The sequence below is a fragment of the Halomonas sp. KO116 genome (assembly GCF_000734975.2).
In the GTDB taxonomy this organism is placed as follows: domain Bacteria; phylum Pseudomonadota; class Gammaproteobacteria; order Pseudomonadales; family Halomonadaceae; genus Vreelandella; species Vreelandella glaciei.
Genome location: NZ_CP011052.1, coordinates 4490734 through 4604464, shown reverse-complemented (window position 1 = coordinate 4604464; position 113731 = coordinate 4490734). Strand labels below are relative to the sequence as shown.

The 113731-nt window shown below is 55.2% G+C and carries 101 protein-coding genes, 4 tRNA genes, 6 rRNA genes and 1 pseudogene (2 of these 112 running past the window's edge); 70 read left to right on the top strand and 42 right to left on the bottom strand.

From position 1 onward, the window contains the following. Positions 1-513: the 5' portion of an aspartate carbamoyltransferase gene (locus KO116_RS21110; protein ID WP_035556442.1), read on the bottom strand. It extends 513 nt beyond the left edge of the window; 513 of the gene's 1026 nt are visible here — the first part of the coding sequence; it begins with the start codon at positions 511-513; its stop codon lies off the left edge, out of view. A 552-nt stretch (positions 514-1065) separates the two neighbouring features. Here KO116_RS21110 and KO116_RS21105 point away from each other — a divergent pair. From KO116_RS21105 to KO116_RS21090, 4 genes are all read left to right on the top strand, one after another. Next, positions 1066-2598: ribosomal RNA gene (locus KO116_RS21105) — 16S ribosomal RNA — on the top strand. Between the two features lie 304 nt (positions 2599-2902). Next, a 23S ribosomal RNA gene (locus KO116_RS21100) occupies positions 2903-5790 on the top strand. Positions 5791-5950: 160 nt separating this feature from the next. Continuing rightward, positions 5951-6066 (top strand): 5S ribosomal RNA (gene rrf, locus KO116_RS21095). The 16S, 23S and 5S rRNA genes sit together here, the layout of an rRNA operon. An 80-nt stretch (positions 6067-6146) precedes the next feature. Beyond that, on the top strand, positions 6147-7478 hold the full coding sequence (locus tag KO116_RS21090; protein WP_035564913.1) for a deoxyguanosinetriphosphate triphosphohydrolase: 1332 nt from the start codon (positions 6147-6149) through the stop codon (positions 7476-7478). An 8-nt stretch (positions 7479-7486) separates the two neighbouring features. On the opposite strand, the gene KO116_RS21085 is transcribed toward KO116_RS21090, so the two are convergent. The 3 genes from KO116_RS21085 to KO116_RS21075 are packed head-to-tail and all read right to left on the bottom strand — an operon-like array spanning position 7487 to position 9529. Beyond that, positions 7487-8395 carry a nuclease-related domain-containing protein gene (locus KO116_RS21085; protein ID WP_035564911.1) on the bottom strand — a complete coding sequence of 303 codons (909 nt, stop codon included), beginning with the start codon at positions 8393-8395 and terminating at the stop codon, positions 7487-7489. A 58-nt stretch (positions 8396-8453) separates the two neighbouring features. Then, positions 8454-8828, bottom strand: a complete 375-nt coding sequence (locus KO116_RS21080; RefSeq protein WP_035564909.1) for a translation initiation factor Sui1 — start codon at positions 8826-8828, stop codon at positions 8454-8456. Between the two features lie 2 nt (positions 8829-8830). Beyond that, positions 8831-9529, bottom strand: coding sequence for an HAD family hydrolase (locus tag KO116_RS21075; protein ID WP_035564907.1), 699 nt, complete (start codon positions 9527-9529; stop codon positions 8831-8833). 286 nt (positions 9530-9815) lie between these two features. Here KO116_RS21075 and KO116_RS21070 point away from each other — a divergent pair, with 286 nt between their 5' ends. Next, positions 9816-10238 carry a hypothetical protein gene (locus KO116_RS21070; protein ID WP_035564906.1) on the top strand — a complete coding sequence of 141 codons (423 nt, stop codon included), beginning with the start codon at positions 9816-9818 and terminating at the stop codon, positions 10236-10238. A 17-nt stretch (positions 10239-10255) separates the two neighbouring features. On the opposite strand, the gene KO116_RS21065 is transcribed toward KO116_RS21070, so the two are convergent. From KO116_RS21065 to tkt, 7 genes are all read right to left on the bottom strand, one after another. Next, positions 10256-10606, bottom strand: a complete 351-nt coding sequence (locus tag KO116_RS21065; protein WP_035564904.1) for a hypothetical protein — start codon at positions 10604-10606, stop codon at positions 10256-10258. A gap of 165 nt (positions 10607-10771) precedes the next feature. Next, positions 10772-11836: a class II fructose-bisphosphate aldolase gene (gene fba / locus KO116_RS21060; RefSeq protein ID WP_035564902.1), complete on the bottom strand. Its 1065-nt coding sequence runs from the start codon at positions 11834-11836 to the stop codon at positions 10772-10774. Between the two features lie 96 nt (positions 11837-11932). Next, entirely contained in the window at positions 11933-13102 is a 1170-nt protein-coding gene (locus KO116_RS21055) for a phosphoglycerate kinase (RefSeq protein ID WP_035564900.1), read from the bottom strand. Positions 13103-13162: 60 nt separating this feature from the next. Continuing rightward, on the bottom strand, positions 13163-14200 hold the full coding sequence (locus KO116_RS21050) for a type I glyceraldehyde-3-phosphate dehydrogenase (protein WP_035564898.1): 1038 nt from the start codon (positions 14198-14200) through the stop codon (positions 13163-13165). 105 nt (positions 14201-14305) lie between these two features. Further along, complete coding sequence (locus KO116_RS21045) at positions 14306-15031, bottom strand: LrgB family protein (RefSeq protein ID WP_035564896.1); 726 nt, start codon at positions 15029-15031, stop codon at positions 14306-14308. Next, positions 15021-15374, bottom strand: a complete 354-nt coding sequence (locus KO116_RS21040) for a CidA/LrgA family protein (protein WP_035564894.1) — start codon at positions 15372-15374, stop codon at positions 15021-15023. The genes KO116_RS21045 and KO116_RS21040 overlap by 11 nt, the downstream gene beginning before the upstream one ends. 3 nt (positions 15375-15377) lie before the next feature. After that, the gene (gene tkt / locus KO116_RS21035; RefSeq protein ID WP_035564893.1) at positions 15378-17369 is read right to left on the bottom strand and encodes a transketolase; all 1992 of its coding nucleotides are present in this window, start codon (positions 17367-17369) and stop codon (positions 15378-15380) included. Between the two features lie 253 nt (positions 17370-17622). Between tkt and metK the strand changes: the two genes are divergently transcribed. Next, a complete protein-coding gene (gene metK, locus KO116_RS21030) occupies positions 17623-18843 on the top strand; it encodes a methionine adenosyltransferase (RefSeq protein ID WP_035564892.1) in 1221 nt (406 codons plus the stop codon). Positions 18844-18979: 136 nt separating this feature from the next. Next, positions 18980-20668, top strand: a complete 1689-nt coding sequence (gene ligB / locus KO116_RS21025) for an NAD-dependent DNA ligase LigB (protein ID WP_035564891.1) — start codon at positions 18980-18982, stop codon at positions 20666-20668. Here the strand turns inward: ligB and KO116_RS21020 are convergent. Continuing rightward, on the bottom strand, positions 20652-21587 hold the full coding sequence (locus KO116_RS21020; protein WP_035564890.1) for an AEC family transporter: 936 nt from the start codon (positions 21585-21587) through the stop codon (positions 20652-20654). The genes ligB and KO116_RS21020 overlap by 17 nt on opposite strands. A gap of 142 nt (positions 21588-21729) precedes the next feature. Between KO116_RS21020 and metF the strand changes: the two genes are divergently transcribed. Beyond that, positions 21730-22572, top strand: a complete 843-nt coding sequence (gene metF / locus KO116_RS21015) for a methylenetetrahydrofolate reductase [NAD(P)H] (protein ID WP_008959643.1) — start codon at positions 21730-21732, stop codon at positions 22570-22572. 93 nt (positions 22573-22665) lie between these two features. Here the strand turns inward: metF and KO116_RS21010 are convergent, their stop codons facing one another. The 4 genes from KO116_RS21010 to prlC form a co-directional block, all read right to left on the bottom strand. Further along, positions 22666-24867 carry a TRAP transporter permease gene (locus KO116_RS21010; protein ID WP_035564887.1) on the bottom strand — a complete coding sequence of 734 codons (2202 nt, stop codon included), beginning with the start codon at positions 24865-24867 and terminating at the stop codon, positions 22666-22668. Positions 24868-24971: 104 nt separating this feature from the next. After that, positions 24972-25964, bottom strand: coding sequence for a TAXI family TRAP transporter solute-binding subunit (locus KO116_RS21005; protein ID WP_035564886.1), 993 nt, complete (start codon positions 25962-25964; stop codon positions 24972-24974). 283 nt (positions 25965-26247) lie between these two features. After that, a complete protein-coding gene (locus tag KO116_RS21000) occupies positions 26248-26499 on the bottom strand; it encodes a YheV family putative zinc ribbon protein (RefSeq protein WP_035564884.1) in 252 nt (83 codons plus the stop codon). A gap of 59 nt (positions 26500-26558) precedes the next feature. Next, the gene (prlC, locus tag KO116_RS20995; protein ID WP_035564882.1) at positions 26559-28607 is read right to left on the bottom strand and encodes an oligopeptidase A; all 2049 of its coding nucleotides are present in this window, start codon (positions 28605-28607) and stop codon (positions 26559-26561) included. Positions 28608-28849: 242 nt separating this feature from the next. Here prlC and KO116_RS20990 point away from each other — a divergent pair, with 242 nt between their 5' ends. The 3 genes from KO116_RS20990 to KO116_RS20980 all read left to right on the top strand — a co-directional run bounded on the left by KO116_RS20990 (position 28850) and on the right by KO116_RS20980 (position 31586). Continuing rightward, complete coding sequence (locus KO116_RS20990) at positions 28850-30190, top strand: sodium-dependent transporter (protein ID WP_035564879.1); 1341 nt, start codon at positions 28850-28852, stop codon at positions 30188-30190. 51 nt (positions 30191-30241) lie between these two features. Beyond that, positions 30242-30787, top strand: coding sequence for a gamma carbonic anhydrase family protein (locus KO116_RS20985; protein WP_035564877.1), 546 nt, complete (start codon positions 30242-30244; stop codon positions 30785-30787). Between the two features lie 127 nt (positions 30788-30914). Then, a complete protein-coding gene (locus KO116_RS20980; protein ID WP_035564875.1) occupies positions 30915-31586 on the top strand; it encodes a metal-dependent hydrolase in 672 nt (223 codons plus the stop codon). Here KO116_RS20980 and KO116_RS20975 read toward each other — a convergent pair. Genes KO116_RS20975 through KO116_RS20965 form a run of 3 tightly spaced genes read right to left on the bottom strand, consistent with a single transcriptional unit; the run spans position 31562 to position 35626 of the window. Further along, positions 31562-32944 (bottom strand): sigma-54-dependent transcriptional regulator, encoded by a 1383-nt coding sequence (locus KO116_RS20975; protein ID WP_035564873.1) that lies wholly within the window; start codon positions 32942-32944, stop codon positions 31562-31564. The two genes, KO116_RS20980 and KO116_RS20975, sit on opposite strands and share 25 nt — an antisense overlap. Then, a complete protein-coding gene (locus KO116_RS20970) occupies positions 32937-34856 on the bottom strand; it encodes a sensor histidine kinase (protein ID WP_035564871.1) in 1920 nt (639 codons plus the stop codon). Before KO116_RS20970 ends, KO116_RS20975 begins: the two co-directional genes overlap by 8 nt. Beyond that, positions 34853-35626, bottom strand: a complete 774-nt coding sequence (locus tag KO116_RS20965; RefSeq protein ID WP_035564869.1) for a GntR family transcriptional regulator — start codon at positions 35624-35626, stop codon at positions 34853-34855. The genes KO116_RS20970 and KO116_RS20965 overlap by 4 nt, the downstream gene beginning before the upstream one ends. A gap of 280 nt (positions 35627-35906) precedes the next feature. Here KO116_RS20965 and lldD point away from each other — a divergent pair, with 280 nt between their 5' ends. From lldD to rrf (KO116_RS20945), 4 genes are all read left to right on the top strand, one after another. Continuing rightward, positions 35907-37061 carry an FMN-dependent L-lactate dehydrogenase LldD gene (lldD, locus tag KO116_RS20960; RefSeq protein WP_035564867.1) on the top strand — a complete coding sequence of 385 codons (1155 nt, stop codon included), beginning with the start codon at positions 35907-35909 and terminating at the stop codon, positions 37059-37061. Positions 37062-37560: 499 nt separating this feature from the next. Beyond that, positions 37561-39093, top strand: a 16S ribosomal RNA gene (locus tag KO116_RS20955). Positions 39094-39339: 246 nt separating this feature from the next. Further along, positions 39340-42228, top strand: a 23S ribosomal RNA gene (locus tag KO116_RS20950). Positions 42229-42376: 148 nt separating this feature from the next. Further along, a 5S ribosomal RNA gene (rrf, locus tag KO116_RS20945) occupies positions 42377-42492 on the top strand. Positions 42493-42560: 68 nt separating this feature from the next. Here the strand turns inward: rrf (KO116_RS20945) and KO116_RS20940 are convergent. Together KO116_RS20940 and KO116_RS20935 are read right to left on the bottom strand one after the other, a co-directional pair. Next, positions 42561-43301, bottom strand: coding sequence for an SDR family NAD(P)-dependent oxidoreductase (locus KO116_RS20940; RefSeq protein ID WP_035563937.1), 741 nt, complete (start codon positions 43299-43301; stop codon positions 42561-42563). A gap of 223 nt (positions 43302-43524) precedes the next feature. Then, positions 43525-44145, bottom strand: a complete 621-nt coding sequence (locus KO116_RS20935; protein ID WP_035563940.1) for a hypothetical protein — start codon at positions 44143-44145, stop codon at positions 43525-43527. 215 nt (positions 44146-44360) lie between these two features. On the opposite strand from KO116_RS20935, the gene KO116_RS20930 reads away from it, so the two are divergent. Further along, the gene (locus KO116_RS20930) at positions 44361-46472 is read left to right on the top strand and encodes an adenosylcobalamin-dependent ribonucleoside-diphosphate reductase (protein ID WP_035563943.1); all 2112 of its coding nucleotides are present in this window, start codon (positions 44361-44363) and stop codon (positions 46470-46472) included. A gap of 75 nt (positions 46473-46547) precedes the next feature. Further along, the gene (locus KO116_RS20925; RefSeq protein WP_035563946.1) at positions 46548-47333 is read left to right on the top strand and encodes a hypothetical protein; all 786 of its coding nucleotides are present in this window, start codon (positions 46548-46550) and stop codon (positions 47331-47333) included. A gap of 84 nt (positions 47334-47417) precedes the next feature. Here the strand turns inward: KO116_RS20925 and KO116_RS20920 are convergent, their stop codons facing one another. Further along, positions 47418-48161 (bottom strand): Crp/Fnr family transcriptional regulator, encoded by a 744-nt coding sequence (locus tag KO116_RS20920; protein ID WP_035563949.1) that lies wholly within the window; start codon positions 48159-48161, stop codon positions 47418-47420. Between the two features lie 160 nt (positions 48162-48321). After that, positions 48322-51168, bottom strand: coding sequence for an excinuclease ABC subunit UvrA (uvrA, locus tag KO116_RS20915; protein WP_035563953.1), 2847 nt, complete (start codon positions 51166-51168; stop codon positions 48322-48324). Positions 51169-51372: 204 nt separating this feature from the next. On the opposite strand from uvrA, the gene KO116_RS20910 reads away from it, so the two are divergent. From KO116_RS20910 to KO116_RS20895, 4 genes are all read left to right on the top strand, one after another. Further along, positions 51373-52752, top strand: coding sequence for an MFS transporter (locus tag KO116_RS20910; protein ID WP_035563955.1), 1380 nt, complete (start codon positions 51373-51375; stop codon positions 52750-52752). 73 nt (positions 52753-52825) lie between these two features. Beyond that, positions 52826-53455 (top strand): single-stranded DNA-binding protein, encoded by a 630-nt coding sequence (gene ssb, locus KO116_RS20905; RefSeq protein ID WP_035563958.1) that lies wholly within the window; start codon positions 52826-52828, stop codon positions 53453-53455. Positions 53456-53508: 53 nt separating this feature from the next. Next, a complete protein-coding gene (locus tag KO116_RS20900) occupies positions 53509-54399 on the top strand; it encodes a sugar nucleotide-binding protein (RefSeq protein WP_035563961.1) in 891 nt (296 codons plus the stop codon). Then, positions 54396-55136: a lysophospholipid acyltransferase family protein gene (locus KO116_RS20895; protein ID WP_035563964.1), complete on the top strand. Its 741-nt coding sequence runs from the start codon at positions 54396-54398 to the stop codon at positions 55134-55136. Before KO116_RS20900 ends, KO116_RS20895 begins: the two co-directional genes overlap by 4 nt. A 91-nt stretch (positions 55137-55227) precedes the next feature. Here the strand turns inward: KO116_RS20895 and fabB are convergent, their stop codons facing one another. Together fabB and fabA are read right to left on the bottom strand one after the other, a co-directional pair. Beyond that, on the bottom strand, positions 55228-56445 hold the full coding sequence (fabB, locus tag KO116_RS20890) for a beta-ketoacyl-ACP synthase I (RefSeq protein ID WP_035563967.1): 1218 nt from the start codon (positions 56443-56445) through the stop codon (positions 55228-55230). 13 nt (positions 56446-56458) lie between these two features. Further along, positions 56459-56974 carry a 3-hydroxyacyl-[acyl-carrier-protein] dehydratase FabA gene (gene fabA / locus KO116_RS20885; RefSeq protein WP_008959204.1) on the bottom strand — a complete coding sequence of 172 codons (516 nt, stop codon included), beginning with the start codon at positions 56972-56974 and terminating at the stop codon, positions 56459-56461. A 200-nt stretch (positions 56975-57174) separates the two neighbouring features. Between fabA and KO116_RS20880 the strand changes: the two are divergent. Beyond that, positions 57175-57908 (top strand): annotated as a pseudogene (locus tag KO116_RS20880) (putative bifunctional diguanylate cyclase/phosphodiesterase); the annotation flags it as partial. On the opposite strand, the gene KO116_RS20875 reads toward KO116_RS20880, so the two are convergent. From KO116_RS20875 to KO116_RS20835, 9 genes are all read right to left on the bottom strand, one after another. Then, on the bottom strand, positions 57905-58399 hold the full coding sequence (locus tag KO116_RS20875) for a DUF2878 domain-containing protein (protein WP_035563970.1): 495 nt from the start codon (positions 58397-58399) through the stop codon (positions 57905-57907). The pseudogene KO116_RS20880 and the gene KO116_RS20875 sit on opposite strands and share 4 nt — an antisense overlap. Next, positions 58400-59668, bottom strand: a complete 1269-nt coding sequence (locus KO116_RS20870; RefSeq protein ID WP_035563972.1) for an SAM-dependent methyltransferase — start codon at positions 59666-59668, stop codon at positions 58400-58402. After that, positions 59665-60432 carry a DUF1365 domain-containing protein gene (locus tag KO116_RS20865; protein WP_035563975.1) on the bottom strand — a complete coding sequence of 256 codons (768 nt, stop codon included), beginning with the start codon at positions 60430-60432 and terminating at the stop codon, positions 59665-59667. The genes KO116_RS20870 and KO116_RS20865 overlap by 4 nt, the downstream gene beginning before the upstream one ends. Then, entirely contained in the window at positions 60429-61808 is a 1380-nt protein-coding gene (locus KO116_RS20860) for an NAD(P)/FAD-dependent oxidoreductase (protein ID WP_035563978.1), read from the bottom strand. Before KO116_RS20860 ends, KO116_RS20865 begins: the two co-directional genes overlap by 4 nt. Continuing rightward, positions 61805-62590, bottom strand: a complete 786-nt coding sequence (locus KO116_RS20855) for an SDR family NAD(P)-dependent oxidoreductase (protein ID WP_008959198.1) — start codon at positions 62588-62590, stop codon at positions 61805-61807. The genes KO116_RS20860 and KO116_RS20855 overlap by 4 nt, the downstream gene beginning before the upstream one ends. A 36-nt stretch (positions 62591-62626) precedes the next feature. Continuing rightward, positions 62627-63058 carry a nuclear transport factor 2 family protein gene (locus KO116_RS20850; protein WP_035563981.1) on the bottom strand — a complete coding sequence of 144 codons (432 nt, stop codon included), beginning with the start codon at positions 63056-63058 and terminating at the stop codon, positions 62627-62629. A 60-nt stretch (positions 63059-63118) separates the two neighbouring features. Further along, a complete protein-coding gene (phrB, locus tag KO116_RS20845; RefSeq protein WP_035564137.1) occupies positions 63119-64531 on the bottom strand; it encodes a deoxyribodipyrimidine photo-lyase in 1413 nt (470 codons plus the stop codon). A gap of 84 nt (positions 64532-64615) precedes the next feature. Then, on the bottom strand, positions 64616-65536 hold the full coding sequence (locus KO116_RS20840) for a MerR family transcriptional regulator (RefSeq protein WP_179916107.1): 921 nt from the start codon (positions 65534-65536) through the stop codon (positions 64616-64618). A 241-nt stretch (positions 65537-65777) separates the two neighbouring features. Beyond that, positions 65778-66827: an NAD(P)/FAD-dependent oxidoreductase gene (locus KO116_RS20835; RefSeq protein WP_035563984.1), complete on the bottom strand. Its 1050-nt coding sequence runs from the start codon at positions 66825-66827 to the stop codon at positions 65778-65780. 146 nt (positions 66828-66973) lie between these two features. Here KO116_RS20835 and KO116_RS20830 point away from each other — a divergent pair, with 146 nt between their 5' ends. Next, the gene (locus KO116_RS20830; RefSeq protein ID WP_035563988.1) at positions 66974-67876 is read left to right on the top strand and encodes a TIGR01777 family oxidoreductase; all 903 of its coding nucleotides are present in this window, start codon (positions 66974-66976) and stop codon (positions 67874-67876) included. 18 nt (positions 67877-67894) lie between these two features. Here KO116_RS20830 and rapA read toward each other — a convergent pair whose 3' ends face one another. Then, positions 67895-70840: an RNA polymerase-associated protein RapA gene (gene rapA, locus KO116_RS20825; RefSeq protein WP_035563991.1), complete on the bottom strand. Its 2946-nt coding sequence runs from the start codon at positions 70838-70840 to the stop codon at positions 67895-67897. Positions 70841-70952: 112 nt separating this feature from the next. Next, positions 70953-71756: a TlpA disulfide reductase family protein gene (locus tag KO116_RS20820; protein WP_035563994.1), complete on the bottom strand. Its 804-nt coding sequence runs from the start codon at positions 71754-71756 to the stop codon at positions 70953-70955. Between the two features lie 65 nt (positions 71757-71821). Here KO116_RS20820 and KO116_RS20815 point away from each other — a divergent pair, with 65 nt between their 5' ends. After that, a complete protein-coding gene (locus KO116_RS20815; RefSeq protein WP_035563996.1) occupies positions 71822-72067 on the top strand; it encodes a hypothetical protein in 246 nt (81 codons plus the stop codon). A gap of 119 nt (positions 72068-72186) precedes the next feature. Continuing rightward, positions 72187-73395, top strand: coding sequence for an ABC transporter substrate-binding protein (locus KO116_RS20810; protein ID WP_035563999.1), 1209 nt, complete (start codon positions 72187-72189; stop codon positions 73393-73395). Positions 73396-73472: 77 nt separating this feature from the next. Here KO116_RS20810 and KO116_RS20805 read toward each other — a convergent pair whose 3' ends face one another. The 6 genes from KO116_RS20805 to typA all read right to left on the bottom strand — a co-directional run bounded on the left by KO116_RS20805 (position 73473) and on the right by typA (position 81012). Beyond that, positions 73473-74798 (bottom strand): branched-chain amino acid ABC transporter permease, encoded by a 1326-nt coding sequence (locus KO116_RS20805; protein ID WP_035564002.1) that lies wholly within the window; start codon positions 74796-74798, stop codon positions 73473-73475. Continuing rightward, complete coding sequence (locus KO116_RS20800; RefSeq protein ID WP_035564004.1) at positions 74798-75802, bottom strand: branched-chain amino acid ABC transporter permease; 1005 nt, start codon at positions 75800-75802, stop codon at positions 74798-74800. Before KO116_RS20800 ends, KO116_RS20805 begins: the two co-directional genes overlap by 1 nt. Positions 75803-75818: 16 nt before the next feature. Further along, positions 75819-76538 carry an ABC transporter ATP-binding protein gene (locus tag KO116_RS20795; protein WP_022520879.1) on the bottom strand — a complete coding sequence of 240 codons (720 nt, stop codon included), beginning with the start codon at positions 76536-76538 and terminating at the stop codon, positions 75819-75821. 75 nt (positions 76539-76613) lie between these two features. Continuing rightward, positions 76614-77384 carry an ABC transporter ATP-binding protein gene (locus tag KO116_RS20790; RefSeq protein WP_035564006.1) on the bottom strand — a complete coding sequence of 257 codons (771 nt, stop codon included), beginning with the start codon at positions 77382-77384 and terminating at the stop codon, positions 76614-76616. A gap of 49 nt (positions 77385-77433) precedes the next feature. Beyond that, positions 77434-78879: a sodium-dependent transporter gene (locus KO116_RS20785; RefSeq protein ID WP_035564008.1), complete on the bottom strand. Its 1446-nt coding sequence runs from the start codon at positions 78877-78879 to the stop codon at positions 77434-77436. Between the two features lie 282 nt (positions 78880-79161). Next, on the bottom strand, positions 79162-81012 hold the full coding sequence (gene typA, locus KO116_RS20780) for a translational GTPase TypA (protein ID WP_035564011.1): 1851 nt from the start codon (positions 81010-81012) through the stop codon (positions 79162-79164). Positions 81013-81247: 235 nt separating this feature from the next. Between typA and KO116_RS20775 the strand changes: the two genes are divergently transcribed. The 45 genes from KO116_RS20775 to KO116_RS20560 all read left to right on the top strand — a co-directional run. After that, positions 81248-82243 carry a biotin--[acetyl-CoA-carboxylase] ligase gene (locus KO116_RS20775; protein ID WP_035564014.1) on the top strand — a complete coding sequence of 332 codons (996 nt, stop codon included), beginning with the start codon at positions 81248-81250 and terminating at the stop codon, positions 82241-82243. Further along, a complete protein-coding gene (locus KO116_RS20770) occupies positions 82240-83079 on the top strand; it encodes a type III pantothenate kinase (protein WP_008959180.1) in 840 nt (279 codons plus the stop codon). Before KO116_RS20775 ends, KO116_RS20770 begins: the two co-directional genes overlap by 4 nt. Before the next feature lie 151 nt (positions 83080-83230). Further along, positions 83231-83314, top strand: a tRNA-Tyr gene (locus tag KO116_RS20765). 135 nt (positions 83315-83449) lie between these two features. After that, positions 83450-83523, top strand: a tRNA-Gly gene (locus tag KO116_RS20760). Positions 83524-83536: 13 nt separating this feature from the next. Continuing rightward, positions 83537-83611: transfer RNA gene (locus KO116_RS20755), tRNA-Thr, on the top strand. 199 nt (positions 83612-83810) lie between these two features. Beyond that, positions 83811-83886, top strand: a tRNA-Trp gene (locus tag KO116_RS20750). A 73-nt stretch (positions 83887-83959) separates the two neighbouring features. Beyond that, a complete protein-coding gene (gene secE, locus KO116_RS20745; protein WP_035564017.1) occupies positions 83960-84343 on the top strand; it encodes a preprotein translocase subunit SecE in 384 nt (127 codons plus the stop codon). A gap of 8 nt (positions 84344-84351) precedes the next feature. Continuing rightward, positions 84352-84885 carry a transcription termination/antitermination protein NusG gene (gene nusG / locus KO116_RS20740; protein ID WP_008959178.1) on the top strand — a complete coding sequence of 178 codons (534 nt, stop codon included), beginning with the start codon at positions 84352-84354 and terminating at the stop codon, positions 84883-84885. A gap of 112 nt (positions 84886-84997) precedes the next feature. After that, complete coding sequence (gene rplK, locus KO116_RS20735; RefSeq protein ID WP_007112017.1) at positions 84998-85429, top strand: 50S ribosomal protein L11; 432 nt, start codon at positions 84998-85000, stop codon at positions 85427-85429. Between the two features lie 2 nt (positions 85430-85431). Further along, complete coding sequence (rplA, locus tag KO116_RS20730; RefSeq protein WP_007112016.1) at positions 85432-86124, top strand: 50S ribosomal protein L1; 693 nt, start codon at positions 85432-85434, stop codon at positions 86122-86124. A 325-nt stretch (positions 86125-86449) separates the two neighbouring features. After that, the gene (gene rplJ / locus KO116_RS20725; RefSeq protein WP_008959177.1) at positions 86450-86956 is read left to right on the top strand and encodes a 50S ribosomal protein L10; all 507 of its coding nucleotides are present in this window, start codon (positions 86450-86452) and stop codon (positions 86954-86956) included. Between the two features lie 127 nt (positions 86957-87083). Continuing rightward, positions 87084-87452 (top strand): 50S ribosomal protein L7/L12, encoded by a 369-nt coding sequence (gene rplL, locus KO116_RS20720; RefSeq protein ID WP_008959176.1) that lies wholly within the window; start codon positions 87084-87086, stop codon positions 87450-87452. A gap of 270 nt (positions 87453-87722) precedes the next feature. Then, positions 87723-91799, top strand: a complete 4077-nt coding sequence (rpoB, locus tag KO116_RS20715; RefSeq protein WP_035564020.1) for a DNA-directed RNA polymerase subunit beta — start codon at positions 87723-87725, stop codon at positions 91797-91799. 10 nt (positions 91800-91809) lie between these two features. After that, positions 91810-96024 carry a DNA-directed RNA polymerase subunit beta' gene (rpoC, locus tag KO116_RS20710; RefSeq protein WP_035564023.1) on the top strand — a complete coding sequence of 1405 codons (4215 nt, stop codon included), beginning with the start codon at positions 91810-91812 and terminating at the stop codon, positions 96022-96024. Between the two features lie 226 nt (positions 96025-96250). Beyond that, positions 96251-96625 (top strand): 30S ribosomal protein S12, encoded by a 375-nt coding sequence (rpsL, locus tag KO116_RS20705; RefSeq protein ID WP_008959173.1) that lies wholly within the window; start codon positions 96251-96253, stop codon positions 96623-96625. A 165-nt stretch (positions 96626-96790) separates the two neighbouring features. After that, on the top strand, positions 96791-97261 hold the full coding sequence (rpsG, locus tag KO116_RS20700; RefSeq protein WP_008959172.1) for a 30S ribosomal protein S7: 471 nt from the start codon (positions 96791-96793) through the stop codon (positions 97259-97261). A 229-nt stretch (positions 97262-97490) separates the two neighbouring features. Continuing rightward, the gene (gene fusA / locus KO116_RS20695; RefSeq protein ID WP_008959171.1) at positions 97491-99614 is read left to right on the top strand and encodes an elongation factor G; all 2124 of its coding nucleotides are present in this window, start codon (positions 97491-97493) and stop codon (positions 99612-99614) included. Between the two features lie 29 nt (positions 99615-99643). Further along, entirely contained in the window at positions 99644-100837 is a 1194-nt protein-coding gene (gene tuf / locus KO116_RS20690; protein WP_008959170.1) for an elongation factor Tu, read from the top strand. A gap of 159 nt (positions 100838-100996) precedes the next feature. Then, complete coding sequence (rpsJ, locus tag KO116_RS20685) at positions 100997-101308, top strand: 30S ribosomal protein S10 (protein ID WP_007112007.1); 312 nt, start codon at positions 100997-100999, stop codon at positions 101306-101308. Positions 101309-101470: 162 nt separating this feature from the next. After that, positions 101471-102109 (top strand): 50S ribosomal protein L3, encoded by a 639-nt coding sequence (gene rplC, locus KO116_RS20680; protein ID WP_008959169.1) that lies wholly within the window; start codon positions 101471-101473, stop codon positions 102107-102109. A gap of 15 nt (positions 102110-102124) precedes the next feature. Continuing rightward, positions 102125-102730 (top strand): 50S ribosomal protein L4, encoded by a 606-nt coding sequence (rplD, locus tag KO116_RS20675; protein ID WP_008959168.1) that lies wholly within the window; start codon positions 102125-102127, stop codon positions 102728-102730. After that, positions 102727-103023 carry a 50S ribosomal protein L23 gene (gene rplW / locus KO116_RS20670; protein ID WP_008959167.1) on the top strand — a complete coding sequence of 99 codons (297 nt, stop codon included), beginning with the start codon at positions 102727-102729 and terminating at the stop codon, positions 103021-103023. Before rplD ends, rplW begins: the two co-directional genes overlap by 4 nt. A gap of 17 nt (positions 103024-103040) precedes the next feature. Next, positions 103041-103871 carry a 50S ribosomal protein L2 gene (rplB, locus tag KO116_RS20665; protein WP_008959166.1) on the top strand — a complete coding sequence of 277 codons (831 nt, stop codon included), beginning with the start codon at positions 103041-103043 and terminating at the stop codon, positions 103869-103871. 33 nt (positions 103872-103904) lie between these two features. Then, on the top strand, positions 103905-104180 hold the full coding sequence (rpsS, locus tag KO116_RS20660; protein ID WP_009098993.1) for a 30S ribosomal protein S19: 276 nt from the start codon (positions 103905-103907) through the stop codon (positions 104178-104180). Between the two features lie 18 nt (positions 104181-104198). Continuing rightward, positions 104199-104531, top strand: coding sequence for a 50S ribosomal protein L22 (gene rplV / locus KO116_RS20655; protein ID WP_007112002.1), 333 nt, complete (start codon positions 104199-104201; stop codon positions 104529-104531). Between the two features lie 10 nt (positions 104532-104541). Continuing rightward, a complete protein-coding gene (gene rpsC / locus KO116_RS20650) occupies positions 104542-105240 on the top strand; it encodes a 30S ribosomal protein S3 (RefSeq protein ID WP_008959164.1) in 699 nt (232 codons plus the stop codon). 15 nt (positions 105241-105255) lie between these two features. After that, positions 105256-105669 carry a 50S ribosomal protein L16 gene (gene rplP / locus KO116_RS20645; protein ID WP_007112000.1) on the top strand — a complete coding sequence of 138 codons (414 nt, stop codon included), beginning with the start codon at positions 105256-105258 and terminating at the stop codon, positions 105667-105669. Beyond that, positions 105669-105860, top strand: a complete 192-nt coding sequence (gene rpmC, locus KO116_RS20640; protein WP_007111999.1) for a 50S ribosomal protein L29 — start codon at positions 105669-105671, stop codon at positions 105858-105860. Before rplP ends, rpmC begins: the two co-directional genes overlap by 1 nt. A gap of 1 nt (position 105861) precedes the next feature. Then, positions 105862-106122: a 30S ribosomal protein S17 gene (gene rpsQ, locus KO116_RS20635; RefSeq protein WP_007111998.1), complete on the top strand. Its 261-nt coding sequence runs from the start codon at positions 105862-105864 to the stop codon at positions 106120-106122. Between the two features lie 48 nt (positions 106123-106170). Continuing rightward, the gene (gene rplN / locus KO116_RS20630; protein ID WP_008959163.1) at positions 106171-106542 is read left to right on the top strand and encodes a 50S ribosomal protein L14; all 372 of its coding nucleotides are present in this window, start codon (positions 106171-106173) and stop codon (positions 106540-106542) included. 14 nt (positions 106543-106556) lie between these two features. Then, a complete protein-coding gene (gene rplX / locus KO116_RS20625; protein ID WP_007111996.1) occupies positions 106557-106871 on the top strand; it encodes a 50S ribosomal protein L24 in 315 nt (104 codons plus the stop codon). 18 nt (positions 106872-106889) lie between these two features. After that, positions 106890-107429 carry a 50S ribosomal protein L5 gene (gene rplE / locus KO116_RS20620; protein ID WP_007111995.1) on the top strand — a complete coding sequence of 180 codons (540 nt, stop codon included), beginning with the start codon at positions 106890-106892 and terminating at the stop codon, positions 107427-107429. Between the two features lie 10 nt (positions 107430-107439). After that, positions 107440-107745 (top strand): 30S ribosomal protein S14, encoded by a 306-nt coding sequence (rpsN, locus tag KO116_RS20615; protein WP_008959162.1) that lies wholly within the window; start codon positions 107440-107442, stop codon positions 107743-107745. Positions 107746-107777: 32 nt separating this feature from the next. Then, positions 107778-108170: a 30S ribosomal protein S8 gene (gene rpsH / locus KO116_RS20610; RefSeq protein WP_008959161.1), complete on the top strand. Its 393-nt coding sequence runs from the start codon at positions 107778-107780 to the stop codon at positions 108168-108170. A 9-nt stretch (positions 108171-108179) separates the two neighbouring features. Then, entirely contained in the window at positions 108180-108710 is a 531-nt protein-coding gene (gene rplF, locus KO116_RS20605) for a 50S ribosomal protein L6 (RefSeq protein ID WP_035564027.1), read from the top strand. Positions 108711-108719: 9 nt separating this feature from the next. Further along, positions 108720-109070: a 50S ribosomal protein L18 gene (gene rplR / locus KO116_RS20600; protein WP_008959159.1), complete on the top strand. Its 351-nt coding sequence runs from the start codon at positions 108720-108722 to the stop codon at positions 109068-109070. An 11-nt stretch (positions 109071-109081) separates the two neighbouring features. Beyond that, on the top strand, positions 109082-109582 hold the full coding sequence (gene rpsE / locus KO116_RS20595) for a 30S ribosomal protein S5 (protein WP_035564030.1): 501 nt from the start codon (positions 109082-109084) through the stop codon (positions 109580-109582). A gap of 6 nt (positions 109583-109588) precedes the next feature. Further along, the gene (gene rpmD / locus KO116_RS20590) at positions 109589-109771 is read left to right on the top strand and encodes a 50S ribosomal protein L30 (RefSeq protein WP_008959157.1); all 183 of its coding nucleotides are present in this window, start codon (positions 109589-109591) and stop codon (positions 109769-109771) included. 3 nt (positions 109772-109774) lie between these two features. Then, entirely contained in the window at positions 109775-110209 is a 435-nt protein-coding gene (gene rplO / locus KO116_RS20585) for a 50S ribosomal protein L15 (protein WP_008959156.1), read from the top strand. Continuing rightward, complete coding sequence (gene secY, locus KO116_RS20580) at positions 110210-111541, top strand: preprotein translocase subunit SecY (protein ID WP_008959155.1); 1332 nt, start codon at positions 110210-110212, stop codon at positions 111539-111541. It begins immediately after the preceding gene. A gap of 67 nt (positions 111542-111608) precedes the next feature. Further along, a complete protein-coding gene (gene rpmJ / locus KO116_RS24830) occupies positions 111609-111722 on the top strand; it encodes a 50S ribosomal protein L36 (protein WP_008959154.1) in 114 nt (37 codons plus the stop codon). A gap of 123 nt (positions 111723-111845) precedes the next feature. Continuing rightward, on the top strand, positions 111846-112202 hold the full coding sequence (gene rpsM / locus KO116_RS20575) for a 30S ribosomal protein S13 (protein WP_007111986.1): 357 nt from the start codon (positions 111846-111848) through the stop codon (positions 112200-112202). Between the two features lie 39 nt (positions 112203-112241). After that, positions 112242-112628 (top strand): 30S ribosomal protein S11, encoded by a 387-nt coding sequence (rpsK, locus tag KO116_RS20570; protein ID WP_007111985.1) that lies wholly within the window; start codon positions 112242-112244, stop codon positions 112626-112628. Positions 112629-112640: 12 nt separating this feature from the next. Further along, entirely contained in the window at positions 112641-113261 is a 621-nt protein-coding gene (rpsD, locus tag KO116_RS20565; protein ID WP_008959152.1) for a 30S ribosomal protein S4, read from the top strand. A gap of 98 nt (positions 113262-113359) precedes the next feature. Then, positions 113360-113731: the beginning of a DNA-directed RNA polymerase subunit alpha gene (locus KO116_RS20560; RefSeq protein ID WP_008959151.1), read on the top strand. 624 nt of this gene lie beyond the right edge of the window; only the first 372 of its 996 coding nucleotides appear in the window; it begins with the start codon at positions 113360-113362; the stop codon falls past the right edge of the window.

Here is a 113731-nt window from a genome sequence, read left to right as displayed (position 1 = left end):
AACGGTACGGCCATACTTCAAATCGCCGGTAAGTAAGATATGTGCACCGGTCAGCGATTTACCCAGGCGCTGAAACTCTTTATCAATCGTATACAGGTCAAGTAGCGCTTGGCTAGGGTGTTCCCCAGGACCGTCACCGCCATTAATCACTGGTACATTCGTCGCCGCCGCGAACTCAGCCACCGAACCCTGGTCGGGGTGGCGCATTACAATGGCGTCGCAGTAGCCACTCATTACACGGCTGGTATCATAGAGTGACTCCCCCTTCGCCATAGAGGAGAAGGTGAAGCCCGTTGTGTCACACACGCTGCCACCTAAACGACAAAAGGCAGCATTGAAGCTTACCCGCGTGCGGGTGCTGGCTTCAAAAAACAGGTTACCGAGTACCGCCCCTTCCAACACTCGCGTCACTTGGCGCCGCTGAGCAATCGGCTCCATGCGTGCAGCTACACGCAGTAAATGATCAACGCTTTCGCGGTTTAATGAGTCGACAGTTAGCAGGTGGTGGCTCATGGCGGACCTCAGTAAGGTGGTAGATAAGGCTAGTGTAACCGCCAATGAGGGTAGTGCCGAAGGGCTTTCATTCGTTACAGCCTGCTAATCTGTAATTTTCTTACAAAACCCCTTGCCAACGCATCCACGAAACCGTAAAGTACGCATCCGCTGCCGGGGACGCCAAGCGTTTCCAGCGGTGAATGAAGTGTAAAAGCTTCGGTTTGTCAGGAGGTTAGAGCAGATAGTAGCGTTCGCCTCACTCGCTAAAAAACAGCGATTGACAAACACCAGGAACTGCGTAGAATACGCCTTCCTCGCTGCGGCAAGCCAGTTCAACGGTTCGCCAGTCAAACACAGCGAAACAGCTCTTTAACAATTTGATCAGGTAATTCATGTGGGCGCTTGCTGATGTTGGTGACAAATCACCGAATATCAAGGCAAGCGACTCAAGCAATAGGGTTTTAAAGGATTCGTCCTTTGGGATCTGTTTTGAATGAATTCGTTTGAACCTTGAGCCAAGTTTGGTTCGCTTCTGTTGCTTCGGTGACAGGCAAGAACCGCATAGATCTTAAACTGAAGAGTTTGATCATGGCTCAGATTGAACGCTGGCGGCAGGCCTAACACATGCAAGTCGAGCGGTAACAGGGGTAGCTTGCTACCCGCTGACGAGCGGCGGACGGGTGAGTAATGCATAGGAATCTGCCCGATAGTGGGGGATAACCTGGGGAAACCCAGGCTAATACCGCATACGTCCTACGGGAGAAAGGGGGCTTCGGCTCCCGCTATTGGATGAGCCTATGTCGGATTAGCTAGTTGGTAAGGTAATGGCTTACCAAGGCAACGATCCGTAGCTGGTCTGAGAGGATGATCAGCCACATCGGGACTGAGACACGGCCCGAACTCCTACGGGAGGCAGCAGTGGGGAATATTGGACAATGGGGGCAACCCTGATCCAGCCATGCCGCGTGTGTGAAGAAGGCCCTCGGGTTGTAAAGCACTTTCAGCGAGGAAGAACGCCTGGTGGTTAATACCCACTAGGAAAGACATCACTCGCAGAAGAAGCACCGGCTAACTCCGTGCCAGCAGCCGCGGTAATACGGAGGGTGCAAGCGTTAATCGGAATTACTGGGCGTAAAGCGCGCGTAGGTGGCTTGATAAGCCGGTTGTGAAAGCCCCGGGCTCAACCTGGGAACGGCATCCGGAACTGTCAGGCTAGAGTGCAGGAGAGGAAGGTAGAATTCCCGGTGTAGCGGTGAAATGCGTAGAGATCGGGAGGAATACCAGTGGCGAAGGCGGCCTTCTGGACTGACACTGACACTGAGGTGCGAAAGCGTGGGTAGCAAACAGGATTAGATACCCTGGTAGTCCACGCCGTAAACGATGTCGACCAGCCGTTGGGTGCCTAGAGCACTTTGTGGCGAAGTTAACGCGATAAGTCGACCGCCTGGGGAGTACGGCCGCAAGGTTAAAACTCAAATGAATTGACGGGGGCCCGCACAAGCGGTGGAGCATGTGGTTTAATTCGATGCAACGCGAAGAACCTTACCTACCCTTGACATCTACAGAAGCCGGAAGAGATTCTGGTGTGCCTTCGGGAACTGTAAGACAGGTGCTGCATGGCTGTCGTCAGCTCGTGTTGTGAAATGTTGGGTTAAGTCCCGTAACGAGCGCAACCCTTGTCCTTATTTGCCAGCACGTAATGGTGGGAACTCTAAGGAGACTGCCGGTGACAAACCGGAGGAAGGTGGGGACGACGTCAAGTCATCATGGCCCTTACGGGTAGGGCTACACACGTGCTACAATGGCCGGTACAAAGGGCTGCGAGCTCGCGAGAGTCAGCGAATCCCTTAAAGCCGGTCTCAGTCCGGATCGGAGTCTGCAACTCGACTCCGTGAAGTCGGAATCGCTAGTAATCGTGAATCAGAATGTCACGGTGAATACGTTCCCGGGCCTTGTACACACCGCCCGTCACACCATGGGAGTGGACTGCACCAGAAGTGGTTAGCCTAACGCAAGAGGGCGATCACCACGGTGTGGTTCATGACTGGGGTGAAGTCGTAACAAGGTAGCCGTAGGGGAACCTGCGGCTGGATCACCTCCTTAAACGATGCGTCACCGTTGGTAAGCGTCCACAATGAATTACCTGATCAGAATGCTGTTGATACGCAGTGATAAGTGACTCTTTTTTCACGTTAAAAAGAAAAAATAGCTTTTAAAGCTTAAAGGTCTTTTTCTTTTTTAATAGGAAAGAACGCTTATCACTGCTTATAGCAGTCGCTCTTTAACAATGTATATCATGCTGACAAGAACACTTCGCAAGAAGTGCTTCTTAAATTGTGATACGCGTCAGCGTATCCGGCAAAATGAAACGTGATCATTGCGACATCCAGACTCCTTCGGGTTATAGGGTCAAGCAATGAAGCGCACACGGTGGATGCCTAGGCAGCCAGAGGCGATGAAAGACGTGGTAGCCTGCGATAAGGCTCGGTGAGGTGGCAACAACCTGTGACCCGGGCATTTCTGAATGGGGAAACCCACTCATCATAAGATGAGTATCGTGCACTGAATACATAGGTGTACGAGGCGAACCAGGGGAACTGAAACATCTAAGTACCCTGAGGAAAAGAAATCAACCGAGATTCCCCTAGTAGCGGCGAGCGAACGGGGACCAGCCCTTAAGCATGTGACTGATTAGGCGAACAGATTGGGAAGTCTGGCCGTAGCGGGTGATAGCCCCGTAGTCGAAAATCTGATCATGTGAAATCGAGTAGGTCGGGGCACGAGAAACCTTGACTGAAGACGGGGGGACCATCCTCCAAGGCTAAATACTCCTGGCTGACCGATAGTGAACCAGTACCGTGAGGGAAAGGCGAAAAGAACCCCGGAGAGGGGAGTGAAATAGATCCTGAAACCGTGTGCGTACAAGCAGTCGGAGCCCACTTGTTGGGTGACGGCGTACCTTTTGTATAATGGGTCAGCGACTTATATTCAGTGGCGAGGTTAACCGTATAGGGGAGCCGTAGGGAAACCGAGTCTTAACTGGGCGACACAGTCGCTGGATATAGACCCGAAACCGAGCGATCTATCCATGAGCAGGGTGAAGGTTGAGTAACATCAACTGGAGGCCCGAACCAGGATCTGTTGAAAAAGATTTGGATGACTTGTGGATCGGAGTGAAAGGCTAATCAAGCTCGGAGATAGCTGGTTCTCCTCGAAAGCTATTTAGGTAGCGCCTCATGTAGTACCGCCGGGGGTAGAGCACTGTTTCGGCTAGGGGTCATCCCGACTTACCAACCCGAGGCAAACTCCGAATACCGGTGAGTAACGCGTGGGAGACACACGGCGGGTGCTAACGTCCGTCGTGAAAAGGGAAACAACCCAGACCGTCAGCTAAGGTCCCGAAATCCTGGTTAAGTGGGAAACGATGTGGGAAGGCTCAGACAGCTAGGAGGTTGGCTTAGAAGCAGCCATCCTTTAAAGAAAGCGTAATAGCTCACTAGTCGAGTCGGCCTGCGCGGAAGATGTAACGGGGCTAAACCAGGTACCGAAGCTACGGGTTCATCCTTTGGATGAGCGGTAGAGGAGCGTCGTGTACGCCAATGAAGGTGGATTGAGAAGTCTGCTGGAGGTATCACGAGTGCGAATGCTGACATGAGTAACGATAAAGGGTGTGAAAAACACCCTCGCCGGAAGACCAAGGGTTTCTGTTCGACGCTAATCGGAGCAGAGTGAGTCGGCCCCTAAGGCGAGGCCGAAAGGCGTAGTCGATGGGAAACGGGTCAATATTCCCGTACCGGACATGGTTGCGATGGGGGGACGAAGAAGGCTAGGTGAGCCAGGCGTTGGTTGTCCTGGTGAAAGTGAGTAGGCTGAGGGTTTAGGCAAATCCGGACCCTTAAGGCCGAGACACGAAACGAACTGACCACGGTCAGGAAGTCACTGATGCCACGCTTCCAGGAAAAGCCTCTAAGCTTCAGATCATGTGCGACCGTACCCCAAACCGACACAGGTGGTCAGGGAGAGAATCCCAAGGCGCTTGAGAGAACTCGGGTGAAGGAACTAGGCAAAATGGTGCCGTAACTTCGGGAGAAGGCACGCCGGCGTAGGGTGATGAGACTTGCTCTCTAAGCCCGAACCGGTCGAAGATACCAGGTGGCTGCAACTGTTTATTAAAAACACAGCACTCTGCTAACGCGCAAGCGGACGTATAGGGTGTGACGCCTGCCCGGTGCCGGAAGGTTAAATGATGGTGTTAGCCGCAAGGCGAAGCTCTTGATTGAAGCCCCGGTAAACGGCGGCCGTAACTATAACGGTCCTAAGGTAGCGAAATTCCTTGTCGGGTAAGTTCCGACCTGCACGAATGGCGTAATGATGGCCACGCTGTCTCCACCCGAGACTCAGTGAAATTGAAATCGCCGTGAAGATGCGGTGTACCCGCGGCTAGACGGAAAGACCCCGTGAACCTTTACTATAGCTTCACACTGGACGCTGATGTTGCCTGTGTAGGATAGCTGGGAGGCTTTGAACTCCGGACGCCAGTTCGGAGGGAGCCACCCTTGAAATACCAGCCTGGCATCATTGGCGTTCTCACTCAGGTCCGTTATCCGGATCGAGGACAGTGTGTGGTGGGTAGTTTGACTGGGGCGGTCTCCTCCTAAAGAGTAACGGAGGAGCACGAAGGTACCCTCAGCACGGTCGGACATCGTGCATTGAGTGCAAGAGCATAAGGGTGCTTGACTGCGAGACAGACACGTCGAGCAGGTGCGAAAGCAGGTTCTAGTGATCCGGTGGTTCTGTATGGAAGGGCCATCGCTCAACGGATAAAAGGTACTCCGGGGATAACAGGCTGATACCGCCCAAGAGTTCACATCGACGGCGGTGTTTGGCACCTCGATGTCGGCTCATCACATCCTGGGGCTGAAGTCGGTCCCAAGGGTATGGCTGTTCGCCATTTAAAGTGGTACGCGAGCTGGGTTTAGAACGTCGTGAGACAGTTCGGTCCCTATCTGCCGTGGGCGTTGGATGTTTGAGAAGGGCTGCTCCTAGTACGAGAGGACCGGAGTGGACGACCCTCTGGTGTTCCGGTTGTCACGCCAGTGGCATTGCCGGGTAGCTATGGTCGGACGGGATAACCGCTGAAAGCATCTAAGCGGGAAGCCCCCTTCAAGATGAGACATCCCTGAGGCCTAGAGCCTCCTGAAGGGCCCAGCGAGACCAGCTGGTTGATAGGCACGGTGTGGAAGCGCTGCAAGGTGTTGAGCTAACGTGTACTAATGGCCCGTGAGGCTTGACCCTATAACACCCAAGGGGTCTGGTCGTGATGATGACGTTAAGGTTGAGAGATCAACAGAAAGCCGGATACGCAGCGTGTGGCCTGACTCAATGAGAACAGGCGGCACGATGAGACGCACACAATTTAGTAAAAACGCTTCAGCATGATATACCGCCAGTTACGCCTGACGACCATAGCACGCGTGAACCACCTGATCCCTTGCCGAACTCAGCAGTGAAACCGCTTAGCGCCGATGGTAGTGTGGGGTCTCCCCATGCGAGAGTAGGTCATCGTCAGGCACCTATACCAAAAAACCCCCAGGGCTAACGCCTTGGGGGTTTTTTTTATGGCAAAATGCACTCCTCAAGGAGGATTGCCCATGACTCAGATGCGCTGGGAACAGCTACTTTCCCCACGTCGTCTTCACGACCAACGCTCGACAAGTACTCGTGAAATCGGTCGTAGCCCGTTTCATAAAGATCATGACCGGATTGTTTTTTCAGGCTCATTCAGGCGACTTGGCCGTAAGACACAGGTGCATCCACTAACAGAAAACGATCATATCCATACTCGCCTAACTCACTCACTAGAAGTCGGCTGTGTCGGCCGTTCTCTGGGTATGATTGTCGGAGAGTTACTGCGTGATCGCTTGCCAGAATGGATAACGCCCGCTGATCTTGGCGTCATTGTGCAGACAGCGTGCCTGGGGCATGATATTGGGAATCCCCCTTTTGGGCATGCCGGTGAGTATGCCATTCGCGACTGGTTTCAGCGTGCTCAAAGCAGTGGGCTATTAGAAGGCCTTTCAGACGCTGAGCGCGAGGACCTTTTGACCTACGAAGGTAACGCTCAAGGTTTTCGGGTAATTACTCAGATCGAATATAACCAGTTTAATGGTGGCATGCGGCTGTCAGCGGCCACCCTGGGTGCGCTACTTAAATACCCTTGGACGGTTCGTTACAGCGGACGCGCGGGAAAATTCGGCGCTTACCAGTCAGAGCAGGCGCTACTTAAAGAAGTGGCTGAAGCGGTAGGTTTGTTGCCGCAAGGCGAGCAGCGCTGGTGTCGCCACCCGCTGGCCTGGCTTGTCGAAGCCGCCGATGATATCTGTTACGCCCTGTTAGACCTGGAAGATGGCTTAGAAATGGGGATTCTGCGCTATGAAGAAGTCGTCGAAATACTGCGCCAAATTGCCGGAGAATTCCCGCCTGAGTATGCCGATATGCAAGCCCGTAATGTCTCCCAGCGGCGGCGTATCGCGTTACTCCGTGGTGCCGCTATGGAACGTGCCGTCAATGATGTCGGCGCGGTGTTTGTACAGCATGAGCAGGCCCTGCTAAGCGGCACCCTCAGTGACGACCTATTAGAGCTGTGTCACCCCGACCTTGGGTGGGGTGTTCAGGCTGCGAAGCAGCTTGCCCGAGAGCGTATTTTCCAAAACGAGCGTAAAGCGAAATTAGAGATTGGTGCCTATACGACGCTAGGTATTCTCTTGGAAGCTTTTATTGGTGCTGCCCACGAGCTACATCACACCGGGCATTCATCGTTTAAACATCAGCGTGTGTTGGCCCTGATTGGCGAAAACACGCCGCTGCCTTCTTGGCCGCTTTACGATAGCTACCGCCGAATGCTGGACTTTATCGGTGGGATGACGGACCACTATGCAGTCGATCTTGCCCAAGAGATGGGTGGGCGGTTACGCGGCGACTAAGCCGTACATTATACGGACGGCTGGCGGAGATGTTTGAGTTCCATTAGCCGTGCCCGCTCCAGCAAGATATGGATGACCTTATCGTGAATGGCATCGCTCATCTGTCCCGGTGTTATCTCGGTGAGCTGTTGGGCAAGCTGCTCGCCACTTACCACTAAGATATCCGGTGAGGCCTCGCTGGTATCAATCTCCCAGCCGGGCAGCACTAACACTCCTTTAACCGGTACCGGCACACTGCAGCGGCGCTCTAACCATTGGCTGAGCCAGCTAACGCCCTGACGCGTTTTATGCAGTGGTCGGCGCTCTTGCCAATGTGGAAAGCGTAGCCGCTCGCGCTCTACCGCCACTGTGTTGAGTTCGTTGCCATCAGTGCCGATAGCGAGTGTTCTTGCCCTTGTTTCCACCACAAAAACACCATGAGGTGTTACTACCACGTGATCAATCGTGAAGCTATCGGTGGGGACATCATGAAATACGTAATAGGGGTGGGCCTCAGGGCGGACTAAACGCTCAAGCTCTTGGCCAACGGCAAGCTCGCAAGCGAGGCCTAATTTTAGTCGCCGAATACGTTGATAGTCACGCACCAGCAGCAGTGAAAACGTAAGTACCAGCAGCGTGCTGAGTAGCCCATATAAAGCCCATTCGACCCAATCTTGTTGATCCACAAATAGCATGCGGCCCATGCCATACACCAGAGGGGCCAAGCTAATGATGGGCCCTAACGCCCCGTTTAGAAATAGGTTGGAAAAAGCTTGGTCAAGGCGATGGCGCAGCGCTTGGCCCGGTTCATGAAGGGGAGCTTTGAAGGGCGAATGGACACGCGCATCGTGTAGGTTGCGCAGCGCCAGGACAATACTGGCCATTGCCGCCATGGGGAATAAAAAAATGAGGGGTAGCAAGTATTCCAGCCAAGCCATTGCAGTGCCTTGCCCTATAGCGACTTACTTGACGGTAAGTCTTGGTGGTGTAGAGGCTTTAACCCCCTGCGAGTTTAACCTGATAGCCGAGTGTACTGAGCTCCTGGCACAGAACTTCACGATGGTCGCCTTGTATTTCAATAATACCGTCTTTAACAGCTCCGCCCGTCCCACAACGTTTTTTAAGCGTTTTTGCTAACGTTTTAAGTTCATCACCAGTCAAAGGGATGCCGCTAACAGTAGTAACCCCTTTACCTTTACGGCCGCTGGTTTCGCGTCGAATACGCACAATGCCATCTAGGGCGGCTAAGCGCTGTTGTTCGCTTAGATCATCACAGTGACAGGCTTCAAGTGCTTCCCGACAGGTGGGGCAGGTTTTACCATGTTCGGTGGAGTAAACCAGCCCACCCAATTGGTCACGTAAAGAGGCCATTATCATCCTCCGATAGAGTGTTGAGGCACGGGTGTCTGCCAATATTCACGTGTGAGACGCTCCACTACGGCGGGTAACTGATACATATTACTGATCATAATGGCAGTTTCAGGCGTCTCTTCGGCATCCGGGAAACGATTTAAATGAATCACCGTCATCCCCGCTTTCAGTGCTGCGCGAACACCTACTAAGGCATCGTCTATAGCGATACAGTCACGCGCTGCATAGCCCATGATACTGGCTGCGTGTAAATGTAAACAGGGTTCAGGCTTCCAGCAATTGGCGGTATAGCCACTGAAAAAGCGTTTTCCAAAATAATGGTTAAGGCCTGTGGCTTCTAGCGCCGTAAGAATTTTACTTTCAGGCCCATTAGAGACTACCGCGCTCGGGTAAGAGCTCAGTATATCTAACGCTTCACGAGCACCTGGTATGGTCGTCAACTCTTGGGCAAGCCGAGTGGCTAGATTGGCTCGCATAATGATTTCCATGCGCTCAAGCTGATCAGGATCAACATCACCATAGCGCTGTTGAAGTTCAGCAACGATACGCCGAAAGCGCGCTCCACGAAATTCACCGAGGTAATCGGTAGTAGCAAACGGCAGCCCTACTGAATTAAGCCCGACGGCCATCTCTTCAGCTAGTAACGGTTCGCTATCGACGAGTGTGCCATCACAGTCAAACAGCAAAAGTGGGAGCGGCATTACGGTTCCTTGCAGCGGCTTTAGCGCTGCCAGTGTTAGTTGAAGCCATCTATACTGCTATTGAACGGGATTTTACGTCATTTGTGAACACTGTTTTGTTATTTTTTGCTTGCCTATACGCTACTTTTGAGACAGCTTAAACGGCTACGCCCATTTTGGTGGCCGCTGTTGTCTGTCATCTAGCTTCAGGAAACGCTGTAGCGCTAGCCTTGGAAACGGCCAAGCTGCGCTGAAGAGATAGTAGGGATACACTATTTTGACATAACCACAACATGGAGAACGTCCGATGCGATTCACCCCTTGGATCCTACCCTTAGCCCTCAGCGCTGCTTTGCTAACGACGACTGGCTATGTGTTTGCTGATAATCATGAAACGGAAAGCGAACAGCACGAACCTCTCAATGATGAAGCGCTTGAAAAGGAATACGGTATTAAAGCGGGCTCGGTAAAACGTGACGAAGTGGCGTTATCTAGCGATGCCGAGGATACCAATGAGCAGACCCGTGTGCGTGAAGAAGAAGAGGAGGAAGAGAAGCACGAAGAAGTAGCCACCAGCGCAGGCGAGGATGACGTAGAGTTAGAGACTGGCAAGAGTGAAGAGCGGAACCCAGAGGCTGGCACAGGCGGTACTGGCAGTCCGGATGATGCTATTCATAGCAGCGAAGAAGAAAATAAAGATGACGAGGGAGACACTGACGATAACGAGTAACGCCAGTGCCAGAAGCACTATTTAGCTAGTCGGCGTGAGTTCGCGCTGCTGCGCTGATGGTAAGGTTTCATTGCGCGCTGGCTGGTAACCCACCACGGGGCTGATTGTCCGTTAATTGAATTAAACAGCGCTTTCTGCATTTCGAGGCCAGCTTCCATGCTGGCCTCGAGTTTTTCGGTGACCATTTTTTGATTTTCTTTCATCATATTAGGGCTGAAAAAGGGCTGTGTTTGCCATAAATGATTGCGCATAGTGATGGTCGACAGAGACGTAGTCCAGAGTTCAAATGCCATTAGGCCCGCCTTCCAAATATCGAACATTGCGAGCGGAGTGATAGGCATAAGCGGCGTCGTTGTGGTGCTTTTCATGAGTATTGGCCTCTCGATTGGAGCACGAAACCTCGTGGTCACATCAACAGTGTTAGCGTATCAATGCTGCGATGCAATATGTATTTTGTCGAGCATAACGTGTGTTAGCTAAAAAAAAAGACGACCAACCGGTCGTCTTTTCGTTAAGCAATTGTACTAACAGGATTACTTGATTTTAGGCGCCATTTCGCCGCGCTCGTAGCGCAGGGACATCGCTTCAAGGCTAATCGGTTTGATCTTGCTGGCGTTGCCTGCAGTGCCAAAGGCCTCATAGCGCGCAATACACAGATCGCGCATCGCCGTAACGGTTTCTTTAAGGAATTTACGAGGGTCGAATTCAGCAGGGTTTTGTGCCATAAAACGACGTACAGCGCCTGTAGATGCTAGGCGTAGGTCAGTATCGATATTCACCTTACGCACGCCGTGCTTAATCCCTTCAACGATCTCTTCCACCGGAACACCGTAGGTTTCTGAAATTTGGCCGCCGTACTGGTTTATCACTTCCAGCCACTCTTGCGGCACGGATGAAGAGCCGTGCATAACGAGGTGGGTGTCCGGAATCCGCGCATGGATCTCTTTGATGCGCTGGATAGAGAGCGTGTCACCAGTAGGCGGCTTAGTGAATTTATAAGCGCCGTGGCTGGTGCCAATGGCAATGGCCAAGGCGTCTACGTGCGTCGCTTTGACGAATTCGGCCGCTTCTTCAGGGTCGGTCAGCAGCTGTTCCATATCCAGCTTGCCTTCAGCACCAATGCCGTCTTCTTCACCGGCCATGCCTGTTTCCAGACTGCCCAGGCAGCCCAGCTCGCCTTCAACCGACACACCGCAGGCGTGGGCCATTTCGACTGCACGACGGGTAACGTTAACGTTGTAGTCGTAATCGGTGGGTGTTTTGCCGTCTTCGCCCAGTGAGCCATCCATCATTACCGAGGAGAAGCCAAGCTGGATAGAGCGCTGGCAAATTGCAGGGCTAGTGCCGTGATCTTGATGCATGACCACCGGGATATGGGGAAACTCTTCTACGGCCGCTAAAATAAGGTGGCGTAGAAACGGGGCTCCCGCATATTTACGAGCGCCAGCAGAGGCTTGCACGATTACCGGTGAATCGGTGGCATCAGCAGCTTCCATAATGGCGCGCATCTGCTCAAGATTATTAACGTTAAATGCCGGGATGCCGTAGCCATATTCGGCGGCATGGTCGAGCATTTGGCGCATGCTGATCAGAGCCATTAAATCACCTTATCTAAGTTTTAAAAAAAGCATGTTGTCACAATGAGGCTATTAACGCCGCGGCTTTATTGCACGGGTGGTTTAAGTCGCCCCATATTAACCGCGTTTGGCAGCAGCTTCGAGCGCTGCTACGGCGGGCAGCTGCTTGCCTTCGACATACTCAAGGAAAGCACCGCCGCCGGTGGAGATATAGGAGACACGATCAGCAATGGCATATTTATCAATAGCCGCTAACGTATCACCGCCGCCTGCAATCGAGAAACCTGCGCTATCGACGATAGCCTGGGCGATAACCTGGGTGCCTTTGCCAAACTGATCGATTTCAAATACCCCGACTGGGCCATTCCACAATATGGTGCCAGCATCTTTGAGCATACTGGCCAAGTGAGCGGCGGTATCGGGGCCAATATCTAAAATCATCTCGTTGTCAGCTACTTGATCGACCGGTTTGACGATGGCCTCTGCCGATTCAGAAAACTCAGTGGCCACCACAACATCGGTAGGTAACGGAATCGACACCTTCTCCATCAGGGCTTTTGCCTGACCCATCAAATCGGCTTCATAGAGTGATTTGCCGACATTATAGCCCGCAGCGGCGATAAAGGTGTTGGCGATGCCGCCGCCCACGATCAACTGGTCGCATTTGTCGGCCAGCGCAGTAAGCACGTCAAGTTTGGTAGAGACTTTTGAGCCACCAACGATCGCCACCATAGGACGTGCCGGTTTCGCCAGGGCTTTTTGCAAAGCATCGAGCTCTTGGGCCAGTAGCGGGCCTGCGCAAGCACTGGGTGCAAAACGGGCCACGCCGTGAGTAGACGCTTGTGCGCGATGAGCCGTGCCAAACGCATCCATGACAAAAATATCGCATAGCGCGGCATACTGCTGCGCCAACTGCTCGTCATCTTTTTTCTCGCCGTTATTGAAGCGAACATTTTCAAGCAGCACCACATCACCGTTGGCGATGTCTAACGTCTCACCAAGATACGTCTTAATTAGCGGTACTGGGCGACCTAGCAGCTCAGCCAAGTGCTCAGCCACCGGCGCGAGCGAGAATTCATCGGCGGGTTCGCCTTCAGTGGGGCGCCCCAAGTGGCTCATTAGCATTACTTTCGCGCCAGCCTTCATGGCTGCTTGAATCGTCGGCAATGCGGCGCGTAGGCGTGCGTCGCTGGAGACGCGGCCATGTTTGATGGGCACATTCAAATCTTCACGGATCAGCACGCGTTGCCCTTCCAGGGGAAGGTCAGTCATCTTTTTCACGTTCATGTGAGCGGTTTCCTCGTGTTTATGCCGTTGAACTAAGGGTAAACAGATAATGCAACTAGGTTACGTCTGTGCCGAAAGTGTGGCCAGCCGCTGACTAATATCGAGCATCCGGTTGGCGAACCCCCACTCGTTATCGAACCAGCACAGCAGTTTGATAAGACGCTTGCCCGCCACCCGGGTTTGCGTGGCGTCCAGAATGCCTGAGCGCGGATCGTGGTTGAAATCAACGGATGCCATCGGCGCTTCAGTATAGCCAAGAACGCCCTTTAAGCGCTGCTGGCTGGCGGCCAAAAGTAGCGCATTGACGTCATCACGGTGAGTATCGCGGCTGACCGTCAGCGCTACATCCATGGCAGATACATTGATGGTTGGAACACGTACGTGCAGGCACTCAAAGCGGCCCGCCAGATGGGGCATCAGGCGGCTAATACCCAGTGCCAAGCCGGTATCGACCGGCACGATAGAGTGCATTGCCGAGCGAGTAAGGCGCAGATCGGTTTGATGATAGGCATCAATGACCGGTTGATCATTCATCGCCGAGTGAATGGTAGTGGTGACGCCGTGCTCAAGACCGAGCGCTTCATCCAGAATGGTTAACAGTGGTACAAGACAGTTGGTAGTGCACGAGGCGGCAGAGAGAATTCGCTGCGATAGCGTCAACTCACTCTCGTTGATGCCCCAGACGATGGTGGTATCGACGTCATTTTCAGCAGGCTGAGAAAACAGTAGGCGTTTAGCGCCAGCCTCTAGATGCTGTTCGGCGGTGGCGCGATCTTTAAAGCTCCCAGAGCACTCTAAAACCAGATCCACATCAAGCGCCTTCCAGGGCAGCTTGCGTGGGTCCCGTTCGCACAACACCTGAATGCGCTGACCGTTGACCATAAGGCACTGACCATCATGGTCGACATCGCCTGGAAAGCGGCCATGGGTAGTGTCGTAGCGTGTCAGGTAGGTAATGGTGGCAAGATCAGAGAGCTCATTTATGGCGACCACTTCAAGCTCCGGGTGATGCCGCTCAACGAGGGCCCGCAGCACGCATTGGCCAATGCGTCCGTAACCGTTAATGGCGATGCGATATCTGGGAGCAGAATTAGCCATGCAGAAGGGTGGCTCTTAAAAGTGAGTCAATAAACAAAATGGAGTTGAAACCTACGGGATGATAACGCATTTCAGCCAGCGATTCTTACCGGCGGCGTTTCCCCATTAGCTCCCCATGCCTATCAGTCGCCAAGCGAGCGGTAGTAGCATGGCGGTGAAAATGCCGGTTAGGCTCATCCCTAGTGATGCAAAAGCCCCGGCGGTTGGGCTAATCTCAAATGCTCTGACAGTGCCAATGGCATGTCCGTTAAGCCCAAGCGCAAAACCGATTAATCGCTCGTCATCAATGCGCAAAAACCGCGTGGTAAGGCTGACGCAGGGTATCGTCGCCACGCCGGTAATCAATAATGCCCCCATGAGAAGCGCCACCGTACCGCCCAACTGCTCGGTAATACCGATAGCGATAGGGGCAGTCACCGATTTAGCGGCAAGAGAGGCGAGTATGGTGTCAGAGCTACCCAGTAGCCAAGCAATCGCCAGCGAGTAGAACGCTGCCAGCGTAGCGGCAATGGGCAGGCAAATAGCCAGCGGCCGCCATAGCTCAACGATACGCGGCAACTGCTGGTAAAGCGGCATACCTAACGCCACGGTAGCAGGCCCCAGCAGCACAGTGAGCCAAGTGGCACCCTGATGATAAGTGGCGTAAGGCAGCCCCATTAGCGCTAATGCCCCGGCCAGTAGCAGCGCCGCAATTAAGATGGCGGGCAGCCAGGAGGGGCGTTTTAGGCGCTGAAAAACCCCGTTCCCGATGAGATAAGCAGTCAGCGTTAACCCTACTGCAAACAGCGGGGTAGTCGTTAACAGGGTGAGTAGCGATGTATCAGCGGACATGGGTAGGTTTGATCAGCCGTTTGAGCAACCAAAGCGTTGTCACCACGCTGAGAAGCGTGCCCAGTAATAACGCGATGAGAATCGCGCTCCATTGCCCGGCCAGCTCGCCGATGATGAAAAACACCCCAACAACACCGGGCATTATCAGCATAGCGAGAAGGGCAATTAGCGGCTGGGCGGCGGCAGCAATACTGCTAGGAACGCGACCACGCATGGCGAGCGTAACGCAAAGTAGCAGCATGCCAATAACGCCTGACGAGATCGGCAAAGCGGTGAAATAGATCACCACTTCACCGATCAGCCAGTAGCTAATCAGCCATAGAAAGCCACTGAGCGCGGGCATGGCTTAGCCGAGTAGTTCGTTGGCTTGCTTGACCACATTCTCGACGGTAAAGCCGAAGTGTTTGAACAGATCCCCCGCCGGGGCGGATTCGCCGTAGGTGGTCATGCCGATCACACGGCCTTCCAGACCTACATACTTGTACCAGTAGTCGGCGTGAGCGGCTTCAATAGCGATACGCTTGGTGACCGCTTTAGGCAGTACGCTCTCACGGTACTCGGCGTCTTGACCGTTGAAGCGATAGGCCGACGGCATGGAGACCACGCGTACGGCTTTGCCCTGCTGCTCAAGCTCGGCGGCGGCGTCCATCGCCAACGACACTTCTGAGCCGGTGGCAATCAGAATCAACTCCGGCGTTCCTTCGCTATCCTTGAGAACGTACGCACCGTTTTGAATGGCTGCCAACTGCGCTTTCGTGCGCTGCTGGTGGGGTAGGTTCTGGCGTGACAGTACTAGCGCCGTGGGGCCGGAGTGGCGCTTGATGGCGGCATCCCAAGAGGCGGCGGTTTCCACTGCATCACAGGGGCGCCAAGTATTGAGGTTCGGCGTGGTGCGCAGGTTGGTGAGCTGCTCAATCGGTTGGTGGGTCGGGCCATCTTCACCCAGGCCGATGGAGTCATGGGTGAACACGTAGATCACCTGCTGGCCCATCAGCGACGCCATGCGGATCGAGTTACGCATGTACTCCATAAAGATTAGGAAGGTTGCTCCGTAAGGTACCAAGCCGCCGTGCAGAGCGATGCCGTTCATGACCGCCCCCATGCCGAACTCACGAACACCGTAGTGCAGGTAGTTACCGCTGGCGTCTTCCGGGGTGATCGCTTTGGCGCCTTTCCAGAAAGTCAGGTTGGAGGGCGCCAAATCGGCACTGCCACCCAGCAGTTCTGGCATTTGCGGGCCAATCGTATTCAACACTTCAAAGGAGGCTTTGCGAGACGCGATGGTCTCGCCGCGTTCTTGGGCCTGCTCAATCAATGCTTCCGTGGCAAGCTCTGCGGGGAGCTGGCGCTTCATCCGGCGCTTAAACTCGCGCGCTTCCGTGGGGAAGGCTTCGGCGTAGCGAGTGAAGCGCTCATCCCAAGCCTGCTGGACAGCTTTACCTGCGTCGCGAGCATCCCAGGCTGAGTAGATAGGCTCAGGGATATGGAACGGGGCGTGAGGCCAGTCTAGCTGGGTGCGGGCCAGGGCGACTTCTTCATCGCCGAGCGGGGCGCCGTGAGCGTCCTCCTTGCCCTGCTTGTTGGGAGCACCAAAGCCAATGATGGTTTTACAGATAATCAGGCTTGGCTTATCGTCATGGCTCTTGGCCAGCTCAATAGCGGCTTTGATCTCTTCAGGCTTATGTCCATCAACGTTGGGTACTACGTGCCAGCCATAGGCTTCAAAACGCTTGGCGGTATCGTCGGTAAACCAGCCTTCGACTTCGCCATCAATAGAGATGCCGTTGTCGTCGTAAAGCGCGATCAATTTACCCAGCTGCTGGGTGCCGGCTAGGGAGGCCGCTTCATGGGAGATACCTTCCATCAAGCAGCCGTCACCCAGGAAGCACCACGTGTGGTGGTCAACAATCGTGTGCCCCGGGCGGTTGAACTGCGCCGCCAGGGTTTTTTCCGCGATGGCAAAGCCTACGGCGTTGGCAAAACCCTGACCCAGCGGGCCAGTGGTGGTTTCAATGCCAGGCGCGTAACCGAATTCCGGGTGGCCCGCGGTGGGCGAGTGCAGCTGGCGGAAATTCTGCAGTTGTTCCAGGCTTAACTCATAGCCGCTTAAATGCAGCAGAGAGTAAAGCAGCATGGAGCCGTGACCATTGGAAAGCACGAACCGGTCACGATCGGCCCACTTGGGGTCTTCGGGGTTGTGCTTGAGGTAGTCATTCCATAGCACCTCGGCGATATCAGCCATACCCATGGGGGCGCCAGGATGGCCGGACTTGGCCTTCTGAACGGCATCCATGGAAAGCGCGCGAATGGCATTGGCTAGCTCAAAACGGGATGGCATGGGGGTGCTCCTCGCCTGGAAACAGAAATTATAAAGCCACTATTGTCGCTGACTTCCCATGTTGCGGCAAATATGACGGCAAATTCTGGTAAGCGCGTTCTGGGAAGCATCGCCGGCAGCGTGTAGACTCTGCCCCCCGAAGTGGTGGAGAAAGTGGTGCTGCCGCTTCTCTTACGGGCAGGAGTTACCTGCCATGATTTCCTGCTGATGCTGTGCATTAGAGACAGCCATCATACAGAGGGTCGAGTGCGCGATGAGCGAATATTCCCTGTTTACCTCCGAGTCCGTCTCCGAAGGTCATCCCGATAAGATTGCCGATCAGATCTCTGACGCGGTGTTAGATGCCATCATCGCCCGTGATAAACAGGCCCGCGTTGCCTGTGAAACCATGGTGAAAACCGGGGTGGCGATCATTGCCGGCGAAATTACCACCTCTGCTTGGGTTGATTTAGAAACCCTCGTGCGCGATGTGATTATCAGCATCGGCTATAACTCGTCTGATGTTGGCTTTGATGGCGCGACTTGTGGCGTGGTTAACCTGATCGGTAAGCAGAGTGTTGAGATTGCCCAAGGCGTTGACCGCAGTAAACCGGAAGATCAGGGCGCTGGCGACCAGGGCCTGATGTTCGGTTATGCGACCAACGAAACCGACTCGTTTATGCCTGCCCCGATCCACTACTCGCACCGTTTAGTCGAGCGTCAGGCCGAACTGCGTAAAAATGGCCTGTTACCGTGGCTGCGCCCGGATGCCAAGAGCCAGGTAACCTTCCGCTATAACGCTGAAGGTCAGCCCTGCGGTGTTGATGCCATCGTGCTCTCTACCCAACACGACCCAGATATTGATCAGGAAGACCTGCGCAAAATGATCAAGCGCGAGGTCATTGAGCAAGTCATCCCCGCCGAGTGGTTGGATGGCAGCACCCAGTACCATATCAACCCGACCGGCAAATTTGTGATTGGCGGTCCGGTAGGCGACTGTGGGCTGACTGGCCGCAAAATTATCGTCGACACCTACGGCGGCATGGCGCGCCACGGTGGTGGCGCGTTCTCGGGCAAAGACCCCTCTAAAGTGGATCGTAGCGCCGCCTATGCAGGCCGCTATGTAGCTAAGAACGTAGTGGCCTCGGGGCTGGCTGACAAGTGTGAGATTCAGGTCTCCTACGCGATTGGCGTTGCCGAGCCGACGTCGGTCTCCATCGATACCTTCGGCACCGGTAAAATTGACGATGCCAAGATCGTTGCGCTAGTTCGCGAGCACTTTGACCTGCGCCCCTACGCGATCACCAAAATGCTTGATCTGCTGCACCCGATGTATCAGCTCACCGCCGCTTACGGCCACTTTGGCCGGGCACCGTTCGAGCACAGCTACACCTGGAGTGACGATAAAGGCCAAGTGCATACCGAAACCTTTACCGCCTTCCCGTGGGAAAAGGTTGATAAGGCCGATGCACTGCGTAAGGCTGCCGGTTTGTAAGAGATTCGCTACACCGTTTGTAAGCAATGTATTAAATCGCCCCTTTGGCTTCGGCCGGGGGCTTTTTTTATGCGCTATTTCAAAACCCTGCGCTAGGCTAAGTCTAAAGGCTGATGTGTTAACGCGGGGGTAAGTAATGTTGTTGGGTGTACGGACTTGGCTGTTGGGTGGCCTGATCTGGCTTGTCACTTTTTCCGCACACGCTGCCCAATGCCCAGATTGGCCGGAGGAGCGCTTAAGCCGCGAAAGCAAAGCTCTGGCCGAGCAGGTTCAGCGCTGGGACACTGCCTACCATGACGAGGGCGTCGCGCTGATCGACGATGCCCTTTACGACCAAGCGTTAGAGCGCCTAGCCACCTGGCAGCGTTGCCTGGGCAATGTACCTGACCATCGCCCGCTTACGCGCGTTAAACGCAGCAGCGGCACCCTTGAGCACCCTGCGGCGCAGCGTGGGCTTGATAAAGCTGATGACGATGGCGTCAGACGTTTTACCAGCCGCCGCGAAGACCTGTGGATCCAGCCCAAAGTGGACGGCGTGGCGATTACGTTGCGCTATGAAAATGGCGAACTAGTCGAAGCCGTTAGCCGTGGCGATGGCGAGCGGGGCCAGGATTGGACGGCCCGTGCCCGACAGCTCCCTGCCATTCCCAATACGCTACCTGAGTCTATTTCTGCAGTACTCCAAGGCGAGCTGTATTGGCGGTTAACCCAACACGTGCAGTCGCGTTCACCCGCATCGGGTGCCCGGGGCGCCGTGGCGGGAGCAATGGCGCAATCCTCCCCTGAAACCGCCACCCTTGAACGTATTGGCCTGTTTGTTTGGGATTGGCCCGATGGGCCTAGCGCAATGCAAGAACGTTTAGCTCGGCTAAGTGAGCTAGGCTTTGATAGCGCTGACTATACTCATCCACTGGATGATCGCCGTGATGCCGCTTACTGGCGTGATAGCTGGTTTAACGGCCCTCTGCCATTTGCCACCGACGGCGTAGTCATCAAACAGGCAGAGCGCCCCGGCGTGCGCCGCTGGTCATCTTCGCCCCCAGAGTGGGCTATTGCCTGGAAATACCCCGCCCAGCAGGCGCTAGCGGAAGTGCGCGGCATTGAGTTTCGTGTTGGGCGCACCGGGCGCGTGACGCCACTGGTGTGGCTTAATCCGGTACAGCTGGAGGGACGACGCATTAGCCGCGTCTCACTGGGCTCGCTGGAGCGCTGGGAATCACTGGATGTTCGCCCCGGCGACCAGGTGGCGATTACGCTTGCGGGGTTAACAATTCCCCAGTTAAGCGAGGTGGTGTGGCACACCCAGGAGCGCTCACCGCTGAAGCCGCCTTTACCCCAGCGTTACCACCTGCTGAGCTGTTTTGAGTTAACCCCAGGCTGCGAAAGCCAGCTGCTGGCGCGGCTCACTTACCTTGGCGAGCAGCTAGGTATGCAGGGGATCGGTGAAGGTACCTGGCAAGCGCTATTAGAAGCGGGTGTCGTTACTCAGTTACTGGACTGGCTGGTGGTTGCGCCAAGCCAGCTGGAACAGGCTTACGGCATTGGCGAGGCCACCGCCGCCACGCTTACCGAGCAATTTCATGTCGCCCGCAGTCAGCCGTTTGCGGCATGGCTGAGGGCGCTGGGCGCGCCACCAGGTAGCGAGACAGCGCGGGGAGACTGGCAGCGCTTGGCGGACTACCAGCGTGACGATTGGCAATCAATCCCCGGCATTGGTCCGGTTCGCGCTGACGCGCTGGTAGCATTTTTCAGCTACCCAGAAGTACAGCGCATGGCTTGGCAACTGCAGCAGGCGGGCGTTGCAGGTTTTAGCCTAGCCCGGTGAGGCGCAGCATTAAACCAAGGTAAAGCGGAACCAGCAGCGGCGCGAGCAGTGTGGTGACCAGCACTGCTAACGCGCCTTTTTGCGGCTGAATACCCAGCTCCATCGCCACCACCACCACGTTAGCCGCCATCGGCACCACGCCCATCAACAGCAGCGCTAACGCTAGCTCTGTGGAAAGTGGCGCGATCCACTGCAGTGTTAACACGGCCACGAGCATGACTACTGGCCACATCAGGTAGCGCAATCCTACGCAGGCGACGACAAATCGCGTATCCCAGGCGGAAAGCGTCACTTGGCTAAGCGTCATACCAATAATCATCATGCCCAGCAGCGTGTAGGTGGCAGGAAACACTTGCAGCGAATTCATGACCGCGGCGGGAATGGTTACCTCAAGACAGCTTAGCAGTAACGCTAATAGGAAGGCGTAGATAAGCGGCAGGCGCGAAATTTTGATTAGGCTCTCGCGTACTGAAAAGCGACCGCGAGCACTTAGATAAAAGCCCACGGTAAATTCGTAAATATTAATCCCCAGCATACAGAACAGGTAAAGGGTAACGCCTTCAGGGGGTAGCAAAATCAGCGCAATCGGCAGGCCAAAATAGCCGGTATTACCCGTTCCTGAGGAGAACGCCAGCAGGGCCGCTTCCTGCTCACCAAAACGGTGGCGAGTAATGCGCTGTACTACCATGGCCATTAGGCTTGCCAGAATGAATAGCGCTAATGTGAGTAAAAGATAGTTAGGTGTTGGGCCGCCGTTCATCAGCGCGCGAAAAATCGTAAAAGGCGCTATCAGGTAAACCAGCAGCGTCGCAATCGGGCGAGGGTCTAGCTTGAGTCGTTGGGCGGCGAGCCAGCCGAGCCCCACGTAGCTGAGTAGCATAAGTAACGGCCCAACGAGCGCCCCAGGTGCAAGATCCATTTATCCTCCCGTTGTAGGTGTGGTGACTGACGAACATGAGCCGAATTAAAGGCCGAGCGTGAAATCTTTCATTAGCCCCAGCGCAATGGAACAGCGAGAATACCCCAAAATATCATCACTATTGATCTAAAAAGGAAATCCCATGAGCAGCCACGAGCATCCGTTAGGTATCAGCTTTGAATTCTTCCCGCCCAATACCGATGCTGGGCGAGATAAGCTGATCCACGTTCGTGATGAGCTGGCCGCCCGCAAACCGCGTTTTTTCTCGGTAACCTATGGCGCCGGGGGGTCAACGCAGGCGCGTACCCGCGAAGTAGTGCGTGCAGTCGGCGAGAGTGGTATCACCACTGCGCCGCACCTTTCTTGTATTGGTAGTGAGAAAGCCCAGCTTCGCGACCTGCTGGCACAGTACCGGGAAGAGGGCGTGGATAGCCTGGTCGCGCTGCGTGGTGACATGCCCTCCGGTATGGGGAGCATTGGTGAGCTGCGTTATGCTAACGAACTGGTTGAGTTTATTCGCACGGAAACCGGCGACCATTTCGATATCGCTGTAGCCGCTTATCCTGAATCTCATCCACAGGCGCCTAATCTTGATAAGGATGTGGAAAACTTTGCGCGTAAAATGAAGGCGGGCGCCAATATGGCCATCACCCAGTACTTTTTCACCGCCGATGCCTATTTCAACTTCGTTGATAAAGCCCGCGCGCTGGGCGTTGAGCAGCCGATTATTCCCGGCATTATGCCGATTACCAACTACACCAAGCTGGCGCGTTTCTCTGACGCCTGCGGCGCCGAGATCCCGCGCTGGATTCGCAAGCAGTTGGAATCATATGGTGACGACAGCGAAGCGATTGCCGCTTTTGGCACCGATGTGGTGAGCCGTCTTTGTCAACGATTGCTGGATGGTGGCGCGCCAGGCCTGCATTTTTATACCCTTAACCAAGCCGCGCCGGTACTGAAAGTCGTCGACAACCTGACTGACTAATCTCTCTTTATTTCTACTGGTTGGCGCTTACGAAAAACCCCGCTCAACGTCGTTGAGCGGGGTTTTTTACGCTTAGTATTTAGTGGCTTACACTCAGCCAGCTTGCGCTGTTTTATTACCACCGCCGTGTAGCTTGCGCTGCATGACGAATAGCACGATACCAATCGCGAGGCCGAGGACGTCGGTATAGATACCGCCGTAGATCATAAACATCGCCCCCACTAGCATGACAACGCGCTGCCAAGCATTAACCGGTCCAAAGAACCACGCTTGTACCATGCCCGACAGCAGAACAATCCCCAGCGTTGCAGTCACCCCAACGCGAAGGATCTGCATCGGCGAACCTTCCATCAGCATGGCGGGGCTGTAGAAGAACATAAACGGCACAATGAACGCGGCCAAGCCAATCTTGAACGAGGCCACCGACGTGCCCATGGGATTGTCGCCAGAAATGCCAGCCGCTGCATAGGAAGCCAAGGCAACTGGCGGGGTGATCGCCGACACGACTGCAAAATAGAACACGAAGAAGTGCGCGATCAGTGGCTCAATACCGATATTGATTAGGCCCGGCGCAACGACTGACGCAGCCACCGCATAGGCGGCGGTGGTCGGCATGCCCATCCCCAGCAAAATGCTGATCAACATGGCAAATACAAGTGCTAGCAGTTGGCTGACACCCGCTAAACCAAGCAGCAGTGACGAGAAGCGTGCACCGACACCCGTCAGCGAAATCACCCCGACGATTAAGCCCGCGCAGGCGCACACGGCGATAATCTGAATCGACATGGTGCCTGCAATCTGCAGGGCTTTAAGGATTGCGCGAAGGCCCATTTTGTTGGGTGAAATCCAGCTCACGACGGCGGCTGAAGCGGTTGCCAGGGTACCGGCGCGGATGACCGAGTAACCCATAAACAGCGCGACAATCAGGATGATAATGGGTGCAAACAGATAAACCTGTTTTACCAGCTTCGAGAACAGCGGAATCTCATCCTTGCGCATACCGCGCATGCCTTTACGGGCGGCTTCAAAGTCGACCATAAAGTAGATAGAGGCAAAATAGAGGATGGCAGGAATGATCGCCGCAATGGCAATTTCGGTATACGGAATACCGGTCACTTCAGCCATGATGAATGCGCCAGCACCCATGATCGGCGGCATGATCTGCCCACCGGTTGAGGCGGCGGCTTCGATGGCACCCGCACTACGCGCGGGGTAACCGACTTTTTTCATCAAGGGAATGGTCAAGGAGCCGGTAGAAACCACGTTACCCGCCGATGTGCCATTGATCATGCCCATCAGGCCAGAGGCGAAAATAGCCACTTTAGCGGGGCCACCACGGGCACGACCCGCTGCGGCAAAAGCAAAGTTGACGAAGTAGTCGCCGACTTTCGAAGCCTGAAGAAATGCGGCAAAAATGATGAATAGAATAATATAGGTCGACGAGACTGCCGTGGTGGGCCCGAGGATACCGGCGTCGGTGTAGACCTGGCTGAAGAAGCGCTGCAGTGACAGGCCCGGGTAGCCCAAAAAGCCCGGCAAATAAGGACCGGCGAAAACGTAGGTCAAAAAGACCGCGGAAATCACGACGAGGGCTAAACCCGCCACCCGGCGAGTAAGTTCTAGAATCAGCAGAGAACCTGCGATGGCCGCCCAGGAAATGCCTGACGGCGCAAATGACGTACCCGTCGACATACGGATATTGGTGTTATAAGCCACCAGCAAATAGCCTGCGCTCGCCATCGCGCAAACCATCAGCACCAAATCGGCAGGGTTGAAGCGGTGCCGAGCTTGACGGTAAAACCATGACAGCACAATCGCACCCGCCGTCGTCGCCATGAGCGGATAGCCGTAGTGCCAGTTTTCGACACTTGGGTCGATGCGCATGGCACTACCGCTGAGCGTTTGATACATCACGAAAACTTGCGCCAAGGTATAGGCAGCGGGAATCAGTAGCGCATAGCTAACCCACTTAATCCAGGCGCCTGACGCCTGATGATCGTCCTCGGCAAAGCGGGCACCGGCAAATAGCCCGTAACCCAGAATAAGTGCACCGGCAATGTGTACGATACGAAACGACCAGGTTTCCATCGGATACACGTTGAGTGAAATCAGGTGGAAACTTGAGTAAGCGATCGCTAATGCCGCAAATAGCAAGAATTGCCAGCCCGTAAACAGGCGGCGATTGGGTTCAACAACGTCGTCATCGACACCATCAGCAATAGACTCGGGTATCGCAGAAGCCGCGTGGGCATCATCCTTGAGGCCAGTGGGTTCTTGGTCGGTTTTGTGACTCATTAGAGTTCACCCTCACAGCAAAAGCAGACAAAGGGGGGTAGCAGCGAAAGCTGCCCCGCCCGGCGAAACCGGAAACGGGGCAGTTAGAACGGTTTGAAGGTTGCTTAGTTGATCATATCATCAGCAATTTCATAGCCGTTCTCTTCATACCAGCGAGCAGCACCGGGGTGGAACGGCAGCACGGTGTTGTGCTTGATGTTTTCTGGAATGGTGGTTTCAGCACTGCGGTGCACTGAGCGCATGCGGTCGTTGTTTTCCATGGTGGCCTTGGTGACTTCATAAACGAAATCTTCCGGCAGATCACAGCCAGCGATAGCGAAGTTCCACATGGAAACCGCACGGGCATCTTCTTCCAGCGTGGTGTAGGTGTTGGCCGGAATCATAAACTCAGCAACGGGGAAGTTTTCCAACACCGTGGCCAGCTCTTCTTCGTTAAATTCGATGATGTTGACGTCAGTTTGCACTTCCAACTGGCTAACGGCGGGAATCGGGATGCCCGCAGCGAAGGCGACAACGTCAAGCAGACCATCCTGCAACTGACCGCCCAGGTCTGACCAGCCGCCGTTACGGCGCTCGAAGTCAACGCCCAAGGTTTCTAAAATGGCCGGGAAGTAAGTGTCAGACGTTGAGGCAGCCGGACCAAAACCGATACGTGCGCCATCCGGAATGTCGGAGATTGACTCAATGCCGCTGTCAGAAAGCGCGGTAATGGAGAATGGCGTTTCGTACATGGGGAACATGGCGCATACATTGTCCATCTTCATACCAGGCGCCAGCGGGCTTTCGCCTTTAACGGCATCAGAAGCGGGACCCATGGTGGTTAAGCCAAATGCCATGTCGCCCGTGTGCACGAGTGCCAGGTTTTGAGTCGGGCCACCGGTGACTTCACCGCCACCCGATACACCCAGCTCATCAGCAATAAAGTTTGCCCAGCCTGAACCGTAAACGAAGTAAGTGCCGCCTTGGCTTGCGGTACCCACGGTGAAGTTGTCAGGCCAATCGGAACGGTCTGCTTGAGCTTGAGCACTGCTGGCAGCCGCCACAAGCAGGGCGCTGCTGGCGAGAAGAGTGAACGTTTTAGGCATTTGATTGCGCATGGCGAAAGTTCCTAGCTGTTATTGGGGTTATAGTCTGATGATTCCGAGTAATAGCGCTCATCGAACGGCATTAATCAGGCTATGCAGCAGTTATAACAGCGATAGTTGTGCCAGCTTATCTTTATGATTTTAAAATCAAATGCTTATGATTTTTTTATTCAACTTTGGTGGAAAGGGCTTTTCGCTATTGTGTCCGGTTGTTCGCACGGCAGCGGCTTTTTAGTGTGCGGATAACCGCACGCTTGCTGCGCTCTTTTGATACGAACAGGGCGAGAGGAGGGTATTAGCGAGAAGATTTGCCTGGATCCATAATGCGTACGGGTTGCACATCCTGCTGTTTCTGATCATCGCGGAGCTGGTTAACCCGGGTGGTCATTTCGGTAAGCGCATCTTCTTCGATAGGCAGTTGCTCAAAAAAATCGCAGCTGACGCACTCGCGGTAGCGGATGCCATTTTGTTCCCAGGCGCGGATACGATCCATCGCCGCACAGCGCGGGCAGGTAACACCGGCGATAAAGCGTTTAACAGTCGACATTCGAAACTCCAAACGCGTGGCACTCAAGGTGCCACGCATGGGAAATGGTTTAAAAAAGCTTAAGCAGCGCGAATGCCGCAGTGGCGCAGCAGCGGTTCGACGCTGGGTTCACGGCCACGAAAGGCGACAAACAGGTCCGCCGCGTCTCGGGCACCGCCCTGTTCGAGGATTTCGCAACGAAAGCGCTGTCCTGTTTCAGGGTCGAAGATACCGGCCTCTTCAAAGGCGCTCCAGGCATCCGCCGAGAGTACTTCCGCCCACTTGTAGCTGTAGTAACCGGCAGCGTAGCCCCCGGCGAATACGTGGCCAAAGCTATTCTGAAAGCGGTTGTACGATACTTTCGGTAACACTGATACGGCATCGCGCACTTCATCTAACAAATTTTGCACGTCGCTGGCGCTGGGAGCGGTTAACTCATGATGCAGTCGCAAATCAAACAGCGAGAACTCAATTTGACGCATCATGCCCATAGCGGATTGGAAATTCTTAGCCGCTTGCAGGCGCTCAAGCAGCTCTGCAGGTAGCGCTTCTCCGCTATCCACGTGCTTGGCGAGCAAGTCTAGCCCTTCGCGCTCCCAGCAGTAGTTTTCCATAAACTGGCTGGGCAGTTCGACGGCATCCCAGGCAACGCCATTAATGCCGGAAATATCGGCTATGTGCTGTTTGGTCAGCATATGGTGAAGACCGTGACCAAACTCATGGAACAGCGTGGTGACTTCATCGTGGGTGAGCAGCGCAGGGCGACCGCCTACCGGGGCCGTGAAGTTGCAGGTTAAAAAGGCGACCGGCAATTGCAGGCCCTGCTCTGTTTGACGCCGCACGCGGCAATCCGCCATCCAAGCGCCGCCCCGCTTCCCTTCACGGGCGTAGAGATCCAGATAAAAACCGGCAATCGGCTGGCCGTTTTCGGTAATGCGGAAATAGCGTACGTCAGGGTGGTAGCGAGGCGCTTCGGTATCCTCTTCAAAGCGCACGCCATAAAGACGCTCGACCACCTGAAACAAGCCATCGACCACCCGTGGCGCGGGAAAGTAAGGGCGTAGCTGCTCTTGAGAAATAGCATGGCGCGCTTCACGCAATTTTTCACTGGCGTAGGCAACATCCCACGGTTCTAGAGTCTCCAGGCCAAGCTCGTTTTGGGCATAGGTGCTCAGCTCAGCAAACTCTTCTTGCGCCTGGGGAAGCGCTCGGCGGGCTAAGTCGCTGAGAAAGTCGAGTACCTGTTCGGGGGACTCTGCCATTTTGGTGGCCAGTGAATAATCAGCGTAGGTGTCAAAGCCGAGTAGTTGGGCAATTTCGCTACGTAGCGCCAGTATCTCTTCCATGATCGCGGCATTATCAAACTTGCCCGCGTCGGGGCCCTGGTCTGAGGCGCGGGTAACGAAGGCGGTATATACTTCGCGACGCAGCTCGCGGTTGTCAGCGTAGCTAACCACCGGGAAAAAGCTGGGGAAATCCAGGGTGATACGGTAGCCCGCCACGCCTTTCGCTTCGGCGGTCGCTTTTAATGTTTCAAGGGCGCTTTCGGGTACACCCGCTAAGGCTTCTTGGCTGTCGATATCTTTGTGCCATGCTTGAGTGGCATCCAGCACGTTATTCGAGAACTGGTTTGACAGCATGGAGAGTCGCGACTGAATCTCGCCGTAGCGGGCTTTTTTGTCTGCGGGAAGGTCTACACCGGCCAGACGAAAATCGCGCAGCGCATTCTCAACAGTACGCCGCTGTGCGGCATCCAGGGTTCCCCAGGCCGGGCCCTCTTTTAGCGCTTGCCAGCCATGAAACAGCCCTTCGTGTTGGCCAACCCAGGTGCCAAAAGCGGAGAGTTTTTCAAGGCATGCCTGATATGCTTCGCGCAATTCTGGAGAGTTCATGGTGCCGTTAAGGTGCGAGACCGGTGACCATGCTTTGGTAAGCCGATCATTAACCGCTTCCAGCGGCACCGCAAAATTCTCCCAGCTTGGCGGGGCGGCGGCTGCCTGTTCGGCGAGGCGGTCAATAGCTTCGCGGCTCTCGCTAAGCAGCGTTTCCACAGCGGGCTCCACATGCTCGGCGCGAATCTCAGCAAAGGGGGGTAGCTCGTGCGTTTCAAGCAGCGGGTTGGTGGACATAGGCACCTCAAGTGGCATCGTTTTTAAAACCGTATAGGAAGCGCAAAACGCGCAATAATAATGACACAGTGCGGGCGGTGGGGCTGCGTTTCAATGTTAGCTTCAACAACTATAACAACGATGTTTAATATCGGGGTTTAATGCCAGGGTTTAATATCAGGATTTACGCTTAGGGTTTGGCCTGCACGCAAGCGCCTGCTAGTCTTGCCGCCTTTTATTGCCACCAATGGCAGGAGCATGTGATGAGCGAGACGCTGGAGCGCTGGGGGTCGAAGCGGGCCTTTATCTTGGCGGTAACAGGTGCTGCGGTGGGGTTAGGCAACATCTGGCGCTTCCCTTATGTGGCGGGGGAGAACGGTGGTGCGGCCTTTTTGCTGATTTACGTGGCATTCGTGCTACTGCTGGGTATCCCAGTGATGATGGCGGAGATACTGATTGGCCGTGCCGGTCGGCGTGGGCCGATGCAGGCGTTGGGGGCCTTGGCGGCCGAGGCGGGTGCTTCCCCTCACTGGCGCTGGCTAGGGCTGTTCGGAGCGTTCACCGTGTTCTGCATTTTATCGTTCTACTCGGTGGTGTCCGGCTGGTCGATTGAGTTTCTGGTGGCCTCCGTTAACGGCAATTTTAATGGCGCGAGTGCCGCTGAGATCGGTGCCAGCTTTGAATCTTTTTTAGCCAATCCGGGGCTGCTGATTTTTAATCACTCGCTGTTTCTGTTTATGACCATGACCGTGGTAGCGGCGGGCGTTGCCAAGGGGTTGGAGCGGCTGAACAACCTGCTGATGCCGCTGCTGTATCTGTTGTTGCTGCTCTTGGCGGGCTATGCCGCGACCACCGATGGTTTTGGTACGGCGCTGGCGTGGCTGTTCTTACCCTCTTTCGAGGCGCTGACACCATCGGTAGTGGTGCATGCCATGGGCCATGCCTTCTTCACGTTGGCGGTGGGGGCCTGTGCATTAATGGCCTATGGCGCTTATATGCCGGAAGAGCAAAGCTTACCCAAGGCGGCGGTTGCGGTCGCAGTGCTCGATATCAGCGTGGCATTACTGGCGGGGATCGCTATTTTCTCAGTGGTATTCGCTCAGGGCATGGACCCTGCCGACGGCCCGGGCTTGATGTTTGTGACGTTGCCTATCGCCTTTTCTGAGCTGCCATGGGGCTCGGTATGGCTAAGCGTGTTCTTTTTACTGTTGTTATTGGCCACCTGGACATCGGCGATTAATCTAGCGGAGCCGATGGTCGCCACGCTGCAAGGGCTGGGGCTGCGTCGGAGTATCTCGACGGCGATCATAGCGCTCAGTGTCTGGTTGATCGGGCTATTATCAGCTTTCTCCTTCTCCTCCCTGGCTGAGTTTCGGCCGCTGTTTGGGCGCAATGTCTTTGAGCTTGTTAGCAGTATACCGCCGGATGTTTTTCTGCCTTTGGGCGGCTTGTTGATCGCGGTTTTTGCGGCTTGGATCATGCCACGTGAAAGGGTGGTCAGCGCGTTAGGCGTGGGTGAACGCGGCTATTTAGTGTGGCGTAATATCATCCGCTGGGTGTCGATTCCGCTGACCTTTATTGTTCTATTGGCCGGGTTGCTATAGTGGGGTGATCGAGTTCTCTACTTTTTCCATCCAAAATCTCAGGAGCGAGTGATGAGCAGTGCGCTAAGAGGCTATCAAGGTATCGAACCCCAATTGGGTGAGCGTGTTTATATTGATCCGGCCAGCGTGGTCATTGGCGATGTGGTGCTGGGTGACGACTGCTCCGTGTGGCCAATGACGGTGATTCGCGGCGATATGCACCGAATTCGTATCGGCGCCCGAACGAGCGTGCAGGATGGCAGCGTGCTGCATATAACCCACGCCAGTGACTTCAGCCCCGACGGCTTTCCGCTCACCATTGGGGACGACGTGACGATCGGCCATAAAGCGATTCTGCATGGCTGCACGCTAGGAAATCGAATCCTAGTGGGTATGGGGGCGATTGTCATGGATGGTGCTGTCGTCGAGGACGAGGTTATTATCGCTGCGGGCGCTGTCGTCACGCCGGGGAAACATTTGGAAAGTGGTTATGTGTATGCTGGTAATCCGGCCAAAGCGATGCGGCCGCTGAAAGATAAAGAGCGCGCTTTCTTTCCCTATACCGCCGGTAACTACGTCAAATTAAAAGACCGTTTCTTGGCAGAAGCGTCTCTTTAATCATTTTTCTTAGAGAAGCCTAAGCAGTTGCTCAGCCAACCTTTTTTCTAAATAAGTCATGTCGCGGCCGCAATAAATCTGTTAATTTATACAGTTTTCTGTTGTGCAGACTCTGGGATGCCGCGTCATGGCTAATTTTCGCACGCATATTACGGTAGCAGCGGCGGGCGGCATGCTAGTAGCTTACGCTGGCTGGAAAGGCCAATGGTGGCCGCCTTCCCAGGCGATGGTAATGATTGCGTTGGTCACGTTTGGTGGCATTCTGCCCGATATTGATGCCGACCGCTCTCACTCCATCCGTTTGATATTTAACTTACTTTCAGTGCCCGCTTTGGTGCTGGGGGCACTGTTGCTCCAGCCCTGGCTAACGCCTGGTGCGCTGTTAGTTGCCTGTGGTGGGATCTACTTCTGTGTTCGCTATTTGGCAGGCGTACTATTTTCGCGACTAACCGTTCACCGCGGTATTTGGCACTCTCTGCTGGCGGGTGGGCTATGTAGCCTACTGGCCGCCACGTTTAGTTTTAACTTACTTGGCCAGCCAGCTTGGTTGGCCTGGTCCCATGGGGCTGCCACGTTGGTTGGTTTTTTGATTCATCTGAGTTTGGATGAAATATATAGTGTTGACCTGGAGGGTGCCCGGCTAAAGCGTTCGTTTGGAACGGCGCTGAAGTTAGGCGATAGCCGTCGGCCGATGTCCAATCTGTTGATGCTGATTGCGACGTTTACGCTAATTCCCTGGGTGCCGCCCTGGTCGGTGTTGGGCGAGTTGCTGCATCAAGGCTCGCTGCTGTGGCGGTAGTCGTCGGCGTTGAGTCCGTGTTTTTTAAGCTTGTCGTAAAAGGTTTTACGCGGAATGCCTAAGTGGCGACAGACATCGGTTACCCGGCCGTGGTAGCGCGCCAATGATTGGCTGATCAGGCTCTTTTCAAACAGCTCAACCTGGCGCGGTAAAGTAGGCTCTTCGGTGTCGGCGTTGACCCCTTCCAGCAGCGCATCCAGGCGATAGTCAAAGGCGGCGCCCAGGAGCACGTAGCGCTCGGCAAGGTTGCGCAGCTCGCGCACGTTCCCGGGCCAGTCATGGGCCAGCAGGGCGGCAATGGCGGGGCTGTCGAGGGTCGGTGCTTCCAGGCCGCTGCGGTTGGCAGCTACCACGGCAAAGTGCTGGAACAGCAAGGGAATATCTTCACGCCGCTCACGCAGTGCGGGCAGCGGCAGGGTAACCACGTTCAGCCGGTAGTAAAGATCTTCGCGAAAATTTCCCTCTTCGGAGGCGGTTTTGAGATCGACTTTGGTGGCTGCAATCACGCGGATATTAAGCGGAACGGTTTCATTGGCGCCTAGCCGTTCGACGCTGCGCTCTTGCAGTACCCGCAGCAGTTTGACCTGCAGCGCCATGGGCATCGATTCAATTTCATCTAAAAATACCGTGCCGCCATTAGCGTGTTCAAACTTGCCGATGCGACGCTCTACGGCGCCGGTAAAGGCGCCCTTTTCATGACCAAACAGCTCGGACTCAATGGTGTTTTCAGGCACCGCACCGCAGTTAATGGCCATAAACGGACTGTTACGTCGGGCGCTGCGTTCGTGAATAGCGCGAGCGACGAGGTCTTTGCCGGTCCCCGTCTCACCAAACAGTAGTACATCGGCTTCTACTTGGCTGATGCGCTGAATCATCGCCGCGAGCCGGGAAATGATGGCGGTACGACCCACCAGACGCGGCCCTAAAGCGGCTTGTTGCACTTCCAGTTCCGCTTTTAGGCGATGGTTTTCCAAGCTCAACTGGCGCTTCTCGATGCCGCGGCGGACCACATCCAGCAGTTGATCACCGGCAAAGGGCTTCTCAAGAAAATCCCAGGCGCCTGCGCGCATCGCTTCTACCGCGGTAGAAATATCGCCGTGGCCGGTGATTAAAATAATCGGCAGGGTGGCATCGCGGCTGTGTAGCTCATGCAGTAACGCCATGCCATCCATCCCCGGCATGCGGATATCGCTCACAATCACGCCAGGGAAGTCCGGCGTTAATGCCGCCAGCGCTTGTTCTGCCGATTCAAAGCAGTAGGGGGTGTAGCCCGCAAGTTCGAGGGTTTGGCTGGCAGTGATCCGCAGATGTGGTTCGTCGTCGATCACCATGACCGGCAGCGTCGACGGCTCATGCATAGTGAGTGCGCTCCTGGGGGTGCATAAATGTTGAGTGGGGCAGGGTAATGGTGAAACAGGCGCCCCCTTCGGGTTGGTTAGCAGCCTGCAGCTTGCCGCCTAGATCGTCCATGATACGTGAAGAGATCGAAAGCCCCAGGCCCAAGCCACTCCCTGGCGCCTTGGTGGTAAAAAAGGGTTCAAAAATATGCCCTAAGTGCTCCTCGGGGATGCCAGGGCCGTTATCGGTAACACTGATAACGACTTGCTGCTGGTGGGTATGCGCCCCTAAGGTCAGTTGTGGGGCTGGCACGCCTTTCATAGCCTGCAGTGCATTGCCGATTAAGTTGACCAGCACCTGTTCCAGTCGCACCAGGTCGCCTTTTACCCACAGCGTTTCATCGGGCCAATCCTGAATAATGCTGATATTGCCTTCGCGCAGACGGCTCTGAAACAGGCGTAAGGCGTAGTCGATACAGGCTTGTACCGATATCGTCTCCTGGCGCTCGCTGCTTTTACGCGAAAACTGTCGCAGCTGGGCGCTGATATCCGCCATGCGTTCGGTCAGCTCGACAATTTGTTCCAGGTTGGCATCCGCCTTGTCGTGGCGGGCTAATGCGATAAAGCGACGGGCGTTTTCTGCGTAGGCGCGAATAGCCGCCAGCGGTTGATTGAGTTCATGGTTGATGCCCGCGGCGAGTTGCCCTAAGACAGCCAGTTTGGCGGCTTGAATAAGCTCATCCTGGGTTTGACGCAAGTTGGCTTCAGCGCGGCGACGTTCTTCAATTTCATCGGAAAGGCGCTGGTTGCTTGCCACCAGGTCACGAGTGCGGCGTTCAACGCTGACTTCCAGTTCGTCACGCACGCGGGCCAAAGTGTTGCGCTCGCGTTGGGCAAATGCTTCCCGTTCACGACGCAGCCTTAGACGCTGCCAGCCAATGCCCACACCAAGCGTTACCACGCCATAAAGGCCGCCTGCCATGAGGGCGGCAATCCATTGGGCGCTAATCACCGGTGTTAACGGCTTTAAAATATGCATTTGCCAGCCAAACTCAGGAATATGCCGGGTCAGGCTAAGGTAGTCGCCGTTGCTTAGCGGGCCCTGGGAGAAACTGACCAGCTGACTGCCCTGGCGGTAAGGCGCATCGACTTCTATACCCGAAGGCGACAACGGCTCCATGGCGTAGCGGCGAGTGTCGTGCAGTGTTTGGCGCTGTTCATCGCTGAGCGGGTAAAGTGCGTTCATGCGCAGTTCTGGTTGGCTGGCCATGAAAATGATGTCGTCGCTGTCGGTGACAAACAGCTCGGCATCCTGTTCCGCCCAGCTCTCTTCAACGTCATCCAGGAGAACTTTTACCACTAACACCCCGTCTGGCTGTGAATCTGGCGAAGTGTCATCTAGCCACACGGGCGATGAAAAGTAGTAGCCCCGCTCAAGAGACTTGATGCCCAAACCAAAAAACCGGCCCTGGCCGCCTGCAATGGCATCGGTGTAGTAGGAACGAAACGCATAGTTCTGACCGATAAAGGTGTTGGGGCGGTGCCAGTTGCTGGCGGCGATCGTGTCACCATCGCGGTTGAGCAGATAGACGTCCGACACGCCCGCTGTGAAGCGGAAACGATCCAGTAGCATATTCAATGGCATCGGGTCTTGACTGTCGGGAGAGGCCAGAAAGCGCTGCACGCCTTCCCGGGTAGCAAGCATTTGCGGCAGGTAGTCGTAGCGCAGCAAATAGCCGTTCAAGTTGGCGGCAGACAGCCGCAGCTCGTTTTCAGCATCATCCTGCAAGTTGGAAAGCGCTTGCTCACGCGCCAAGTGAGCGGCCTGCCAAACGCATAACAGCAAGCCGAGCGAAATGACCAGTAGCCACAGGCGCCGCCAACGTAGCGGTAAAGGAGCCGGGGCTTGATTGGTCATGGCAGCGCTGTTCATGCCGGTGTTTTGCTATTGCCCTGGGCGCGGCGAAGAGCGCGCTGGGCGCGTGTCTCTGCCCGGGCCATTTCCAACAACCCTTCTTCTACAAACACTAGATGTTCGTGGGCGCGAGTACGGGCATCTTCCGCGCGCCCTTCTAAAATGGCATTGAGCAGAGCGCGGTGCTGTTGCATTAATTGGCTGCGCGAGCCTTCCTTGGCAAACAAGTGGGCGAGATTATTAACAATGCTTTTCTCCAGCAGATGGAAAATGCCGCGAATGGTATGCAGCAGCAAAACATTGTGGGCGGCCTCGGCAATTGCTAAATGAAATGCCGCATCTAGTTTCGCTTCTTGAATAGGGTCGGCACCGGCAAAGCCGCCGTCGAGCTCTTCAAAACGCTGGATCAGAACGGCCTTATCCGCGGGTGTTGAACGCAGTGCAGCGTAATAAGCGGATATCCCTTCCATGGCATCACGGAATTCAAGTAAGTCCAGGTTAAATTCGCCGTGACGGGAGAGCATCTCCAGCAAGGGGTCTGTATAACCATTGCTGAGGTCGTCGTTCACAAAAGTGCCACCGCCTTGGCGGCTGGTCAGTAAACCACGAGCGGCTAGTTTCTGGATGGCTTCACGTAAAGAAGGGCGCGAGACGCCGAAGCGTTCGGCCAATTCACGCTCAGGAGGCAGGCGTTGCCCTGGTTTTAGGCTGCCTTCCAACATCATGGCTTCTAGACGCTCAGTAATTACATCGGCCAAGCGCTGCTGGCGGAGCGGTGGGTAGCTCATGCTGGTTGGCTCCTTTAATTGGTAAGACCAATATTAAGGGCTTTGAAGCCTTAGCTCAAGAGTCTGTAGGGTAGGGAGTGGTGTGTCAGGCCTCATGAATAGCGGCTTTAAACTAAAGTATAGCGCAGTGGGGTGCTATAAAGCGGCATCATCGTTTGACACGCTTAAGGCGTCTCACTAATGTTGGCGTTACTTTTTTGTCAATTGGTAAAACCAATTCTAACAATGGGGCGTCGGTGTAAAGCGCATCCATTGCATAGGCTATTGCACAGGGCTATCCATGATCATTTCAGCTTCCACTGACTATCGCCAAGCGGCCAAGCGTCGTATCCCGCCCTTTTTGTTTCATTACGCGGACGGCGGGTCTTATACCGAGCATACGCTGCGGCGTAATGTCGAGGATCTTGCCGGTATCGCGTTACGTCAGCGCGTGCTGAAGGATATGTCTTCATTGTCACTGGAAACCGAGCTGTTCGGAGAGAATCTCGCCATGCCGATTGCTTTAGCGCCGGTGGGGTTGGCAGGCATGTATGCAAGACGTGGTGAAGTGCAGGCGGCGCGGGCAGCTACTAATAAAGGTATACCGTTTACGCTGTCGACAGTATCGGTGTGCCCAATCGATGAAGTAGCCTCGGCAGTCGATCGGCCTATCTGGTTTCAGCTCTATGTGCTGAAAGACCGTGGCTTTATGAAGCATGCATTGGAGAAAGCCAAGGCCGCTGGCGTCAAAACGCTGGTTTTTACCGTCGATATGCCGGTGCCTGGGGCGCGTTATCGCGATGCGCACTCTGGCATGAGCGGCAAGTATGGGTCAGTCCGGCGAATGGCTCAGGCCGCAATGCATCCTTTCTGGGCCTGGGATGTGGGCATTCATGGCCGCCCACATGATCTAGGTAACGTGTCTGATTATCGCGGTAAGCCAACGGAGCTTGAAGATTATATTGCCTGGCTTGGTGACAACTTCGATCCGGCTATTTCCTGGAAAGACCTGGAGTGGATTCGGGAGTTCTGGGATGGACCGATGATCATCAAGGGCATACTCGACCCCGAAGACGCTCGTGAGGCGGTTCGCTTTGGTGCGGATGGCATTGTTGTTTCTAATCATGGCGGACGCCAGCTTGATGGGGTGCTTTCTACCGCGCGTGCTTTGCCTGCCATCGCCGATGCGGTTAAAGGGGACATAGCGATACTGGCTGATTCTGGTATACGCAGCGGACTTGATGTCGTGCGGATGATTGCTATGGGTGCTGACACGGTATTGCTTGGGCGTGCCTACATCTATGCTCTTGCCACTGCCGGCGAGGCTGGCGTTACCCATTTGCTTGAGTTATTCGAAAAGGAAATGCGGGTAGCAATGACACTCACCGGGGCGCATAGCATCGCCGACCTCGGGTCTGATTCTTTGGTTCCAACTTCGCTCCGCGATGTCTATTAAGCGTCGCGTGCGCCTTGCTACTATCAATATTAAAAAAGCCCTTGCCAACCCGGCAGCGAATCCGTAAAGTACGCATCCGCTGCCGGGGACGCCAAGCGTTTCCAGCGGTGCATAAGGTGTAAAAGCCTTGGTTTGTCAAGCAGTTAACGCTTTTGCGAAAGCAAGCGGTTTTGGATGTTGATTGATTCGCATCGAAAACAACGCCCTTGACAAACACCAGGAACTGCGTAGAATACGCCTTCCTCGCTGCGGCAAGCCAGTTCAACGGTTCGCCAGTCAAACACAGCGAAATCGCTCTTTAACAATTTGATCAGGTAATTCATGTGGGCGCTTGCTGATGTTGGTGACAAATCACCGAATATCAAGGCAAGCGACTCAAGCAATAAGATTTTAAAGGATTCGTCCTTTGGGATCTGTTTTGAATGAATTCGTTTGAACCTTGAGCCAAGTTTGGTTCGCTTCTGTTGCTTCGGTGACAGGCAAGAACCGCATAGATCTTAAACTGAAGAGTTTGATCATGGCTCAGATTGAACGCTGGCGGCAGGCCTAACACATGCAAGTCGAGCGGTAACAGATCTAGCTTGCTAGATGCTGACGAGCGGCGGACGGGTGAGTAATGCATAGGAATCTGCCCGATAGTGGGGGATAACCTGGGGAAACCCAGGCTAATACCGCATACGTCCTACGGGAGAAAGGGGGCTCCGGCTCCCGCTATTGGATGAGCCTATGTCGGATTAGCTAGTTGGTAAGGTAATGGCTTACCAAGGCAACGATCCGTAGCTGGTCTGAGAGGATGATCAGCCACATCGGGACTGAGACACGGCCCGAACTCCTACGGGAGGCAGCAGTGGGGAATATTGGACAATGGGGGCAACCCTGATCCAGCCATGCCGCGTGTGTGAAGAAGGCCCTCGGGTTGTAAAGCACTTTCAGCGAGGAAGAACGCCTGGTGGTTAATACCCACTAGGAAAGACATCACTCGCAGAAGAAGCACCGGCTAACTCCGTGCCAGCAGCCGCGGTAATACGGAGGGTGCAAGCGTTAATCGGAATTACTGGGCGTAAAGCGCGCGTAGGTGGCTTGATAAGCCGGTTGTGAAAGCCCCGGGCTCAACCTGGGAACGGCATCCGGAACTGTCAGGCTAGAGTGCAGGAGAGGAAGGTAGAATTCCCGGTGTAGCGGTGAAATGCGTAGAGATCGGGAGGAATACCAGTGGCGAAGGCGGCCTTCTGGACTGACACTGACACTGAGGTGCGAAAGCGTGGGTAGCAAACAGGATTAGATACCCTGGTAGTCCACGCCGTAAACGATGTCGACCAGCCGTTGGGTGCCTAGAGCACTTTGTGGCGAAGTTAACGCGATAAGTCGACCGCCTGGGGAGTACGGCCGCAAGGTTAAAACTCAAATGAATTGACGGGGGCCCGCACAAGCGGTGGAGCATGTGGTTTAATTCGATGCAACGCGAAGAACCTTACCTACCCTTGACATCTACAGAAGCCGGAAGAGATTCTGGTGTGCCTTCGGGAACTGTAAGACAGGTGCTGCATGGCTGTCGTCAGCTCGTGTTGTGAAATGTTGGGTTAAGTCCCGTAACGAGCGCAACCCTTGTCCTTATTTGCCAGCACGTAATGGTGGGAACTCTAAGGAGACTGCCGGTGACAAACCGGAGGAAGGTGGGGACGACGTCAAGTCATCATGGCCCTTACGGGTAGGGCTACACACGTGCTACAATGGCCGGTACAAAGGGCTGCGAGCTCGCGAGAGTCAGCGAATCCCTTAAAGCCGGTCTCAGTCCGGATCGGAGTCTGCAACTCGACTCCGTGAAGTCGGAATCGCTAGTAATCGTGAATCAGAATGTCACGGTGAATACGTTCCCGGGCCTTGTACACACCGCCCGTCACACCATGGGAGTGGACTGCACCAGAAGTGGTTAGCCTAACGCAAGAGGGCGATCACCACGGTGTGGTTCATGACTGGGGTGAAGTCGTAACAAGGTAGCCGTAGGGGAACCTGCGGCTGGATCACCTCCTTAAACGATGCGTCACAGTCGGTAAGCGTCCACAATGAATTACCTGATCAGATAGCTGTTGATGCGCAGTGATAAGCCAGCCGCCTACGGCGTTGCCTTATCACTGCGTATAGCAGTCGCTCTTTAACAATGTATATCATGCTGACAAGAACATACCGCAAGGTATGGTCTTAAATTGTGATACGTCTCAAGCGTATCCGGCAAAATGAAACGTGATCATTGCGACATCCAGACTCCTTCGGGTTATAGGGTCAAGCAATGAAGCGCACACGGTGGATGCCTAGGCAGCCAGAGGCGATGAAAGACGTGGTAGCCTGCGATAAGGTTCGGTGAGGTGGCAACAACCTGTGACCCGGACATCTCTGAATGGGGAAACCCACTCATCATAAGATGAGTATCGTGCACTGAATACATAGGTGTACGAGGCGAACCAGGGGAACTGAAACATCTAAGTACCCTGAGGAAAAGAAATCAACCGAGATTCCCCTAGTAGCGGCGAGCGAACGGGGACCAGCCCTTAAGCATGTGACTGATTAGGCGAACAGATTGGGAAGTCTGGCCGTAGCGGGTGATAGCCCCGTAGTCGAAAATCTGATCATGTGAAATCGAGTAGGTCGGGGCACGAGAAACCTTGACTGAAGACGGGGGGACCATCCTCCAAGGCTAAATACTCCTGGCTGACCGATAGTGAACCAGTACCGTGAGGGAAAGGCGAAAAGAACCCCGGAGAGGGGAGTGAAATAGATCCTGAAACCGTGTGCGTACAAGCAGTCGGAGCCCACTTGTTGGGTGACGGCGTACCTTTTGTATAATGGGTCAGCGACTTATATTCAGTGGCGAGGTTAACCGTATAGGGGAGCCGTAGGGAAACCGAGTCTTAACTGGGCGACACAGTCGCTGGATATAGACCCGAAACCGAGCGATCTATCCATGAGCAGGGTGAAGGTTGAGTAACATCAACTGGAGGCCCGAACCAGGATCTGTTGAAAAAGATTTGGATGACTTGTGGATCGGAGTGAAAGGCTAATCAAGCTCGGAGATAGCTGGTTCTCCTCGAAAGCTATTTAGGTAGCGCCTCATGTAGTACCGCCGGGGGTAGAGCACTGTTTCGGCTAGGGGGTCATCCCGACTTACCAACCCGAGGCAAACTCCGAATACCGGTGAGTAACGCGTGGGAGACACACGGCGGGTGCTAACGTCCGTCGTGAAAAGGGAAACAACCCAGACCGTCAGCTAAGGTCCCGAAATCCTGGTTAAGTGGGAAACGATGTGGGAAGGCTCAGACAGCTAGGAGGTTGGCTTAGAAGCAGCCATCCTTTAAAGAAAGCGTAATAGCTCACTAGTCGAGTCGGCCTGCGCGGAAGATGTAACGGGGCTAAACCAGGTACCGAAGCTACGGGTTCATCCTTTGGATGAGCGGTAGAGGAGCGTCGTGTACGCCAATGAAGGTGGATTGAGAAGTCTGCTGGAGGTATCACGAGTGCGAATGCTGACATGAGTAACGATAAAGGGTGTGAAAAACACCCTCGCCGGAAGACCAAGGGTTTCTGTTCGACGCTAATCGGAGCAGAGTGAGTCGGCCCCTAAGGCGAGGCCGAAAGGCGTAGTCGATGGGAAACGGGTCAATATTCCCGTACCGGACATGGTTGCGATGGGGGGACGAAGAAGGCTAGGTGAGCCAGGCGTTGGTTGTCCTGGTGAAAGTGAGTAGGCTGAGGGTTTAGGCAAATCCGGACCCTTAAGGCCGAGACACGAAACGAACTGACCACGGTCAGGAAGTCACTGATGCCACGCTTCCAGGAAAAGCCTCTAAGCTTCAGATCATGTGCGACCGTACCCCAAACCGACACAGGTGGTCAGGGAGAGAATCCCAAGGCGCTTGAGAGAACTCGGGTGAAGGAACTAGGCAAAATGGTGCCGTAACTTCGGGAGAAGGCACGCCGGCGTAGGGTGATGAGACTTGCTCTCTAAGCCCGAACCGGTCGAAGATACCAGGTGGCTGCAACTGTTTATTAAAAACACAGCACTCTGCTAACGCGCAAGCGGACGTATAGGGTGTGACGCCTGCCCGGTGCCGGAAGGTTAAATGATGGTGTTAGCCGCAAGGCGAAGCTCTTGATTGAAGCCCCGGTAAACGGCGGCCGTAACTATAACGGTCCTAAGGTAGCGAAATTCCTTGTCGGGTAAGTTCCGACCTGCACGAATGGCGTAATGATGGCCACGCTGTCTCCACCCGAGACTCAGTGAAATTGAAATCGCCGTGAAGATGCGGTGTACCCGCGGCTAGACGGAAAGACCCCGTGAACCTTTACTATAGCTTCACACTGGACGCTGATGTTGCCTGTGTAGGATAGCTGGGAGGCTTTGAACTCCGGACGCCAGTTCGGAGGGAGCCACCCTTGAAATACCAGCCTGGCATCATTGGCGTTCTCACTCAGGTCCGTTATCCGGATCGAGGACAGTGTGTGGTGGGTAGTTTGACTGGGGCGGTCTCCTCCTAAAGAGTAACGGAGGAGCACGAAGGTACCCTCAGCACGGTCGGACATCGTGCATTGAGTGCAAGAGCATAAGGGTGCTTGACTGCGAGACAGACACGTCGAGCAGGTGCGAAAGCAGGTTCTAGTGATCCGGTGGTTCTGTATGGAAGGGCCATCGCTCAACGGATAAAAGGTACTCCGGGGATAACAGGCTGATACCGCCCAAGAGTTCACATCGACGGCGGTGTTTGGCACCTCGATGTCGGCTCATCACATCCTGGGGCTGAAGTCGGTCCCAAGGGTATGGCTGTTCGCCATTTAAAGTGGTACGCGAGCTGGGTTTAGAACGTCGTGAGACAGTTCGGTCCCTATCTGCCGTGGGCGTTGGATGTTTGAGAAGGGCTGCTCCTAGTACGAGAGGACCGGAGTGGACGACCCTCTGGTGTTCCGGTTGTCACGCCAGTGGCATTGCCGGGTAGCTATGGTCGGACGGGATAACCGCTGAAAGCATCTAAGCGGGAAGCCCCCTTCAAGATGAGACATCCCTGAGGCCTAGAGCCTCCTGAAGGGCCCAGCGAGACCAGCTGGTTGATAGGCACGGTGTGGAAGCGCTGCAAGGCGTTGAGCTAACGTGTACTAATGGCCCGTGAGGCTTGACCCTATAACACCCAAGGGGTCTGGTCGCGATGATGACGAGACATTAAAAAGCCGGATACGCAGCGTGTGGCCTGGCTCAATGAGAACAGGCGGCAGGCAATGAGACGCACACAATTTAGCAATAGTCAGCATGATATGCATTAACAGTTACGCCTGACGACCATAGCACGCGTGAACCACCTGATCCCTTGCCGAACTCAGCAGTGAAACCGCTTAGCGCCGATGGTAGTGTGGGGTCTCCCCATGCGAGAGTAGGTCATCGTCAGGCACCTATACCGCAGAAAACCCAGCCACCCGGCTGGGTTTTTTGTTGCCTGGAAGAAAAACACCTCACCCTTACCACTCAATAGGTTGGCCACTCCAGTCCCAAAAGGTACCGCTATCATCAGGCGTTCGCTGGGCGATGACTGCTAGCAACTTCTCTGCTACAAATGCAGACGTGAAGAGCTTCTCGTTAGGCACCCTTGCTTGAAAAGGTTTAGAGAGCGCTGTATCGGTGGTGCCAGGGTGCAGGCATAAAACGGTGCATTGTTTGTTAAGCCGTTTGAGCTCTATTGATGCCGTCTTAAGCAGCATGTTATGGGCTGCTTTGCTGGCACGATAGCTGTACCAGCCGCCTAGCCGATTGTCCTCGATAGAGCCAACTCGCGCCGAAAGGCTGGCGATCACTGAAGGGTGTACACCTTTGAAAGAGTCTTGTAGTGCCGCTAGAAGTAATATCGGCGTAAATGCATTGATGTTCATTGTCTGTGTCAAATTTTCAACACTAAGCTGATCTAGGCGCTTTTCAGGCAGCAGCTGTTGCGCTTTATTATGAAGAATGCCGATGGCATTGAAAAAGAAGTGGATAGGCTGGGCAGCCAGCTCTTTCTTAAGCGCATACCTACCCTGTTCTTGGGAAACATCAAGCATTAGGTAAGTAAGGCGGGGATCGACTATTCGTGGTTGTTGGCGGCTTACCGCGATAATGTGGCCGACCTGAGAGGAAGAGAGTAACTGCTTAATGATGGCAGCGCCTATTCCTCCCGATGCGCCGACAACCAGCGCTGTATAATGATGAGGCAGTAAGTTGAACATAAGAGGCCATTGCTATCATGCAAGTAAAGGCTTTCATTGAAGCGTTATCTAGAAAACTTGTCGAGAGATTAGATTATTAGCCGAGGACTCCTTTTTTTCCTGAGTTTCTTCCCTAGGCTTGATTTGCAATGCTCAATATTTTGGGGCTGCGGGTTTCTCTTTACCTCTTAAGACATATATTTACCCCGTTACTGAAAGATGATGTGCTGCCAGATAGAGAATATTAGTGCGTAGTATATTCGGCGCCTTTACATTCAGCCAGCATCCGGTTAATTGCCGCGTCGGCGCCTTGCAGGCTAAAGGTCATATACCAAGGCTCGCGCTCTTCCTGGTCAAAACCGAGAAACAACTGCTCGCCCTGGCGCATGTCGTCCATCAGCGCCGCCAAGTCGCTTAAGTAAAAGTGGGCATAAAAACCGTCGTCGCCGCGTTCGGTAATAAATTCCGCCATGGTATCAATCACGGGCTGCTCATCAATGCGTAGCCTGGCGGGTACTAAGTTCACCGCACGGCTCTCACCTTGCTGCTGCTCAAGCGTCACGCGCATCTCCAGCCAGGGTAAATCACAAACGCCTGCGGTGGCGTTCAGGCTTAGGGTGGCATCAGAATAGCTGTGAGTTTCTATCGCCCGGTAGTGTCGTTCACCCCCCAATGACAGTGTCATCGACTGCCAGTGTTCGTGGGTGGCCACGTCGTCGGTATTAAATGTTGCTGCGCTAGCCATGGATGTTGCGACCATCAATGAGATGACCATTGCCGCCATAACGAACATAGGGGCTAACATAGCGATTAGCGTTGACGAGTGGAAACGCAGGGCGACCGTCGCCGTGATGATGTGAGCCATGTAACCAAAATCCCTAGACGAGTAACCGGAAAAAACAGTCTATAGCGTGTTTGATATTGTCAAAAGAGTAACGCGCTGATTTTTCTATATATGGTAGAGAATAGTTAAAAAAGTGCCTCATATGGTGGAAAGTCAAGTCTATACTTCACTCCGATGCCACGTATAATCGCCCATTTGAGCGCTATATTCACCCCGTTGTGAAGGAGTTTTGCGACATGAGCACCGCTGCTAAGGCTATCAAGACCTCTAATGACGTCCCGATGCAGGCCCCCTCGCGGGAGATCTGGGATGCCAAGTACCGCCTCAAGGATCGTCATAGCCAGCCCGTCGACCAAGATGTCGGTGCTACATTTGAGCGTGTTGCACGCGCCCTTGCAGCGGTGGAAGGAGACAAGGCAGAAGAGTGGTTGCCGAAATTCCGCTGGGCGCTGGAACATGGTGCTATCCCTGCCGGTCGCATCCTTTCTAATGCGGGCGCAGAGGCTTACAAGCCCGCGGTAAGCCTGATCAACTGCACCGTTTCACGCACTATTCGCGACTCCATGCGCGATATTCTCGATTCCGTCGTGGATGCGGGCATGACGCTAAAGTCAGGGGCGGGTATCGGCTACGACTTCTCGACACTGCGCTACAAAGGCGCGTTTGTGTTTGGTGCTGGCGCAGGCACCAATGGTCCGCTGGCGTTTATGGATATCTACGACAAGATGTGTTTCACCGTGGCTTCTGCCGGTGGCCGCCGTGGCGCCCAGATGGGTACCTTCGATGTAGGCCACCCGGATGTGCGCGAATTTATCCAGGCGAAACGCGAAGCAGGGCGCTTGCGTCAGTTTAATCTGTCGTTGCTGATCACTGATGAGTTTATGGAAGCGGTCAAAAACAATACCGATTGGCCGCTCGCTTTCCCGCTGCACCCCGGTGAGAAAGAGGACGTTAAAGCGGAAGACCTGCTCTATCGTGACTGGCCGGTAGTGGAAGAGGGCTACACGGTGGATGCCGAAGGCCGTGTCGCCTGCCGTATTGTGGAAGTGATCAAAGCGCGCGAATTATGGGACACCATCATGTCCTCCACCTATGACTACGCCGAGCCAGGTTTCATCCTGATCGACCAAGTCAACCGCATGAACAATAACTGGTTCTGCGAGGATATTCGCGCCACCAACCCCTGTGGCGAGCAGCCGCTGCCGCCAGAGGGTGCCTGCCTGCTGGGTTCTGTAAACCTGACCAAGTTCGTGATCGATCCCTTCGGCGCAGAACCGCGCTTTGACTGGGAGCGTTACCGCAAGGTCGTCGCCATCTTTACCCGCATGCTCGACAACGTGGTGGAAATTGCTGGCCTTCCGCTGCCCCAGCAGCAGCGTGAAATCGAAGCCAAGCGCCGCCACGGCATGGGCTTTTTGGGCCTGGGGTCGACGCTTACTATGCTCAAAATCCCTTATGGCTCGAAGCAGTCACTGGTGTTCACCGATGAGGTGAGCCGCCACCTGGCGATTGAGGGCTGGAAGCAGGCACTGGAGCTCTCTAAAGAGAAAGGCATGGCGCCAGTGCTTGAGCAGGAGCACACCATTACCCCCAAAATGTTGCGTGAGCGCCCACAACTGGCCAAAGATGGCTATGAAGTGGGCGATCAAGTGCCGGGTCGTATTCTGCATGCCCGTTACAGCCAGTACATGGCCCAAGTGGCCGAGCTTGAGCCCGAACTGGTCGCACAGCTGGCCGAGTATGGCGCACGCTTTACTCACCACAGTTCGATCGCGCCGACCGGCACGATCAGCCTGTCGATGGGTAACAACGCCTCCAACGGTATCGAGCCTTCCTTCTCGCACCGCTATTTCCGCAATATTATCCAATCGGGTAAGAAGACCAAAGAGCAGGTCGAAGTCGTCTCCTTTGAGCTCGCCGCCTACCGTCACTTTATCGCCGACGACGCTGTGGATAGCGACCTGCCTGACTACTTTGTGACCGCCGATGCGATCTCACCCGAGCAGCACGTCGCCGTTCAGGCCGCCGCCCAGCACTGGGTCGATTCAGCGATCTCGAAAACGGTTAATGTGCCTACTGAGTTCCCGTTTGAGCAGTTCCAAAACCTCTATTTGCAGGCCTATGAAAGCCGCTTAAAAGGCTGCACAACCTTCCGTTTTAACCCAGAAGCCTTCCAGGGCGTGCTGGTGCGTGAGGATGATCTTAAAAACACGACTTACGTATTTGAGCTGGAAAATGGCGAAACCCTCGAACTGACCGGGGATGAAAAGGTGGTTTACGACGGCGAAGAACATAACGCTGCCAACCTATTTGATGGCTTAAAAGAGGGCACCTACGGCAAATGGTAGCGGCGGGGGCTGCGCCCTTGCTAGCAGCGTCCATGTAAAGAACCGCCCGATTACCTTTGCTAAGTGGAGAACACCATGGCTGTAGAAATTACCTCAAAAATCGTTGGTTACCGGATCAAGCAGCAGGAGCAGGCCGCGCCCGTTCCTGAGCTACAGGATGAAAGCCCGCTGACGGTGCGGATTCCGTCACGCCCGGAAGGCACCCTAGAAGCCGTATCAGAAAAGATTTCGTATGTGGGCGCGGAAGGTCGCAAGAAAGTCTATCTGCTGGTGTCGTTTATGCCGGTGGAAGGCGTGATTGGCGGTAAACGCGTGGTGATTGAGCGCCCGGTAGAGTTCTTTTTCCCGTCGGGCCAGCTCTCCAGTGAGCACCAGTGGATCACCGCCACCATGCGCAGCCTCTCGCTGGCAGCCCGCGGTGGTTACGTCACCCAGGCGGTGGCGGATCTACGCAAAGTAGCTTGGGATAAAGGCCTGGTGCGCTGCGGTATGAACCGCTGGAAAAAGCCGATGTTTCACGATTCAGAGGTCGCTGCGATTGCTTGGTCGATACAGCAGATTCTTTATCGTCGCGGTTTCCTGGATCGGGATGGCAATCAAGTCCCGGCTGAACAGCTGGTTGAGCGCTATGCCCACCGCATGACCCATGGCCATGCTTGGCAGCCGGATGAGGAGGCGGGCGATGCGCCCGTTGAAGCGGGTGCGGTAGAGCCGATCGGTGAAAAGGCTACTGCGGGAAAAAAGCCTGAAGGCAGCGCCCCGGCCATAGTGGGTAACTGCCCTGAGTGCCGCGGCGAGCTCATCATGATGGATGGTTGCCCAACCTGCTATGCGGGGTGTGGCTGGTCCAAATGCGGTTAATGTGCTGTCGCCTCAGCGACTGACGGCGTAACAACACTACCGCGTGCTTTATAGCACGCGGTTTTTTTGTGCTGATCGCCTAATTTATGCAGTATCACCTAATAGGGGGCGGACGTTGTCGGTGAGATAGCAGTCATCAAATTGGCCTTCGGCGCATAACGCCGCCAAGTCTGGAATGGTGAGGTGGTGACGATCACGGAATACCAACTCGCTTTCACTAAGTGCGGTAAACGTTCGGCTCACGTGAACGGGGCTAAGACCAAGTACATCGGCCAACTGTTCTTGAGAGAGAGGCAGGCGAAACTGATTGCTAATATCGGGATTAGTTTGGCGTAGCCGCAAATACATCTCGTAGAGAAAATGCGCCATTTTCTGGCGGGCACTGCGTCTTGCCAAGGTGACCAGCCGCTCTGTCATCAGCGCCTGTTGGCGACTACCAATAGCAAACATTACTGATGTAAGGGGAAGCGACTGGCGGAAAATATCCAGCATACGTTTGTGCGGGAAGTGACAAACCACACCGTCATCAATCATGCGCACATTCTCAAGGCGCTCGGAGAACGCAAACTCGCGCAGACCAATAATGTCACCCGGTAAAAACACTTCCAGAATTTGCCGATCACCATTTTCTAAGTGGCGATAGGAGAAGGCCCAGCCGCTCTTGAGCGTGCAGAACTCATTGGCCGCATCGCCCATTTCCCATAGGATCGTGCCGGATTTTATATTGCTTGGACTCTCTTCAAGCGAGAGGAGCAATGTTTTCTCCTCCTTCGTCAACGAGCAATAGTGACTGAAGTGCTTGATAATACAGCTTTTTTCTTCGTTCATGGCCTATCCCTCTAAGAGAGGTTTACTTAATATAACTAACTATTAGCTGCTCGTCACAATACACAATAGGGCTGCGTACTGCGTTGTTCAATGCGTGAGGTAGCGGGCTCCTTTAGTTAGGGGCGCGTGCGCGCCCCACCTTCGAAAAAAGACCTAAAGGTTAGCGCTTGGTTGCTCGTTTACCACGCGCTAGCAGTGGTGCTAAGAAATGCCCGGTATGCGAGACTTTCTGTTTTACGAGCTGCTCCGGTGTGCCTTCAGCGATAATCTGCCCGCCACCTGAGCCCCCTTCGGGGCCGAGATCGACAATCCAATCGGCCGTTTTGATCACATCCAGATTGTGCTCAATCACTACGATAGTATTGCCATGATCACGCAGGCGATGCAGCACCGTCAGCAATTGACGAATATCTTCAAAATGCAGGCCGGTGGTTGGCTCATCGAGAATATACAGCGTTTTGCCGGTATCGCGCTTGGCTAACTCACGGGCGAGTTTCACCCGCTGCGCTTCGCCGCCCGACAGGGTGGTAGCGCTCTGCCCCAGGCGGATATAGGAGAGTCCTACATCGAGCAAGGTTTGCAAGCGACGGGCAATAGCGGGCACCGGGCTGAAGAATTCCAGCGCGTCTTCCACGGTCATGGTCAGCACTTCGTGGATCGTTTTGCCTTTGTAGTGAATATCCAGTGTTTCACGGTTATAGCGCTTGCCCTTACAGACGTCGCAGGGCACGTAGATATCGGGCAGAAAGTGCATCTCCACCTTGATCATGCCTTCCCCCTGGCACGCCTCGCAGCGCCCGCCCTTGACGTTAAAGCTGAAACGGCCGGGCTTGTAGCCCCGCGAACGCGCTTCTTGGGTGCCCGCAAACAGCTCGCGAATCGGCGTAAAAATACCGGTATAGGTAGCCGGGTTGGAGCGCGGCGTTCGCCCAATGGGACTCTGATCAATATCGATCACTTTATCGAGCTGATCGAGCCCTTCGATTTTTTCATAAGGTGCGGCGGTCAGCGTGGTCGCGCGGTTTAGCTCGCGAGCCGCAATCGGCATCAAGGTGCCGTTGATCAACGTCGATTTACCCGAGCCGGAAACACCGGTAATGGCGATAAACAGCCCTAGCGGCAACGTTAACGTCACGTCCTGCAGGTTATTGCCGGTGGCGCCGCGTAGCACTAATTGCTTTTCTGGGTTGCCGGGAATGCGATAAGGCGGTACAGCGATTTCCCGCGTGCCGGAAAGATACTGGCCGGTCAGCGAGTTGACGTTATCCATTATGTCCTGGGGCGTGCCTTGAGCGACGATTTCACCGCCATGCACGCCTGCACCGGGGCCGATATCCAGCACGTGGTCGGCGGCACGAATAGCATCTTCATCGTGCTCTACCACAATCACGGTATTGCCCAAGTCGCGCAGTCGCTCAAGGGTTTTCAACAGCCGGTCATTATCGCGCTGGTGCAAGCCAATCGACGGCTCATCAAGAATGTACATGACCCCAACCAGGCCTGCGCCTATCTGGCTGGCCAGGCGAATACGCTGGGCCTCGCCGCCAGAAAGCGTGTCGGCGCTGCGCTCCAGGTTGAGATAATCCAGCCCCACGTTGACCAGAAACTCTAGTCGGGCGTGAATTTCATGAACGATTTTGTCAGCAATTTCGCCTTTACGGCCGGGTAGTGTTAGATCGGCAAAGTAGCGCCACGCCTCGCCAATCGGGAAGCGGACGATATCGGCGATGTTGTGGTCATCCACATAAACATGGCGCGACTCTTTGCGCAGTCGCGAGCCATTACAAGTGGCGCAAGGCTGCACCGCGATGTATTTGACCAGGTCATCGCGCACCATGTTGGATTCGGTTTCCCGATAGCGGCGCTGCATATTAGGCAGCACGCCCTCAAAGGCGTGTTCGCGGGTCACTTTTCGGCCGCGGTCGCCCACGTAGACAAACGGAATCTGTTCGTCGCCGCTGCCGTTTAAGATAACCTCTCGTTCATGGCGGGCAAGCTCTTGCCAGGGCGTTTCCAGCTCAAAGCGATAGTGCTTGGCCAGCGCCTGGAGCTGGGTAAAGTAGTAAATATTGCGTCGATCCCAGCCTTTGATGACGCCTTCGGCAAGCGAAAGCTCTGGGTGGCTGATCAGCTTGTCCGGGTCGAAGTACTGCTGAACGCCCAGTCCATCGCAGGTGGGGCAGGCGCCCGCCGGGTTGTTGAACGAGAACATGCGTGGCTCAAGTTCTGCCAGCGAGTAGCCACATACCGGGCAGGCAAAGCGTGACGAAAAAGCAATATCGTCGCGCTCACCGTCCATAAAGTGAATCATGGCGGTGCCGTCGGCGAGGTTTAGCGCCGTTTCGAACGACTCTGCTAGGCGCTGGGCGAGATCATCGCGTACCTTGAAGCGGTCAACCACCACGCTGATGTCGTGTTTTTTGCGCTTATCCAGCGGTGCAATGTCGTCTAGTTCCAGCACTTGGCCGTCGATTAAAGCGCGTACGAAACCCTGGGCACGCAGTTCTGCTAATAACTGTAGGTGCTCGCCTTTGCGGCCTTTGACCACCGGCGCCAACAGCATCAGCTTGGTGCCTTCGGCGAGATTCATGACCTGATCGACCATCTGCGAGATCGTCTGAGCTTCAAGGTCTTCGCCGTGCTCGGGGCAGCGGGGCGTGCCTGCGCGGGCGAACAGCAGGCGCAGATAGTCGTAAATTTCGGTGATGGTGCCCACGGTCGAGCGTGGGTTGTGGGAGGTGGACTTCTGCTCAATAGAGATCGCAGGTGACAGCCCTTCGATGTGATCTACATCGGGCTTTTCCATCATCGACAGGAACTGGCGCGCATAAGTGGAGAGCGATTCCACGTAGCGGCGCTGCCCCTCGGCGTAAAGGGTGTCGAAGGCTAAAGACGATTTACCCGAGCCGGAGAGGCCGGTAATCACAATCAGCTTGTTACGGGGCAGTTCCACATCGATCTGCTTGAGGTTGTGGGTGCGGGCACCCCTGACCAGAATGCTGTCCATCAACACCTCGAATCGCGCGGCAAAAGCGTGATTATACGTTTGTCTGACCCCTCCCGGCAAAACCGCTTTAATAACCTGCGTCAACTCGCGACGTTTCCAGCGACCGCCCAAACCGCTAGAATAGGGGGTTATCGCAAGTCGTTACGTTTACTCACCACATGCTTATCCACCAGATAGTTATTTTTCATCACACACAAGGGCATTATGCGCAAGGTTTCCGCACTGTTGCTGGCCTCTGAACGTCGTGCGATCAGCGGTTTGGCCGGGCTCTATGCATCGCGCATGCTGGGCCTATTTATGGTGCTGCCCGTGCTGGCGCTCTATGCCGATACGTTGGCGGGGGCGACGCCTCTGCTGGTGGGCGTCGCACTGGGCATCTATGGGTTGACCCAGGCGACGCTGCAAATTCCGTTTGGCCTACTCTCTGATCGCATTGGCCGCAAGCGAGTGATTGCCATGGGGCTGATCATTTTTGCACTCGGTAGCGTAGTCGCGGCGCTCTCCGATAGCATTGCCGGTGTAATCGCCGGACGAGCGTTGCAGGGCGGCGGCGCCGTGGCTGCGGCGATTATGGCGCTGCTGGCGGATCAAACCCGTGAGGAGATTCGCACCGCCGCGATGGCCACCATTGGGCTTTCGATTGGGGTGTCGTTTGCCATCGCCATGGTATTGGGTCCATGGCTTGCCGCTTGGGCGGGGCTAGCTGGCGTGTTCTGGTTTACTGCCTTACTGACGCTGGTAGGGTTGCTGGTACTGTGGCGCTGGGTGCCTGCCGCGCCACGACGGCGGCGTCACCGTGATGTAGGCATGGATCGCCAGCAGTTTAAAAGCGTGATCACCCGCCCCGATCTATGGCGGCTGGATTTATCGATTTTTGCTCTGCATCTAGTGCTGATGGCGATATTTGTGGCGGTACCGTTTCGCTTGCTAAATGCTGGCGTGGCGATTGAGTATCACGGGCTGGCGTATCTTGGCATTATGGCGTTATCGTTTGTGGCGATGGTGCCGCTGATTATGGTGGCCGAGAAGCAACAGCGCATGCGTTTGATGTGCCTGGGGGCGATCGGCGCTATTGTGGTTAGCTTAGCGGGGTTAGGGTTGCCATTATCGCCAGGTTATTGGCTATTTGTCTGGCTGTTTGTGTTCTTCACGGGCTTTAACTTGCTGGAAGCGACGCTACCTTCCATGCTCAGTAAGCTGGCCCCGGCGGGCGCGAAAGGGACTGCCATGGGCGTGTATTCCACTAGTCAATTTTTAGGTGCTTTTTTAGGCGGTACACTAGGCGGTTTACTGGCGCATTATGGCGGCCTCAACGCGGTCTTTATTGGCTGTGCTGGGCTTGCGCTATGCTGGTGGGTCGCCATGTGGCGGATGCCTTCACCACCACCGCTCTCCAGCGAAGTGGTGGCGCTGCACGAAACCCAGGCAGACGCGCTCGACCTGTTGATGGAACATTTAGCCGATGTGGTCGGCGTAGAAGACGTCATGGTGGTGCCGGAAGAGCGTTTGGTCTATTTAAAGGTGAATCGTCAGCAGCTTGACCAGGCAGCGTTAACTCGGCTGATGGCGCCACCCAAATCTTAATCCAGCCCGGCCGATAAAAGCGTGACGGCGGTTGGCAATAAACTCTACATGACAGCTATTAAAGGAGCGCCTTATGGCTCGCGGCATTAACAAGGTCATTTTGATTGGCAACCTCGGGCAGGATCCAGAGGTGCGTTTCACTCCCAGCGGTACCGCCGTGGCTAACTTGAACCTGGCGACCACCGATACCTGGATGGATCGCCAGAGCGGTCAGCGCCAGGAGCGTACCGAATGGCACCGCGTGGTGATGTTCAATAAAACCGCCGAAATTGCCCAGCAGTACCTGAAAAAAGGCTCCAAAGTCTATATTGAAGGGCGTCTGCAAACCCGCAAATGGCAAGATCAGAACGGTCAGGATCGCTATTCGACAGAGATTGTCGCCAACGATATGCAGATGCTTGATGGTCGCAGCGGTGATTTCCAAGGCGCTGGCGCTGGGCAAAACAGCTATCCCCAGAACGCTCCTCAGAATGCGCCCCAAAACGCGCCGGCCCCCAATAGCCAAGGTGGCGGTTATCCACAGCAGGGTGGCGCACCTCAGGGCGGAAACTACCCAGACGGGCAGAGCCCGCAGCAGCCTCGCCCCGCAAAGCCAGCGCCCCAGCAGGGCAACCAAGCACCACCGCCCAACCAGCAGAACAGCAGCTACGGTGCGCCTGACCCGGGTAATTTCGACGACTTTGACGATGAGATACCGTTCTAAGTGCACTATTCACCCAATAGTGTAGAGCTGAGCGTGAGTAAGGGGAAAGCGTCTTGAAATTGCTAATATTGGATGCCGGACACTGCTTAAGCTTGGCACTGGCCCGGGAAGCAAGTCGTCGCGCCGATACAGAATTAGTTATTGAACAAGGGACGACCATTACACCGTCGCGCCTTGCAGCGATTGCGCCTGACGCTGTGGTTATTCCACCGTTGGCACATCCCTTAAATATGGCGCCAGCAGATGTCACTGCTCATGCGGATGCAGTCGATATCTGCTTAGATGCTTGCCTATCTGAAAATGTAGCGTTGGTATGGTGTGTGTCTGATCAGCTCTATGAGGATGGCCTGGAAGTCCCTATTGATGAGCATGTAGTACCTGCACCACGAGACGACAGCCTGCGCCGTCTGGTACAAACCGGCGACCGTATACGGGCGGAGTATCAGCGGCATCTGATTGTGCGTCTAGGCCCGCTGTTTGCTTTGGAAGGCAGTCATGCGTGGCTCAATGACATCATCGGTAACTTAGTCCTCGGGAAGCCAGTGCGGGCAGCAGAAGACGTGATCTTTTGCCCGACATCGGCGGATGCCGTCGCCATGGCGCTGATTGGTATGTTACAGCAGCAGGCCAGCGGAGCGGGTGCGTGGGGCGCCTATCATCTCGCTGGCACCGAGCCGGTCAGCGCTTTTACCTTTACCTCCATGGTGCGGACCCAGCTGTTAACCCATCTTGAAGGCCGCGGTGAGCAGATTACTCTCGGTGAGGTGCAGCCGCTTAAACACCATCATGATGCCAAGCTTCGGCGCGTCTTAAATTGTCGCCGTGTGTTAGATGTCTTTGGTGTCCATCAAAAGCCATGGCGGTTAGAGGCTGGGCGTATGTTGGATGCGTGGTGTTTAATCCGTGAGAATAATCGTGTCAGCGATACAGGAGCATCGGCTTGATAAATGTGGTTCGCAGTCTGGTATTTTATGCTGGCTATTTTTTTGCCATGCTGATGATTGGCATTCTGTTTTTACCCATTGCGCCGTTTCTTCCGCTCTCTGGCCGCTACCGCTTACTCAATCTGTATAACTACTTTTTGATGGTGTGGTTTCGTATCGCCTGTGGCGTCCGCTATGATATTCAAGGGCGTGAAAATCTACCCAGCGGCCCCTGTGTCATTCAAGCCAATCACCAGTGTGAGTGGGAAACGGTATTTCTGCAGGTGATGAAGCCGCCTGTGTGTACCGTACTGAAGCGAGAGTTACTGCGCCTGCCCATCTTCGGTTGGGGATTACGTTTGTTACGCCCGATCAGCTTGGACCGCTCTAAACCGGCGCGGGCGATGAAGCAAGTGCTTACGCAAGGCGTAGAACGCCTTGGTACCGGCTTGTCGGTACTGATTTTTCCAGAAGGAACGCGGGTGGACCCAGGCGTTCGCAAACGCTATAACAAAAGCGGCAGCGTAGTGGCGTGTCGTGCGGGGGTGCCGGTATTGCCGGTAGCTCACAATGCTGGCGAGCGTTGGCCAGGGCGTCATTGGGTTAAGCGGCCAGGCGTACTGCGGGTGCGTATCGGTAAGCCTATTGAGACGGCGGGGCGTATGCCCGATGAAGTGCTCGCAGAAGTGGAAGTGTGGATCGAAGCGCAGTTACAGGAAATTTCTGATGTGCCGCGGCCTACCACTCGTCAAAGCTGACGCTATATACCGAGCTAGTTAGACTATTAAGCAACAATGGCGCCCACTGGGCGCCATTGTTGTCTTCAGCATGCCTGTTGTCTTATCAGCGTTAATCGTTAAAGCGCTGGAAGACTAAACATGCATTAGTGCCGCCAAAGCCGAAGCTATTAGACAAGGCTCGCTCTATTGTCACGTTATCTCGACGTTTAGTGACAATATCAAAGCCGTCGGCCTGCTCATCCAAATTGGCGATATTCGCCGATGCAGCGACAAAGTTATGTTGCATCATCAGCAGCGAATAGATCGCTTCCTGTACACCGGTAGCACCCAGGGAGTGACCGGTCAGCGATTTGGTTGAGCTCATCGCGGGTGTCGTATTACCAAACACTTTACGTATTGCTTTTAGCTCGGCCACATCACCCACCGGGGTAGAGGTACCGTGAGTATTAATGTAATCGATCTTACCCTCTACGGTAGCCATTGCCTGATGCATGCAGCGCATAGCGCCTTCGCCTGAAGGCGCCACCATATCGTAGCCGTCAGAGGTGGCGCCGTAGCCAACTAACTCGCCGTAGATCTTGGCACCACGCGCTTTAGCGTGCTCAAGCTCTTCCAACACCAGCATGCCGCCACCGCCTGCAATCACGAAACCGTCGCGGGCGTTGTCGTAAGGGCGCGAGGCTTGCTCTGGCGTATCGTTATAGTGCGTTGAGAGCGCGCCCATGGCATCAAACAGGCAGGAGAGTGTCCAGTGCTCCTCTTCACCACCACCAGCAAACACTACATCCTGCTTATTAAGCTGAATTTGCTCCATCGCGCTACCAATGCAGTGCGCCGAGGTAGCACAAGCAGAGGAGATGGAGTAATTCACACCCTTAATTTTAAAGGGTGTCGCCAAACAGGCGGAAACAGTACTGCCCATTGTCCGCGTCACACGATAAGGGCCAACGCGACGCAGGCCTTTTTCACGCAGTACGTCGGCAGCTTCAACTTGGTTAGCGCTTGAAGCACCGCCGGAGCCAGCAATAAGCCCGGTTCTCTCGTTGGAGACCTGCTCCTCAGAGAGCCCCGCGTCTTCAATGGCCTGGGCCATTGAAACATAGGCGTAGGCAGCTGCATCGCCCATAAAGCGGCGCAGTTTGCGGTCGATGAGTGCGTCAAGATCGATATCGACGCTGCCAGCCACATGGCTACGGAAGCCACGCTCGGCGTACTCTTCCTTAAAACGAATACCGCTACGCCCAGTTTTGAGCGCGTCCAGGACCTGTCGTTGGTCGTTGCCAAGGCACGATACGATGCCAAGGCCGGTGACTACCACTCGTCGCATGGGAGCCTCCTGTTCAGAAATTCGCAGTGGAGGTAAATAGGCCAACACGCAGATCATTAGCCTGATAAATGTCGCGTCCGTCGACGGATACTGTGCCGTCGGCGATACCCAAGATGAGTCGTCGGGTAATAATACGCTTAATATTAATACTATAGGTCACTTTTTGTGCATCCGGCAGGATCTGCCCGCTGAACTTGACCTCGCCACAGCCGAGTGCACGTCCGCGCCCCGGGTGGCCTAACCAGCCCAAATAGAAGCCGACTAGCTGCCACATGGCATCTAGTCCTAAACACCCAGGCATAACAGGGTCTCCAGGGAAGTGGCAGTCAAAGAACCACAAGTTAGAGCTGATATCCAGCTCGGCGATCAGTTCGCCCTTGCCATGCTCTCCGCCTTCTTCATGAATGTGCTTAATGCGATCAAGCATCAGCATATTAGGCGCTGGGAGCTGTGCATTACCGGGGCCGAATAGCTCGCCGCGTGAGCAGGCCAGCAGTTCTTCGCGATCAAAGGAGTGTTGCTTGGTCACTGAATCGTTCCGAATATCAAAATGGTTGTTGGGCTAGTCTACTTCCCGAAACCGCTGAATGCACGTAACTGGCTATTTATCGCTTATATCTGAAGATTTTAGCGGTTTGGCTGATAGCACCATAGTAGAAGACTTTATTCAAAAGCTGTCGTTCAAGCACAATAAATGTCGCATTACCGTAATATATAGAGCATCCAAGTAGTGATTTACGCGCCGCGCTTATTTCCGGTGACCAGTTGGAGCTGCATTATCAAACCCAGCATGAGCCCGCTAGCGGCGAGCTGGTGGGTATGGAAGCACTGCTGCGCTGGCGCCATCTCAAGGCTGGCATGATTTCCCCCGGCGACTTTATTCCGTTGGCCGAGCGGCACGGTTTAATAAGCCAGCTGGGCACCTGGGTGATCGAAAAAGCCGACGATATGGGTCAATATTTCGGCACGGCAGCTCTTTCAAGGCGACCTGGAAAGCCAGTTGACGACTTGCCTAAAGCGTTATCAGTTGAAACCTTCGCAAATTGGTTTAGAGCTGATTGAGTCGGTGCTGCTTGACGAACCTGCTGGCGATATGGGGCCACGCCTTCAGGCGCTGCGCGACCACGGCTTTGCGATTGCCATCGATGACTTTGGGACAGGCTATTCGTCGCTCGGTTATTTGAAGCGCTTGCCGGTAGACAAAATTAAACTCGACCGGGCGTTCATTAAGGAGTTGCCACATGATCAAGCGGATGCCTCGATCGTGAAGGCGGTCTTAGCAATGGCGGAAGGCATGGGGCTAGGAGTGATAGCAGAAGGCGTAGAAACCAAAGAGCAGGGTAAGTTTTGGCGGATCCGGGTGTACGTCCGTACAAGGTTTCTACTTTGCCAGACCGCTACCCGCTGCGGAATTGGAAAAGCGTTTGCTGCCTGAGCCAGCCACTGCCTCTGCTGCTTCTTAACGCTTATAAAAACGGCTAATGCCTACACACAGTGACGCCCATATCAGCGCCTGGGCTGGCAGCAGCCAAGGGGCAAGCGACACCTCCGCGAGTAGCGCGCCACCGTAATAGGAGAGTGGGCCGCTGACAGCGCCACACAGCGCGGCTAGTAGCGGATAACGCCACAGCCACGCCAGCGAGTGATAGACTAGGGTGGCAAACAGCGGCCATAGCATCCACAGCCAGAGTGGCAAGAGCCCCAGCACTAGCGCTTGATCGTTAAACTCAAAGCCGCCCAGCCGCTGCAAGCCACCATCAATCACCAGCCCGAGCAGCGCAAACCCGGCGATAAACCGCCACTCTCCAGGCAGGGCGCAGCGCCATAGGTGCCAGGCTAGCAAGCCTCCGCCCGCAAGCGCGGCAACGCTTGAACCACCTACTACGCATAGCAGCCAGCCAGCTTCAAAACGCAGGGCATTGAACAGCAGCGCCTGCCACTTGCGTGATGCCATTTAGAGCGCGCCGGTGAGCGGTATGGGTTTCGCCGCTGGTTTCGCCAGCAGTAGATGGCAGGTACCGATAGAGCGCTCGATGAAGCCGCCTTCGCAGTAGCATAAATAGTAGCGCCACATACGGATAAAGCGCTCGTCATACCCTAGCGTGCGTACCTGCTCCAAGCTTGCTTCAAAGCGGTGGCGCCACTCACGCAGAGTGCGGGCATAATGCGGGCCTATTTCATCCAGCGCGACCACGTTCAGCGATGTTTTGCGCATTACGCTGCTTAACATGGCATGGTGCGAGGGTAGAAAGCCGCCAGGAAAGATGTAGCGCTTGATAAAATCCATATCGCGTTTAGCGTCTTCAAAGCGCTGGTCGCGGATGGTGATGGCTTGCAGCATGGCCTGCCCATCGTCGGTTAACAGGCTATCCAGCTTGTTGAGGTAGGTATCGAGATACTGGTGCCCCACGGCCTCGATCATCTCGACCGAAATAAGCCGGTCGTAGCGGCCGGTTAATTCACGGTAATCCTGCTTGAACAGGGTAATTCTGTCTTCTAGCCCCTCTTCTTTGATGCGCTGAGCAGTATGAGCGTGCTGTTCATCGGAAATGGTCGTGGTGGTGACACGGCAACCACGAGTTTTCGCCGCATGAATCGCCAGACCACCCCAGCCGGTGCCAATCTCTAACAGGTGATGTTCTGGCCGGACATCAAGCTTTTCAAGCATCAAATCCAGTTTGTAGGTTGAGGCCTCTTCCAGACTAGCTTCTGGATAGGGGAAAACGGCGCTGGAGTACATCCAGTGGTGGCGATCCAAAAACGTCGAAAACAGGTCGTTACCAATATCGTAGTGGGCGGCAATGTTGCGCTTAGAGCCGCTTAGGCTGTTGCGCTGAAAACGGTAGGCGGCACCCAATAACCAACGGGCCAAGCGGGCACTGCCGTTCTCCATTTTGGTATTAACCTGTTCCAGGTTGGCGGCAAACAGACGGACCAGGGCGACCAAGTCGTCGGCATCCCAGTCACCGTCCATATAAGATTCGGCAGCGCCGACGGTACCGCCGAAGGCCAGCCGCTTCCAGGCGCGCGAGTGGCGGATTACTACGGTTACCTGCAGCGGTCCTCCCTGGCCTAAGTGGTGGCACTGGTCGCCTTCAATGAGGGTAATACGACCACCGCGAAAGGTATCCAATTGGGCCACTAGGCGCGGTTTAAGCCACTTGGTTAAGCGGTCTTGGGCAACAGGTTGAATATTTGGCGGCGTAGAACGCAGGGTCGTCACTTTGAAGTCTCCTTGCGCTGCTTGGGGTGGTTATAAACGGGGACGCGCTTCAGCCACAGGCGTAGCGCTTCAAAATGAATGCCCGCGATGGTTTTCAGGCTCATCCATGGCTGGCGCGCCAGGGCTTTTATCAGCGCGCCACGAGTAGCGGGGGAGGCGTTCAGTGTCAGGGTGGCATCAAAATGGCACTGCTGTTCCCGCCAGTTCTCCATATGCAAAAAGAGCGTTTCGCCGGGGGCGTTAAATTTCCACCGATAGGTCATATCCATGGGATTGAAAGGCGACACGTGGAGGTCTTTGTCGAAACGGGCCTGGTGGCTGTGACGTGAAGGGTCCACCGCGCTGGCGTAACGGGTACGCTCACGCCAAGGCATATTGGTGACTTCGCTCAATACGGCTGCCAATCTACCTAAATGGTCGTAGGCGTAGTAAACGGAGATAGGATTAAACATGCAGCCCAGCGTGCGCAGTTGGGTGAGCACACAAATCCGCCCTGTGGGGGCGCTGCCTAATTGACGAACAAGCTCTTCGCGCACGGCGGTTTTTAGCGGGCGATCCACCGGGCCTAGGTAATCCTCCCGCCGAAAACGCGCCAGGGCAGGCCTGCGGGCGCTAAAGCCGGGCACCTTGTCGAACAGATCGGGCAGCTCGTCCAGATCCAGCCACGCCATCCATACCTGATAGCTGAATGTGTGGGGCTTGGGCGTGAAGCGGCGGTGACGCAGGGTGCCACGGTAGATACGCGAACGTGGTGCGGCAATCATCCCAGTCCCTCGACACCTTGCGGTGTCAGCAGCTCATGAGCCGGCAGCGCCAGCGGTTCCGCGGGAGGCGTGGCAGCCTCGTCACAGCCCAAGGCCTGGGCGACGCGCAGGGCGCTCCACACCCCGTCTTCGTGGAAACCGTTGCGCCAATAGGCACCGCAAAAATGCGTACGATGCGCTATCGACGATATCTCTGCGTGGCGCGCCTGCGCCGCCTGGCCCGCCAAGGTGAACTGAGGGTGCGCGTAGGTATAACGCCCCAGCACTTTATTGGGGTCGATGCTGTCGCTGTCGTTCAGGGTCACGCAAAACGTAGTGTCACTCTCTATCCGTTGAAGGATATTCATGTCGTAAGTAACCGAGACTCGTGCCTCGCTATCTCGCTGATCCAGGCGGTAATTCCAGCTCGCCCAGGCACGTTTGCGCCGCGGCAGCAGCGAGGTGTCGGTATGCAGCACCACCTCGTTATCCTGATACGGCATGGCGCCGAGCACTGCTTTCTCGTCTGCACTGGCGTCACCTAGCATCGCCAAGGCTTGGTCGGCGTGGCAGGCGAGCACCACCTGGTCAAAGTGCTGGCTGCCAGCCGGTGTGGTAATCGTAACGCCAGCACGCTCTCCAGCACGTTCGCGGGTAATCTTGGTGACCGGCGTATTGAGGTGAATGCGCGACGCGTAGGGGGCCGTTAGGTTAGGGATATAGCTTTTCGAACCGCCCATCAGGGTGTACCACTGGGGGCGGTGATTAACTGATAGCAGGCCGTGATTGCGGAAAAAACGCACAAAAAAAGCCAGCGGAAAGGCGCGTAAATCGTTGATGCTGGCCGACCAAATGGCGGCTCCCATGGGCAGTAAGTAACGCTGCTGGAAATCGCGGTTGTAGTGGTGGCGGTCTAGGTATTCCCCTAGGGTCATCTGTTCGGGTAGTTCGTTGCGGTCAAGCGCTTTAGTGGCCTGCTTGTTAAAACGCAGGATATCGCGGAGCAGACGATAAAAAGAGGGATTAAATAAATTGCGTCGTTGGGCAAACAGTGACCCTAACGTGTGCCCGTTGTACTCAAAGTCCCTTGCCGTTTCATGCACCGAGAAACTCATCTCGGTGGCTTGTGAGGCAACGCTCAGGGTCGCCATCAAGCGCTGAAAGTGCGGATAGGTCCAGTCGTTAAAGACAATAAAGCCGGTGTCGATCGCATACGTCTGCCCTTTTACGTCTACATCCATCGTGGCGGTATGGCCACCCAGCCGCGAATCCGACTCGAACAATGTAACTTCATGCTGAGCGGAAAGGTACCAGCCAGCGGCCATGCCGCTAATACCGCTGCCGACAATGGCAATACGCTGAGATGCCCCAGCACTATTTGATACCACGGTACTCATGACGATTCCTTTTGGGCGCGGGTCATGCGCAGGCCAATCTGACGGCGCAAGGCAGGAGGCAAAATGCCCAGCAATTTGACCAGATAGGTGAACCGGCGTGGGAAATGGATATCCAGCCGACCCTTTACCAAGCCTGCGATAATGGCATCGGCCGCTTGCTCAGCGGTGACCTGCATGGGCATCGGAAAGTCGTTTCGCTCGGTGAGTGGCGTTTTCACAAAGCCGGGGTGGATAAGGCTGACATCAATGCCTTCCTGATCAAGATCCAAGCGCAGCGATTCCAGGAAGTAGCTGACGGCGGCTTTAGAAGCGCCATAGGCTTCTGCGCGGGGTAGCGGTAAATAGGCCGACGCGCTGGAGGTGGCCGCTAGCCGGGCGGGCAGACCCTGCTGCCGTGCAGCCCGTAGCAGCGGCAGAGCGGCTTCGACACCGTACAAAGTGCCAAATAAGTTGGGCTTAAAAACGCGCTCGACTAAATCCATATCGAACTGCTGAGCGTTCAGGTATTCGCAAGTGCCAGCATTGAATAACGCTAAATCTAATGCCCCCAGGCGCTCGGCAATGGTCTCGCCAGCATTAAGCACGGCTTGGCGGTCACTAACATCTAGCGGGAGCGGATGGGCATTGGGGTGGCCTTGGCACAGCGCTTCAAGTGACTCAGCGTTGCGGGCGCTGAGTACCACCTGGTGGCCTTGGGCGATAAATTTACGGGCAAGCGCTTCACCAATGCCGGACGTGGCACCGGTTAACCAAATACGTTGGGGCGTTTCCCATGTGCTCATTAAGCCTCCTCGTACGCCCCGCCGTGATGTTACTGCTTAGGCAAGACGTTTTTTTAACCAGCGAATGGCGCTTCCCATCAGCGGTAAATGTTCGTAAAGCATGGCGCCAGCATCAAAATAATCGCGATGACACTCAACGCGCCCATCGGCGGCGAAGGTGAGTGCGCTACAGCCTTCGACCTTGACAGCCTGGCCACCTGCCAATCTGGGATGAATAAACGTCATGGTCCAGGTTACAAACGCTTGCTGACCCTGTAACTGCCGAGTGTGGTAAGTGAAGTGGCACTGCTCGACATTTTCATACATGGCTGAAAAATAGCGCGCTAATGCTTCGCGACCTTCAATATGGTGCAGCGAGTCACTAAAAATTATATTTTCAGTATATACCTCGTATAGCTTTTCTGTACAGGTATTGTCTAGTTTGTTGAAAAAGGCGCAGAACGCCTCCAGCGCCGCAGGCTCAGCCATAACGGTCTCCTTGATTAGCTTTGCAACTATAATGGCTTAAGGAAACGGGGACAGAAGCGATTATTTAGTGAGTGATTTAAACGTGTCCAGTGCACGTTGACGTGCCGCTTTGTGATCAACGATCGGCGCTGGGTATTGCACATCGGTGAGTAGGTCTTGAGGCGGCGCATGGCGCGCTTTGGCAGGCAGATCAGCAAGCTCAGGCAGCCAGTGGGCAATAAATTCACCGTCAGCATCAAAGCGGGTCGACTGAGTGGTAGGGTTAAAGATGCGAAAGTAAGGCGCGGCATCGGTACCCGTAGAAGCAGCCCACTGCCAGCCACCGTTGTTGGCGCAAAATTCGCCGTCCACCAAGTGACGCATAAAAAAGGCTTCACCGCGCCGCCAATCAATCAGCAGGTGCTTACTTAAAAACATTGCGGTCACCATGCGCAGCCGATTATGCATCCAACCGGTGGCGACTAACTGGCGCATGGCAGCATCGACGATAGGATAGCCGGTACGCCCTTCGCACCAGGCTTGAAAGCCTTCATCGTCATCACGCCACTTCAACTGCTTAGTGTGCTCCTGGAAGGGCTGATAGCGGCATACCTCGGGAAACCCCACCGCGACATGCTGATAAAATTCACGCCAGATCAGTTCATTAACCCAGGTTGTCAGGCCAATATCGCCATCGCCAAGATGACCGCCATTCTCGGTCATTACGGCTTGCAAGCACTGGCGATGGGAGATCATGCCTAGTGCCAGATAGGGCGAGAGTTCGCTGGTACCACGTACCTTGGGCTGGTCGCGCTGGTCTTTATAGTGGCGGCCACGAAAGCGCAGGAAACGCGCCAAGTTATCCGCCGCGGGCCGTTCACCGGCAGGCCACAGGCGCTCTTCTATCGGTGTGCTGTCAAGGGTCGGTAGCGCAGGCAACGGATCACTTTTAATATCCAGTTCTGTTTGCACCGGTGGTGACTCGCGCAGCGCTAACTGGTCGGCGGTGACCTGCTTGTGCCACGCCTTGGAGAACGGCGTAAATACCCCGTAGTAGTCGCCCTTGCCGGTTAGCAGGCTGCCGGGGGCAAATGCCATGGCATCGTGGCAGCCATGGGCGGCAATACCGGCCTGCTTAAAGGCGTCTTGCACAGCCTGGTCGCGGTGGCGCTCATTGAGGGCGTACTCGTAATTGAAGTGCAACTGCTCAATATCGTACTCACGAGCGATATCGAGCAGTGCCTCGGGGGCCTGATCATAGCGGCCAATGTCGCGATGCAGCAGCGGAATATTCAATCCGTTAAGGGCTGTTTTAACGGCGGCGACACCGCGCGCCCAAAAATCCAGCTTATTGGCACCATGGCCGTGCTCTTGCCACTGGGGAATACTGCGCAAAAAAACCGCGATGACAGGCCCTTTGGCCGCTGCGGCAGCCAGGGCACTGTTGTCATCAATACGCAAGTCGCTGCGCAGCCAAACCAATTGACGTTTCATAGGCTTTTCTGTCATAGGGGCTCCTACGGCACAAAAAAATGGCCGGTCGCCAGAGGGCGAACGGCCAGGGTAAGAGTGTGTTGGTTACAGTACGCCTGACTCGCGTAAGAGAGGACGCAAGCGAGCAATCGCCTGGGGCAAGTCATCGCCTAGCATGTGAACCGGGCTATCGCGCAGATCGGCTTCGCGCAGGCGCGCCACTTCACCACACACGCCGATGGGCACATTAAGCGTCTCGGCGGCTTTAGGCAGCGCTTGGCGAATATAGCTGTCACTTTCGCGCTGGCCGCTAGACAGCAGTACCATCGACGAGTGTAGCCGCGCGACTGCCTGAGGGAGATCCTCCAGTGGCAGCGAGTGGTCAAGCATCTGTACTCGGTAGCCTTGCTCGCTGGCCATCAATGCCGACATCAACACCCAGAGCGGGCCAGGGTCATCGGGCATGGCATTGAGCAAAATCAGCGGGCCCCGGGTAGCCTGGTTAGCATAATGCAAGCGGATGCCCACTTGGCTGCGCAAAAATGCTTCCAAGGTGCGGCGTACTAACTGGTCTGCCTGAATGGCCCATTTCGCCTCTAAGCTTAAAACAACCGGCTGCCAAAGCTCGTTAATGGCAATACTCAGCGGATAGAGCGCTAAGCTCTGGTAATAAAAAGCCTCTAGCTTGGGCAGGTCTAACGCTTCGATGATGGCTTGCAGCTGCAGGCGTTGGCTAGCCCAATCGCCGGCATCAGGGGTAGGCGCCTCAATTGTTTCTGGCTGGTCAAGCAAGTCGGCGACTTGACTGACCGGCACACCACGATTGAGCCACTGCAAGATGCGTTCGATGCGTGTGATGTCGTCTTGAGCGTAAAGGCGATGCCCTTTGGGGGTGCGCTGGGGGCGAATCAGCCCGTAGCGTCGTTCCCAAGCGCGAAGTGTGACCGAGTTTACGCCCGTCAAGCGAGACACTTCGCGTATCGGATAGAGCGGCGTATCGGGGGGATGGGTCGCCTTAAGACTCATGAGCGCCAGTACCTCTTTGTTAACTGCAACGTAGTTAACCACATGCTAGTTAACTGCAGCGCCGCGCTGTAAGGGCCGGACATTATTCGCCGCGGCGAAGGTGAAGCGTGTTCCATGTAGAGACTGCCTAATCAAAAGATCTGAACATTAGTACGTTACTGTATGCTCATTTGTACAACTTGTCGCTACTGGGTACAACCTTTATAAGAATTCCTCTTAGCCCGTATAATATTTTATATAATTAGACCGACCGGCCTATTAGCGCTTTCCCCAAGCGGTGGCCTGATAGCCAGGCATCTTCTACGCGGCCATCGCGAAAGTGATCGCCGCACAAGGCCAAACCGTTTCCACTGTATAAGTATGTGTGTTCACAAGCGGCCGCTGGTTGTGCATAGCGCCACCGGTGCGCGCCTGTTTCAATCAGGTCGGGTAGCGTTGCTGAGACGGGAAAAAGACTTTTTAGAGCAGTAAGAAGTTGGTTAGCCACCTCACTGGCAGGCTGCTCCAAATGTGCTTCGCTCCAGTCGAGTTGAGCCAGCAGGCTAAGGCTTTCAGGTTGAGCTGCGCGTCCTGGTTTAGTTTGGTTACGTGACACAATATGCAGGGTAGGGTGGGCGACCCGCGCCATCTGCCAGTCTGGGTCAACACCGGGTATAGCGGGAAGCGGTCCGTCAAAAATCGCCCATCCCGCCCAGCAGGCGCGCTGCTTTCGTGTTTGGCACGCGGTGGCCAAATCGTCATCCCACGCTGCCAGCAGTGCATGGGCCTGGGGCGGTGGTGCGCTGACCACTACCTGATCATAAGGCCCATGGGTAATGCCGCCAGCCGTTACCAACAGCCACCCTTTTTGCGTGCGTTTGAGTGACGTGATGGAAGTGCCTGTATGCAGTGCAGCCTGAGGTAGCGCCGTTAGCGAGTCGGCCAAATGACGCGTCAAGGCACTCATTCGAGGAGCACCGGTGTAGCGCTTTTGCCCATCGTTATGCGCCTGCCAGCCATTTGGACTAGCCTGATAGGTAGCGGTGGGCCAAGAAGCGATGCAGCCAATGGATAGCCATGTATCAACCGCGCGCTGAAAGTCTGTGTTGTGTACGCTGAAAGCCTGGGCGCCTAGATCTAGCGTCGCGCTGGGTCTGCGCTTACTCGACAGGCGCCCGCCAGGGCCGCGGGCTTTATCAAACAGCGTAACGCTAGCGCCGCTATTGGCGAGTACCTGCCCACAGGCAAGCCCTGCGATGCCTGCACCAATGATGGCGACCGATTGATGAGCACTCAGAGGCAGTATCGCCATGGTTCCTCGCAGCGTTGTTTAGGTGTCGTATGAATAGAGTTGAAAGCTTAATGTAGCAGTTGTGTATAGATGTCGTACAATTTGGTCGTCGATTGATTCATTTCGTCAAGCTGACAACGAACGGTGGCACCAACAGGAGTAATTCCATGCGCGTATTAGTGACCGGAGGCAGTGGGTTTGTCGGCCAGCGGCTATGCCAAAAACTGATAGAGCAAGGCCACGAGGTGCAGGTGGTTTCCCGTCACCCTCATCAAGTACGCGATCGCTTGCCCAATAGCTGTGACATTCGTGACAGCGCCCAGGCGTTTATTGAGTCACCACCGGACGCGCTAATTAACTTGGCTGGAGAGTCTATTGCCGGTAAGCGCTGGAGCGATGAGCAGAAAGCCAAGCTGATAAATTCTCGTGTAGCGTCAACTGAGCAATTGGTCGCGTTGTGTGAACAGTTAAAGGCTAATGGTCAGCCATTGCCGAAGGTAATGGTATCGGGTTCAGCGATGGGCTATTACGGCGATCAGGGCAAGCGCGTGGTGACCGAAGAGACAATCCCTAACGATGAGTTTGCCCATCGTCTGTGCAAACAGTGGGAGGCAGCCGCCCAGCCGATTGAGGCGATGGGGGTGCGTTTAGCGATTTTGCGTACGGGGTTGGTGCTAGATACAGGCGGCGGTAGCCTGCAGAAAATGCTGCCGCCGTTTAAGCTAGGACTAGGTGGCCGCTTTGGCAGCGGTGAGCAATTTATGCCGTGGATCCACCGCGATGATTTAGTCGCGGCGATCCTGTTTCTCATCAATCACGAAACCTTGAGCGGCGCCTTTAACGGCAGCGCACCGCACCCGGTCACCAACGCCATCTTTACCAAAACCCTGGCCAAGCATCTCAATCGACCGGCCATTTTTCCCGTACCCGCGTTTGTCTTGAAGGCGGGGTTGGGGGAAATGTCTCGGCTATTGCTGACCGGGGCGGATATGCGCCCCGCGCGCCTTGAAGCGGCAGGGTTTACCTTTCAATATCCCACGCTGGACAAGGCGCTTGAGGCGATCCTTTAGGAAGCATTCGCTTGGCGATTAACGATCGGCGTCAACGGTGATGATTACCCGTACTGAATCCAGCCGCAGGCGGGTATTTTCAATCGCTTCACTGAGCGCCTTGCGCTCATCTTTCAGCGCGTCAATTTCAGCGCTGCGTACCGCCGGGTTGTGCTCGGCCAGCGCGGTCAAACGGGCAATCTCGGCATCCAACTGTGCACGCATGCGCGCTTCAGCATTTTCGACAATGCTGGGCAGCTGGCGCTCGGCTTCGCCTTCCCCCTGAGTCAGCAGCTCGCGCAACTGATCGTGACGGCTCTTGATCAAATCCCTCGCCAGCGACTTGTTAACCTTCTGTAAGTTTTTGCCCAAACCGGTGAAGGAGATCTTGCTGGTCAGATTGGCACCTGACTCATCCAGCAGCAGGCGCACCGCGGTGGGCGGCAGGAAGCGGTTAAGGTGCAGTTTCTTGGGCGCCGGGCAGTGGGTGCGGAATACCAGCTCGGCCATCAAGCGTCCGCTGGGAATGGCGTCGTGGCGCAGCAGAGCGAGCGCCGAGTTGCCCATGGTGCCATCCAGCACGCGGCCCATCATTTCCCGCAGCAGCGGGTGTTCCCAAGAGAGCCGCTGCACATCGTCGCGGGCTAGCGCCTGGGAGCGGCTGTACGTGGCGGTAAAGCCTTCTTCGCCTTTAACCAGACCCGGCAGGCCATCCAGCATATGTTGGCTGGGCTGCAGGTGCATCAAGCCCTTGCCGATTTCCTGACTCTCCACGCCGAAAATATCCAGCGCCCGTTCAAGGTAGCGCGGCAATGCGGCGTCTTCGTCAAGTTCGCGCACGGCGTCGATGACCTGCTGAGCGCGGGCAGGGCGGCAGGCGTTGAGTTCCAGCAGCCGGTTACGGCCCGCATCGTGCTCCGCCAATTTGGCGCTGAACATCGTGCGGGTTTCGGCGATAATCTCTTCAAGCGCTTCATCGTCCAGCAGGGCGTCAGCCAGGGCGTCACCAAAGGCATCAAACAGATCGTTGCCGACCCCATGGGGGGCGCTGAACGCATCCATACCTTCGTTATACCAGCGCAGCAGGCGCTCGCCGGGGCTGCCCTCAAAGGTCGGAATATGCAGCTCAATAGCGTGTCGTTGGCCGATGCGATCCAGGCGGCCAATGCGCTGTTCGAGCTGATCCGGGTGCTGGGGCATATCGAACATCACTAGGTGACGGCAGAACTGGAAGTTGCGCCCCTCTGAGCCAATTTCCGAGCACACCAGCACCTGAACGCCTCCATCTTCATCGGCAAACGCCGCTGCCGCGCGGTCACGCTCAATCAAGGAGAGGTCTTCGTGGAACACCGGCGCGTGGTAGCCGCCCAACACCCGTAGCCCTTCGGCAAGGCCTTCGGCGGTTTCCCGGTGGTGGGCAATGACCAGGACTTTTTCGTTAGCGAAGCCGTTCTCGCTGTCGTCGCTAAGCTTCTCCAGCAGCCAGTTAACCCGCGGGTCAATGTGCCACCAGTCTTCGCCGTTGAGCGGATCATTGCTGAGCTCGCGATAGGCCGAGTCGGGATAGATCAGCACATCGGGGTGATCCATGCCGGTCTCGATTAGCAGCTCGTCAAGATAATCATCGTCGCGCTCTAAACGGCGCACGACACGGCGGTAGGCCGAAGGCAATGCTAGCGGCGCGAGGTTTAAGCGCCGTTCCGGAAAGCCCCCTACGTGACGGCGGCTGTTGCGGAACATCACGCGGCCCGTGCCGTGGCGATCCAGCAGCGCTTCACTTAACTGGGCACGTGCAGTGTCCTGCTGCGCTTTGCTGGCCTCCTCGTTACATAGCGTGGCCAGCAGCGCTTGGCTGTCGCGGTCATCGGCTACCGCGGAGACGTGAGCACGGGCGCTAGGGTCGTCAGGCAGCGCCTCCAGAGCATCGATGGCGCGTGCGACCTCGGTGTAGTGGCTCTCTTCGGCTTTGAAGCGCTCCAGATCATGGTAGCGCTCGCTATCCAGCAACCGCAGGCGGGCAAAGTGGCTCTTGATGCCCATCTGTTCCGGGGTTGCGGTGAGCAGCAGCAGACCGGGAATCACCGCCGAGAGCTGTTCGACGCACCGGTAGCCGGGACCGCTGCCTTCTTCACTCCAGTCGAGGTGGTGTGCTTCGTCGACGATCAGCAGGTCGAACTGGCTGGCCAACGCCTGCTCCTGGCGTTGCGGGTTGGCGAACAGCCAGCCCTGGCTGGCTAGCACAAGCTGCGCGCTCTCAAAGGGGTTGTAGCTGCCGTGGGCTTGGCTTTGGGTTTCATCTAACAGCGTGACGTTAAGCGAGAAGCGGCGCAGTAACTCGACCAGCCACTGATGCGTGAGGCTGTCGGGCACCAGTATCAGCGCCCGCTCAACGCGGCCGTTGAGCAGCAGGCGGTGCAGAATCAGGCCGGCTTCGATGGTTTTACCCAAGCCCACTTCGTCCGCCAGGAGTACGCGGGGCGCATGGCGGTTGGCGACTTCATTGGCAATGTAGAGCTGGTGAGGTATCAGGTCGATACGCGGCCCGGAAAAGCCCAGCGCGCTGTGCTGCTCAATACGCTGATAGTGGTGCAGGGTACGAAAGCGCAAATCAAACCAGTCGTTGCGGTCAACCTGGCCGGTCAGCAGGCGGTCACGGGCCTGGTCGAACTGCATGGTATCGGCGAGCTTGGCTTCGGGCAGTTCGCGCAGGTTGCCATCGCTGTCTTCACCGATATAGGTAATCAGGCCACCGGACTCTTTGCTGTCATCAACCACCATCTGCCAGCCGTCGGCGGAGAGCACGCGGTCGCCGCTGCCGAACATAACGCGGGTCAGCGGAGCTTGGCGGGTATTGTAGGTACGGGTTTCCTGACTGGCACTGAACAAAATGGTAACGCTACGGGCGTCGCAGTTAAGCACGGTGCCGAGCCCAAGCTCAGCTTCACCGTCGCTAATCCAGCGTTGGCCGGGAGAAAAATCGCTCATGATGCCTCGGAGGAGTCTGCAAAACGGGTCGTCTGCCGCCGGGGGGAGCATCGGCGGCAACAGGGCGGGGGATTCTAACGCAAAGCAGCGGGGGGATTAAGGTGTATCGACATCAATCTTTTAACCAGCGGTCTAGATGGGCGCGGGTAAGTTCGCCCACATGCACATCTAAGGTATTTCCCTGCTCATCGAATAGCACGGTAGTGGGTAGCCCCGGTGCTGCGAAAAGGGCCATCAGCTGTTGGCTGGGGTCGCGCAGCGCATAGCGAAATCCAAGCTGCTGCTCATCTAAATAGCGCACCATGGGCAGTAGGTCTTCGCCTTGGTTTGCCACCACCACGCTGACACCATCGCGCTGAGCGGCCTCCTCAAGCAGCGGCATTTCACGCAGGCAGGGCGGGCACCAGGTCGCCCACAGGTTGACGATAATTAGATCAGCGTTGTCGGTCAGCGAGGGTAGATATACTTCATTGCCTCCCACGTCCTCAAGGGTGACCTCCGGCAGAGCGTCAACCGCAAAGTCATTGCCTAGGGGTGCCAGGGTAACCAGCACCAGCCATAGGCTGGAGGCGGCGACCAGCATCGCCATCGCACCGCCCATAGCCAATAATCGCGCCCGCAGCGTCCAGGCTGTCCATATCAAGCCTGCCGTCATCCCCCATAGGCCGTGGTAGCCGGGTTGCCATACTTTGAGCGCTTCAAGCGGGGCGTCGCTATAGCTATCCAGGTTGAGGATAAGGTGGCCCACCCGGGCGCTGACTAACCAAACAATGATAAGCCCGGTAAACCAGCGCTGCTGGTCACGCTGGGGAAGGCCCAGCAGTAACCGTGCACAGAGTAGCAACAGCAGCGCGCAGCCGATGGCATAAAGGCGCGGTAATGAAATCAGCAGTGGGCCGAGAGCGATGGCATTCATGATTTTCTCGTGAAGCAGGTACACTGGCAGACCATACCATGCGAGCTACAAATTACGGAGACGTTATGCCCCCACCCGCTTTTGATAGGCTGCGCGCGCTAGCGATCGGCTCCCAGGCGATTGGCTTAATTCTGATAATTACGTTGGAAACGGTGATGGGTAACGCCGCCCGCCCCTGGCAGGGTTGGGTGTTGGCTGCGATGCTGGTTACCGCGTTAACGATTGCGCTGGTGCGGCTTTATCGCCACAAGCGCCTTCAAAAGCAGCTTGCTGAACGCAGGCGATTGCTAGAGGAAGACGACGAGCGTTAGAAACCGATGCTTGTGTTTTTGGCGTTCCAGTTCCAGATTAATAGCAGCCTTAACGATTGTCCGCTGGGGCATACTAAAAAAATGCATACATTTTTATCTCACTGGGAGCGACAAATAACATGATCAACAAGCGCGCATTAGCCACCGCTGTGGCGGCTTCAACTCTGGCAATGACCGGATTAGCCCAGGCAGAGGTCAAAGTTGGCTTCTTGGGCGGCTTTACCGGGGGAATTGAAAGTTTAACGCCACCCATTTTTGAAGGGGCGCAGCTAGCCGTTGAGCAGATCAATGAGCAGGGCGGTATTTTAGACGGCCAAACATTGGTGATGCCGTCCGGCGATACGACCTGTTCCGATGCATCGGCTGCCTCTAACGCCGCCGATCGCATGGTGAACTCTGAAAATGTCACCGCGATCGTCGGTGCGCTGTGTACTGGTGCGACCATTGCCGCGGCTAACAACGCTGCTATTCCCGGTGGCGTATTGATGGTTTCGCCTGCGTCTACCGCCCCTGCGGTATCGGAGCTTGATGACAACGACCTGGTGTTCCGTACCGTGCCGTCAGACGCCTTCCAGGGGGAAATGCTGGCTAAGCTACTGCTTGAAAAAGGCATTGACGCAGTGGCGGTGACCTACGTCAATAATGATTACGGTCAGGGCCTTTCTGACGCCTTCAGCGCCGCGTTTGAGGCCGGTGGCGGCGAGATTGCCGAGAACCTGGCCCACGAAGATAACCGCGCCGACTATCGCTCTGAGCTAGGCTCGCTCTCGGTGAGCGGCGTTGATACCCTCGTCGTGCTGGCCTACGCCGACACTTCGGGGCAGACGGTACTGCGTCAAGCCTACGAAAGTGGCATGTTTACCCAGTACGTAGGTGCTGACGGCATGGTCGGTGATAGCCTTATCGAAGCTATCGGTGCAGACGTGCTGGATGGCATGATCGCCACGCGCCCCGGCAGCCCTGATCTGCCCGGTACCGATATCTTTATCGAAGCCGCCGAAGCTGCTGAACTGGATCCAAGCGCAGTATTTGCCGCCCAGGCCTATGATGCCGCTTTCCTGATCGCATTGGCGATTGAGCAGAACGGCAGCGCTGAGCGTGAAGGCCTTTCAGAAGCGCTGCGCAGTGTTTCCAGTGCCCCCGGCGAGGTCATTCTGCCCGGCGAGTGGGAAAAAGCGGTTGAGCTGATTGCCGCGGGCACCGACATCAACTATGAAGGCGCCTCTGGTTCGCATGAGTTTGATGACAACGGCGACGTGCCTGGCGTGGTGGTCGAGATGGCTGTGGAAGACGGCACCTTTACCAGCAAAGGTCAGGTTGATCTTTAAGCTTCCCGCTGAGCGTTAAAATAAATGCCCGGCTGTTACCAGCCGGGCATTTTTTTATGAGTCAGCAGCTGAGAGGATCAACTGTGGCTTTTGATCTTCTCGGGTAGTAGCCCTTTGGGCGCAAAGCGCAGCACCATGGTGATCAGTAAGCCAATCACCAGCACCCGTGCCTGTAGGGCGCGGCTATCCATATTGCCCGGTGCATCCCAGCCGAACGCACCTTCGCCAAAGGCCACCGCTAACTGCATTAAGAACAGCGCCAGGGGCTCGGACATAATCCAGATGATATACACCGCCACGGCGCCAAAAATGGTGCCCAGGTTATTGCCCGGCCCGCCCAGAATCACCATCACCAGCACTAGGAAGGTATGGTTCAGCGGCAGGTAGCCTTGTGGGTCGAAGAGGCTGTTGAAGGTGCCCAGTATGCCGCCGCCCAGACCCATCAGAATGCAGCCCAGCACGAAGATTTCCAGACGCCGTTTGTTGATGTCCTTACCCATCGCCGCCGCAGACACTTCGTTATCGCGAATGGCCCGAATCATTCGTCCCCAGGGGGCGTTGTAGGCACGATTGAGCAGAAAGAAGATTACCGCAATGATCACCGCGGTAAACGAAAGGTAGATGGCACGCGACAGTGTAAAGCCCAGCTCAGCTGGCCCCGGTGTTGGCCAGGGTAGCGGGGAAACCGTGGCGGTGCCGCGGGTTAGCCAGTCAGAGTTTTTCAAAAACGCCTTGATGATCTCGGCAATGCCCAGGGTGGCAATAGCCAAGTAATCGCTGCGTAAGCCCAAACAGATATGGCCAATAAAGTAGCCGACGCCACCTGCCAAGGCGCCCCCGACAATCCAGCCGATCCAGGGCGGTAAGCCTAGCCCACCGACGAAGCCTGCCTGGCTTTCAATCGCATCAGTGACCTCGCGTAACTGGCTAATAACCACCAGGTAAAGCACGACGCCCAGTACCACCGCGATAAAGGTACGCAGGGGCTTGGGCACACCCAGGCGATCTAGTTTGCTGGCGCCCACGATCAGTAGGGTAGCGGCGGCACCGTATAGCAGCACGCGGCCAAATTCGCCGGGTAGCGCAGTGCCCCAGAAGGCATCATTGACCGGCACGCTAAAGAACATCGCGCAGAAGCCGCCCAGAGCAACAAAGCCCATCACACCAGCGTTAAACTGCCCAGCGTAGCCCCACTGAATGGTTAACCCTAAGGCAAGAATGGCGTAACAAGCTGCTTCTACCAGCATGCGTGTGCTATAGGCGGCGCCCATGATGGCATAGACCGCTAACACTGCGACCAGCAGTGCACCGAACAGGACCAGTTCGCGCAGTGGAAAGCGGCGCTGTTGGGTGGCGTCTTGGGGCGTGTAGGCAGGGTTGCGCGTTTTTTCTGAATGGCTCATTAGATCACCTTGCCTTTAAACAGTCCGGTGGGGCGCCACACCAGAATGGCTACCAGAATGAAAAACGGCACCACAATTTTGTACTCGGTACCCACAAAGGCCAGGTTTGAGGGGAGCTCTAACCAGGTGGGCAGACTGTCGCGGAAGGGGCGCAGCAGCACGTTCCAGTTAAACACCGCCAGTGTCTCGGCAAAGCCGACCACAAAGCCACCGACAATCGCCCCATAAGGGTGGCCCACACCGCCCACGATGGCAGCAGCAAAAATAGGCAGTAGCAGGAAGAAGCTTAAGTCGGGCTTGAAAGTGACATCCAGGGAGAGCAGCGTCCCTGCAATGGCGGCCAGGGCACCCGCAATGATCCAGGTTACCGCCACAATGGTATTGGTATTGATCCCCGATGCCTGGGCTAGCTCAGGATTATCCGACATGGCGCGCATTGCCTTGCCTAGCCGCGAACGGTTAAGAAAAAGGTGCAGCGCCACAACAGCGACGAGGGTAATCACAAACAGGTAGATTTGCGGTTCGGTTACCACAATCGGCGCCCGGGCGCCCTCAAAGGGTAGTGCCAGGCGAAAGATCTCCTTGCGATCATCTACATAGAGGCTCTGCCCGCCGGTACCGGAAAACAGGCGAATCAAACCCTGCAAAATTAACGTGACACCCAGTGAGCCAATCACTAACACGATTGGCTTTACCCCATGGGCGCGTAGCGGCTTATAGAAGGTTTTGTCGATCCCCACCGCTAAGGCGGCAGTAAGCAGCATCGCCAGCGGCAGCATTAAAACCGCCGTTGGCACGCCGATGCTGGCGCCCGCTGCTGGGAACAGTGTGGTAAGCAGCAGCACCATAAAGGCGCCGAAGGTCATCATATCGGCATGGGCAAAGTGGGCAAAGCGCATAATGCTGAAAATCAGCGTTACCCCAATGGCCCCGATGGCATAAATGGAGCCGCTTACACTGCCCGAAATCACCACATTATTGATGAAAAAAACCAGTTCGTTCACGTGTATCTCCCTGGGGCTAGCCGCCCAAAAAGCTTTTGGCGACATCGGGGTCGGCAAGCAGTGCTGCCCCAGTGTCGGTAAAGCGGTTTTGGCCAGCGGCCAGCACAAAGCCTTTATCGGCTATCGCGAGTGCCTGTTTGGCGTTCTGTTCCACCATCAAAATACCCACGCCAGCGGCGTTGATCTGTTTGACGCGGTCGAAAATCTCATTCATATACAGCGGCGACAGCCCCGCGGTGGGTTCGTCCAGCAACAGCAGGCTCGGCTCGGCCATCAAGGCGCGGCCCATGGCGACCATTTGGCGCTGTCCACCGGAAAGCTCACCGGCAGGCTGGCGGCGCTTTTCGTACAGCGGTGGGAAAAACTCATAGATCTGAGCGAGCATGCGCTTGACGTTTTGCGGCTTTAAAAAGGCGCCCATCTCCAGGTTTTCCTGCACCGAAAGGCTGGGGAAAACGTTCTTCTCCTGGGGCACAAAGCCCATACCGCGCTGCACCAGCTGGTTAGGCGGTAGATTTTGGATCGGCTGGCCGTTAAGCAGTATCTCGCCCTGATTAACATGCAGCAGGCCAAAGACGGCTTTCAGCATGGTGGATTTGCCCGCCCCGTTAGGGCCGACGATCACACCGACCTCATCGGCTTCCAGCGTCATGTTTACCCCGTTAAGGATATTCATGCCGCCATAGCCGCCGTGCACATCGCGTGCGTCGATTAATGGCCTGGTTGTTGATGACATAAGCAAAGTATTCCAGCAAGGTCGCTTGGCAGCGACATCATTATATTAATTGGCTAATGGGAGAAAACGTCACGCTTAAGCGGCATCGGTACCGAAGTAGGCCTCAATGACCTCAGGATTATTCTGGATATCGTTGATATGCCCCTCCACCATCACGCTGCCTTGAGCCAGCACGATAACCGGATCGCAAAGGCGGGCAATCATCTCCATATCGTGCTCAATGACCAGGAAGGTGTAACCCATTTCGCGGTTGAGCCGCTCAATATTGCCGATCAAGTCGCCCAGCAGGGTGCGGTTTACCCCGGCAGCGATCTCATCAAGGAGTACCACCTTGGCATTGGTCATCATGGTGCGGCCAAGCTCCAGCAGCTTCTTCTGGCCGCCGGACAAGTTGCCCGCTAGCTCATTACGCACGTGGTGCAGGCCGACGAAATCAATCACCTCCAGCGCGCGGCGGCGCACCTCGGCTTCTTCTTGGCGCACTATGCCTGGCTTTAACCAAGCGCTAAAAAGGCTTTCTCCCGCCTGTTTGGGTGGCACCATCATGAGGTTCTCCAGCGCGCTCATCTGGCTGAACTCGTGGGCAATCTGGAAGGTACGCAGCAGGCCTTTGTGGAAACGCTGGTCGGCACTAAGCGCGGTAATGTCTTCACCATCGAGCAGAACGCGGCCGCTATTCGGGGCTAAAGCGCCGGCAATCAGATTAAACAGGGTAGATTTGCCTGCGCCGTTAGGGCCGATCATGCCGGTAATGGAACCCTTCTCCACCTGAATGGAGCAGTCGTTAATCACCTGTAAGCCGCCGAACGCTTTGTTGACTCGCTGTACATCAATAAGAGGGTTCATGGTGTCTCCACGCGATACAGGCGGCTAAAAAGCCGCCTGCGCACTGTTATTAAGTTGTTTGTTGTGGTTTTTTTAGCCAACGCTGGCTGGCTGCAAAGGCCCCAATCATGAGCAGCGCACCGAGGGTGGGGATCAAATAGCCATCCACCTGAGGAATGGTGCGTAAAAACACAAAGGCCACCGCAGCAGGCGCCACAAAGCGCACCAGAAAACGCCATAGCTTAAACCAGGTGACGCTGCTGCCCAGTTCTTTCATCACTTCACTCTGGGTTAGCGCCCAGCCGGCAAACAGCGCTATCAGCAGACCGCCCACCGGCATAAAGATATTGGTGAGTAGCTCGATAAACTCAAACGCACTGCGCCCAAACAGGCTATGGAATATCGTCCCCTCGGCCCAAATGTTGAAGCTAACCACGGTCAGCAAACCCATTGCCCAGGCGGCGATAACCATGATCGTGACCGCCTGTGGCCGGGTCATGTCAAAGCGCTCCACCAGGAAGGCGGCGACGGGTTCGATCAGCGAAATAGAGGAGCTGATCGCGGCGCCGAGCACCAGAATAAAGAATACGCCGCCGACCAACGCGCCAAAAGGCATCTCGGCAAACGCCAGCGGAAGGGTGACAAACATCAGTCCAGGCCCTTGCCCGGTCTCTAACCCGGCGCCAAACACCAGCGCAAAAATAGCCAGGCCCGCCACCATCGCCACGGCGGTATCGACGATGGCGACAGCAAAGGCGGTGCGGGTCAGTGAGACATCGCTGGGCATGTAGGCGCCGTAAGCCATGATGGCCCCCATTCCCAGGCTCAGGGTGAAGAATGACTGCCCCATGGCCTGTAGCCAGCCCTCAAGGCTAAGGTCGGCGATATTAAAGGTAAATAGAAAGCTGGCGGCGGCGCCTATATCGCCATTCACCACGCCGTAGGCCAGCACCACCAACAAAATCACAAACAGCGCGGGCATCATAATGCGCAGGCCTGATTCGATTCCTTTGTGAATGCCCATACCCACAATTAGCGCGGACGCCGCAATGAAAAGGGTGTGATAGAGCGTCATTAGGCCGGGGGAGGCCAGCAGGGCGTCAAAGCCAGTGCCAATGGTTTGCGCATCGGCGCCCACCAGCGAGCCGGTCAGCATTAGCCAAGTGTAGTGAATCGCCCAGCCGGCAATTACCGAATAGAAGCTTAAAATCAAAAACGCCGAGGCGGCGCCCAGCCAACCAATAGTTTCCCAGGCGCGGGAAGTGCCGTGGGTTTTGGTTAGGTGACGCATGCCCATAATCGGGCTCTGGCGGCTGGTGCGGCCGAGCATGATCTCGGCAATCAGAATGGGAATGCCGACGGCAAAGATCGTCAAGGCGTAGACCAATATAAAGGCACCGCCACCGTTTTCACCGGTCAGGTAGGGGAAGCGCCACAGGTTGCCCAGACCGACCGCGGAGCCAACTGCGGCGAGAAGAAAAGTGCCTTTATGCGTCCAGACGTTATGACCGCTCATGGGTAAGAGTGTCCGTAGTTGGGCGTCAGAATGGGGTGGTATCCAAACGCCTGTATGAATATAGCGATGTCAGCGTGCCTTGGACGCGCTGAATTTAGCGTTACTGTGCGATAGAACGCGCCGCCTTTCCAGCGTATTAGCGTTTAGGCTGCGTTTAGGGAGCTATCTTGGCAAAGGTAGTGGCAAAGGGGTGAACGCTGGGAGCTGATGTTAGCGCAGAAGGGCGAGGACATAAAAAAACCCGCTTTCGCGGGTTTTTGGGTACTTACTGCTTGGAGCGGATTACTTCTTGCTGTAACGCTTACGCTCGGTCTCTTTCAACAGCTTTTTACGCAGGCGGATGTGCACCGGCGTGACTTCGACGAGCTCGTCGGAGTCGAGGAACTCGATGGCCTGCTCCAGGGAGAACTTAACCGGTGGGGTTAATACGATGTTTTCATCGTTACCGGTGGAGCGCATGTTGTCGAGCTTCTTGCCTTTGGTGGGGTTAACCACCATGTCATTAGCGCGGTTGTTGATGCCGATCAGCATGCCTTCGTAGACTTCCGTGGCGTGATCGATAATCAGCTTACCGCGCTCTTGCAGCGCATACAGCGCATAGGCAAGGGCTTTACCGTCAACCATCGAGACCAATACGCCGTTACGACGCTCGATAGAGGCATCAGGCTTCAGCGGGCCGTAGTGATCAAAGCGGCTGGTCAGGATGCCGGTGCCGGAAGTCAGGGTCAAAAACTGGCCACGGAAACCGATCAAGCCGCGGGCAGGAATGATGAAGTCCAGGCGAACCCGTCCTTTGCCATCCGGCAGCATGTTGGTCATCTCACCTTTACGGTAGCCCAGCTCTTCCATGATAGAGCCCTGGTGCTGCTCTTCACAGTCGATGATGACCTCTTCGTAGGGCTCCTGCTTCTCACCGTCGATCTCTTTGATGATCACTTCGGGGCGGCCTACGGCTAGCTCAAAGCCTTCACGACGCATGGTTTCGATCAGCACCGAGAGGTGCAGTTCGCCACGGCCGGAAACCTTGAACTTCTCAGGGGTTTCGCCCTGTTCAACGCGCAGTGCCACGTTGTGAATCAGCTCTTGATCAAGGCGATCCTTGATATTACGGCTGGTCACAAACTTGCCATCTTTACCGGCGAACGGTGAATCGTTGACCTGGAAGGTCATTGAAACGGTCGGTTCGTCGACAGACAGCGGCGGCAGTGCTTCGACCTTGGCCGGATCGCATAGCGTATCCGAGATCGACAGATCGTCGATGCCGGTAACACAGACGATATCGCCCGCGGTGGCTTCGTTGGTCTGCACGCGCTCCAGGCCCATATGGGTCATGACCTGACCGATTTTGCCTTTACGCACATTGCCGTCAACGCCGATGATCGACACCTGCTGGTTCGGTTTCACCGCGCCACGCTTGATGCGACCCAGGCCGATAACGCCCACATAGCTGTTGTAATCCAGCGCGGAGATCTGCATCTGGAACGGGCCATTGAGCTCCACCTGAGGTGGATCAACGATATCGACGATGGCCTGGAACATGGGGTCCATGTTGTCAGCCAACTCTTCAGGATCCATACCAGCAATGCCGTTTAGGGCAGAGCAGTAGATGATCGGGAAATCGAGCTGTTCATCAGACGCGCCCAGGTTATCGAACAGATCAAAAATCTGGTCGATAACCCAGTCAGGGCGTGCGCCGGGGCGGTCAATTTTGTTGACTACCACAATCGGCTTGAGGCCCTGGGCGAAGGCTTTCTGGGTCACGAAGCGAGTTTGCGGCATCGGGCCATCAACGGCGTCTACTAGCAGTAGCACCGAATCGACCATTGACATGACGCGCTCAACCTCGCCGCCGAAATCGGCGTGCCCAGGCGTATCCACGATGTTGATGTGGTAGCCGTTACCGTGGCTGTCTTGCCACTGAATGGCCGTGTTCTTGGCCAAAATGGTAATGCCACGCTCTTTCTCCTGGTCGTTTGAGTCCATGATGCGCTCTTGACCTTCTGCTTTACGGTCAAGGGTGCCGGACTGGCTCAGGAGTTTGTCGACCAGTGTGGTTTTACCATGGTCAACGTGGGCTATGATCGCGACGTTGCGCAGGTTATTAACCGCGCTGGAGTTTTGCTGGTTTTGCATGCTGAGAGAGAACTCTTGTGAACACCCGTTTGTCCACGGGTCGGAAAATGCGGGTCGCAAGGGCTGGCAATTTGCCGACCATCTTGGCTCAGGGCTTGCGTCCAATGGCTATTCTACCATGTCAAAGGCTTCTCTGATATTACTGGAGCGCTTATCGACCTTGGTCGCCCCCAGGAAAGTTTTCGCAGCGAACCTCCATCCGCTAGAATAGCGCTTTTCCCATTGGGGCAGGAGCATGACCATCGGCAACCTGATGCGTTTGTTAAGCGATGGCGAGGTTCACTCTGGCGAGCAGCTGGGTGAAACGCTGGGTATTTCTCGTGCTGCGGTGTGGAAGCAGTTAAAAAAACTGGAGGCGCTGGGCGTTGAGCTAGTCGCCGTTAAAGGGCGTGGCTATCGGCTAGCACAGCGGTTGGAGCCACTGGAGGGCGCCAAAATCGTCGAGCGTTTACCTGCTCAGACACGTCATTACCTTGCACGCCTGTTTGTTGAAGATCAGTTACCTTCCAGCAATGAATATTTGCGTCAGCGCTTTGAGCAGGGCGCGGGGCATGGCGAAGTGTGCTTGGTTGAACTGCAAACGGCAGGGCGTGGGCGACGCGGGCGTGTCTGGTCGACGCCTTGGGGGCAGAGTTTAATGCTCTCATTAGGCTGGCGCTTTGAATCTGGCATCGCGGTGCTTGAAGGCCTGAGTTTGGCCGTCGGGGTTGTAGTGGCTCAGGTGCTAGAGCAGCATGGCGTGGCGCCCAAGTTAAAATGGCCCAACGATATCTTGCTCTCCGAACAGGGCGATGATGCCAGCGATGAGCTTGGCAAGCTGGCCGGTATTCTGATTGAAGTCACCGGGGACGCGGCAGGTCCCTGCGAGGTAGTGATCGGCATGGGCATGAATCTGTGGCTGCCTGCTGCTCAGCGAGCCGCGATCGAACAGCCGGTTGCGGCGCTTTTCGAGCGGTTGCCGGGTATCTCGCGTAATCAGTTGGCCTCCGATGTCGTAGCTGGTCTATTGGCGATGCTGGCTGACTTTGAGCGTGTTGGCTTTAGCGCCTGGCAGGATGAGTGGAATCAACGTCATGCTTATGCAGGACTGCCTATTCGGGTGATCCAAGGGCAGCAGACCAGCGATGCCATCGCCGGGGAAGTAGATAAGAGTGGTAACCTTTGGGTTACCGAAAATGGTCACTCGCGACGCCTAGCCGGCGGTGAGATCAGCGTACGCAGGCGTTTATGATTCTGGACCTTGATATCGGCAACACGCTGTCAAAATGGCGGCTCAAGGATGCCGAGAGTAGCGAGATACGATCGCGCGGGGCGGTATGGACCCGTGAAGAGTGGCGACCAGGGGCTGACATCCCGGATCTTGATGTAGTGGAGGCCGTGCGTATTTCAAGCGTGGCCAGGGCGGCCGTGCTGGAAGAGACGGTTGCTTTACTGCGTCGCCGGGTGCGTCATGTGCACGTGGCACACTCAACTCATGAAGCGCTGGGGGTCGTCAACGGCTATGAGGAGCCAGGGCGTTTAGGCGTTGATCGGTGGATGGGAGCGCTGGCGGGCTATCAGTTAGCAGGCGGTTGCTGTGCGGTGGATTGTGGCAGTGCCATTACTATCGACTTTGTATTGCCGGGCGGTAGCCATCTTGGCGGCTTTATTATCCCAGGGCTGCGCCTGATGAAAGAGAGCTTGAAGCTAGGCACCCGCAATGTGGCCATCGACCCAGAAAGCGAGGCGGATGAATTGCTAGAGCCAGGGCGGCGTACAGTTGATGCCGTCAATCATGGTATCTACATGGCGGCCGTCAGCGCGATTAATCGCATCTATAGTGAAGTCTGTGATCAGCAAGGCGTGGCGCTGCCGATGCTATTAACCGGTGGCGATGCCCGGGTTGTCTCGCGGGGGGTTCAAGTGCCTCATGCGGTGTGGCCTGACATGGTTTATGGTGGTTTAGAGGCCTGTTTTCCAATGACCTTTGCTGAGCGTGCAGGCAAAATGTCAGGCGCGCCGCGAGTGCCGGAGCCTGTGTCGCTAGAAAAGATTCGTGCGGGACTTGCATTCTCAATGCTGCTTTGACAGAATGCAGCGCGTTCGAAGGCGAGGCGTAAGCGTCTTGCTATGTAGAAGGCATTAATGTTGAAAGTATGGGTTAGCTAAGCTTTTAATAGCTAAGACGATTGCCAAACTTGACACATTTTTGAAGGCTGGCATAATGTGCCGCCACATTGGAGAGATTCCCGAGTGGCCAAAGGGAGCAGACTGTAAATCTGCCGCGAAAGCTTCGAAGGTTCGAATCCTTCTCTCTCCACCAGAATTAAGCCGCAGCGATTTAATCGGTGCAGCTGAATGAAAAGCCGGTAGCGGGCATTGTCTACGATTTATAGCTTGGTAGAAGGTAAGGGGCTATAAGGCGGCGCGTAGCGGATTGTCATTCAAGACAGGTTCTGCGGGCGTAGTTCAACGGTAGAACCTCAGCCTTCCAAGCTGATGGTGCGGGTTCGATTCCCGCCGCCCGCTCCAGTTGATGTGTTTAGCTCATGTAGCTCAGGGGTAGAGCACACCCTTGGTAAGGGTGAGGTCGACGGTTCAATTCCGTCCATGAGCTCCATATTGCAGATAAAGCGAGCGAAGCTCGCTTTTTTTGTCTCTGCGTTTAGGTGGGGTTGTAGCATGCCTAAGCGTAAAGAAGGGGTTGTCAGAAGTGGCTTTCTTCGCTACCATGGCGCCCGCTGTTGTATAGGCGATTGAAAAAGACGCTTATCGATAGATGTAGTGTAGTTGTTGTAAAAAAATCAGTACGACGATACAGGCCAGTAGCTCAATTGGCAGAGCAGCGGTCTCCAAAACCGCAGGTTGGGGGTTCGATTCCCTCCTGGCCTGCCAACCTTCCCCAGGTTGGTATGTCTTTTTCCAAAATTCTTTTATCGTTCGCCGCACCCTGAGGAGTCTCGTTTTTATGAAGCCTGGTTCTGTAAAACATGGCGCCGAGGTGCAACAGACGCGCCATGACGGGCTCAAGTGGGCGGCGGTCGTAGCGCTGCTTGTCATTGCTGTTGTTGGTAATACCTATTTCGCCGATATTGGCCTGCTCTACCGCGTGCTTGGCGTAGTGGTGTTGTGTGTGATTGCGGGTTTGATTGCGCTAACCACTACCAAGGGTCGTGATTTAGTAGAGCTTGCCAGAAGCGCCAAGAAAGAGATTCAGCGCGTTGTATGGCCGACCCGTGCCGAAACCATTCAGACCACTGCCATTGTGCTAGTGGCCGTTTTGGTGGTGGGGCTAATGCTGTGGTTGATCGACACTCTTCTTGGCTGGGCGATGTCCGGCGTCATTGGTTAGGAGCTTTCATGTCCAAACGTTGGTACGTCGTTCACGCTTATTCTGGCTTTGAAAAGCATGTCATGCGTTCACTGATCGAGCGTGTGAAAATGTACGGTATGGAAGATCGCTTCGGCGAAATTCTGGTGCCGACCGAAGAAGTCGTCGAAATGCGTGACGGCAAGCGTCGCAAGAGTGAGCGTAAGTTCTATCCTGGCTATGTATTGGTCGAGATGGAAATGGCCGATGAGACATGGCACCTCGTCAACGAGACGCCACGTGTTATGGGCTTTATCGGTGGAACAAAAGAGAAGCCAGCACCGATTACATCACGCGAAGCAGACGCTATTTTGCTGCGTGTTAAAGATGGCACCGACAAGCCGCGGCCCAAAACAATGTTTGAGCCGGGCCAGTCGGTGCGTGTTGTTGACGGGCCGTTTGCTGATTTTAACGGCGTCGTCGAAGAAGTTAATTATGAAAAGAGTCGCCTGCATGTCAGCGTGCTGATCTTTGGGCGCTCTACACCTGTTGAGTTAGAATTCTCTCAGGTTGAGAAAGAATAAGTTCGCAGGTTGAGAAAGACTAAGCGTATTTGATTCGTGCGAAATAACTAAGTAGTTGTTTCGTTGGTACCGGGGAGCCTTCGGGCGTTACTACCCAATTGGAGCATAAACGATGGCCAAGAAAGTACAGGCTTATATCAAACTGCAGGTTGCTGCAGGTAAAGCCAATCCAAGCCCGCCGGTAGGCCCAGCACTGGGTCAGCACGGCGTGAACATCATGGAATTCTGTAAGGCGTTCAACGCCGCGACTCAAGAAATTGAGCCGGGCCTGCCGACGCCAGTCGTGATCACTGTCTACTCAGACCGTAGCTTCACGTTCGTCACCAAGACACCGCCTGCTGCCGTGCTGCTGAAGAAAGCTGCTGGTATCAAGTCCGGTTCTGGTGAGCCGAACAAGAAGAAAGTCGGCACCGTGACGCGTGAACAGCTCGAAGAGATCGCCAAAACGAAAGAGCCTGATTTAACGGCTGCGAATCTTGATGCCGCTGTGCGCACCATTGCTGGCAGTGCTCGCAGCATGGGCCTAAACGTGGAGGGTCTCTGATCATGGCTAAACTATCTAAGCGTGCGAAAATTATTCGCGAAAAAGTAGACGCCACCAAAGCCTACTCTATTGAAGAAGCGGTAGCGCTGCTCTCCGAGCTGTCTACGGTTAAATTCAAGGAGTCAGTTGATGTTGCTATCAACCTTGGCGTTGACCCGCGTAAATCTGACCAGGTTGTGCGTGGCGCTACCGTCATGCCTAACGGTACGGGTAAAGATGTACGCGTTGCGGTCTTTACCCAGGGCGCCAATGCCGATGCCGCTAAAGAAGCCGGTGCCGACATCGTGGGTATGGACGACTTGGCTGAGCAAGTGAAAAAAGGCGTGATGGATTTTGACGTCGTTATCGCTTCGCCAGATGCTATGCGTGTTGTTGGTCAGTTGGGCCAGATCCTAGGTCCGCGTGGCCTGATGCCAAACCCGAAAGTTGGCACCGTAACGCCTGATGTGGCGACAGCGGTTAAAAATGCCAAAGCGGGCCAAGTGCGTTTCCGTACTGACAAAAACGGCATTATCCACACTACCCTGGGTAAAGTGGATTTTGACGTGGCAGCGATTAACGGTAACCTGGAAGCCCTCGTTGCTGACCTTAAGCGCCTCAAGCCGAGCGCGTCTAAAGGCATTTACTTCAAAAAAATGACTCTGTCCACTACCATGGGCCCGGGTTTAACAATCGATCACTCTGCTTTCGCATAAGCGAGTAATCGTTGGTTTTTTTGTAGGAACCGAGCAAGAACTTTGCGGTCCCCCGTTTGGTTATTAACACTGGCCGGGGCATCGTCAAAGACCGCAGGTGCCGCGCTTAGTATGTACACTTAGCATTTTGTATATACAGGGGCGGCTTAATTGCCTCATAAGCGCCTGCGCAGATGGTGTGGCCGCCAGTTGGTTAAGCTTGAAAGCTTTCTGGTGAGCACCATCCCCAAGGCTTTCCGCATTGCAATTTTTTTTGCAATTAAGAGCGGAAAGAGATGGTAACCACCGGAACCTTCTTGGGTTCCGGCACGAAGGAGTGATCACTGTGCCACTAGCACTTGAAGGCAAGAAAGCGATTGTTGCCGAGGTCAGTGAAGCGGCCAAGGGCGCACTCTCCGTCGTAGTTGCTGATTCTCGCGGCGTTACGGTTGGTAAAATGACCGATCTGCGCAAGCAAGCGCGTGAGAATGGTGTAGAGCTGCGTGTTGTTCGTAATACGCTGGCTCGCCGCGCTCTCGAGGGCACTCAGTGGGAGTGCCTGAACGATAGCTTCGTTGGTCCTACGTTGTTGGCCTTCTCTACTGATCATCCGGGCGCTGCTGCTCGTCTGTTCAAAGAGTTTGCTAAAACGGACAAGAACTTCGAAGTAAAAGCGTTGGCCTACGAAGGTGAGCTGATTCCGGCTGCTGACATCGACCGTCTGGCAACCCTACCGACTTACGACGAAGCAATTGCCAAGTTGATGTCGGTAATGAAAGAAGCCTCCGCTGGCAAGCTGGTTCGTACTCTGGCCGCTCTGCGCGACCAGAAGCAAGAAGCCGAAGCTGCTTAAGCAGCGTTTCTTGCAGGCGGCGCAAACGGTATGACGGTATAAGCCATCATCAGCGCGCTGCCTGAACCGAGCAATGAATCCTGAGTCCTCGGCTGACCGAGACTCCCGCAAAGTTAGGAATGAAACAATGGCACTGTCTAAAGACGATATCATCAATGCTGTAGCCGACATGTCCGTAATGGAAGTTGTCGAGCTGATCGAAGCAATGGAAGAGAAATTCGGCGTTTCTGCAGCGGCTGCCGTAATGGCTGGCCCGGCTGCTGGCGGCGAAGTAGCTGAAGAACAGACTGAATTTGACGTCGTTCTGACCGCTGCTGGCGACAAGAAAGTTAACGTGATCAAAGCAGTACGTGAGATCACTGGCCTTGGCTTGAAAGAAGCTAAAGGTGCTGTTGACGGTGCTCCGGCGACCATCAAAGAAGGTCTGTCTAAGGACGACGCTGAAGCAGCTAAAGCTAAGCTGGAAGAAGCGGGCGCAACCGTCGAGCTCAAGTAATTATTGTGCGGACGGCTTTACGCGCTGCGTAAGCTTCCACGGCTGGCGGCGGGATATCCCGCTGCCGGCCTTTTTCTGTTGCAACTGGTGTTTCATTAATCGCAGTCGCAATAGAAACGTAGAAATAGTGTTATCGACTACAGTGTTATCGAACTAGATTTTCGACGGCGAGCTACCGATTTAGGAGCTTGCTGTCTGTGTCTGACGAAGCCCGCCGGGCAGCGATGACCACGCATCGGTCACCCATGGTGAACAAGCTGGGGAATACAGATGGCTTACTCATATACTGAGAAAAAACGCATCCGCAAGGATTTCGGCAAACTGCCCCAAGTGATGGATGTGCCTTACTTGCTGGCGATCCAGCTTGATTCCTATTACGACTTCCTCCAGCAAGATCGTTCGCCCGACGAGCGTCACGAAGTCGGCTTGCACGCGGCTTTTAAGTCCGTGTTTCCGATTGAGAGCTTCTCCGGTAATGCGGCGCTTGAGTATGTCAGCTACCGTTTCGGCACGCCGGCGTTCGATGTTAAGGAGTGCCAGCTGCGCGGCGTCACTTACTCCGCCCCGCTGCGCGTGAAGGTTCGCTTGATCATCTATGATCGCGACTCCTCAAACAAAGCAATCAAAGATATTAAAGAGCAGGAAGTCTACATGGGGGAAATCCCCCTGATGACCGAGAACGGTACCTTTGTTATCAACGGTACTGAGCGGGTTATCGTTTCCCAGCTCCACCGCTCACCCGGTGTGTTCTTCGATCATGACAAAGGTAAGAGTCACTCTTCCGGTAAGCTGCTCTATTCAGCCCGGGTGATTCCTTACCGTGGTTCTTGGTTAGACTTTGAGTTTGACCCCAAAGACAACGTCTTTGTACGTATTGACCGTCGCCGCAAACTGCCGGCGTCGGTGCTGATGCGTGCGTTAGGGATGAACACCGAAGAGATCCTGGCCGAGTTCTTTGAAACCAGCGTCTTTCACATTGAGAAATCCGGTTTCTATGTGGAGCTGGTTCCGTCGCGCCTGCGCGGCGAGACGGCTACTTTCGACATCAAAGATGACGAAGGTAATGTGATCGTTGAAGAGGGGCGTCGGATTACCCAGAAGCATATTCGCCAGCTTGAAAAAGCCGGTCTTGAGCGTCTGGATGTGCCGATGGAATATCTATTCGGTAAAACCCTGGCAAAAGATCAAATCGACTCTAAAACAGGCGAGCTGATCTGCCCGTGTAATACCGAGATCACACCAGAAGTGCTTGAGCGCATGGCCCAGGGCGGCATTACCCTGGTCGAAACGCTCTACACCAATGATCTCGACTGCGGTTCATTCATTTCCGACACCTTGAAGCTGGATGCTACTAATTCCGCGCTTGAAGCGTTAGTCGAAATTTACCGCATGATGCGTCCCGGCGAGCCGCCGACCAAAGAGTCTGCTGAGACGCTGTTTAACAACCTGTTCTTCTCTGAGGACCGCTACGACCTGTCGGGCGTTGGCCGCATGAAGTTCAACCGCCGTCTGCGCCGTGATACCGATACCGGCTCCGGCGTACTGGATCGTAAAGACATCCTTGATGTGCTGCGCGAGCTGATCAGTATTCGTAACGGCTTCGGTGACGTTGACGATATCGATCACCTGGGTAACCGCCGTATTCGCTGTGTGGGCGAAATGGCCGAGAACCAGTTCCGCGTTGGCTTGGTGCGTGTAGAGCGTGCCGTCAAAGAGCGTCTTTCCATGGCGGAAAGCGAAGGCCTGATGCCGCAAGACTTGATCAACGCCAAGCCCGTTGCGGCGGCGGTAAAAGAGTTCTTCGGTTCCAGCCAGCTTTCGCAGTTTATGGATCAGAACAACCCGCTTTCGGAAGTGACCCACAAGCGTCGTGTGTCTGCACTCGGCCCCGGTGGTTTGACCCGTGAGCGCGCTGGCTTCGAAGTACGTGACGTTCACGCCACGCACTACGGGCGTCTATGCCCGATCGAAACGCCAGAAGGCCCGAACATCGGTCTGATTAACTCGCTGGCCACCTACAGCCACACTAACAGCTACGGTTTCCTTGAAACGCCGTACCGTAAAGTGGTTGATCGTCAGTTGACGGACGATATCGTCCACCTCTCGGCGATCGAAGAGGGCGACTTTGTTATCGCCCAGGCGTCAGCAGCGGTAGATGAGTCCAACAAACTAAGTGATGACCTAGTTCAGGTTCGTCACCGCGGTGAAACGACCTTTATGCGTCCTGAGCAAGTGACGCTAATGGACGTATCGCCACGTCAGGTCGTCTCCGTCGCAGCGGCATTGATTCCGTTCCTGGAGCACGATGACGCCAACCGCGCCTTGATGGGTTCTAACATGCAGCGTCAGGCGGTGCCGACCCTGCGTGCTGATAAGCCGTTGGTAGGTACGGGCATGGAGCGCTTTGTTGCCCGTGACTCCGGCGTCTGTGCGGTGGCCAATCGCGGCGGCGTGATTGATTCCGTGGATGCGCGTCGTGTGGTGGTACGGGTTAATGAAGATGAAATTATCGGCGGTGAAGCCGGTGTGGATATCTACAACCTGACCAAGTACACCCGCTCGAACCAGAACACCTGTATGAACCAGCGCCCCATCGTGCGGCCTGGTGACAACGTGGCGCGTGGCGATATTCTCGCCGACGGCCCGTCTGTCGACATGGGTGACCTGGCCCTTGGCCAGAACATGCGCATCGCGTTTATGCCCTGGAACGGTTACAACTTCGAGGACTCGATCCTGCTTTCCGAGCGGGTCGTTCAAGAGGACCGTTTCACGACGATTCATATTCAGGAACTGACCTGTGTGTCTCGCGACACCAAGTTAGGCTCGGAGGAGATTACTTCCGATATCCCGAACGTGGGTGAGTCTGCGCTCTCCAAGCTGGATGAGGCGGGCGTTGTTTACATCGGTGCTGAAGTTGGCCCCGGTGACATTCTGGTCGGTAAGGTGACGCCGAAAGGTGAAACCCAGCTGACGCCAGAAGAGAAGCTGTTGCGTGCCATCTTCGGTGAGAAAGCGTCTGACGTTAAAGATACTTCCCTGCGTGCCCCGACCGGCATGAAAGGCACGGTCATCGACGTTCAGGTGTTTACTCGTGACGGCGTTGATAAAGACTCTCGCGCACTCTCCATTGAGCGTACGCAGCTTGATGAAGTGCGTAAGGATCTGCAAGAGACGTACCGGATTGCTGAAGACGCCACTTTTGAGCGCCTACAGCGCACCCTTGATGGCCAAGCTGTCAATGGCGGTCCGAACCTCAAAAAGGGCGACGTGCTAGACGAGGCATACCTGGATGAGCTGCCGCGCCAGCAGTGGTTCAAACTGCGCATGCAGGATGAGTCCTACAATGAGCTGTTGGCTCAGGCCGACGAGCAGCTTGAAAACCGTCGTAAAGAGATGGACGAGCGCTTTGAAGATAAGAAGCGCAAGCTGACCCAGGGCGATGACCTCGCGCCGGGCGTGCTGAAAATCGTTAAAGTCTACATGGCTGTTAAGCGTCGCATCCAGCCAGGCGACAAGATGGCGGGTCGTCACGGTAACAAAGGTGTTATCTCGGCCATTATGCCGATCGAAGACATGCCGTTTGACGAGAAGGGCGAGCCGGTCGACGTGGTGCTAAACCCGCTGGGCGTACCGTCGCGGATGAACGTTGGTCAGATCCTTGAGACGCACCTGGGCATGGCGGCACGTGGCTTGGGCGTCAAGATCGAAGCCATGCTGCGCGACGCACGCGGTCAGCAAGTCGCGGAGATTCGTGACTTCCTGGGGCAGATCTACAATACCCAGGGTACACGTGTTGAAGATCTCGATTCCCTGACCGACGATGAGATCATCGCTCTGGCGAAGAATCTTAAGGGTGGTGTGCCGATGGCCACGCCGGTGTTTGACGGTGCCAAAGAGCACGAAATCAAGCATCTGCTGAAGCTGGCGGACATTCCTGAGTCGGGTCAGATGGCCCTATTCGATGGCCGTACCGGTGACGCCTTTGATCGTCCGGTTACCGTCGGCTACATGTACATGCTGAAGCTTAACCACTTGGTAGACGACAAGATGCACGCGCGTTCTACCGGTTCTTACTCGCTGGTTACCCAGCAGCCCTTGGGTGGTAAGGCGCAATTCGGTGGTCAGCGCTTCGGTGAGATGGAAGTGTGGGCGTTGGAAGCTTACGGCGCCGCATACACGCTACAAGAGATGCTCACCGTCAAGTCGGACGACGTCGAAGGCCGCACCAAGATGTATAAAAACATCGTGGATGGCGACCACACCATGCAGGCAGGCATGCCGGAATCCTTCAACGTACTGGTGAAGGAAATCCGCTCGCTGGGCATCGATATCGAGTTAGAGAGCTAGGAGCCGTCCCATGAAAGATTTGGTGAAAGTACTCAAATCGCAGTCTCAGTCCGAAGAGTTTGACGCGATCAAGATTACCCTGGCGTCGCCGGACATGATTCGCTCCTGGTCGTTTGGCGAGGTGAAGAAGCCTGAGACCATCAACTACCGTACCTTTAAACCGGAGCGGGACGGTCTGTTCTGCGCCAAGATTTTTGGTCCGGTAAAAGACTATGAGTGCTTGTGCGGCAAATATAAGCGCATGAAGCACCGCGGTATTATCTGCGAAAAATGTGGCGTTGAAGTGACCAAAGCCGCCGTGCGCCGTGAGCGCATGGGGCACATTGAGCTGGCTTCCCCGGTTGCTCACATTTGGTTTTTGAAGTCACTGCCGTCGCGTATTGGCATGTTCCTCGATATGACCTTGCGTGATATCGAGCGCGTGCTGTACTTCGAAAGCTTTGTCGTGATCGATCCAGGCATGACCACGCTGGAGCGTGGTCAGCTGATGAACGACGAGCAGTACTTTGAAGCACTGGAAGAGTTTGGCGACGACTTTGACGCCCGCATGGGTGCCGAAGCCGTTCAAGAGCTGCTCAAAGATATCGATCTGGAAGAAGAGATTAACCACCTGCGTGAAGAAATTCCGCAGACCAACTCTGAAACCAAGATCAAGAAGCTCTCCAAGCGCCTTAAGCTGCTTGAAGCCTTCTACCACTCTGGCAACGCGCCGGCGTGGATGGTCATGGAAGTGCTGCCCGTGCTGCCGCCGGACCTGCGTCCGCTGGTGCCGTTGGACGGTGGCCGCTTCGCGACCTCTGATCTCAACGACCTTTACCGTCGTGTGATCAACCGTAACAACCGCCTGAAGCGTCTGCTTGACCTCAATGCGCCGGATATTATCGTGCGTAACGAGAAGCGTATGCTTCAGGAAGCGGTCGATGCACTGCTGGATAATGGTCGTCGTGGCCGCGCGATCACGGGCTCTAACAAGCGTCCGCTGAAATCGCTCGCCGATATGATCAAAGGTAAGCAGGGCCGTTTCCGTCAGAACTTGCTGGGTAAGCGCGTCGACTACTCGGGCCGTTCGGTCATCACCGTCGGTCCGACGCTGCGTCTGCACCAGTGTGGTTTGCCCAAGAAAATGGCGCTTGAGCTGTTTAAGCCGTTTATCTACTCCAAGCTGCAGTCGCTGGGCTACGCCTCAACGATCAAAGCCGCCAAGAAGATGGTCGAGCGCGAGCTGCCGGAAGTGTGGGACATCCTCGCTGATGTTATCCGCGAACACCCGGTACTGCTTAACCGCGCGCCCACGCTTCACCGTCTGGGTATCCAGGCGTTTGAGCCGCTGTTGATCGAAGGTAAAGCGATTCAGCTGCACCCGCTGGTGTGTGCTGCTTACAACGCCGACTTTGACGGTGACCAGATGGCGGTACACGTACCGCTAACCCTGGAAGCGCAGCTTGAAGCCCGTGCGCTGATGATGGCCACCAACAACGTGCTGTCGCCCGCTAACGGCGAGCCGATCATCGTACCGTCGCAAGACGTTGTTCTGGGTCTTTACTACATGACCCGCGAAAAGATCAACGCCAAAGGCGAAGGCATGGTGTTCTCTGACCTCAATGAGGTTGAGCGCGCCTTCGGTACGCAGTCCGTATCGCTGCACGCCCGGGTTAAAGTGCGCCTGGACGAGATCGATATTGAAGAGGAAACCGGCGAGCGCAGCTTCCATCGCCGTATTTATGACACCACGGTCGGTCGTGCGATGCTGTTCCGCATTCTGCCCGAAGGTGTGCCCTTCGCGCTGATCGATCAGCCGATGAAGAAGAAGGCGATCTCCAGCCTGATCAACGAAGTCTATCGTCGTGCCGGCCTTAAGCCGACCGTCATCTTCGCTGACCAGCTGATGTACACCGGCTTCCGCTTAGCGACTTGGTCCGGTGCGTCAATCGGTGTTAATGACTTCGTTATCCCCGAAGCGAAAACCGAAATCGTTGACGCGGCGGAAGCCGAAGTTAAAGAGATCGAAGACCAGTTCTCTTCTGGCCTGGTAACCGCCGGTGAGAAGTACAACAAGGTTATCGATATCTGGTCAAAGGCCAACGATAAAGTCGCCAAGGCGATGATGGTGGGTATCTCGAAAGAGACCGTCATCGATCGTGATGGTAATGAAGTTGAGCAGGACTCGTTCAACAGCGTCTTCATCATGGCCGACTCTGGTGCGCGTGGTTCGGCTGCCCAGATTCGTCAGTTGGCCGGTATGCGTGGCCTGATGGCCAAGCCGGATGGCTCGATCATCGAAACGCCGATCGTTGCCAACTTCCGTGAAGGTCTGAACGTACTTCAGTACTTCATCTCGACCCACGGTGCACGTAAAGGTCTGGCGGATACGGCCCTGAAAACGGCTAACTCCGGTTACCTGACGCGTCGTTTGGTCGATGTGGCGCAAGATTTGGTTATCACTGAGGTTGATTGTGGTACCGAAAATGGCTTGACGCTACACCCGATCATCGAAGGCGGCGACATCATCGTGCCGCTCTCTCAGCGTGTGCTAGGTCGCGTGGTTGCGCAGGATGTCGTTCATCCGGGCAGTGGTGAAGTGCAGCTCGCTAAAGGTACCCTGCTCGACGAGAAGTGGTGTGCCGAGCTCGACACCATGGGCGTCGACGAAATTGTCGTACGCTCCACGATTACTTGTGAGACCGCACATGGCGTGTGTGCCTCCTGTTACGGCCGTGACTTGGCGCGTGGCCATCAGGTCAACATTGGTGAAGCCGTTGGCGTTATCGCCGCACAGTCCATCGGTGAGCCGGGTACCCAGCTGACCATGCGTACCTTCCACATCGGTGGCGCAGCATCGCGTTCGTCTGCTGTGGATAGCGTACAAGTGAAGCACGGCGGTAAGGTTCGTCTGCACAACATCAAGCACGTTGAGCGTGGCGACGGCAAGCTAGTGGTGGTCTCTCGTTCGAGCGCCTTGGCTGTTGCTGATGACCATGGTCGTGAGCGCGAGTACTACAAGCTGCCTTACGGTGCTGAACTTTCTGTACGCGACGGTGATGTTGTAGATGCTGGTTCAATCGTCGCCAAGTGGGATCCGCACACCCACCCGATCGTTGCCGAAGTAGAAGGTAGGGCGCAGTTCATTGATCTTGACGAAGGTGTCACTATGCACCGTAGCGTCGATGAGATGACCGGCTTGTCCTCTATTGAGGTGATCGAGTCTGCAGCGCGCCCCATGGCTGGCCGCGATAAGCGCCCGATGGTTATGCTGCAGGACAACGCTGGCGAGTATGTTTCTGTTTCCGGTTCCAATACCCCGGTGCAGTACTTGCTGCCAGGCAACTCGATTATTTCGGTCGACGATGGTGTCACTATCGGTGTGGGTGAAGTCGTTGCCCGTATCCCGGTAGAAGCCTCGGCGAACAAAGATATCACCGGTGGTCTGCCACGCGTTGCTGACTTGTTCGAGGCGCGTAAGCCGAAAGAGTCGTCTATCCTGGCAGAAATCAGCGGTGTCGTTAGCTTTGGTAAAGAGACCAAAGGCAAGCGTCGCCTGATGATTACCCCAGAATCCGGCGATCCGTTTGAAGCCTTGATTCCGAAGTGGCGTCAAATTGCCGTCTTCGAAGGCGAAGCGGTTGAGAAGGGTGAAGTCATTTCTGATGGCCCGAGCAACCCTCATGACATCCTGCGTTTATTGGGTGTTGAAGAGCTCGCCAAGTACATTACGGCAGAAGTGCAAGACGTTTACCGTCTCCAGGGCGTTGGTATCAACGATAAGCACATTGAAGTGATTGTGCGTCAGATGCTGCGTAAGGTAGAGATTGCTGATTCAGGCGACTCTGATTTCATCACTGGCGACCAGGCAGAGCTGGTACGCGTGTTAGAGCAGAATATTCGTCTCGAAAAAGAGAAGAAATTCCCAGCCAAGTACCAACGCATGTTGCTGGGTATTACTAAGGCCAGCTTGGCTACCGAGTCGTTCATTTCCGCGGCCTCCTTCCAGGAGACTACCCGCGTACTGACCGAAGCAGCGGTAACCGGCAAGCGCGATTACCTGCGCGGCCTGAAAGAAAACGTGGTGGTTGGTCGTCTAATACCAGCAGGTACGGGCTTGACTCACCACGCAGAGCGTCGTCGCAAGCGCGAAGGCGTTGAGCAACTGTTGAATCCCTCGGCGACCGAGGTAGAGCAGGAGCTAGGTGCCCAGTTAACCGCTCTCGATTCTGACGACGAGCTGTAAATTTGGTGCTTGAAACAAGCAGTAAAATTAGTAAGTAGCATAAGTTGCTGGCCTAAAACGTCACCTTGCTGGTAAAACCGCCAGCAAGGCTTGACGGCACCTAGGGTCAGCCTTTAGAATGCGCAGCCTTTAACAGTGGGGTGGGTGCGCCCGCATCCGCTGCACGTATTTGTTAAAAAGGCTACTTGTTGAAAGACAAGGCAACCATTGGAGTCAGCTAAACACCATGGCAACGATTAATCAGCTAGTGCGCAAGCCGCGCAAGCGCCCCGTCACTAAAAGTGACGTGCCCGCGCTGCAGGCCTGTCCGCAAAAACGCGGCGTATGTACGCGCGTTTACACCACCACCCCGAAGAAGCCGAACTCGGCCCTGCGTAAGGTTTGCCGTGTGCGCCTTACCAACGGTTTCGAAGTGTCTTCTTACATCGGTGGTGAAGGTCACAACCTTCAAGAACACTCTGTCGTTTTGATTCGCGGCGGTCGTGTAAAGGATTTGCCAGGTGTGCGTTATCACACCGTTCGTGGCGCCCTTGACACCTCTGGCGTTCAAAATCGTCGTCAGGGTCGTTCTAAATACGGTACTAAGCGTCCTAAGTCCTAATAAGGCTGGGGTAGCTGTACAGCATGGCCGATTTTATTGGGTGTGCTGAGTAGCGATTATCACGAATTTGACGGTCTGATAAGAGTAAGGTCGGGCGGCGCTTTGTCTTGGTACAAGCTCATGAGTTCCGGGTTTACCTGAAAGATCCTTAATTGAGGGCTTATCATGCCTAGAAGAAGAGTAGTAGCTAAACGCGACATCCTTCCGGATCCTAAGTTCGGAAGTGAGCGTCTGGCGAAGTTCATGAACCACCTGATGGTCAGCGGCAAAAAGTCCATAGCTGAGCGTATCGTTTACGGTGCGTTGGACAAGGTTGCCGAACGTAGTAAAGAAGATCCGCTGGAGATCTTCGACAAAGCGCTGGAAGCTATCCAGCCCATGGTCGAAGTGAAGTCGCGCCGCGTTGGTGGTGCGACCTATCAGGTGCCGGTTGAAGTACGTCCGTCTCGTCGCCAAGCGCTAGCAATGCGCTGGCTGGTAGACGCGGCGCGTCGTCGCGGTGAGAAAACCATGGTGCAGCGTCTAGCAGGCGAAATGCTGGATGCCGCGGAAGGTAAAGGTTCTGCCGTTAAGAAGCGCGAAGACGTGCATCGCATGGCAGAAGCCAACAAGGCCTTCTCGCACTACCGTTTCTAAAATCGGTGTTTCTAGAAACTGCGTTTCTAAGCACGGCGTTTTTAAGTACGGCTTTATGGTTTTTATATGCACGTTGTTCAGCATGGCGAAGTGTTTGCTGAGTCGCGTTGTTGCAATGCATTAGTTGCAATATCCAGCCGCTACCGTTCAGTGGTAGCGGCGGACGCATAAGCCTCGCTTGCATACGCCGCTAAATTAACGAGCATCGCCAACAAACGGGAGTTTCACCGTGGCACGCAAGACTCCACTAAATCGCTATCGTAATATCGGTATCGTCGCTCACGTTGACGCGGGTAAGACTACGACGACTGAGCGGGTACTGTTCTATACCGGCCTTTCCCACAAAGTGGGCGAAGTGCACGACGGTGCTGCGACCATGGACTGGATGGAGCAGGAGCAGGAGCGTGGTATTACGATCACCTCAGCTGCAACTACCTGTTTCTGGCAGGGCATGAACAAGCAGTTCCCCGAGCACCGTATTAACATTATCGACACCCCAGGGCACGTTGACTTCACGATCGAAGTTGAGCGTTCTTTGCGCGTACTTGATGGTGCGGTGGTTGTACTGTGTGGTTCTTCCGGCGTTCAGCCGCAGACCGAAACGGTATGGCGCCAAGCCAATAAGTACGAAGTGCCGCGCATGGTTTTCGTCAACAAGATGGACCGTACCGGTGCTGATTTCTTCATGGTTGTCGACCAGTTGAAAGAGCGCCTGGGTGCTAATGCTGTGCCGATCCAGATTAACTGGGGCACGGAAGAAGACTTTAAAGGTGTTATCGACCTTATTCAGATGAAAGCCATCCTGTGGGATGAAGAAAGTCTGGGTATGACCTATGACCTCGTGGATATTCCTGCTGAGTTACAAGAAACAGCAGAAAAGTATCGCGAAGAGATGGTCGAGGCTGCTGCCGAAGGCTCTGATGAGCTGATGGAGAAATACCTTGAAGGCGGCGAGTTAACGATTGAAGAGATCAAGGCTGGCCTGCGTGCGCGCACCCTGGCTAACGATATCGTTCTGGTTACCTGTGGTTCTGCGTTTAAGAACAAGGGTGTTCAGGCCGTGCTGGATGGCGTTATCGAATTCATGCCTTCGCCAACAGAAGTTAAGGCGATCGAAGGTGAGTTGGATGACAAAAACGGCACCGTTGATACCCGTGAAGCGGACGACAGTGCACCGTTTGCGGCGTTGGCGTTTAAAATCGCCACCGACCCCTTTGTTGGTACGCTGACCTTTATCCGCGTCTACTCGGGCGTTCTGAAATCTGGCGACGGTGTTTATAACTCCGTTAAGCAGAAGAAAGAGCGCGTTGGCCGTATCGTTCAGATGCACGCCAACTCCCGTGAAGAGATCAAAGAAGTACTGGCGGGCGATATCGCCGCTTGTATCGGTCTCAAAGACGTCACCACCGGTGATACCCTGTGCGACATCGATAACAAAATTGTTCTCGAGCGTATGGAGTTCCCGGATCCGGTTATCTCGGTTGCTGTAGAGCCTAAATCTAAGGCAGACCAAGAGAAGATGGGTGTCGCTCTGGGCAAACTTGCTCAGGAAGATCCCTCCTTCCAGGTTAAAACCGACGAAGAAACCGGCCAGACGATTATTTCTGGTATGGGTGAGCTTCACCTGGATATCCTCGTTGACCGTATGCGTCGCGAGTTTAAGGTTGAAGCCAATATTGGTAAGCCGCAGGTTGCCTATCGCGAAACGATTCGCGGCAGCATTGAGCAAGAAGGCAAGTTCGTGCGTCAGTCTGGCGGTCGTGGTCAGTACGGTCACGTTTGGCTACGTATTGAACCGCTGACTAAAGAAGAGAAGGGTGAAGGCGAAGATGAAATCTTCTTCAAATTCACTTCTGAAATCGTGGGTGGTGCGGTTCCGAAGGAATACGTTCCCGCGGTTGAGAAGGGTGCTTACGAGCAGCTCAAAAACGGTGTCATCGCGGGTTACCCGATGATTGACGTTAAAGTGTCGCTGTTCGACGGCTCCTTCCACGACGTAGACTCCAACGAGACTGCGTTTAAGATTGCTTCTTCTATGGCAGTGAAAGAAGGTGCCAGGAAGGCCAAGGCCGTGCTGCTGGAGCCGGTGATGAAGGTCGAAATCGTGACCCCCGAAGAATTTATGGGTGACGTCATGGGCGACCTGAGCCGTCGTCGCGGCTTGGTGCAGGGCATGGATGACTCTTCTTCTGGTAAAGTCATTCGTGCAACGGTGCCACTGGGCGAGATGTTCGGTTATGCAACCGATCTGCGCTCACAAACCCAGGGCCGTGCGAGCTACTCTATGGAGTTCTCGAAGTACGACGAGGCGCCCTCCAGCGTCGTTGAAGCCGTCATCAATCAAAACGGTTAACCGTTAGCTAACGTAAAGAGGTTATAGCAGTGGCTAAGGAAAAATTTGAACGTTCCAAACCGCACGTCAACGTCGGCACCATTGGTCACGTCGACCACGGTAAAACGACTCTGACAGCGGCCCTAACTCGCGTGTCTGCTGAGGTTTTCGGTGGCGACTGGAGTGAATTCGCCGCTATCGATAATGCGCCGGAAGAGCGCGAGCGTGGTATCACGATCGCGACATCGCACGTGGAATATCAGTCTGAGGCGCGTCACTACGCGCACGTTGACTGCCCAGGTCACGCCGACTACGTCAAGAACATGATTACCGGTGCTGCGCAGATGGACGGCGCTATCCTGGTATGTTCTGCCGCAGACGGCCCGATGCCGCAAACGCGCGAGCACATCCTGCTCTCGCGTCAGGTTGGCGTACCGTACATCGTTGTGTTCCTGAACAAAGCGGACATGGTCGATGACGAAGAGCTGCTCGAGCTGGTAGAAATGGAAGTTCGCGAACTTCTAGACCAGTACGACTTCCCGGGCGACGACACGCCGATCATCACTGGTTCTGCGCTGATGGCGTTGAATGGTGAAGATGAGAATGGCATGGGTACTACTGCGGTAGCTAGCCTGATCAAAGCTCTGGATGAGTATATTCCTGAGCCGGAGCGCGCTATCGACCAGCCGTTCCTGATGCCGATCGAAGACGTGTTCTCTATCTCTGGCCGCGGTACTGTTGTTACCGGTCGTGTAGAGCGCGGCATCGTTAAAGCGGGCGAAGAAGTGGAAATCGTGGGTATCCGCGACACCACCAAAACGATCGTTACCGGTGTTGAAATGTTCCGTAAACTGCTCGACGAAGGTCGTGCTGGTGAGAACGTTGGCGCCCTGCTACGTGGTACTAAGCGTGATGACGTCGAGCGTGGTCAAGTATTGGCCAAGCCGGGCACCATCAACCCGCACACAACCTTCGAAGCAGAAGTTTACGTACTGTCCAAAGAAGAGGGTGGTCGTCACACGCCTTTCTTCAAGGGCTACCGTCCGCAGTTCTACTTCCGTACCACCGACGTAACCGGTACTTGTGAACTGCCGGAAGGCGTTGAAATGGTCATGCCGGGTGACAACGTTCAGATGGTTGTTACCTTGATCGCTCCGATCGCAATGGACGAAGGTTTGCGCTTCGCTATTCGTGAAGGCGGCCGTACTGTCGGTGCTGGCGTTGTGGCCAAGATCGTCAAGTAAGCGACATGCTTGAATGATGAAGGGGGCTCTGATGAGCCCCCTTTTCTGCGCACCAACAGCAAATGTTTGACATGGGCTTTTGGCGTGCCTATAATGCGCATCCTTTGAATGCGTGGGTAGACGGCTCGCGCCGTCGACATCCATTGGAGTTTAAGGCAAATGCAGAACCAAAAGATTCGCATTCGGTTGAAAGCATTCGACCATCGCCTGATCGATCAGTCCACAGCAGAGATCGTTGAAACTGCTAAGCGTACTGGTGCTCAGGTTCGTGGCCCGATTCCGCTGCCGACCAATCGCGAGCGTTACACCATTCTGATCTCGCCGCACGTCAACAAAGATGCGCGTGACCAGTATGAGATTCGTACGCACAAGCGTGTGCTCGACATTGTTGAGCCGACTGAGAAAACTGTTGATGCATTGATGAAGCTCGATCTCGCCGCAGGTGTTGACGTGCAAATCAAGCTCAACTAATTACACTAGTCACTTTGCGGCCCAGCGCTCATCGCTCGTTTATACGAGTCTAGCATGAGCAGCAGCCGCCGCGCCGTGAGGCGCCATACAATGTGCTAGTGGAATGCTCTGGAAAGGGCAGCCATAGCGGGTGATAGCCCCGTACACTATAGGAGACTGAGTATGACTATCGGTTTAGTCGGTAAAAAGGCCGGGATGACCCGTGTCTTTACCGAAGACGGCGCGTCTGTGCCCGTAACCGTTATTGAAGTTGACCCTAATCGTGTTACACGCGTTAAATCTGTCGAGTCTGACGGTTACGCAGCGATTCAGGTCACATCTGGCTCTCGCAAAGCGAAGCACCTCACCAAAGCGCAAGCGGGTCAGTTTGCCAAGGCGGGTGTTGAAGCTGGTCGTGCACTGATGGAATTTCGTCTTGCAGAAGGCGAAACAATTCCTGAAGTGGGCGGCGAAATCACCGTATCCCTCTTCGAAGCTGGTCAAATGGTTGACGTGACTGGCACCTCTAAGGGTAAAGGCTTCCAGGGTGCTGTTAAGCGCTGGAATTTCCGTACCCAAGATATGACTCACGGTAACTCTCTGTCGCATCGCGCGCCGGGTTCTATCGGCATGTGTCAGACGCCGGGTCGCGTTTTCAAAGGCAAAAAGATGGCCGGTCAAATGGGTAACGCCCGTTGCACCGTGCAGAGCCTTGAGATCGTCCGTGTCGACGCCGAGCGTAACCTGCTGCTGATTAAAGGCGCCGTACCGGGTGCTCCCGGTAGTGACGTTATCGTTCGCAGCGCCGTGAAAGCAGGCTGAAGGGGATAATTACCAATGAATCTGAATCTTGCTGCAGGCGCGGGTACCGTTGAAGTAGCCGACGCCACTTTTGGCAAAGAATTCAACGAAGCGCTCGTTCACCAGGTTGTCACTGCCTATTTGGCGGCTGGTCGTCAGGGAACCCGCGCACAAAAGAGTCGTTCCGACGTTCGTGGCGGTGGTAAAAAGCCGTGGCGTCAGAAAGGCACCGGTCGTGCACGTGCCGGTACCATCCGCTCTCCGCTATGGCGTAGTGGTGGCGTAACCTTCGCGGCGCGTCCGCAAGACTACACCCAGAAGGTTAACCGCAAGATGTACCGCGCAGCGATGCGCTCCATCTTGTCAGAGCTGGTACGTCAAGAGCGTTTAGTCGCGATTGAAGAGTTCGTCGTCGATGCGCCTAAGACCAAGCAGGTAGCTGCCAAGCTGAAAGAGCTCAACCTTGAAAAAGTGTTGATCGTCACTGAAGAAATCGACGAGAAGCTCTATTTGGCCGCACGCAACCTTCCCCACGTTGACGTGGTGGATGTCGCGGCAGCTGACCCGGTAAGCCTGGTAGCCTTTGATAAGGTCCTGATTACCGTCTCCGCCCTGCGTAAATTCGAGGAGAAGCTGGCATGAACCAGGAACGCGTATTTAAGGTTCTGCTTGGGCCGCACGTGACCGAAAAGGCCGCAATGGCAGCCGAGCGCAACCAGTACGTTTTCAAGGTGGCATCTGATGCTACCAAGCCCGAGATCAAAAAGGCCGTTGAAGCACTCTTCGGCAAAAAGGTCGGTAGTGTTCAGGTACTGAACATGAAGGGTAAAACAAAACGTACTGCGAACGGCGTTGGCCTGCGTAAGGGTTACCGCAAAGCGTATGTGACCCTGGCTGCGGGTGAAACGCTCGAAGACTTCTCTGGCGCCGAATAAGGGCAGGAGTACGGATAATGGCAATCGTCAAGACCAAACCCACTTCCGCCGGTCGTCGCCACGTCGTCAAGATCGTTGGCGAGGAACTGTTTAAAGGCCGTGCCTATGCACCGCTTTTGGAAAAACAGTCCAAGTCCGGCGGCCGGAATAACTACGGTCGTATCACCACCCGCCACGTGGGCGGTGGTCATCGTCACCACTATCGGCTGATCGATTTCAAGCGCACCAAGGATGGCATTCCTGCCACCGTTGAGCGTCTTGAGCACGATCCCAACCGCAGTGCGCACATTGCGCTGCTGAAGTATGCCGATGGTGAACGTCGTTACATCATTGCACCGAAAGGTGTCAGCGCGGGTGACGTGCTGGAATCTGGTGTTAACGCGTCAATCAAGAAAGGCAATGCCTTGCCGCTGCGTAACGTTCCGCTGGGTTCTACGGTGCACTGCATCGAACTCAAGCCGGGCAAAGGTGCGCAGATTGCTCGCAGTGCCGGTACAAGCGCCCAGTTGGTTGCTCGTGAAGGTAACTATGCCACCTTGCGTCTTCGCTCTGGCGAAATGCGTAAAGTGTTGGCCGAGTGCCGCGCGACGTTGGGTGAAGTGAGCAACTCTGAGCACAGCCTGCGTCAACTTGGCAAGGCCGGTGCGAAGCGCTGGAGAGGCGTGCGTCCGACTGTTCGCGGTGTCGCGATGAACCCAGTCGATCACCCGCACGGTGGTGGCGAAGGCCGCACCAGTGGTGGTCGTCACCCGGTATCCCCATGGGGCGTGCCGACTAAGGGTCACAAGACGCGTAAGAACAAGCGCACCGACAAGCTGATCATTCGTCGTCGTAACAAGACGCGTTGATCTAAATTGCCAAGACATTAAGAGGTAACGGCTGTGCCACGTTCACTAAAGAAAGGTCCCTTCATTGACCTTCATCTTTTGAAGAAGGTAGAGGCTGCAGTGGAGAAGAACGATCGCAAACCGATCAAGACTTGGTCGCGTCGTTCTATGATCCTGCCCAATATGGTAGGCCTCACTATCGCGGTCCATAATGGTCGCCAACACGTCCCGGTGCATGTTTCCGAGGAAATGGTTGGCCACAAATTGGGCGAATTCGCTGCTACCCGCACTTATCGTGGGCATGCGGCGGATAAAAAAGCCAAACGGTAAGCCAGAGAGGATTGAGAGATGGAAGTCACAGCTAAGCTGCTTGGCGCTCGTTTATCCGCCCAGAAGGCCCGTTTGGTGGCTGACCAGGTGCGCGGTAAACCTGTCGCCGAGGCACTCGACCTGCTGACCTTCTCACCGAAGAAGGCTGCCAAGCTGGTTAAGAAGGTGCTGCAATCCGCGATTGCGAATGCGGAAGAAAATAACGGCATGGATATTGACGAGCTGCGTGTCTCGACCATCTGCGTCGATGAGGGCATGACGCTCAAGCGTATCAAGCCGCGTGCCAAGGGGCGTGCGGATCGTATCTTGAAGCGCACGTGCCACATCACCGTCAAGGTAGCCGAGAAGTAGGAGTCGACCGATGGGTCAGAAAGTCAATCCAACAGGCATTCGACTGGGCATCGTCAAAGACCATGCTTCTGTCTGGTATGCTGAGCGCGGCGCTTACGCCGATAAGCTCAATAACGATCTCGAAGTGCGTAGCTTCCTGGAAGAGCGTCTTAAAAGCGCCTCCGTTAGCCGCATCCACATCGAGCGTCCGGCGAACAATGCCCGCATCACCATTCACACTGCCCGTCCGGGTATCGTGATTGGTAAGAAAGGTGAAGATGTCGACCGTTTACGTCGCGATCTCACCCAGATGATGGGTGTTCCCGTGCATGTGAACATCGAAGAAGTTCGCAAGCCGGAGCTGGATGCCAAGCTAGTCGCTGCTAACGTAGCGGGTCAGCTTGAGCGTCGCGTCATGTTTCGTCGTGCTATGAAGCGCGCGGTACAGAACGCAATGCGTCTTGGCGCTGGTGGCATCAAAATTCAGCTGTCAGGTCGTCTTGGTGGCGCTGAAATCGCACGTACCGAATGGTACCGCGAAGGTCGCGTTCCGCTGCACACGTTGCGTGCGGATATCGACTACGCCACTTACGAAGCTCACACCACCTACGGCGTTATCGGCGTCAAAGTGTGGATCTTCAAGGGTGAAATCCTCGGCGGTATCGAGGAAGTACGTGCCAAGGCCAAACAGCCTGCCGGCAACGCGCCCAAGAAGAAAGGTTCCAGGTAAGGGGAGAGCGAGTCGATGTTACAGCCCAAGCGTATGAAATTCCGCAAGATGATGAAAGGCCGCAACCGTGGCCTGGCGCATCGCGGAAGCAAGATCAGCTTCGGGGAATACGGCCTTAAAGCTACTGGTCGCGGCCGCATCACTGCGCGTCAGATCGAAGCAGGCCGTCGTGCGATCACACGTCACGTAAAACGTGGCGGTAAGATTTGGATCCGCGTCTTCCCTGATAAGCCGATCTCCAAGAAGCCGCTCGAAGTTCGTATGGGTAAAGGTAAAGGTTCTGTTGAGTACTGGGTTGCCCAGATCCAACCGGGTCGGGTCCTGTATGAAATTGAAGGCGTGTCGGAAGAGCTCGCTCGTGAAGCGTTTGAGCTTGCCGCACAGAAAATGCCCTTATCCACCACCTTTGCGAAACGGACGGTGATGTGATGAAAGCCCAGGAAATTCGTGAAAAGTCCGCAGGAGAGCTCCAGGAGCAACTCCTCGAACTCCTCCGCGAGCAGTTTAACCTGCGCATGCAGAAGGCCACTGGCCAACTGAGCCAGACTCATCTGCTCAAGCAGGTCCGCCGGGATATCGCCCGCGTTAAGACTTTGCTCAACGAGAAGGCAGGTGATTGAGATGGCCGAAGAAAACACAAAGCGTACGCTCACCGGTAAAGTGGTGAGCGATAAGATGGATAAGTCCATCGTCGTTATGATCGAGCGGCGCGAGCGTCACCCGATCTACGGAAAATACGTTAAGCGCTCCACCAAGCTGCACGCCCATGATGAGGCGAACCAGGCTAAGGCAGGCGATACGGTCTCTATTCAAGAGTGCCGTCCGCTTTCCAAGAAAAAAGCTTGGACGCTGGTCGAGGTGGTTGAACACGCCAAGGGTTAATCCCTGGCTTGTCAATCAGTGCAGTCAGATTAGGTTTGGAGAAAACCGATGATTCAGACTCAGACAATGCTGGATGTCGCCGACAACAGCGGAGCGCGCCGGGTGCAGTGCATCAAGGTGTTAGGCGGTTCACACCGTCGTTACGCTCGCGTTGGTGATATCATCAAGGTCACGGTTAAGGAAGCGATTCCGCGTGGCAAGGTCAAAAAAGGCCAGGTGCTAAAAGCGGTCGTGGTCCGGACCCGTAGTGGCGTCCGTCGTCCCGACGGTTCGCTCATCCGTTTCGATGGAAATGCGGCAGTTTTGTTGAATAACACCAACGAACAGCCCATCGGTACCCGTATTTTTGGGCCGGTGACTCGTGAACTTCGTAATGAAAAGTTCATGAAGATCATTTCCTTAGCGCCTGAAGTGCTGTAAGGAGCGAGGCGGATATGCAAAAGATCAAACGTGACGATGAAGTCATCGTCATCGCCGGGAAGGATAAAGGCAAACGTGGCACCGTTAAGCGGGTATTAGAAAACCGTTTCTTGGTGTCCGGTGTGAACATGATTAAACGTCACACCAAGCCAAATCCCATGGCGGGAAATCAGGGCGGTATCGTCGAGCGTGAGGCTCCGATTCACGCGTCCAACGTAGCCATCTTCAATTCGGAGACCGGTAAGGCGGATCGCGTCGGCTTCCAAGTAAAGGAAGACGGTACCAAGGTACGTATCTACAAGTCGACGCAGACGCAGATCGACGCCTAACGCGAGTCGGGTAGCAAAATGGCGAACTTGAAAGAACGTTATCAAAACGAGGTAGCAGCTCAACTCAAAGAAGAGTTCAGCTATGCCAACGTTATGCAGGTACCCCGGATCACGAAAGTGACTCTGAACATGGGTATCGGCGAAGCAGTCAACGATAAAAAGTTGATTGACAATGCCATCGGCGATCTAGAGAAACTCTCTGGTCAAAAACCGTTGGTGACCAAGGCACGTAAGTCCATCGCGGGCTTTAAGGTACGTGAAGGTTGGCCAATCGGGATTAAGGTGACCCTGCGCGCTGAGCGCATGTGGGACTTCCTGGACCGCTTGGTTTACATCGCGATTCCCCGCGTGCGTGACTTCCGTGGTCTTAACCCGAAGTCTTTTGACGGTCGCGGCAATTACTCCATGGGTGTGCGTGAGCAGATCATCTTCCCGGAGATCGAGTATGATAAGATCGATCGTATCCGGGGGTTGGACGTCACTATCACTACTACCGCCAAAACCGACGAGGAAGGTCGTGCGCTGCTAACCGCGCTGAACTTCCCCTTCAAGAAATAAGGGTTGGATCATGGCTAAGAAAAGTATGATAGAGCGTGAGCTTAAGCGTACGCAGCTGGTGGCAAAGTATGCCACCAAGCGCGCTGAGCTTAAGAAAATCATCTCGGATGTGAACACGTCTGAGGAAGACCGCTTCGAGGCGACGCTGAAGCTGCAGCAATTGCCGCGTGACTCAAGCCCGGTACGTCAGCGTAACCGCTGCCGTATCACCGGTCGTCCGCACGGTTTTTACAACAAGTTCGGCCTCGGCCGTAACAAGCTGCGTGAAGCCGCCATGCGTGGCGACGTTCCTGGTCTTAAAAAGTCCAGTTGGTAACGCCACGTAGTATCATCAGGAGCGCACATTAAATGAGCATGCAAGACACTCTGGCGGATATGTTTACTCGTATCCGCAATGCGCAGATGGCCACCAAGGAGACGGCTACCATGCCGTCCTCCAAGCTGAAAGTACAAGTGGCCCGAGTGCTAAAGGAAGAAGGCTACATTGCCGACTTTACGGTTGCCGAAGGTGTTAAGCCTGAGCTAACCATCACTCTCAAGTACTTTGAGGGTAAGCCGGTCATTGAGCATATTCAGCGGGTTTCCAAGCCGTCCCTGCGCCGTTACATGGGTAAGGACAACTTGCCTAAGGTCGCCGATGGTCTCGGTATCGCGATTGTCACCACGTCAACGGGTGTCATGACCGATCGTGCCGCGCGCCAAGCGGGTGTCGGTGGCGAAGTCATCTGCACCGTATTCTAGGAGGCTGGAATGTCCCGCATAGCGAAATATCCGGTTAAAGTGCCTGCCAGTGTTGAGATTAAAATCAATGCTGACCAGCTGACCGCCAAAGGCGGCCAAGGCACACTATCGATGACCATTCACCCAGATGTGGTGATTGGTCAAGAAGATGGTCAGCTGACCTTCGCCCCGAGTGAGTCTGCCAAGAGCTGGGCAATGGCCGGTACTACCCGCGCCTTAGTTCAGAACCTGGTAACGGGCGTATCCGAGGGCTTCACACGAACCCTCGAAATTGTTGGCGTCGGTTATCGTGCCCAAGCTAAGGGCCAGACGCTCAATCTTTCACTGGGCTTCTCGCACCCGGTCGACTACGAACTGCCTGAAGGTGTCTCAGCGGAAACGCCGAAGAACACCGTGATCGTGCTGAAAAGCGCGAACAAGCAGCAGCTCGGTCAGTGCGCCGCGGAAATCCGCGCTTTCCGTCCGCCCGAGCCGTATAAAGGCAAGGGTGTACGGTACGCCGACGAGCAGGTGCGTCGCAAAGAAGCCAAGAAGAAGTAAGGCAGGGTTATGAACGCGAAGAAAGAATCTCGTCTCCGTCGTGCCCGCCGCGCTCGCGCAAAGATCCGCGAGCTGGGCGTGTATCGCCTGTGCGTCAACCGTACCCCGCGTCACATCTATGCGCAGATTATCTCGCCGGATGGTGGCAAAGTGCTAGCCAGTGCTTCTACGCTGGACAAAGCACTGCGCGAGGGTGCGACCGGCAACTCAGATGCCGCCTCTAAAGTAGGTGCTCTGATTGCTGAACGCGCTAAAGAAGCAGGCATCACCCAGGTGGCCTTCGACCGTGCTGGCTTTAAGTATCACGGTCGCGTCAAGGCGCTGGCCGACGCCGCACGTGAAGGCGGCCTGGAATTCTAAAGGGTTTTACGATGGCGAAGAACGAACAGCAAAGCGGTGATCTGCAAGAGAAGTTAGTGCAGGTCAACCGCGTCGCCAAGGTGGTCAAGGGTGGTCGTATTTTCGGCTTCACCGCACTGACCGTCGTTGGTGATGGTAAAGGTCGTGTCGGTTTCGGTCGTGGCAAGGCGCGTGAAGTGCCTGTCGCAATCCAGAAAGCGATGGATCAAGCTCGTCGCAACATGGTCAAGGTGAACCTCGCTGGCCAAACGCTGCAGTACCCGGTAAAAGCCCGTCACGGTGCTTCAAAGGTGTACATGCAGCCGGCTTCCGAAGGTACCGGCATCATCGCCGGTGGCGCCATGCGCTCTGTATTAGAGCTTGCCGGTGTCCACGACGTACTGGCCAAGTGCTACGGTTCCACCAACCCGGTTAACGTGGTGCGAGCGACTGTTAAAGGTCTCTCCGCCATGCAAGCACCGGAAGACATTGCCGCTAAGCGCGGTCTGTCTGTCGAAGCGATCACGGGGTAAGGCACCATGGCAGCAACGATCAAGGTTACCCAGATCCGCAGCACCATCGGCATTATGCCCAAGCACAAGGCTACTATGAAAGGCTTGGGCCTGCGTCGCATCGGTCATACGGTTGAACTGGAAGACACCCCTGCCGTACGCGGCATGATCCACAAGGTAACTTACCTTGTGCGCGTTGAGGGAGAGTAATCCATGAAACTCAATAACCTAAGCCCGGCTCCGGGCTCTAAACACGCTGCAAAGCGTGTGGGTCGTGGCATCGGTTCCGGTCTTGGTAAGACCGGTGGCCGTGGTCACAAAGGTCAGAAATCACGTAGTGGCGGCAGTGTTAAGCCCGGTTTCGAAGGCGGTCAGATGCCTTTGCAGCGTCGTTTGCCGAAATTCGGTTTTACGTCTGCAAAGTCGCTGGTCTCTGAAGAAGTACGCCTGGCAGAACTTGCTAAAGTTGCCGGTGGCGAAGTCACCATGGCATCTTTGAAAGAAGCCAACGTGCTGAAGGACTCTACGCTACACGCGAAGATCATCCTTTCTGGCGAATTGAAAACAGCGGTTACCGTTCGCGGAATCAAGGTCACCAAAGGTGCCCGTGAAGCGATCGAAGCCGCTGGCGGCAAGGTAGAGGACTAAATGGCCAAGTCAGGAAAAATGCCGGCGATGGGCAGCGGTCTGAGTGAACTGTGGGCGCGTTTGCGCTTCGTGCTCCTCGCCATCGTGGTGTACCGTATTGGTGCCCACATTCCCGTTCCCGGTATCAATCCTGACCAGCTTGCTGCCTTGTTTAGGGAGCAACAGGGTACCATCCTGGGCATGTTTAACATGTTCTCGGGTGGCGCCCTGGAGCGCATGAGTGTTCTCGCCCTGGGTATCATGCCCTATATTTCGGCGTCGATTATCATGCAGCTCATGACTGCGGTCTCCCCTCATCTTGAACAGCTCAAGAAAGAGGGTGAGGCTGGCCGCCGCAAGATTAGCCAGTACACCCGCTACGGCACGGTGATACTGGCGTTTGTCCAGGCTACCGGCATGTCCGTCGGTCTGGCTAGCCAAGGCATCGCGTACAGTGCTGACTTTAGCTTCTACTTCACCGCCGTGATTACGTTTGTATCAGGCGCGGTGTTTATGATGTGGCTAGGTGAGCAGATTACCGAGAAGGGCATTGGCAACGGTATTTCGTTGCTGATCTTCGCCGGTATTGTCGCCGGACTACCCAGTGCCGTGGGTCAAGCCTTTGAGCTTGCCCGTAATGAAGGGGCCTGGAATGTTCTGCCGCTGTTAGCGCTGTCTGTGTTAGGTATTGCGACTGTCGCCTTCGTGGTTTTCATTGAGCGTGGCCAACGCCGCCTCAAGGTTAACTATCCGCGGCGACAAGTGGGCAATAAGATGTATGCAGGGCAAAGTAGCTACCTGCCTTTGAAGGTCAACATGGCCGGCGTTATTCCGGCGATTTTTGCCTCCAGTATTCTGCTCTTTCCGGCCTCTATTGGTCAGTGGGTAGGTGCCGGTGAAGGTATGGAGTGGTTGCAGCGTGCATCTCAGGCATTAGGCCCAGGTCAACCGCTTTACATCTTGCTTTTCGCGGCGGCAGTGGTATTCTTCTGCTTCTTTTACACAGCGCTGGTCTTCAACCCCAAGGATGTGGCTGACAATCTTAAAAAGTCAGGTGCTTTCCTGCCGGGCATTCGCCCCGGCGAGCAGACCGCTCGCTATATCGACAAGGTCATGACACGTCTGACCCTGTTCGGTGCCTTGTATATCACTGCGGTTTCCTTGATGCCCCAGTTCTTGATTGTGGCGTGGAACGTGCCGTTTTTCTTCGGCGGTACCTCGTTGTTAATCGTAGTCGTGGTCATCATGGACTTCATGGCCCAGGTGCAATCGCATCTCATGTCGCATCAGTATGACTCAGTGATGAAGAAGTCCAACCTGAAAGGCTACGGTAGCGGCGGTATCATGCGCTGAGGCGCCGCCCACCCCTATTAAGTTAGTGAAGGGGGCGTGCCGCGAGCCGGTTTTTGGAGAAAGATCGATGAAAGTTCGAGCTTCCGTAAAGAAAATGTGCCGTAACTGCAAGATCATTCGTCGTAATGGCGCTGTCCGCGTCATCTGCAGCGAACCACGGCACAAACAACGCCAGGGTTAATTCCCCTGGGTTGTATTAAGCGGTGCCAGCATACCCCTTGCCTTAGGGCGCTAAAAGGGGTATGCTGTTGCGCCTTTTGTAGATGAATAAACGAGCAAGCCGCTCAAATTTCGGAGTAAGCTGATGGCCCGTATTGCAGGCGTCAATATCCCGGACAACAAGCATGCGGCGATCTCGCTGACCTATATCTTCGGGATTGGCCGTACCCGTGCTGAGCACATCTGTGCAGCAGCCGGTATTGCCATGAATGCCAAGATCCAGGACCTGTCTTCTGAAGAAGTCGACACCCTGCGTTCTGAAGTTGGCAAGTACACCGTAGAAGGCGACCTTCGTCGTGATGTCACGCTTAATATTAAGCGTCTCATGGACTTAGGCTGCTACCGTGGTCTGCGTCATCGTCGTAGTCTTCCGCTGCGTGGTCAGCGGACTAAGACTAACGCGCGCACCCGTAAGGGCCCGCGTAAGCCGATCCGCAAATAACACGCACGTTCTGGCGTAAAGACAGGAATAGACATCAACATGGCTAACCCGCGTAGTAACCGTAAAAAGGTTAAAAAGCAGGTAGTGGATGCGATTGCGCATATCCATGCCTCTTTTAACAACACGATCGTGACGATCACAGACCGCCAGGGCAACGCTCTTTCTTGGGCGACTGCCGGTGGTTCGGGTTTTCGTGGTTCTCGCAAGAGCACCCCGTTCGCTGCTCAAGTGGCAAGCGAACGTGCAGCAACTGCTGCAGCCGAGTATGGTGTGAAGAACGTAGACGTACTGGTTAAAGGTCCAGGACCCGGTCGTGAATCCGCCGTGCGCGCACTGAATGCCGCCGGCTTCCGCGTGCAAAGCATCGTAGACGCGACGCCCATTCCCCATAATGGCTGCCGTCCGCCGAAGAAACGCCGCGTTTAAGGAGACAGATTCATGGCTCGTTATATTGGACCGAAGTGCAAACTGTCTCGTCGTGAAGGCACCGACCTCTTTTTGAAGAGTGGTGTGACTCCCTTCGAGAAAAAGTGTAAATCCGAGCAAATCCCGGGTGTACACGGCCAGCGTCGTCAACGTCTTTCAGACTACGGCTTGCAGCTTCGCGAGAAGCAAAAAGTACGTCGCATGTATGGCGTACTCGAAAAACAGTTCCGTAACTACTACAAAGAAGCCGCTCGCCTGAAAGGCGCGACTGGTGAAGTATTGTTGCAGTTGCTCGAATCCCGACTGGATAACGTCGTCTACCGCATGGGCTTCGGCTCGACTCGCTCTGAAGCGCGTCAGCTGGTCAGCCACAAGGCGATTTCCGTGAACGGCCGCACCGTTAACGTAGCTTCTTATCAAGTGAAGCCGGGTGACGTTGTTTCCATTCGCGAAAAGGCGAAAAACCAAGCACGTATTCAAAGCGCGTTGTCCATTGCGGCCAACCGTGGCGATATCGCTTGGATCGAAATCGACGCCAAGAAGATGGAAGGCACTTTCAAGGCTCTGCCTGAACGCGGTGACCTGTCTGCCGACATCAACGAAAACCTGATCGTCGAGCTGTACTCCAAGTAAGCAGTTTTCTGTTTCTTGTCTATCTGGTGCGGGTGTAACGCCCGCGCCAGGTCGTACCGAGTACCAAGTATCCGTTTGGCAGCCTGAAAGGTGTTCATATGCAGCGTTCAGTGACAGAGTTTCTACGTCCTCGCGACATCAAGGTCGAAGAAATCAGCGCACATCACGCCAAAATCGTGCTCGAACCGTTCGAGCGTGGCTTTGGTCACACCCTGGGGAATGCACTGCGTCGCATTCTGCTTTCGTCTATGCCCGGCTGTGCCGTGGTAGAGGCTGAAATTGCTGGCGTCGAGCATGAATACAGTGCGCTCGAAGGGGTGCAGGAAGATGTCATTGAAATCCTCCTGAACTTGAAAGATGTTGCGATCAAGATGCACAGCCGCGATGAGGCGGTGCTCACGCTGAACAAGCAGGGCCCAGCCGTCGTCACCGCTGGCGACATTGCGCTTGATCATAGCGTCGAAATCGTC

What these genes read in the sequence shown, in the direction of transcription:
- KO116_RS21000 (WP_035564884.1), bottom strand. Translation starts at nt 26,499, where the DNA reads ATGTCGACTGTTAAACGCTTTATCGCCGGTGTTACCTGCCCGCGCTGT.
- KO116_RS21090 (WP_035564913.1), top strand. Translation starts at nt 6,147, where the DNA reads ATGACTCAGATGCGCTGGGAACAGCTACTTTCCCCACGTCGTCTTCAC.
- rplX (WP_007111996.1), top strand. Translation starts at nt 106,557, where the DNA reads ATGCAAAAGATCAAACGTGACGATGAAGTCATCGTCATCGCCGGGAAG.
- rpsQ (WP_007111998.1), top strand. Translation starts at nt 105,862, where the DNA reads ATGGCCGAAGAAAACACAAAGCGTACGCTCACCGGTAAAGTGGTGAGC.
- KO116_RS20985 (WP_035564877.1), top strand. Translation starts at nt 30,242, where the DNA reads ATGAGCAGTGCGCTAAGAGGCTATCAAGGTATCGAACCCCAATTGGGT.
- rplB (WP_008959166.1), top strand. Translation starts at nt 103,041, where the DNA reads ATGGCAATCGTCAAGACCAAACCCACTTCCGCCGGTCGTCGCCACGTC.
- KO116_RS21045 (WP_035564896.1), bottom strand. Translation starts at nt 15,031, where the DNA reads ATGTCCGCTGATACATCGCTACTCACCCTGTTAACGACTACCCCGCTG.
- KO116_RS20850 (WP_035563981.1), bottom strand. Translation starts at nt 63,058, where the DNA reads ATGGCTGAGCCTGCGGCGCTGGAGGCGTTCTGCGCCTTTTTCAACAAA.
- KO116_RS20935 (WP_035563940.1), bottom strand. Translation starts at nt 44,145, where the DNA reads ATGGCTCACATCATCACGGCGACGGTCGCCCTGCGTTTCCACTCGTCA.
- rpmJ (WP_008959154.1), top strand. Translation starts at nt 111,609, where the DNA reads ATGAAAGTTCGAGCTTCCGTAAAGAAAATGTGCCGTAACTGCAAGATC.
- KO116_RS20830 (WP_035563988.1), top strand. Translation starts at nt 66,974, where the DNA reads ATGCGCGTATTAGTGACCGGAGGCAGTGGGTTTGTCGGCCAGCGGCTA.
- prlC (WP_035564882.1), bottom strand. Translation starts at nt 28,607, where the DNA reads ATGTCCACCAACCCGCTGCTTGAAACGCACGAGCTACCCCCCTTTGCT.
- KO116_RS20930 (WP_035563943.1), top strand. Translation starts at nt 44,361, where the DNA reads ATGAGCACCGCTGCTAAGGCTATCAAGACCTCTAATGACGTCCCGATG.
- KO116_RS20840 (WP_179916107.1), bottom strand. Translation starts at nt 65,536, where the DNA reads ATGAGTCTTAAGGCGACCCATCCCCCCGATACGCCGCTCTATCCGATA.
- KO116_RS20990 (WP_035564879.1), top strand. Translation starts at nt 28,850, where the DNA reads ATGAGCGAGACGCTGGAGCGCTGGGGGTCGAAGCGGGCCTTTATCTTG.
- KO116_RS20925 (WP_035563946.1), top strand. Translation starts at nt 46,548, where the DNA reads ATGGCTGTAGAAATTACCTCAAAAATCGTTGGTTACCGGATCAAGCAG.
- KO116_RS20790 (WP_035564006.1), bottom strand. Translation starts at nt 77,384, where the DNA reads ATGAACCCTCTTATTGATGTACAGCGAGTCAACAAAGCGTTCGGCGGC.
- rpsM (WP_007111986.1), top strand. Translation starts at nt 111,846, where the DNA reads ATGGCCCGTATTGCAGGCGTCAATATCCCGGACAACAAGCATGCGGCG.
- lldD (WP_035564867.1), top strand. Translation starts at nt 35,907, where the DNA reads ATGATCATTTCAGCTTCCACTGACTATCGCCAAGCGGCCAAGCGTCGT.
- KO116_RS20815 (WP_035563996.1), top strand. Translation starts at nt 71,822, where the DNA reads ATGCCCCCACCCGCTTTTGATAGGCTGCGCGCGCTAGCGATCGGCTCC.
- KO116_RS21080 (WP_035564909.1), bottom strand. Translation starts at nt 8,828, where the DNA reads ATGGCCTCTTTACGTGACCAATTGGGTGGGCTGGTTTACTCCACCGAA.
- secE (WP_035564017.1), top strand. Translation starts at nt 83,960, where the DNA reads ATGAAGCCTGGTTCTGTAAAACATGGCGCCGAGGTGCAACAGACGCGC.
- rplK (WP_007112017.1), top strand. Translation starts at nt 84,998, where the DNA reads ATGGCCAAGAAAGTACAGGCTTATATCAAACTGCAGGTTGCTGCAGGT.
- KO116_RS20810 (WP_035563999.1), top strand. Translation starts at nt 72,187, where the DNA reads ATGATCAACAAGCGCGCATTAGCCACCGCTGTGGCGGCTTCAACTCTG.
- KO116_RS21050 (WP_035564898.1), bottom strand. Translation starts at nt 14,200, where the DNA reads ATGGCTAATTCTGCTCCCAGATATCGCATCGCCATTAACGGTTACGGA.
- KO116_RS21010 (WP_035564887.1), bottom strand. Translation starts at nt 24,867, where the DNA reads ATGAGTCACAAAACCGACCAAGAACCCACTGGCCTCAAGGATGATGCC.
- KO116_RS20795 (WP_022520879.1), bottom strand. Translation starts at nt 76,538, where the DNA reads ATGTCATCAACAACCAGGCCATTAATCGACGCACGCGATGTGCACGGC.
- rplP (WP_007112000.1), top strand. Translation starts at nt 105,256, where the DNA reads ATGTTACAGCCCAAGCGTATGAAATTCCGCAAGATGATGAAAGGCCGC.
- KO116_RS21075 (WP_035564907.1), bottom strand. Translation starts at nt 9,529, where the DNA reads ATGCCGCTCCCACTTTTGCTGTTTGACTGTGATGGCACACTCGTCGAT.
- KO116_RS21040 (WP_035564894.1), bottom strand. Translation starts at nt 15,374, where the DNA reads ATGCCCGCGCTCAGTGGCTTTCTATGGCTGATTAGCTACTGGCTGATC.
- rpsH (WP_008959161.1), top strand. Translation starts at nt 107,778, where the DNA reads ATGAGCATGCAAGACACTCTGGCGGATATGTTTACTCGTATCCGCAAT.
- rplL (WP_008959176.1), top strand. Translation starts at nt 87,084, where the DNA reads ATGGCACTGTCTAAAGACGATATCATCAATGCTGTAGCCGACATGTCC.
- rpmD (WP_008959157.1), top strand. Translation starts at nt 109,589, where the DNA reads ATGGCAGCAACGATCAAGGTTACCCAGATCCGCAGCACCATCGGCATT.
- KO116_RS21055 (WP_035564900.1), bottom strand. Translation starts at nt 13,102, where the DNA reads ATGAACGTGAAAAAGATGACTGACCTTCCCCTGGAAGGGCAACGCGTG.
- rplN (WP_008959163.1), top strand. Translation starts at nt 106,171, where the DNA reads ATGATTCAGACTCAGACAATGCTGGATGTCGCCGACAACAGCGGAGCG.
- KO116_RS20970 (WP_035564871.1), bottom strand. Translation starts at nt 34,856, where the DNA reads ATGAACAGCGCTGCCATGACCAATCAAGCCCCGGCTCCTTTACCGCTA.
- KO116_RS21085 (WP_035564911.1), bottom strand. Translation starts at nt 8,395, where the DNA reads ATGGCTTGGCTGGAATACTTGCTACCCCTCATTTTTTTATTCCCCATG.
- KO116_RS20835 (WP_035563984.1), bottom strand. Translation starts at nt 66,827, where the DNA reads ATGGCGATACTGCCTCTGAGTGCTCATCAATCGGTCGCCATCATTGGT.
- rpsG (WP_008959172.1), top strand. Translation starts at nt 96,791, where the DNA reads ATGCCTAGAAGAAGAGTAGTAGCTAAACGCGACATCCTTCCGGATCCT.
- KO116_RS21005 (WP_035564886.1), bottom strand. Translation starts at nt 25,964, where the DNA reads ATGCGCAATCAAATGCCTAAAACGTTCACTCTTCTCGCCAGCAGCGCC.
- KO116_RS20975 (WP_035564873.1), bottom strand. Translation starts at nt 32,944, where the DNA reads ATGCATGAGCCGTCGACGCTGCCGGTCATGGTGATCGACGACGAACCA.
- rpsC (WP_008959164.1), top strand. Translation starts at nt 104,542, where the DNA reads ATGGGTCAGAAAGTCAATCCAACAGGCATTCGACTGGGCATCGTCAAA.
- KO116_RS20820 (WP_035563994.1), bottom strand. Translation starts at nt 71,756, where the DNA reads ATGAATGCCATCGCTCTCGGCCCACTGCTGATTTCATTACCGCGCCTT.
- KO116_RS20980 (WP_035564875.1), top strand. Translation starts at nt 30,915, where the DNA reads ATGGCTAATTTTCGCACGCATATTACGGTAGCAGCGGCGGGCGGCATG.
- rapA (WP_035563991.1), bottom strand. Translation starts at nt 70,840, where the DNA reads ATGAGCGATTTTTCTCCCGGCCAACGCTGGATTAGCGACGGTGAAGCT.
- rplF (WP_035564027.1), top strand. Translation starts at nt 108,180, where the DNA reads ATGTCCCGCATAGCGAAATATCCGGTTAAAGTGCCTGCCAGTGTTGAG.
- rplW (WP_008959167.1), top strand. Translation starts at nt 102,727, where the DNA reads ATGAACCAGGAACGCGTATTTAAGGTTCTGCTTGGGCCGCACGTGACC.
- KO116_RS20855 (WP_008959198.1), bottom strand. Translation starts at nt 62,590, where the DNA reads ATGAGCACATGGGAAACGCCCCAACGTATTTGGTTAACCGGTGCCACG.
- rpsN (WP_008959162.1), top strand. Translation starts at nt 107,440, where the DNA reads ATGGCTAAGAAAAGTATGATAGAGCGTGAGCTTAAGCGTACGCAGCTG.
- rplV (WP_007112002.1), top strand. Translation starts at nt 104,199, where the DNA reads ATGGAAGTCACAGCTAAGCTGCTTGGCGCTCGTTTATCCGCCCAGAAG.
- KO116_RS20910 (WP_035563955.1), top strand. Translation starts at nt 51,373, where the DNA reads ATGCGCAAGGTTTCCGCACTGTTGCTGGCCTCTGAACGTCGTGCGATC.
- rpsJ (WP_007112007.1), top strand. Translation starts at nt 100,997, where the DNA reads ATGCAGAACCAAAAGATTCGCATTCGGTTGAAAGCATTCGACCATCGC.
- KO116_RS20785 (WP_035564008.1), bottom strand. Translation starts at nt 78,879, where the DNA reads ATGAGCGGTCATAACGTCTGGACGCATAAAGGCACTTTTCTTCTCGCC.
- rplD (WP_008959168.1), top strand. Translation starts at nt 102,125, where the DNA reads ATGAATCTGAATCTTGCTGCAGGCGCGGGTACCGTTGAAGTAGCCGAC.
- rpsE (WP_035564030.1), top strand. Translation starts at nt 109,082, where the DNA reads ATGGCGAAGAACGAACAGCAAAGCGGTGATCTGCAAGAGAAGTTAGTG.
- rpsD (WP_008959152.1), top strand. Translation starts at nt 112,641, where the DNA reads ATGGCTCGTTATATTGGACCGAAGTGCAAACTGTCTCGTCGTGAAGGC.
- KO116_RS20775 (WP_035564014.1), top strand. Translation starts at nt 81,248, where the DNA reads ATGACCATCGGCAACCTGATGCGTTTGTTAAGCGATGGCGAGGTTCAC.
- metK (WP_035564892.1), top strand. Translation starts at nt 17,623, where the DNA reads ATGAGCGAATATTCCCTGTTTACCTCCGAGTCCGTCTCCGAAGGTCAT.
- rplC (WP_008959169.1), top strand. Translation starts at nt 101,471, where the DNA reads ATGACTATCGGTTTAGTCGGTAAAAAGGCCGGGATGACCCGTGTCTTT.
- KO116_RS20860 (WP_035563978.1), bottom strand. Translation starts at nt 61,808, where the DNA reads ATGAGTACCGTGGTATCAAATAGTGCTGGGGCATCTCAGCGTATTGCC.
- ligB (WP_035564891.1), top strand. Translation starts at nt 18,980, where the DNA reads ATGTTGTTGGGTGTACGGACTTGGCTGTTGGGTGGCCTGATCTGGCTT.
- typA (WP_035564011.1), bottom strand. Translation starts at nt 81,012, where the DNA reads ATGCAAAACCAGCAAAACTCCAGCGCGGTTAATAACCTGCGCAACGTC.
- rpsK (WP_007111985.1), top strand. Translation starts at nt 112,242, where the DNA reads ATGGCTAACCCGCGTAGTAACCGTAAAAAGGTTAAAAAGCAGGTAGTG.
- rplE (WP_007111995.1), top strand. Translation starts at nt 106,890, where the DNA reads ATGGCGAACTTGAAAGAACGTTATCAAAACGAGGTAGCAGCTCAACTC.
- rplA (WP_007112016.1), top strand. Translation starts at nt 85,432, where the DNA reads ATGGCTAAACTATCTAAGCGTGCGAAAATTATTCGCGAAAAAGTAGAC.
- KO116_RS20805 (WP_035564002.1), bottom strand. Translation starts at nt 74,798, where the DNA reads ATGAGCCATTCAGAAAAAACGCGCAACCCTGCCTACACGCCCCAAGAC.
- KO116_RS20875 (WP_035563970.1), bottom strand. Translation starts at nt 58,399, where the DNA reads ATGGCATCACGCAAGTGGCAGGCGCTGCTGTTCAATGCCCTGCGTTTT.
- KO116_RS21070 (WP_035564906.1), top strand. Translation starts at nt 9,816, where the DNA reads ATGCGATTCACCCCTTGGATCCTACCCTTAGCCCTCAGCGCTGCTTTG.
- KO116_RS20965 (WP_035564869.1), bottom strand. Translation starts at nt 35,626, where the DNA reads ATGAGCTACCCACCGCTCCGCCAGCAGCGCTTGGCCGATGTAATTACT.
- nusG (WP_008959178.1), top strand. Translation starts at nt 84,352, where the DNA reads ATGTCCAAACGTTGGTACGTCGTTCACGCTTATTCTGGCTTTGAAAAG.
- KO116_RS21065 (WP_035564904.1), bottom strand. Translation starts at nt 10,606, where the DNA reads ATGAAAAGCACCACAACGACGCCGCTTATGCCTATCACTCCGCTCGCA.
- KO116_RS20940 (WP_035563937.1), bottom strand. Translation starts at nt 43,301, where the DNA reads ATGTTCAACTTACTGCCTCATCATTATACAGCGCTGGTTGTCGGCGCA.
- fba (WP_035564902.1), bottom strand. Translation starts at nt 11,836, where the DNA reads ATGGCTCTGATCAGCATGCGCCAAATGCTCGACCATGCCGCCGAATAT.
- rplO (WP_008959156.1), top strand. Translation starts at nt 109,775, where the DNA reads ATGAAACTCAATAACCTAAGCCCGGCTCCGGGCTCTAAACACGCTGCA.
- metF (WP_008959643.1), top strand. Translation starts at nt 21,730, where the DNA reads ATGAGCAGCCACGAGCATCCGTTAGGTATCAGCTTTGAATTCTTCCCG.
- rpoB (WP_035564020.1), top strand. Translation starts at nt 87,723, where the DNA reads ATGGCTTACTCATATACTGAGAAAAAACGCATCCGCAAGGATTTCGGC.
- KO116_RS20920 (WP_035563949.1), bottom strand. Translation starts at nt 48,161, where the DNA reads ATGAACGAAGAAAAAAGCTGTATTATCAAGCACTTCAGTCACTATTGC.
- ssb (WP_035563958.1), top strand. Translation starts at nt 52,826, where the DNA reads ATGGCTCGCGGCATTAACAAGGTCATTTTGATTGGCAACCTCGGGCAG.
- KO116_RS20865 (WP_035563975.1), bottom strand. Translation starts at nt 60,432, where the DNA reads ATGATTGCCGCACCACGTTCGCGTATCTACCGTGGCACCCTGCGTCAC.
- secY (WP_008959155.1), top strand. Translation starts at nt 110,210, where the DNA reads ATGGCCAAGTCAGGAAAAATGCCGGCGATGGGCAGCGGTCTGAGTGAA.
- tkt (WP_035564893.1), bottom strand. Translation starts at nt 17,369, where the DNA reads ATGCCATCCCGTTTTGAGCTAGCCAATGCCATTCGCGCGCTTTCCATG.
- KO116_RS20770 (WP_008959180.1), top strand. Translation starts at nt 82,240, where the DNA reads ATGATTCTGGACCTTGATATCGGCAACACGCTGTCAAAATGGCGGCTC.
- rpsL (WP_008959173.1), top strand. Translation starts at nt 96,251, where the DNA reads ATGGCAACGATTAATCAGCTAGTGCGCAAGCCGCGCAAGCGCCCCGTC.
- phrB (WP_035564137.1), bottom strand. Translation starts at nt 64,531, where the DNA reads ATGAAACGTCAATTGGTTTGGCTGCGCAGCGACTTGCGTATTGATGAC.
- KO116_RS21020 (WP_035564890.1), bottom strand. Translation starts at nt 21,587, where the DNA reads ATGGATCTTGCACCTGGGGCGCTCGTTGGGCCGTTACTTATGCTACTC.
- rpoC (WP_035564023.1), top strand. Translation starts at nt 91,810, where the DNA reads ATGAAAGATTTGGTGAAAGTACTCAAATCGCAGTCTCAGTCCGAAGAG.
- rpmC (WP_007111999.1), top strand. Translation starts at nt 105,669, where the DNA reads ATGAAAGCCCAGGAAATTCGTGAAAAGTCCGCAGGAGAGCTCCAGGAG.
- rplR (WP_008959159.1), top strand. Translation starts at nt 108,720, where the DNA reads ATGAACGCGAAGAAAGAATCTCGTCTCCGTCGTGCCCGCCGCGCTCGC.
- uvrA (WP_035563953.1), bottom strand. Translation starts at nt 51,168, where the DNA reads ATGGACAGCATTCTGGTCAGGGGTGCCCGCACCCACAACCTCAAGCAG.
- fabB (WP_035563967.1), bottom strand. Translation starts at nt 56,445, where the DNA reads ATGCGACGAGTGGTAGTCACCGGCCTTGGCATCGTATCGTGCCTTGGC.